General features: G+C 33.0%; 101 protein-coding genes and 2 tRNA genes (1 of these 103 running past the window's edge). 59 read left to right on the top strand and 44 right to left on the bottom strand.

From position 1 onward, the window contains the following. The 10 genes from ASD98_RS11970 to ASD98_RS12015 all read left to right on the top strand — a co-directional run. Positions 1-794: the 3' portion of an FtsW/RodA/SpoVE family cell cycle protein gene (locus ASD98_RS11970; protein ID WP_056204833.1), read on the top strand. The gene continues 526 nt to the left of window position 1, outside the view; only the last 794 of its 1,320 coding nucleotides appear in the window; its start codon lies off the left edge, out of view; its stop codon occupies positions 792-794. A 36-nt stretch (positions 795-830) separates the two neighbouring features. After that, the gene (gene murG / locus ASD98_RS11975; RefSeq protein WP_056204837.1) at positions 831-1,919 is read left to right on the top strand and encodes an undecaprenyldiphospho-muramoylpentapeptide beta-N-acetylglucosaminyltransferase; all 1,089 of its coding nucleotides are present in this window, start codon (positions 831-833) and stop codon (positions 1,917-1,919) included. Positions 1,920-1,973: 54 nt separating this feature from the next. Further along, on the top strand, positions 1,974-3,323 hold the full coding sequence (murC, locus tag ASD98_RS11980; protein WP_056204840.1) for a UDP-N-acetylmuramate--L-alanine ligase: 1,350 nt from the start codon (positions 1,974-1,976) through the stop codon (positions 3,321-3,323). Further along, positions 3,310-4,032, top strand: coding sequence for a cell division protein FtsQ/DivIB (locus ASD98_RS11985; RefSeq protein WP_056204843.1), 723 nt, complete (start codon positions 3,310-3,312; stop codon positions 4,030-4,032). The genes murC and ASD98_RS11985 overlap by 14 nt, the downstream gene beginning before the upstream one ends. Before the next feature lie 6 nt (positions 4,033-4,038). Beyond that, positions 4,039-5,448, top strand: a complete 1,410-nt coding sequence (gene ftsA / locus ASD98_RS11990; protein ID WP_056204846.1) for a cell division protein FtsA — start codon at positions 4,039-4,041, stop codon at positions 5,446-5,448. 93 nt (positions 5,449-5,541) lie between these two features. Next, positions 5,542-7,524, top strand: coding sequence for a cell division protein FtsZ (gene ftsZ, locus ASD98_RS11995; protein WP_056204848.1), 1,983 nt, complete (start codon positions 5,542-5,544; stop codon positions 7,522-7,524). A 294-nt stretch (positions 7,525-7,818) separates the two neighbouring features. Continuing rightward, complete coding sequence (locus ASD98_RS12000) at positions 7,819-8,268, top strand: GatB/YqeY domain-containing protein (RefSeq protein ID WP_056204850.1); 450 nt, start codon at positions 7,819-7,821, stop codon at positions 8,266-8,268. 71 nt (positions 8,269-8,339) lie between these two features. Further along, positions 8,340-8,413: transfer RNA gene (locus ASD98_RS12005), tRNA-Arg, on the top strand. A gap of 250 nt (positions 8,414-8,663) precedes the next feature. Next, positions 8,664-9,320 carry a TlpA disulfide reductase family protein gene (locus tag ASD98_RS12010; protein ID WP_056204853.1) on the top strand — a complete coding sequence of 219 codons (657 nt, stop codon included), beginning with the start codon at positions 8,664-8,666 and terminating at the stop codon, positions 9,318-9,320. 44 nt (positions 9,321-9,364) lie between these two features. Continuing rightward, complete coding sequence (locus ASD98_RS12015; RefSeq protein WP_056204855.1) at positions 9,365-9,562, top strand: YqaE/Pmp3 family membrane protein; 198 nt, start codon at positions 9,365-9,367, stop codon at positions 9,560-9,562. 58 nt (positions 9,563-9,620) lie between these two features. Here ASD98_RS12015 and ASD98_RS12020 read toward each other — a convergent pair whose 3' ends face one another. The 10 genes from ASD98_RS12020 to ASD98_RS12065 all read right to left on the bottom strand — a co-directional run bounded on the left by ASD98_RS12020 (position 9,621) and on the right by ASD98_RS12065 (position 16,996). Continuing rightward, entirely contained in the window at positions 9,621-9,818 is a 198-nt protein-coding gene (locus tag ASD98_RS12020; RefSeq protein WP_056204857.1) for a hypothetical protein, read from the bottom strand. 30 nt (positions 9,819-9,848) lie between these two features. Further along, complete coding sequence (locus tag ASD98_RS12025) at positions 9,849-10,451, bottom strand: dihydrofolate reductase family protein (protein WP_056204860.1); 603 nt, start codon at positions 10,449-10,451, stop codon at positions 9,849-9,851. A gap of 119 nt (positions 10,452-10,570) precedes the next feature. Further along, complete coding sequence (locus ASD98_RS12030; protein WP_056204862.1) at positions 10,571-11,200, bottom strand: hypothetical protein; 630 nt, start codon at positions 11,198-11,200, stop codon at positions 10,571-10,573. Between the two features lie 310 nt (positions 11,201-11,510). Beyond that, positions 11,511-12,359: an alpha/beta fold hydrolase gene (locus tag ASD98_RS12035; protein ID WP_056204864.1), complete on the bottom strand. Its 849-nt coding sequence runs from the start codon at positions 12,357-12,359 to the stop codon at positions 11,511-11,513. A 152-nt stretch (positions 12,360-12,511) separates the two neighbouring features. Next, positions 12,512-13,192, bottom strand: a complete 681-nt coding sequence (locus ASD98_RS12040) for a metal-dependent hydrolase (protein ID WP_056204867.1) — start codon at positions 13,190-13,192, stop codon at positions 12,512-12,514. An 83-nt stretch (positions 13,193-13,275) separates the two neighbouring features. Next, the gene (locus ASD98_RS12045) at positions 13,276-14,022 is read right to left on the bottom strand and encodes a hypothetical protein (protein ID WP_056204870.1); all 747 of its coding nucleotides are present in this window, start codon (positions 14,020-14,022) and stop codon (positions 13,276-13,278) included. 69 nt (positions 14,023-14,091) lie between these two features. After that, positions 14,092-14,556, bottom strand: a complete 465-nt coding sequence (locus ASD98_RS12050; protein ID WP_056204873.1) for a DUF962 domain-containing protein — start codon at positions 14,554-14,556, stop codon at positions 14,092-14,094. 46 nt (positions 14,557-14,602) lie between these two features. Further along, a complete protein-coding gene (locus tag ASD98_RS12055; protein ID WP_056204876.1) occupies positions 14,603-15,118 on the bottom strand; it encodes a DUF2199 domain-containing protein in 516 nt (171 codons plus the stop codon). 32 nt (positions 15,119-15,150) lie between these two features. Next, complete coding sequence (locus ASD98_RS12060) at positions 15,151-16,380, bottom strand: TMEM143 family protein (protein ID WP_056205438.1); 1,230 nt, start codon at positions 16,378-16,380, stop codon at positions 15,151-15,153. 385 nt (positions 16,381-16,765) lie between these two features. Next, on the bottom strand, positions 16,766-16,996 hold the full coding sequence (locus tag ASD98_RS12065) for a hypothetical protein (RefSeq protein WP_056204879.1): 231 nt from the start codon (positions 16,994-16,996) through the stop codon (positions 16,766-16,768). 95 nt (positions 16,997-17,091) lie between these two features. Here ASD98_RS12065 and ASD98_RS12070 point away from each other — a divergent pair, with 95 nt between their 5' ends. Next, positions 17,092-17,484, top strand: a complete 393-nt coding sequence (locus tag ASD98_RS12070; protein ID WP_199866291.1) for a hypothetical protein — start codon at positions 17,092-17,094, stop codon at positions 17,482-17,484. Between the two features lie 255 nt (positions 17,485-17,739). On the opposite strand, the gene ASD98_RS12075 is transcribed toward ASD98_RS12070, so the two are convergent. The 8 genes from ASD98_RS12075 to ASD98_RS12110 all read right to left on the bottom strand — a co-directional run bounded on the left by ASD98_RS12075 (position 17,740) and on the right by ASD98_RS12110 (position 26,078). Further along, positions 17,740-18,207 carry a hypothetical protein gene (locus ASD98_RS12075; protein ID WP_056204883.1) on the bottom strand — a complete coding sequence of 156 codons (468 nt, stop codon included), beginning with the start codon at positions 18,205-18,207 and terminating at the stop codon, positions 17,740-17,742. 60 nt (positions 18,208-18,267) lie between these two features. Then, a complete protein-coding gene (locus tag ASD98_RS12080) occupies positions 18,268-18,753 on the bottom strand; it encodes a hypothetical protein (protein WP_056204885.1) in 486 nt (161 codons plus the stop codon). 7 nt (positions 18,754-18,760) lie between these two features. Next, positions 18,761-19,213: an energy transducer TonB gene (locus ASD98_RS12085; RefSeq protein WP_056204888.1), complete on the bottom strand. Its 453-nt coding sequence runs from the start codon at positions 19,211-19,213 to the stop codon at positions 18,761-18,763. A gap of 135 nt (positions 19,214-19,348) precedes the next feature. Beyond that, the gene (locus ASD98_RS12090; RefSeq protein ID WP_056204893.1) at positions 19,349-21,829 is read right to left on the bottom strand and encodes a hypothetical protein; all 2,481 of its coding nucleotides are present in this window, start codon (positions 21,827-21,829) and stop codon (positions 19,349-19,351) included. After that, on the bottom strand, positions 21,826-23,259 hold the full coding sequence (locus ASD98_RS12095) for a hypothetical protein (protein WP_056204896.1): 1,434 nt from the start codon (positions 23,257-23,259) through the stop codon (positions 21,826-21,828). The genes ASD98_RS12090 and ASD98_RS12095 overlap by 4 nt, the downstream gene beginning before the upstream one ends. A 258-nt stretch (positions 23,260-23,517) precedes the next feature. Then, positions 23,518-24,225: a hypothetical protein gene (locus ASD98_RS12100; RefSeq protein ID WP_056204899.1), complete on the bottom strand. Its 708-nt coding sequence runs from the start codon at positions 24,223-24,225 to the stop codon at positions 23,518-23,520. 237 nt (positions 24,226-24,462) lie between these two features. Further along, the gene (locus tag ASD98_RS12105) at positions 24,463-25,173 is read right to left on the bottom strand and encodes a LytTR family DNA-binding domain-containing protein (RefSeq protein WP_056204902.1); all 711 of its coding nucleotides are present in this window, start codon (positions 25,171-25,173) and stop codon (positions 24,463-24,465) included. Further along, positions 25,146-26,078 carry a sensor histidine kinase gene (locus ASD98_RS12110; protein ID WP_242412102.1) on the bottom strand — a complete coding sequence of 311 codons (933 nt, stop codon included), beginning with the start codon at positions 26,076-26,078 and terminating at the stop codon, positions 25,146-25,148. Before ASD98_RS12110 ends, ASD98_RS12105 begins: the two co-directional genes overlap by 28 nt. Before the next feature lie 488 nt (positions 26,079-26,566). Between ASD98_RS12110 and ASD98_RS12120 the strand changes: the two genes are divergently transcribed. Beyond that, positions 26,567-26,779 carry a hypothetical protein gene (locus ASD98_RS12120; RefSeq protein WP_056204909.1) on the top strand — a complete coding sequence of 71 codons (213 nt, stop codon included), beginning with the start codon at positions 26,567-26,569 and terminating at the stop codon, positions 26,777-26,779. Positions 26,780-27,244: 465 nt separating this feature from the next. After that, the gene (locus ASD98_RS12125) at positions 27,245-27,673 is read left to right on the top strand and encodes a hypothetical protein (RefSeq protein WP_056204913.1); all 429 of its coding nucleotides are present in this window, start codon (positions 27,245-27,247) and stop codon (positions 27,671-27,673) included. Positions 27,674-27,849: 176 nt separating this feature from the next. Here ASD98_RS12125 and ASD98_RS12130 read toward each other — a convergent pair whose 3' ends face one another. The 3 genes from ASD98_RS12130 to ASD98_RS12140 all read right to left on the bottom strand — a co-directional run bounded on the left by ASD98_RS12130 (position 27,850) and on the right by ASD98_RS12140 (position 30,764). Continuing rightward, positions 27,850-28,659, bottom strand: a complete 810-nt coding sequence (locus ASD98_RS12130) for a hypothetical protein (RefSeq protein ID WP_128414822.1) — start codon at positions 28,657-28,659, stop codon at positions 27,850-27,852. A gap of 43 nt (positions 28,660-28,702) precedes the next feature. Beyond that, positions 28,703-29,215, bottom strand: coding sequence for a hypothetical protein (locus tag ASD98_RS12135; RefSeq protein ID WP_056204919.1), 513 nt, complete (start codon positions 29,213-29,215; stop codon positions 28,703-28,705). Between the two features lie 88 nt (positions 29,216-29,303). Beyond that, positions 29,304-30,764 carry a hypothetical protein gene (locus ASD98_RS12140; protein WP_056204923.1) on the bottom strand — a complete coding sequence of 487 codons (1,461 nt, stop codon included), beginning with the start codon at positions 30,762-30,764 and terminating at the stop codon, positions 29,304-29,306. A 344-nt stretch (positions 30,765-31,108) separates the two neighbouring features. Here ASD98_RS12140 and ASD98_RS24195 point away from each other — a divergent pair, with 344 nt between their 5' ends. From ASD98_RS24195 to ASD98_RS12155, 4 genes are all read left to right on the top strand, one after another. After that, positions 31,109-31,264, top strand: a complete 156-nt coding sequence (locus ASD98_RS24195) for a hypothetical protein (protein ID WP_206779295.1) — start codon at positions 31,109-31,111, stop codon at positions 31,262-31,264. Between the two features lie 286 nt (positions 31,265-31,550). Further along, positions 31,551-33,080, top strand: coding sequence for a SulP family inorganic anion transporter (locus tag ASD98_RS12145; protein ID WP_056204925.1), 1,530 nt, complete (start codon positions 31,551-31,553; stop codon positions 33,078-33,080). Positions 33,081-33,188: 108 nt separating this feature from the next. After that, positions 33,189-34,097, top strand: coding sequence for an AraC family transcriptional regulator (locus tag ASD98_RS12150; protein WP_056204928.1), 909 nt, complete (start codon positions 33,189-33,191; stop codon positions 34,095-34,097). A gap of 91 nt (positions 34,098-34,188) precedes the next feature. Continuing rightward, positions 34,189-35,028, top strand: coding sequence for an oxidoreductase (locus ASD98_RS12155; protein WP_056204932.1), 840 nt, complete (start codon positions 34,189-34,191; stop codon positions 35,026-35,028). A gap of 260 nt (positions 35,029-35,288) precedes the next feature. On the opposite strand, the gene ASD98_RS12160 is transcribed toward ASD98_RS12155, so the two are convergent. From ASD98_RS12160 to miaB, 9 genes are all read right to left on the bottom strand, one after another. Continuing rightward, positions 35,289-36,491 (bottom strand): ectonucleotide pyrophosphatase/phosphodiesterase, encoded by a 1,203-nt coding sequence (locus tag ASD98_RS12160; protein WP_056204936.1) that lies wholly within the window; start codon positions 36,489-36,491, stop codon positions 35,289-35,291. Between the two features lie 244 nt (positions 36,492-36,735). Continuing rightward, a complete protein-coding gene (groL, locus tag ASD98_RS12165; protein WP_056204939.1) occupies positions 36,736-38,364 on the bottom strand; it encodes a chaperonin GroEL in 1,629 nt (542 codons plus the stop codon). Positions 38,365-38,505: 141 nt separating this feature from the next. Further along, a complete protein-coding gene (locus tag ASD98_RS12170) occupies positions 38,506-38,862 on the bottom strand; it encodes a four helix bundle protein (protein ID WP_056204942.1) in 357 nt (118 codons plus the stop codon). Between the two features lie 98 nt (positions 38,863-38,960). Further along, positions 38,961-39,236, bottom strand: a complete 276-nt coding sequence (gene groES, locus ASD98_RS12175) for a co-chaperone GroES (RefSeq protein ID WP_012023920.1) — start codon at positions 39,234-39,236, stop codon at positions 38,961-38,963. Positions 39,237-39,376: 140 nt separating this feature from the next. Then, the gene (gene secG / locus ASD98_RS12180) at positions 39,377-39,706 is read right to left on the bottom strand and encodes a preprotein translocase subunit SecG (protein ID WP_056204945.1); all 330 of its coding nucleotides are present in this window, start codon (positions 39,704-39,706) and stop codon (positions 39,377-39,379) included. A gap of 4 nt (positions 39,707-39,710) precedes the next feature. After that, positions 39,711-41,411, bottom strand: coding sequence for a tetratricopeptide repeat protein (locus ASD98_RS12185; RefSeq protein ID WP_056204948.1), 1,701 nt, complete (start codon positions 41,409-41,411; stop codon positions 39,711-39,713). A gap of 104 nt (positions 41,412-41,515) precedes the next feature. Then, positions 41,516-42,022 (bottom strand): LptE family protein, encoded by a 507-nt coding sequence (locus ASD98_RS12190; RefSeq protein ID WP_056204953.1) that lies wholly within the window; start codon positions 42,020-42,022, stop codon positions 41,516-41,518. Between the two features lie 98 nt (positions 42,023-42,120). Then, complete coding sequence (locus tag ASD98_RS12195; protein WP_056204956.1) at positions 42,121-43,380, bottom strand: sigma-54-dependent Fis family transcriptional regulator; 1,260 nt, start codon at positions 43,378-43,380, stop codon at positions 42,121-42,123. A gap of 144 nt (positions 43,381-43,524) precedes the next feature. Continuing rightward, positions 43,525-44,970, bottom strand: coding sequence for a tRNA (N6-isopentenyl adenosine(37)-C2)-methylthiotransferase MiaB (gene miaB / locus ASD98_RS12200; RefSeq protein ID WP_056204959.1), 1,446 nt, complete (start codon positions 44,968-44,970; stop codon positions 43,525-43,527). A 365-nt stretch (positions 44,971-45,335) separates the two neighbouring features. On the opposite strand from miaB, the gene topA reads away from it, so the two are divergent. The 8 genes from topA to ASD98_RS12240 all read left to right on the top strand — a co-directional run bounded on the left by topA (position 45,336) and on the right by ASD98_RS12240 (position 56,481). Continuing rightward, a complete protein-coding gene (topA, locus tag ASD98_RS12205; RefSeq protein ID WP_056204964.1) occupies positions 45,336-47,852 on the top strand; it encodes a type I DNA topoisomerase in 2,517 nt (838 codons plus the stop codon). A gap of 3 nt (positions 47,853-47,855) precedes the next feature. Continuing rightward, positions 47,856-49,007 (top strand): formimidoylglutamase, encoded by a 1,152-nt coding sequence (locus tag ASD98_RS12210; RefSeq protein ID WP_056204967.1) that lies wholly within the window; start codon positions 47,856-47,858, stop codon positions 49,005-49,007. Positions 49,008-49,270: 263 nt separating this feature from the next. Beyond that, positions 49,271-50,674 carry a gliding motility lipoprotein GldK gene (gldK, locus tag ASD98_RS12215; protein WP_056204972.1) on the top strand — a complete coding sequence of 468 codons (1,404 nt, stop codon included), beginning with the start codon at positions 49,271-49,273 and terminating at the stop codon, positions 50,672-50,674. 72 nt (positions 50,675-50,746) lie between these two features. Then, positions 50,747-51,391 carry a gliding motility protein GldL gene (gldL, locus tag ASD98_RS12220; RefSeq protein WP_056204976.1) on the top strand — a complete coding sequence of 215 codons (645 nt, stop codon included), beginning with the start codon at positions 50,747-50,749 and terminating at the stop codon, positions 51,389-51,391. Positions 51,392-51,443: 52 nt separating this feature from the next. Beyond that, positions 51,444-52,985, top strand: a complete 1,542-nt coding sequence (gene gldM, locus ASD98_RS12225; RefSeq protein ID WP_056204978.1) for a gliding motility protein GldM — start codon at positions 51,444-51,446, stop codon at positions 52,983-52,985. A 44-nt stretch (positions 52,986-53,029) separates the two neighbouring features. Beyond that, the gene (gene gldN, locus ASD98_RS12230) at positions 53,030-54,019 is read left to right on the top strand and encodes a gliding motility protein GldN (RefSeq protein ID WP_056204981.1); all 990 of its coding nucleotides are present in this window, start codon (positions 53,030-53,032) and stop codon (positions 54,017-54,019) included. Positions 54,020-54,341: 322 nt separating this feature from the next. After that, positions 54,342-55,331 (top strand): gliding motility protein GldN, encoded by a 990-nt coding sequence (gene gldN / locus ASD98_RS12235; protein ID WP_056204986.1) that lies wholly within the window; start codon positions 54,342-54,344, stop codon positions 55,329-55,331. A gap of 76 nt (positions 55,332-55,407) precedes the next feature. Continuing rightward, a complete protein-coding gene (locus tag ASD98_RS12240; RefSeq protein ID WP_056204989.1) occupies positions 55,408-56,481 on the top strand; it encodes an FAD-binding oxidoreductase in 1,074 nt (357 codons plus the stop codon). On the opposite strand, the gene ASD98_RS12245 is transcribed toward ASD98_RS12240, so the two are convergent. Continuing rightward, positions 56,462-56,845, bottom strand: coding sequence for a DUF983 domain-containing protein (locus ASD98_RS12245; RefSeq protein ID WP_056204991.1), 384 nt, complete (start codon positions 56,843-56,845; stop codon positions 56,462-56,464). The two genes, ASD98_RS12240 and ASD98_RS12245, sit on opposite strands and share 20 nt — an antisense overlap. Positions 56,846-57,133: 288 nt before the next feature. On the opposite strand from ASD98_RS12245, the gene ASD98_RS12250 reads away from it, so the two are divergent. The 19 genes from ASD98_RS12250 (at position 57,134) to ASD98_RS12340 (ending at position 73,467) form a co-directional block, all read left to right on the top strand. After that, a complete protein-coding gene (locus tag ASD98_RS12250) occupies positions 57,134-57,709 on the top strand; it encodes a TerD family protein (protein WP_056205440.1) in 576 nt (191 codons plus the stop codon). Positions 57,710-57,758: 49 nt separating this feature from the next. Beyond that, positions 57,759-58,424 carry an HAD family hydrolase gene (locus ASD98_RS12255; RefSeq protein WP_056204994.1) on the top strand — a complete coding sequence of 222 codons (666 nt, stop codon included), beginning with the start codon at positions 57,759-57,761 and terminating at the stop codon, positions 58,422-58,424. Between the two features lie 2 nt (positions 58,425-58,426). Then, complete coding sequence (locus tag ASD98_RS12260) at positions 58,427-59,233, top strand: phosphoribosyltransferase family protein (RefSeq protein WP_056204998.1); 807 nt, start codon at positions 58,427-58,429, stop codon at positions 59,231-59,233. 3 nt (positions 59,234-59,236) lie between these two features. Further along, complete coding sequence (locus tag ASD98_RS12265; RefSeq protein WP_056205002.1) at positions 59,237-59,791, top strand: TerD family protein; 555 nt, start codon at positions 59,237-59,239, stop codon at positions 59,789-59,791. Between the two features lie 4 nt (positions 59,792-59,795). Further along, entirely contained in the window at positions 59,796-60,404 is a 609-nt protein-coding gene (locus ASD98_RS12270) for a TerD family protein (protein WP_056205005.1), read from the top strand. 4 nt (positions 60,405-60,408) lie between these two features. Further along, positions 60,409-61,497, top strand: a complete 1,089-nt coding sequence (locus ASD98_RS12275) for a toxic anion resistance protein (RefSeq protein WP_056205009.1) — start codon at positions 60,409-60,411, stop codon at positions 61,495-61,497. A gap of 93 nt (positions 61,498-61,590) precedes the next feature. After that, positions 61,591-62,487, top strand: coding sequence for a hypothetical protein (locus ASD98_RS12280; protein ID WP_242412103.1), 897 nt, complete (start codon positions 61,591-61,593; stop codon positions 62,485-62,487). Between the two features lie 12 nt (positions 62,488-62,499). After that, on the top strand, positions 62,500-63,051 hold the full coding sequence (locus ASD98_RS12285; protein ID WP_056205015.1) for a TerD family protein: 552 nt from the start codon (positions 62,500-62,502) through the stop codon (positions 63,049-63,051). A 20-nt stretch (positions 63,052-63,071) separates the two neighbouring features. Next, the gene (locus ASD98_RS12290) at positions 63,072-63,731 is read left to right on the top strand and encodes a TerD family protein (protein WP_056205019.1); all 660 of its coding nucleotides are present in this window, start codon (positions 63,072-63,074) and stop codon (positions 63,729-63,731) included. Further along, positions 63,731-64,144, top strand: a complete 414-nt coding sequence (locus tag ASD98_RS12295) for a hypothetical protein (RefSeq protein ID WP_056205023.1) — start codon at positions 63,731-63,733, stop codon at positions 64,142-64,144. The genes ASD98_RS12290 and ASD98_RS12295 overlap by 1 nt, the downstream gene beginning before the upstream one ends. Before the next feature lie 12 nt (positions 64,145-64,156). Beyond that, positions 64,157-64,795, top strand: a complete 639-nt coding sequence (locus ASD98_RS12300) for a VWA domain-containing protein (protein WP_056205026.1) — start codon at positions 64,157-64,159, stop codon at positions 64,793-64,795. Positions 64,796-64,950: 155 nt separating this feature from the next. Continuing rightward, on the top strand, positions 64,951-65,586 hold the full coding sequence (locus tag ASD98_RS12305; RefSeq protein ID WP_056205028.1) for a VWA domain-containing protein: 636 nt from the start codon (positions 64,951-64,953) through the stop codon (positions 65,584-65,586). Between the two features lie 17 nt (positions 65,587-65,603). Beyond that, positions 65,604-66,053, top strand: coding sequence for a hypothetical protein (locus ASD98_RS12310; protein ID WP_128414823.1), 450 nt, complete (start codon positions 65,604-65,606; stop codon positions 66,051-66,053). Beyond that, positions 66,053-66,304 (top strand): hypothetical protein, encoded by a 252-nt coding sequence (locus ASD98_RS12315; RefSeq protein ID WP_056205034.1) that lies wholly within the window; start codon positions 66,053-66,055, stop codon positions 66,302-66,304. The genes ASD98_RS12310 and ASD98_RS12315 overlap by 1 nt, the downstream gene beginning before the upstream one ends. A 1-nt stretch (position 66,305) precedes the next feature. Then, a complete protein-coding gene (locus ASD98_RS12320) occupies positions 66,306-67,358 on the top strand; it encodes a TerY-C metal binding domain-containing protein (protein WP_056205037.1) in 1,053 nt (350 codons plus the stop codon). Positions 67,359-67,362: 4 nt separating this feature from the next. Then, positions 67,363-68,772: a PP2C family serine/threonine-protein phosphatase gene (locus ASD98_RS12325; RefSeq protein WP_056205042.1), complete on the top strand. Its 1,410-nt coding sequence runs from the start codon at positions 67,363-67,365 to the stop codon at positions 68,770-68,772. 2 nt (positions 68,773-68,774) lie between these two features. After that, positions 68,775-70,286 (top strand): helix-hairpin-helix domain-containing protein, encoded by a 1,512-nt coding sequence (locus tag ASD98_RS12330; protein WP_056205045.1) that lies wholly within the window; start codon positions 68,775-68,777, stop codon positions 70,284-70,286. Between the two features lie 29 nt (positions 70,287-70,315). Further along, positions 70,316-71,323, top strand: a complete 1,008-nt coding sequence (locus tag ASD98_RS12335; RefSeq protein WP_056205047.1) for a TerC/Alx family metal homeostasis membrane protein — start codon at positions 70,316-70,318, stop codon at positions 71,321-71,323. A gap of 230 nt (positions 71,324-71,553) precedes the next feature. Further along, the gene (locus tag ASD98_RS12340; protein ID WP_056205050.1) at positions 71,554-73,467 is read left to right on the top strand and encodes an ABC-F family ATP-binding cassette domain-containing protein; all 1,914 of its coding nucleotides are present in this window, start codon (positions 71,554-71,556) and stop codon (positions 73,465-73,467) included. A gap of 235 nt (positions 73,468-73,702) precedes the next feature. Here the strand turns inward: ASD98_RS12340 and ASD98_RS12345 are convergent, their stop codons facing one another. Beyond that, the gene (locus tag ASD98_RS12345) at positions 73,703-74,665 is read right to left on the bottom strand and encodes an App1 family protein (protein WP_056205052.1); all 963 of its coding nucleotides are present in this window, start codon (positions 74,663-74,665) and stop codon (positions 73,703-73,705) included. Positions 74,666-74,728: 63 nt separating this feature from the next. Between ASD98_RS12345 and ASD98_RS12350 the strand changes: the two genes are divergently transcribed. Next, positions 74,729-75,598, top strand: a complete 870-nt coding sequence (locus tag ASD98_RS12350) for a diacylglycerol kinase family protein (protein ID WP_056205054.1) — start codon at positions 74,729-74,731, stop codon at positions 75,596-75,598. 33 nt (positions 75,599-75,631) lie between these two features. Here the strand turns inward: ASD98_RS12350 and ASD98_RS12355 are convergent, their stop codons facing one another. Together ASD98_RS12355 and ASD98_RS12360 are read right to left on the bottom strand one after the other, a co-directional pair. After that, positions 75,632-76,777: a GNAT family N-acetyltransferase gene (locus tag ASD98_RS12355; RefSeq protein WP_056205056.1), complete on the bottom strand. Its 1,146-nt coding sequence runs from the start codon at positions 76,775-76,777 to the stop codon at positions 75,632-75,634. Positions 76,778-76,895: 118 nt separating this feature from the next. Beyond that, complete coding sequence (locus ASD98_RS12360) at positions 76,896-77,384, bottom strand: DUF1761 domain-containing protein (protein ID WP_056205058.1); 489 nt, start codon at positions 77,382-77,384, stop codon at positions 76,896-76,898. Between the two features lie 183 nt (positions 77,385-77,567). Between ASD98_RS12360 and ASD98_RS12365 the strand changes: the two genes are divergently transcribed. The 6 genes from ASD98_RS12365 (at position 77,568) to ASD98_RS12390 (ending at position 88,721) form a co-directional block, all read left to right on the top strand. After that, entirely contained in the window at positions 77,568-78,425 is an 858-nt protein-coding gene (locus ASD98_RS12365; RefSeq protein WP_056205061.1) for a Two component regulator three Y domain protein, read from the top strand. A gap of 155 nt (positions 78,426-78,580) precedes the next feature. Next, positions 78,581-78,886: a hypothetical protein gene (locus ASD98_RS12370; RefSeq protein WP_056205064.1), complete on the top strand. Its 306-nt coding sequence runs from the start codon at positions 78,581-78,583 to the stop codon at positions 78,884-78,886. Between the two features lie 308 nt (positions 78,887-79,194). Then, positions 79,195-82,653: a hypothetical protein gene (locus ASD98_RS12375; protein WP_128414824.1), complete on the top strand. Its 3,459-nt coding sequence runs from the start codon at positions 79,195-79,197 to the stop codon at positions 82,651-82,653. 12 nt (positions 82,654-82,665) lie between these two features. Then, positions 82,666-87,210 (top strand): DUF6443 domain-containing protein, encoded by a 4,545-nt coding sequence (locus tag ASD98_RS12380; protein WP_056205071.1) that lies wholly within the window; start codon positions 82,666-82,668, stop codon positions 87,208-87,210. A 199-nt stretch (positions 87,211-87,409) separates the two neighbouring features. Next, the gene (locus ASD98_RS12385) at positions 87,410-87,733 is read left to right on the top strand and encodes a hypothetical protein (protein WP_128414825.1); all 324 of its coding nucleotides are present in this window, start codon (positions 87,410-87,412) and stop codon (positions 87,731-87,733) included. A 298-nt stretch (positions 87,734-88,031) separates the two neighbouring features. Then, positions 88,032-88,721 (top strand): IS1 family transposase, encoded by a 690-nt coding sequence (locus tag ASD98_RS12390; RefSeq protein WP_242412104.1) that lies wholly within the window; start codon positions 88,032-88,034, stop codon positions 88,719-88,721. 291 nt (positions 88,722-89,012) lie between these two features. On the opposite strand, the gene ASD98_RS12395 is transcribed toward ASD98_RS12390, so the two are convergent. The 5 genes from ASD98_RS12395 to ASD98_RS12415 all read right to left on the bottom strand — a co-directional run bounded on the left by ASD98_RS12395 (position 89,013) and on the right by ASD98_RS12415 (position 93,238). Beyond that, the gene (locus tag ASD98_RS12395) at positions 89,013-90,107 is read right to left on the bottom strand and encodes an exopolyphosphatase (RefSeq protein ID WP_056205076.1); all 1,095 of its coding nucleotides are present in this window, start codon (positions 90,105-90,107) and stop codon (positions 89,013-89,015) included. A gap of 160 nt (positions 90,108-90,267) precedes the next feature. Further along, positions 90,268-90,340: transfer RNA gene (locus ASD98_RS12400), tRNA-Met, on the bottom strand. Between the two features lie 113 nt (positions 90,341-90,453). After that, positions 90,454-90,990 carry a DUF4269 domain-containing protein gene (locus tag ASD98_RS12405; protein WP_056205078.1) on the bottom strand — a complete coding sequence of 179 codons (537 nt, stop codon included), beginning with the start codon at positions 90,988-90,990 and terminating at the stop codon, positions 90,454-90,456. Beyond that, the gene (locus ASD98_RS12410; protein WP_056205080.1) at positions 90,991-92,502 is read right to left on the bottom strand and encodes a glycosyltransferase family 39 protein; all 1,512 of its coding nucleotides are present in this window, start codon (positions 92,500-92,502) and stop codon (positions 90,991-90,993) included. It abuts the gene before it with no gap. Between the two features lie 190 nt (positions 92,503-92,692). After that, positions 92,693-93,238, bottom strand: a complete 546-nt coding sequence (locus tag ASD98_RS12415) for a DUF4494 domain-containing protein (RefSeq protein WP_056205082.1) — start codon at positions 93,236-93,238, stop codon at positions 92,693-92,695. 525 nt (positions 93,239-93,763) lie between these two features. Between ASD98_RS12415 and ASD98_RS12420 the strand changes: the two genes are divergently transcribed. From ASD98_RS12420 to ASD98_RS12455, 8 genes are all read left to right on the top strand, one after another. Continuing rightward, positions 93,764-97,288, top strand: a complete 3,525-nt coding sequence (locus ASD98_RS12420; protein WP_056205085.1) for a hypothetical protein — start codon at positions 93,764-93,766, stop codon at positions 97,286-97,288. Between the two features lie 10 nt (positions 97,289-97,298). Then, entirely contained in the window at positions 97,299-101,516 is a 4,218-nt protein-coding gene (locus ASD98_RS12425) for a DUF6443 domain-containing protein (RefSeq protein WP_242412105.1), read from the top strand. A 14-nt stretch (positions 101,517-101,530) separates the two neighbouring features. Further along, a complete protein-coding gene (locus ASD98_RS12430) occupies positions 101,531-101,917 on the top strand; it encodes a hypothetical protein (RefSeq protein ID WP_056205091.1) in 387 nt (128 codons plus the stop codon). 259 nt (positions 101,918-102,176) lie between these two features. Continuing rightward, positions 102,177-103,364 (top strand): FAD-dependent oxidoreductase, encoded by a 1,188-nt coding sequence (locus tag ASD98_RS12435; RefSeq protein WP_056205094.1) that lies wholly within the window; start codon positions 102,177-102,179, stop codon positions 103,362-103,364. Between the two features lie 172 nt (positions 103,365-103,536). Continuing rightward, the gene (locus tag ASD98_RS12440; RefSeq protein ID WP_056205095.1) at positions 103,537-104,487 is read left to right on the top strand and encodes a homocysteine S-methyltransferase family protein; all 951 of its coding nucleotides are present in this window, start codon (positions 103,537-103,539) and stop codon (positions 104,485-104,487) included. A 187-nt stretch (positions 104,488-104,674) separates the two neighbouring features. Next, positions 104,675-105,400, top strand: a complete 726-nt coding sequence (locus ASD98_RS12445) for a hypothetical protein (RefSeq protein ID WP_128414826.1) — start codon at positions 104,675-104,677, stop codon at positions 105,398-105,400. A gap of 86 nt (positions 105,401-105,486) precedes the next feature. After that, positions 105,487-106,212, top strand: coding sequence for a hypothetical protein (locus ASD98_RS12450; protein WP_128414827.1), 726 nt, complete (start codon positions 105,487-105,489; stop codon positions 106,210-106,212). A gap of 43 nt (positions 106,213-106,255) precedes the next feature. Next, complete coding sequence (locus tag ASD98_RS12455) at positions 106,256-106,951, top strand: hypothetical protein (protein ID WP_128414828.1); 696 nt, start codon at positions 106,256-106,258, stop codon at positions 106,949-106,951. Between the two features lie 3 nt (positions 106,952-106,954). Here ASD98_RS12455 and ASD98_RS12460 read toward each other — a convergent pair whose 3' ends face one another. The 5 genes from ASD98_RS12460 to ASD98_RS12480 form a co-directional block, all read right to left on the bottom strand. Further along, positions 106,955-108,259 (bottom strand): ATP-binding protein, encoded by a 1,305-nt coding sequence (locus ASD98_RS12460; RefSeq protein WP_056205108.1) that lies wholly within the window; start codon positions 108,257-108,259, stop codon positions 106,955-106,957. A 102-nt stretch (positions 108,260-108,361) separates the two neighbouring features. Continuing rightward, the gene (locus ASD98_RS12465; protein WP_056205111.1) at positions 108,362-109,015 is read right to left on the bottom strand and encodes a hypothetical protein; all 654 of its coding nucleotides are present in this window, start codon (positions 109,013-109,015) and stop codon (positions 108,362-108,364) included. Next, complete coding sequence (locus ASD98_RS12470; protein ID WP_242412106.1) at positions 109,012-113,112, bottom strand: DUF4157 domain-containing protein; 4,101 nt, start codon at positions 113,110-113,112, stop codon at positions 109,012-109,014. The genes ASD98_RS12465 and ASD98_RS12470 overlap by 4 nt, the downstream gene beginning before the upstream one ends. Before the next feature lie 2 nt (positions 113,113-113,114). After that, positions 113,115-114,431: a DUF4157 domain-containing protein gene (locus ASD98_RS24395; RefSeq protein WP_242412107.1), complete on the bottom strand. Its 1,317-nt coding sequence runs from the start codon at positions 114,429-114,431 to the stop codon at positions 113,115-113,117. 41 nt (positions 114,432-114,472) lie between these two features. After that, positions 114,473-115,237 (bottom strand): DUF6734 family protein, encoded by a 765-nt coding sequence (locus ASD98_RS12480; protein WP_242412108.1) that lies wholly within the window; start codon positions 115,235-115,237, stop codon positions 114,473-114,475. Positions 115,238-115,343 lie beyond the last annotated feature (106 nt).

Genomic DNA, 115,343 nt, shown 5'->3' on the forward strand with positions numbered 1-115,343 from the left:
TTGCAATGGTAATGATGCTGACATTTATTGGTAAATATCCATTAAAATATATTGCTTTTATCATTGGGTCAGGAATTGCGATGTTAGCATTTTTCCTTTTGGTAGCAAAAGCATTTCCAGAATCAAGATTCTTCAGCAGGGTATCAACATGGGAAAGTCGTATAATGAATTTTACGACAGATAAACCAGATGAAGATGATTATCAAATTGAAAAAGCAAAAATTGCAATTGCATCTGGAAGACTAGGGGGATTGGGCCCTGGAAAAAGTGTTCAAAAGAACTTTTTACCACAATCATCTTCCGATTTTATTTACGCCATTGTAGTAGAAGAATATGGTTTAGTTGGCGGAGTTTCGATATTAGTGCTGTATTTATTGTTGTTATTCCGATTTGTGATTGCATCACATAAAGCCAATACGTTATTCGGAAAATTAGTCGTTGTCGGCCTCGGATTTCCAATGATATTTCAGGCGATGATTAATATGGCCGTTGCAGTAGAATTACTGCCGGTAACAGGGCAGACGCTTCCGCTGATAAGTTCTGGAGGAAGTTCAATCTGGATGACTTGTTTTTCACTTGGAATCATTATTAGTGTTACCAAGAAAGAGGAAGAAATCGCCGAAGAACAAGAAGAAAAAGAAAGAAGAAAAGAAGCACTTCAAAGATTAATAGATAAAGAATTGGCAGAAGAAGATCTGCCGGTTGATGCAAGAGAAGAAATTTACGATGAAGAAGCGATGTATTCCATTCAGGATAATTCAAAAAACCCGATGAATGCAGTTTTAAACAAATAAGATTAAATAGTTTTTAAAAGATTACTATTACACAATATGGCAAATTATAAATTCATACTAAGCGGAGGCGGAACAGGAGGGCACATCTATCCTGCAATTGCGATTGCAAATGAATTAAAATTACAATTTCCTGATGCTGAATTTCTTTTTGTAGGTGCCAAAGACAAAATGGAAATGCAGAAAGTGCCTCAGGCAGGTTATGAAATACAAGGTCTTTGGATTGCCGGTTTACAACGAAAACTAACATTACAAAATTTGATGTTTCCATTGAAACTAGCAACAAGTTTATTGGAATCAAGAAGAATTATTAGAAAATTCAAACCAAATGTAGTAATTGGAACCGGAGGTTTTGCGAGTGGTCCTTTATTACAAGCAGCAGGATCTGCAGGAATTCCAACAGTGATTCAGGAACAAAATTCTTTTCCGGGAATTACAAACAAATTGCTGAGCAAAAAAGCAAATGCAATTTGTGTGGCGTATGAAAATCTGGAAAGGTTTTTTCCAAAAGAGAAAATCGTTTTGACAGGAAATCCCGTTCGTCAGGATTTAATTGATATTGATGATAAACGCGATGAAGCAATTGCTTTTTATGGTTTAGATCCAAATAAAAAAACATTGTTAGTTCTGGGCGGAAGTTTAGGGGCAAGAAGAATCAATCAGTTAATTGAAAAAGAATTGCAAAATTTCCTTTCGCAGGATGTTCAGATTATCTGGCAATGCGGAAAATTATATTTTGAAGATTATAAAAAACATAATCAGCAAAACGTAAGAGTTGTTGATTTTATTGAAAGAATGGATTTTGTTTACGCTGCCGCTGATATAATTATCTCAAGAGCAGGTGCATCATCGGTTTCAGAATTATGCATTGTGGGGAAACCGGTAATTTTTATCCCGTCTCCAAATGTAGCTGAAGATCATCAAACAAAAAATGCACAGGCCATTGTAGAGGCTAAAGGTGCAATTTTATTGAAAGAAGCTGAATTAGACAGCGAGTTTAGCATTGTTTTTGAAGCGCTGCTGAAAGATGACGGAAAACAAAAACAATTAAGTGCAAACATCAAAAGATTAGCAAAACCAAAAGCAACACAAGATATTGTTGCGGAAATTGTCAAGTTAATTAAATAATAAATAAAGTTGTAGGCCTAAAGCCTAAAGCTTAATGCTTAAAGCAGAATTAAAATGAATTTAAATCAAATACAAAACGTTTATTTTATTGGCATCGGAGGAATCGGAATGAGTGCCTTGGCCCGCTATTTTAAATATATCGGGAAACAAGTTTCAGGTTACGATAAAACGCCGTCAATGCTGACAAGTGAATTAATTGAAAGTGGTATTGATATTCATTTTGAAGATAATATTAGTTTAATTCCGACTGATTATTATGTTGAGAATACACTGGTAATTTTTACGCCTGCGGTTCCTAAAACACATTCAGAATGGAATTATTTTATCGAAAGAAATTACGAAATTAAAAAGCGTGCAGAGGTTTTAGGGATTATCACCAAAGACACTTTTAGTTTTGCTGTTGCCGGAACGCATGGTAAAACAACAACGTCAAGTATTTTAGGGCATATTCTATACGAAAGCGGCGCAGATGTTACAGCATTTGTGGGCGGAATTGTAGAGAATTATAATTCTAATTTAATTGGAACCGGAAAAACCGTAACCGTTGTAGAAGCAGATGAATTTGATCGTTCGTTCCTGCATTTACATCCAAATATTGCCTGCGTAACCTCAATGGATGCAGACCATTTGGATATTTACGGGACAAGTGATGCTATTGAGGCTTCATTTGTTGAATTTGCTTCTAAAGTTGAAGATAAAAGCAAATTGTTTATAACCAAAGAATTACCTCTTGAAGGAGTTCAGTGTGCTATAAATGAAGATGCCGTATACAAAGCATACAATGTTCGAATTGAGGACGGAAGTTATGTTTTTGATGTGCAGACACCATCAGAAATCATAAAAGACCTTCATTTCGGACTGCCAGGAAAACATAACCTTATGAATGGGTTAATGGCTATTGCGATGGCAAAAACTTATGGTACCCCGACCGATGCCATCGCAAAAGCTATTGCCTCATTTAACGGAATCAGAAGACGTTTTTCTTATCAGATTAAATCGGAAAAATTAGTTTATATAGATGATTATGCACATCATCCAACAGAAATAAATGCTGTTCATCAGGCTGTTAGGGAATTGTATCCGGGACGTAAAGTTTTGGCAATTTTCCAGCCGCATTTGTTCAGCAGAACAAGAGATTTTGCCGACGGATTTGCGGAAAGCTTATCTCAGTTTGATGAAGTGTTTTTAATGGATATTTATCCGGCACGCGAATTACCGATGGAAGGGATTACATCGCAATGGCTGTTGGAGAAAATGACAAATTCGAACAAAAAAATTGTTGCAAAAGAAGATTTATTAGTGCAGATCAAAACCAGTGATGCGCCAATAATTGTAACAATAGGAGCTGGTGATATTGGTGAAATGGTACCGTCAATTAAAAAAATGCTAAATGAAAATATTTAATTGGACAAATATTCGATTAGTACTCATTTTAGGGCTTGTTCTTTTTTTATATTCTTTCGCACAACACCGAAATGGAGATAGAAAATTGAAAAAATCTATGGTCGTTTTTGTAGGAGAAAATACGCTTTTTGTTAAGCCGGAAACGGTTAATAAATTGTTGATAGAAAATAAAAGGGATGCTTCCAGTATTAGAAAAGATGAAGTAGATTTGAATAAGATAGAAAAAAACCTTGATACGCAAGACATGATTGAGAAGTCAGATGTTTTTGTAAGTATCGACGGCGTTCTAAAAGCGGTAGTAAAACAGAAGACACCAATAGCGCGAGTTTATGATGGTGATCGCTCTTTTTATATTGACTATGAGGGAAATAAAATGCCCTTGTCAGATAATTTTACGGCGCGAGTTCCTCTTGTTTCAGGGGCAATAAATGAAAAAAATAACGAAGATTTAGCTGCTTTATTTCGCACAATTTACGACGATGCGTTTTTGAAAAAAAACATCATTGCGATACAAATTATGCCTAATGGCAGCCTAAAAATGTTTAACCGAAACTATGATTACTTCATAGATTTTGGTCGTACAATGAATGTTGATAAAAAATTTAGAAACTATAAAGCGTTTTTTCAAAAAGCAGTTTTAGATAGTTCGTTATATAAATATAGCAAGATTGACCTTAGGTTTACGGAACAAGTAGTTTGCACAAAATAATAGAAAATGGAAAAAGATAACATTGCAGTAGGTCTAGATATTGGAACGACAAAGATAGTTGCCATGATAGGCAAGAAGAATGAATATGGCAAACTGGAAATTTTGGGTATTGGGAAATCCAAAAGTCTGGGTGTTGCGAGAGGTGTTGTAAACAACATTACGCAGACTATTCAATCGATTCAGCAAGCAATACTTGAAGCAGAAAATAATTCAGGTTACAAAATAAAAGATGTTGTGGTGGGTATCGCCGGACAGCATATAAGAAGTATTCAGCATACAGATTACATCAGCCGTAACAATCCGGAGGAAGTAATTGGCGAAAAAGATATTCAGCTTTTAATCGATCAGGTTAATAAACTGGCAATGTTACCGGGAGAAGAAATTATTCACGTTTTGCCGCAGGAATTTAAAATAGACGGGCAATCCGAAATAAAAGAACCAATCGGAATGTACGGCGGAAGATTAGAATCTAGTTTTCATGTTGTAGTAGGACAGGCCTCTTCGATCAGAAATGTTGGAAGATGTATTCAGAGTTCAGGAATCGAATTATCAGGATTGACATTAGAACCATTAGCGTCGGCAGATGCAGTTTTAAGTCAGGAAGAAAAAGAAGCTGGAGTTGCGCTTATCGATATTGGAGGCGGAACAACAGATTTAGCTATTTTTAAAGATGGAATCATTCGTCATACTGCAGTAATTCCTTTTGGAGGAAATGTAATTACAGATGACATTAAAGAAGGCTGTTCGATTATTGAAAAACAGGCTGAGCTTTTAAAAATAAAATTCGGATCAGCTTGGCCGGGAGAAAATAAAGACAACGAAATTGTTTCTATTCCAGGTTTAAGAGGAAGAGAGCCGAAAGAGATTTCGCTTAAAAACTTATCTAAAATTATTCACGCCCGTGTGGTGGAAATTGTAGAACAGGTTTTTGCAGAAATCAAAGCTTACGGACACGAAGATCCCCGCAAAAAATTAATTGCAGGAATCGTTCTTACAGGTGGTGGAGCTCAGCTAAAACATATTAAACAATTAGTGGAGTACATTACCGGAATGGATACCAGAATTGGGTATCCAAATGAGCATTTAGCCGGGAATTCAAGCGAAGAAATTTCGAGTCCATTGTTTGCAACAGCAGTTGGTTTAGTAATGAACAGTATAGAAAACAGTACACAGAGTGCTGTTAGAATGGAAATAGTAAATGAGCAGCCAAAAGTAGTTTACAGAAATGCACCGCCGCCAGTTCAGCAGCGATACGAAGTTGAAGAAAACTACGTTGAGAAAGTAGAAACTATTGAAGAACCAAGAGAAGTGAAAACAAACAAGGTTACAGCAGAATCTACAGAAACAAAAATAAGAAGATCATTTTTTGATAGATATGTCGACAAAATCAAAGATTTTTTAGACAACGCTGAGTAAATATAAGCCGAATAATAAGAGAAAAGGATTACTTTTTGCCCCAAGTCAAGAAGTAAAAAATGTACTAAATAAGAATTTCAAAAAACCAAAAAGATGATGAGCAACTCAGAATTTGGAAGTATTTCATTTGATTTACCGAAAAATCAATCAAATGTAATCAAAGTAATAGGTGTAGGTGGAGGTGGTAGTAACGCGATTAACCACATGTTTAAGCAAGGTATTAAAGGTGTAGATTTTATCGTTTGTAATACCGATTCACAAGCATTGCAAAATAGTTCAGTACCTAATAAAATTCAGTTAGGTATGAATTTAACTGAAGGTTTAGGAGCAGGAGCAAATCCTGATGTAGGACAGCAGTCTGCTATTGAAAGTATCGCCGACATTGAAAAAATGTTAGACCGTGGTACTAAAATGGTATTTATTACCGCAGGTATGGGTGGAGGAACCGGTACAGGTGCCGCTCCCGTAATTGCACAATTAGCAAAAGAAAGAGAAATCCTTACGGTAGGCATCGTGACAATTCCGTTTCAATTTGAAGGGAAAGTACGTCAGGAACAAGCTTTATTGGGAATCGAAAAATTACGTAAACAAGTCGACTCTTTAATTGTAATTAACAACAATAAATTAAGAGAAGTTTACGGAAACCTTGGTTTCAAAGCAGGATTCTCAAAAGCAGATGAAGTTTTGGCAACAGCCTCTAGAGGTATTGCTGAAGTAATTACGCACCACTATACTCAAAATATCGATTTACGCGATGCTAAAACAGTTTTGGCAAACAGCGGAACGGCTATTATGGGATCTGCTGTGGCAGAAGGAGAAAACAGAGCAAAAGATGCGATTGTATCTGCATTAGATTCTCCATTATTAAATGACAATAAAATTACAGGTGCCAAAAACGTATTGTTGCTTATCGTTTCTGGATCTAACGAAATAACGCTTGACGAAATCGGAGAAATCAACGATCATATTCAGGCAGAAGCAGGTTACAATGCAAATATTATCATGGGAGTTGGTGAAGACGAAACTCTTGGTGAGGCTATTGCTGTAACTATCATTGCGACTGGTTTTGATGTTGAACAACAAAACGAAATCGTTAATACGGAGCCTAAAAAAATCATACACACGTTAGAAGATGAGCAAAGAAGTGTTCATAATTTAACGAACAGACCGCTTACTTCTTTTGATTTAAATGCAGAGACACCTACTGCAAAAACAGAAGAAAAAGTAGTTTTTGATTTAATGGAAGATACGGTTGCTCCCGTAATTCAAACTCCGGTTGCGCCAGTAACAACGCCAACAATTAATCAGGAAGAATTGGTAGTAATGTCTGAGTTTATTAAAAACCTGGATGTTACGTTTGAAATCGTTTCGCCAATTACTGATATTGATTTTAAAATTTCAACTCCGGCAGCACAAACTGTTCAGGAAGTAAAACCTGTACAGCAAAGAACTTTTGAAAGAGAGGAACAAACTACTTTTTCATTTGATTTACCGCTTTTCAAGTCTGAGCCAGAAGTGAAAAGAGAACCAGCTGCAGAGCAGGAAAATAAAATCATGTTTGAGCTAACAAACGAAACCCGTAACATTAAAGTTAACGATCCTGTTTCATTTGTACCTGTAACAGAACTTTCTGATAACGGAATTATCAAATATTCTTTAGAAGAATATATGGAAGTTGAAAACGAATTGACTGCTTCAAAACCAGTTGAAAAGGTGATAGAAGATACAGTTCCTGAGGAATTGAACATTACTTTAAAACCAAGAGTTGATTTTGCAAGTCAGCCTGATTTTACAACAACTTCAGAAGTTTCTCCAATGGAATTGACAATTGAGGAAACACTTCGTTTAAGAGCTGAAGAAAGAAGAAAGAAACTAAAAGAATTTAATTATAAATTCCACAATAACGTTTCAAGAATCGATGAGTTGGAAAAAGAGCCGGCTTACAAAAGATTAGGAATCGATTTATCGAATTCTCAATCAAACAATACAAATTCAAGAATTTCGGTTGGAACAGATAGTAACAACGATTTGCAATTGCGTTCAAACAATTCATTTTTGCACGACAACGTAGATTAATTTTACAATCATAATATTAGGATAGCCCGAAAATTGGATTTAATTTTCGGGTTATTTTTTTTATCTTCGCACAGAATTTAGAAATTTGACTTTAAAAAGTAATAAATAAAATCAATATTGTCATCCTGAGCGAAGTCGAAGGCTTAATAGCTAAATGGGCTTCGACAAAGTTTATCCTGAGCGTAGCCGAATGGACTCAGCCTGACAGATTCTAAAAAATTACAATTAGTCGAGAACATTTTCAATACAGAAATCAATTTATAAGCACTAGCTTATTCAAATAAAAAATAAAAGATGAGTTTACAAACACAAATCATGGAAGAGATTAAAACTGCCATGAAAGCAAAAGATACAGTAGCATTAGAATCTTTAAGAGCAATTAAATCTGAATTATTATTAGCTTCGACAGCTTCTGGATCTAAAGAAGAATTATCAGAAGATGATGAAATTAAATTACTTCAAAGATTAGTTAAAACCCGTAAAGAAAGCGCAAGAATCTTTACAGAGCAAAACCGTCCTGACTTAGCTGAACCAGAATTAGCTCAGGTTGCGGTAATCGAGAAGTTTTTACCAGCACAGTTAAGTGAAGAAGAAGTAGAAGCTGTAGTTGCAAAAATTATCGCTGAAACTGGGGCTTCTGGAATTGCTTCAATGGGTAAAGTTATGGGATTAGCTTCTGCTCAATTAGGCGGAACTGCTGAAGGAAAAACTATTTCTACAATTGTGAAAAAATTACTTTCGTAAAAAAAATTAGATTTTAGAGTTCAGATTTTAGATTGAATCTGAATTCTAAAATCATAAACCTAAAATAAAATGACCTCGTAGTTCAACTGGATAGAATATCAGATTTCGGCTCTGAGGGTTGGGGGTTCGAACCCCTCCGGGGTCACTTATAAAAAGCCTGAGAATTTATATTCTCAGGCTTTCCTTTTTATAGTTTGAAAATGATTTTCTAAATTTTTAATTTTTGAAAAATCAGCATTTATGGCAAATTTAGGTTCGAAATCCATTATCGTCTTTAATTTTTAAACCTAAATTTATATTCTATTAGTAGAGTAAAACAATTACTTTGTTTATATATTGATTTCTAAAATAATTAATTAAATTACAGTATTTTAATAGCACAATTAAACTTAATTATGATTAAAATTAAAACCATTCTATTTTTATTATTTATTTCAAATTCTATATTAGCTCAAACTAATTTTTTTAAAATGCCTGATGGTACAATCTTGGATGAAAAAACTTTCAACAGGAAAAAAAATGATATGATTGAAACAGGAAATATAAATGTTGGAGTAGAAGCAGGCATTATAAGAAATGATTCAATCATAAAAGAGGTTAAATTAGATTATTTAAATCCATTTACGAAACATAAAAAGAAAATTGGTACTGCATTCGAAATTCAAAAATTCAAAAATAAGGAAGGTAAAAATTATGATGAAAATTATCTAAAAGGTAAAGCATCATTAATTAATTTTTGGTCCATAAATTGCGAACCTTGTATTAAAGAATTCCCTGATTTGAACAGAATTAAGCAACAGTTTAATAATTCAGTAAATTTTGTGGCTATTACAGTTGATAGTTCTGTAGATGTCGAGAATTTTCTCAAAAAACATAAATTTGATTATGACCAGATTACAGATTCATTATTTCCACTTCTTAATGAATTAAAAATAAATGCTTTACCAATGACTATTATATTAGATAAAAATGGTATCATTTTAAATGTCTATGGAGGATTAATTACAGACAACGAAAATGAAGTTATTGAAACATTGAAAAACTCATTATAATACAACTATTTTAATCATTAATAAAAACAATAAAAATATTTATGATGACACTAATTGCAATATTTTTTCCGTCCCTTTCTTTTTTATTTAGAGGTAAAATTTTTACTGCCATTATCTGTTTAATTCTGCAGGTAACTTTGATTGGCTGGATTCCTGCAGCAATTTGGGCCGTGATTTCTTTACAAAATTCAAGAGCAGATAAACGTAATGAGAAATTGATAAAAGCGACGAGAGCTAGATAACAACCTTTGCTTTTCAAAGTTTTTCTTTTAAGCAGTATGTGAAATCTTTAAAACTTAATTATTTATCAGATCGTTTTTTTCTAAAATTTTTAATCAAAACAATAACTGAAAACACAAAAACAATACTATACACAATTGCCAGTGCCGGTTTTTCAAATTTTAGTGTTTCAAAGTCGAATTGCTTATAGAGCGCTGCAACTAAAATGATTGCAACAATAGTAAAAGTAAATACTGGTACATTGTTTTTGTTTTCCATGTTTTTGATATTTTGGTTTTATAAGGTTAATTATTTAATAGTTTCTCCCGCATTTCCTGTTTTGACATCTCCCGCACGTTTATAACTGGCTAAAATGACTCCGGTTGTAGTTACAGTACTTTCTGTTAAAGTAAATCCTGATGGATGCGCTGTATTGTCAAAAAGCTTTTTTCCTTTACCAAGCAATAAAGGATGAATTTTCAATTTAAGTTCATCTACTAAATCATTTTTCAATAATAAATGAACAAGTTCACTGCTTCCCCAAACCTGAATGTCCAAACCTTCTGAAGCTTTAAGTTTCTTTATATCGGCCAGACTTTTGATGAAATTAGAATTTTTCCAATCTGATTTTTTTCTGGTTTTAGAGAGAATGTATTTGTTTCCTTCATTAATTCCCGGCCAAAATTCTTTGTTTTTAGGCCAGTACTCTTCCCAGATTTCAAAAGTCTTTCTGCCTAAAAGATAATCGGCAGGTTTTATTTCATTGGCTACAGCTTTACTATAAACTTCATCGCCAAATGGTGCTGTCCAGCCGCCAAATTTAAATCCGTCTGATTTATCTTCTTTTGGTCCGCCCGGAGCCTGCATAACCCCATCTAGCGAAATCATTGACAAAACAATTATTTTTCTCATAATATATTGATTTTGTGGATGTACAAATTTAATTAACTACACAGAAATATTGATAAACTAAGGAAAATAATCGTAAAAAGCTTTTCGATTTTGTCTTTATTAAAGTTAACAGAAGTAAATCATCTTAAGTTTGAATAATCTGTTTTTTGACTAACTTCATTATAAAATTGAGCTTTTTGATACGTGTTTTCAATAGGCTGATCTATGTTTTTAATTTTATCCCTGATAACAATTATCATATATAAAATTAAAATGAAGGTTATAAATAAACCAAAAATATTTAAAAGAAGCATCCCAATACCGTGTTCATCAACTTTTTCTTTTGCATAATCATATTCTACTTCGGCATCAATTTGATTAACATCTGGATCTTCCGGTAAATAATGTACTGTCAAATATTTAATTAGTCGGTTAGGATCTTTTGGAATAAATTCTTCGGTTGTGAATTCATTATTATAAACTTTATCATTTATTTTAAAACTGTATTTAAATTCATATGAATATTCATAATAATTACCACTTTTAATTTGTGTTGTGACATAATTATCGTCGAGTTCTGCAAGTATTGTTTTTCCGTTTTTTAATAAATTTTCTATTTTGTTTTTATAATGGCTGTCTCCATAAATTCTGTCGTAAGTGTTATTACAACAAATTGCGAATAGTACCACTAATACAAATAAGAATCCTAAATTTTTAAGTAAAAAAATAACTTTTATTAGAGGATCAACTGAAGATTTTTTTTGGTTCATTTAAATTTGTTATAGGTTTATATAAATTTGGGTCATATTTAGGGCAATTATTGTTGAGTTTAAAAGTGCTTTATTAGTGAAATTCATTTAAAGGATTATTAAAAAATACGAGTGTTTTTTGTTATGCCAATATAAGAAATGTTTATCTAGATAATTTACTCCTTTTTGGTAAGATATAGAAAACAATACTTCTTCAGATTTTAAAATCAAAATTGTTACAAAATCAGTTCTGATAAATTGAAAAAGGCTTTTAATCAACAATTAGATTAAAAGCCTTTTTCAATTTATAATCAATTTAATTTCCGGAAATCTATTTCGTGTTCTGTAAAAAATTATCGATGTAATTTACTACCAGTGGAATATTTTGATGCTGAGGAGCATGCCCTGTTTGCGGCAGAACAATTAACTGTGATGTTGGAAGCTGTTTGGTCAGCGGGTACCAATTTTCTACAGCAAAACTAATATCGTGATCTCCGGAAATAATTAATATGGGTGTTTTGGTTGTTTTCAATTTATCTCTAAAATTATCCTTGTCTGCAACAGCACCTTCACCTCCTGAAAAATACAACTGGAAAACATCCATAGTCGACGGAATTTTAGAAACATCAATTCTTGTAGCAATTCGGTCATGAGAAGCTTTTGCGGCTTTTTTGCTTTCTTCGGATTCAGGTTCGAAGAATAATGTAATTTCATCGTTAAAATCATTAACAGGTTTTAAAGCAGAGTCCAGAAATGCCTGTTCCAAGGGAACAACTCTTTCGCCTACAGGACCTGTTCCTAACAATATTGTATGCGTAGCAAGTTCAGGATATTGAAATGTAGCAGCTTGTGTAACTAATCCGCCGTAAGACCATCCCATTAAGACTACTTTTTGAATTTTTAGAAAATCAGCCAGATCTTTCACATCTTTGGCTACAATTTTAATATCTGTTGGAAGTGTTCCTGTTGAATATCCAATTCCCGAATAATCAAAAGTAACAACCTGATGTTTTTCTGCAAGGAGATCTAAAAACAACGGATCCCAGGTGTCCAGTGTCCCTCTAAAACGATTAATTAAGATAATTGGATTTCCCTCACCAATTGATCTGTAAGCGATTGTTCGACCTGAAAGTTCTGCAAATTTTGTTTCTGAATTTGATGCGTTTATTTTTGTGCTCATTGGTTTAAATTTTGGTTAATAATGAATTACTAAAACAATTTTAATGCCTTTGAAAATTTTATTTACAAATCAAACCTTTACAGGATTTGAGCAATTATACTTCTATTTTTATTTCGCTAAAAAGTGGTGTTTTTTGCGAAATATAGAAAATATTAGATTTCGATTGTGTCACCAATTTTAGGTAAATAAAGATTAAGATTTGCATTTTTAAAATCACTTAAAGCTTTTTGATGATCCATTTTAATGAAACCAAAAGTGTCATAATGAACGCCCAATATTTTATCAACTTCAACCAGTTTTGAAGCTTCAATTGCCTCTTCAATTCCCATTGTTAACCCGTCGCCAATTGGGAAAACGGCAAAATCAAGTTTAGTAAATTTCGGAATCAGTTTCATGTCTAAAGTTAAAGCCGTATCGCCGCTGTAATAGAAATTTCCGTCAACAGTTGTGAGAACAAAACCAGTTGCAATTCCTCCATAACTTCCGTCCATAAAACTGCTCGGATGCTGTGCGATTACACATTTGACAGTTCCAAAATCAAAACTGAATTTCCCGCCCGGATTAATTGGGTGTGCGTTTTCGATTCCGTTTTTTAAGAGCCAGTTGTAAATTTCAAAATTTCCCAGAACTTTCGCTCCGGTATTTTTTGCAATTCTTTCTACATCAAGAATATGATCGTAATGTGCGTGCGAAATAAAAATATAATCAGCCTTTATTTCGTCGACGTTAATGTGTTTTGCTAATTCGTTTGGCGTAATAAAAGGGTCGAAGAGAAGATGCTTTCCATTTGCAAAAACAGAAAAACAAGAATGTCCGTAATAAGTTAATTTCATGATATATAGATTTTAGAATTGATAACAGTTAAGTTGATTAATATCCAAAAAATATACCAGCAGAATTTATACTCAATATGTCATTATTCTTCGAATACTTTTTCAGTATCAACAGGATTGTTTTCCTGATATAGTTTTTGCCCAATTTTGCCCTGATCACCTAATGCGCGCCCTTTTATAAGCCAAGCGGTTCCAAACGCAAAAAGACCCAGCGCTTCAAGAACCAGAGTAGAATAAGTAAACAGTTTTAAATTTTCTGAAACCGGAACTAAAATCACAGAAATCAAAATAATATAACCGCAGGTTCTGTAAATATTATTTTCGTTTAAAATGCTTTTAGGTGTTTTGATATATTTTTCCTGAGTAATTGTAAAAACATTAATAGCAAGCAAAGCTAATATCAAAAAAAGCACCGCTGCAAAACCATAGTGCAGCCAGCCGAGCCATTTTTCGGTTAACGGAATTATGGTGTAGATTTTTTGTGAAATATTTTCGGGATTTGTGGGAACGAGTGCAACACCAATTGCCATAATTCCTGCAATATTGGTGAGTAAATTATCGTTTTTTAAAATTGATTTATTTCCGTGGCCTTTATACCGAATCAAAAATAAACCTACGGCGCATAAAGTTCCGGTAAAAATTTCCCTTAAATTGGTATAGTAATAATCGCTGACAGAAGGCTGGATTTTGGTTTGAAAAAAGGGAATCAAAGAAAATCCAACCAAAAATATAGGGAGTAAAAAACCTAAATAACCAATCGCCCGCCTGATTCTCCGGTACGTAAAAATATCATAATTTTCAATCTTTATTTCTTTAGTATTTATTTTCATAACCTGAAGCTAAAGTTTTGAATTATAAAGATAAATTAATTTTGTAATGGATTTAAAGTCAGAGAATCGTTACTTTCTTGAAAACAGATTCTCTACAACCCAGGCCGGACCAATTAATAAAAACTGAAGATCCTTTAAGAATGAAGGTTTTTTGCCTTCGATATTATGTCCATAGAATTGCCCAATCCAAGCGATTGCAAAAACGCCGATAGAGAATATCCATAACGGAAAAATCTGCCCGATATAATAATTAATAACTAAACAAATTCCTGAAAAAATCGCAATTTTTACGGCCATTGAAACGGAAAGTCTAATGTAGAAAACAAGAACAAAAAGTAACACCACAAAAGCCCAATTTTCGATAATTGGCGCATTTAGTTTTAAAGTATTGGCAATAATACCGCTTGGAATACTCATTAATAATCCCACAATAGAAAAGTAAATTGCAGGAACACAAATATAATGTATGGCTTTGTTTTTTGGGTTTTGATGACTTACGGCATATTCTGCAAACCATTGATCTAATGTTCTCATTGTTGTGGTTTTAAGGTTAGTTTACGTAAATCTAGTAAAATTTCCTTTAGGTTTTACCGTGCTGTATTTTCATAATTTCATCTATGATAGAAATGGCTTTTTGAAATGTTATTCCGTTTTCCTGATCAATAGTCAAAGGATGATTTTCTTCGATCATTTTTATTTCAGGAATCAATCCTAACCCTTGCTCGATGGCAATACTTTTTAGTGAAATTGTTTTGCCATAAGTTGGCACATCAGTCTGCATCCATCCAAAATAAGGTTCCTGATGAATTCTATTAGGATCTTCCCATAAATCCATTCGCAGGCAGAAATTGTCTTCGCTTATGGTTGTCCAGACATTAAAAACTAAATTTTCGGGATAGTCAATTATTGGAATTGTTAATCTTCCGCGGTGAAAAAAATGTTCTTCATCGACATAACACCAGCTGCCGCCATATTCAATTCGCTGTTCTCTTTCTTCGGGCGGAATAGCAAAATAGTAAGCTGGAAATTCATTGCCAAAACACAATGGTATTTCATCAAAAGTTTCTCCGCAGCAGGAACATTTATAGCTGTACATTTTTGGTTTTTTAGGTAAAAATAATCTAAGACTTATTTTTGATTGTATTCAAAAACGTTATCCCACAATTCATCGATTGTAACAAGCGCTTCATTTAACGGAATAACTTCCCATTTTCCATTGGTTTCTATTCCTAAACCAATACTTTTTAATTTTAATAAAGCATCGTTTACATCAAAATCCAATTCGGTATTTAATTGAGAGACAAACCAAGATTCAATTTGATAATCCAGCTCCTCGGCAGTTAAAGGATTTTGACTTTTATTTAAAAAGGTATAAGCTAAAATAGTTTCTTTTAAGGCTTCTTCTTCAGATGAATTTAAAAGAGAATAAAAAGCACCGCTGTTGTTTCCGACATTTTTAAAATACAAACTGTCTGAAAGCATTTTAGAATATCTAATTTTCTTGTTTATGAAGTTATTGTATTGGCGGAAGCAGTAAGCAGCTAAAATTCCTAAAGCAATTAAACCTTGATTTAATGAGGTTTTACTGTTTAGTAAATCGATTGTTTCTCCGGTTTGATATGCATTGTACATGTTTATTAAGGCCGGAATTACTTTGGCGCTTAATAATGAAATACCTCCAAAAACTCCCGGAACCCAAAGTAATAATTTGTCTTTCAAAGACATTTTTGGAATTGCATTTGGAAAAATCGTTTCGAGGTCGTTTTTAGGAACACGCTTAAATATTTTTAAGGCTATAGATCCCGGATCAATTGGCATTTTTCCTAACTTGACTTTTTTCTGGGTCAAATAATCGGCGTCGCTGTAATTGAGATAAATAAGAACACGATCATAATATTCGATTTCAACTTCTTTCTTCCAAAAATAATATTTCTTAACCGTTTCTTTTGCTTTATGGTGACCACGAACGTATAATTCGTAATCCTTAAAAGCATGAAAATCAATGGCAAGATTTAAACCTATTAAGTCTGATTCTGTGAAGGCTTCTTTTAAAGTTTCCTGATCGATTCTGTAATAATTGCCCCGTTCTAAAACAGTAAGCAACGTTTCTTTAAAAACAGAAAAATTACTCTTGTCTATAAAACCTTCGCGTTCTTTTTCGCTTAAATCCGGATCATAGAGTGCGTAGTTTTGTTTTAAGTTTCGGTTAAGATTAAAAGATTCATAATGATAGTAATGCTCAATAATATCGAATAACTTTTTAAAATCATCAACTTTGTGTTTGTCATCAGCGAAAGCTGCAATTTGCTGTTCGAGTAAGAATTCTTTATTAAACGGAATATAATGTTCTCGTGCCATATCGATCCTGGGCTTTAATTTGTTTTTTGGCGTGGAAGCGCAAAGGTACAAAGGTTGCAAATAATTCAGCAGTTGATTATTGCTAAAAGATATATAAAATTAGAATGCTTTGGTAGACAGGTTTATAGAAGCTTTACGGGTTTGTCTATTAGTAAAAACAAAAGCCGTAAAGATATTTCTTTACGGCTTAGTTTCTTAGAGAAATACATTAGATTATGCCAGGATCAGCTGCATAACTAATATTGTAAATAATGTTTGATGGTTCATTGCATTAACCTAAATACAGGGAGTAGGATTTTTATTTAAAGCTTTTGTCTGCTCTCAGAGAAAAGTTCTGCTGCTCTTTTTGGTAATTTTGATCCAAATATTTTAATGTGATATAATTTTATTTATTGCTGTCTTTTTCTTTTTTTAATCTATTGACCTGACTCTCTCTCACGATTTTGTATTCGTTGTCAAGCCTCTTATATTCTGCTTTAATTAGATCGCAATTAATGCCTACACGATCCCCTCGAATCGATTTACGAATATAATCGTAAGAATAACCGTGTTTTTCTTTAATAATCTTTAACACATCTTGATTGTAACTTGGCTTAGATTTTATATTTTTGCTCATTGCTTAATTTGTATTAAAAGTAAGACAAATATAGTAAGATATTTCTTAATAATGAGTATGAATTAGATTATTTCTATAAATAAAAATGACGTATTATGACAGAAAATACTATAAATAGGATCAAACAGTATTTAGATTATAAAGGCATTAGAGTGGGTGCCTTTGAAAAAGTGGTGGGTATGTCTAACGGTTCTTTTGCGAGCCAGTTAAAGCATAATAAAACGATAGGTGTAGATAAGTTAGAAAATATCTTAAAAAAATACACGGATATTGATGTAGAATGGCTTTTAACCGGTGAAGGGGATATGATTAAATTAAATACCCTACGTGAAAGTGGAGAGGTTTATAAAAAGACTGAAAAAGTTACAGAACACGAAATTAATTACAAAGAACTGGCTGAAGCCCGAAAAGAAACAATCGAAAGTCTGAGAAAAATTATTCAGCACCAAGATGAACAAATTGCTTTTTTTAAACAAAAAAAACAATAAAATTGAAGTATTAATAAAGGAAAAAGTGAGATTTCTAACCGTTACCAGCGATATGAAATCTCACTTTTTGATTCAAAAAAAATGACAAAATTTACAAGTTTCCTTGCGGAAGACTATATTCTAAAAGAAAAAATTATTCACAGCAATTTTACTACTTATTAAAATTCTGGCAATGCGTATTTATACCTGTTTTTAGTTTTTTTGAGGTTTAAAGGAGCAGAGGCTCAAAGGGACAAAGGTGCTCTGAATTCTGGATTAATTGAGTTCTGATTTTTTTAACTCGATTATCTGCTGAATGTATTGTATTAGGTTTTCTCTTTCTATCGAAAATAGGGCATTTTCACTTTCTGTACGAAGGTATAAATCTGCAATAGTTTCGGCATCCATATTTTTATTTAGGAAATGATCCTGGACATATTTTATAAGATTTTCTAAAAAAAGTTCTTTTTGTCTTCCTTTTTCCAGAGTTTCTTCATCACCATTCTTTATTTTTTCAATCTCAGATTCCGGCAAATCAATAGTGAGGTAAGTTATATCTACGGGAACTTTTGAAAGCATTTCCTGAGTAGTTTTTCCAGAACCATTGCAGTAGGCGCAGGGAGCCGGGACCCATTTTAATTGTTTGTTTAAACGCCTGATATCATCCCAATCGACAAAACCTTTCCCAAGACATCTGGGGCATTCTAAATCTGATTTTTTAAATAGGAAATTGAAGATGGACATTTTCTAACAAATTATATTAACATTTCTTAGATCGCTAAGGTAATTATTTATGTAAGAAAATTATTTTGAATGGCGATTTTTTTTGAAAGAAGAAAATTTATCTGGATCAATTGCCTCTGGAAAATAGTTTTTAAATTTATCAGACAGGCTTTTGTCTTTAAATTTTATAATAGAATATGAACTGTCAAAAGCAATAATTTCAATTATGGAGTTTTCAATTTGAAAGTTTCCATTTTCCCAAATTAGATCATTTCCTTCAACAAAAGGCAGATTGTTTTCATCAAAAGATATTTGTTCGTTTTTTGAAAAACCAGATACAAAGCCCCAAATTAATTGTGTATTAGAATTCAGGATTTCGCGAAATTCCTCACTCGTTAAAACAAAAAAATCTTTTTCGTGATGTATTGGAAGTATTTTATCTGATATAAATTCGAAATCACTTATTAACCAGTTAAACGATTCTATTTCTGATGAAATTGGTTTTAATAATTCTTTTAAGTTGGTGTGGAAATCTAGTTTATCTGTGTGGTGAATTATCCAATTCATTTATTAATTATTTAGCCTGAAAAGGTAATATATAAGAGCTTCTTACGATTCTGTTATTTTGTTTTGCGGGATTCCATTTCATTGCTTTAAGCGCTTTGGTAAATTCTTTTGTTAATTCAGGGCTGTTACTTCTTAAAACTTTAATGTCGCTTAAACGCCCGTTTTTTTCTATTATGAACTGAGCAAATACTTTTTGAGAACCTTGTTGTTCGAGTATTTCTTTACTGATTTTAATTTTCTTTTCGAGAAAAGCAAAAATAGCTTTTTCACCACCCGGATATTCAGGATTTACTTCAACTTTTCCAGCAATGAATACTTCTTTGTCATAATCAATTACGACCTGATTTATTTTTTCATAGTCGTCAACGGTTTTGGTTTCTTCGCGATTTACCTGGTTTTCGGTTTGGGCAAATGAAATTGTGGTGATTAAAAGTGTGAATAGTAGGATTAGGTTTTTCATTTTTTTTAGATTTTGGGGTTGTTTTTTGGTAATGCTAATGTAAAGATTTTGTGTTTTTGGAGAAGTTTTTTGTGAATAAAAAAAGCTGCGAGAATTTTTTGTTCTGCAGCTTTTGTGTGTGTTTTATTTTTGAAGTTATTTCGATTTCGTGTAGAAATTAAGTATTGGTATATCTACAACAAATGCAATGCTTAGTCTGGAATAACTATTACTATAAGTGTTCTCGGCAGCGGTTACTTTTCTTAATAATGGACCTACCTGATAACCAAGATTAACAGACAATGGTGATTTCGGGATACCAAACGAATAAAATATACCTGGAGAAATAATATCTTTTAGTTCTATTTTGGGAGCAGATTCTGTTACATCATCTTGAAAACGGAATGCTGTAATTGCGCCAAGATCTATTATTGATAGAAAGACAGTATGTGACCAATGACCTTTATATTTCTTTAAACTAGATAATGGAAGAACTTTTTGTTTTCCATAGCTTATTGAAATACCTATAGGCGCAGTTACACCATAAGTGCCTTTATAGCAGTTATCTAATCCTTTAATTTTCTCGCCTCCATAAAATAAACCACAATAGGCATTAAGTGCTACATTAAACATAGTTTCACGTTTAATTCGGGCTGAGCCTGTTGGTAAAGCAAATGCTTCTATTGCTTCTTCAACTTGCTGTGAATTTTTAGCTTGCGTTACTGTGGCCATGAAAGTACCATATTTGAAAAATGCGGCATATTTACTTTTATAGTTTGCATCAATATATTCATCTACTTTTAATTGAGAATCAAGTAATTCTTTCTTAGCTTGTATAAATTCACTTTTTTTATCTTTATTATTAATGAGACTGTTTACAGTTTTAGTTTTAGCTTCTAAATCGTCACTTAATCTTTGTAAGTTTTTATCATCTTTACCATAAATTTCAGATGATAAGTTATAAAGCTCTGCAATATTTACTATGGCCGATGTATAGTTTCTTCTATTAACATCAATTGCGGCATCAGCAGCAGTTTGTGCCATATCAAAGTAACGGTTTGAGTCATCTTTAATATTTATGTTGAGTATAGGAAAATGTGGCAATGTTTTAATTTTAACCGTTTTTCTCATTAAATCGAGAGTATTTGAGATAATGCTATAATATTTTTCAAATTTTAGAGAGTCATTTTTAATTGAAGGAAGTTCTTTGATTTTTAGATCTATTGATTGTGTTTTTTGAGCAATTTCTTTTACGAAAATTCTGTAAGAATCAATACTTTTCTGCAAATTAGCTGCATCATTAATAATTTTATATAATTTCTCATCTCCGTTATCTTTTTTCTGAAAAATAATATTGTCCAATCTAGCTTGTTCAACTAGTAATCCTAAGTAGAGTTTTAATAAATCATCGTTTTGAAAAAGTTTTTTAATTTCTGAATAATCAACCCAATATGTATTTTCCCCATTTGAATTTCTAAATGATTTGCTGAATAACTTTATGGTTTTAAATGTAGCGCGGTAGTTTTTATTAATCGAAGCGTCTGCCCATTCTTCATCTGGGAAATCTTCTATAATTATTCCGGGGTTCGTGCCATTTTTAATTTGATCAGCCAGATAAAAACTTGATAACAATGAAGCTTTTAATTCTAAATGTTTATCAAAGAAGTCAGGATTATTGTCAATAATTGTTGGTAGATTTTCAGGTAAATTTGATAGATCGAATTCAAAAGCCTCTCTTAAGGTTTGAATATAAGCTTTGAACATATATATATCTTTATCGATAACATTCAAAGATTTGTAAGTTTGAGGGAAAACGGTTTGAATACTAGGGATACTATCTAATTCTTTTTTAAATTTTTCAAAAAAGGCAATGCTCAATTCTTCTTTGGTACGTTTTACTATGAATTTAGCAAATCCATCAGCTATTTTAGTAACATCAAGTCCTCCAATTGAAGAAGCATTTTTTATTATTGATTCTGATAAATTACTACCAGATTGGGATGTTATAATTCCTTTGGAAACTATTTTTTTTGATTCAAAATAATTAAGTATAAAGTTATTGTCCTTAAATTCTGTTGATAAATTGAGCTCATTTATTGTAACTTTTTTATACGATGATAAAATGTCTAAAATCATTTTCCCATCATTTTTTTCTACTGATTTCTGTAGTAACAAAGCATCTTGAAAAGCATAACCAGATATTTCTGTGGAAGTATTATTATTATTATTATTATTATTATCAGGTTTTGGACTAACCTTAGTGATGTCAATTGTAATTTCATTAGCAATTAATGACTGATCTTTTTGAACACTAAGTCGAAGATTAGGACTTTGTTGTCCTAAGATTTCTTTAGTTATTTTAAAGTTATTACTACCCGAAGTTCGAATGATTTGATCGACTGTTTTCCATTTACTAACAGTGGTATCATAATATTGATAGGTATAATCATTGACATTATCTAATTCAAAAATTACAATTAGATCCTTGTCGTTAGGAATAGCAGTACTTTGTGTTTTCCATTTATTTTCCTCAAGACGAAATTTAATGTCGGTAGATTGAGCATTAATTTTTGGAATAAAGAAAATAATTAAACAAAGAGTAACAATAATTTTTTTAAATTGTAATAATGGTTTCATAATAGTTCGATATTTAGTTGGTCAAAAATGCTTTGAATGGGTATAGCGTAAGTGAATGTATCACTTCCGGCAACAATAATTCCAATAATATTGTTATCATTATCTAATAACGGCGCACCAGAATCACCAGGTTGTGAGATAGATTTACCATCATTATTAATTGCAATAAGTCCATACAAATCCCAATCTTCTTTTCCTCCATTGTTAGGTAATGTGTATTCGATAGTAGCATGATTATTTATAGAATGTATACTTCCCATAGCAGTATTTGATTGGTTTAGAAAACCGTAAATTCTAACAGGAATATTATTAAATTGCTCTGAGTAGCTAATACTGCGGGTTTTGTTTATATTTTTCCCATTAGGTAAATTGTTTGATATCGAAAGACTTTTTTCAACTTCAACTATTGCCGCATCAATTAGATTATTTCGAACTGCATTTCTGATTGTACCTATTTCAGTTTTTTCTTTTTTACTTGTAGAGATAATATCTTCTTCATTTTGAAATCTAAAAGTTTTGAAATCATGATTTTTTCCTATTACAACATGATAACAGCTCAAAATTAAATTAGACGCATCGTTTTTCCCCTTGAATTTTACAGCTAATCCATATGAACCAAAGAAATTAGGTCTGGAATTATTGACCAAATTATCCCCAAATGTTATTTGATTACTTTGAGTAGTAATTTTTGAAGAAGGGAATACTTTTACAGGTATTGTTTTAACTAAGTTATTTGGCAAAAAATAAGGTATTGATGTGGGAATTAAATGAATATCTGTATCTGAAATGACTACTGATATAAACTTTGAATTATTTTGATCATGACTAATTCCGACAGAAATAACATTTTTTAAGTTTTTTAAAGTAGCCTTATGTTCTTCAAATGCTTTTTGTATAATATCGGCTTCACTAACAGCTATCCATTCATCTAATTCTTTAAGGGTATTTATTTTATAGGTTTCTTTCTCAACCAACTTATCTTTCAAATTTTTGGTATAATAAAGCATATCTAATGTGTCATGCCAAAATTTAGAACCTAAACTCATTAATAACCCCCCAACTATGCAACCAATTAATTCAAGAAAGATTAAAGACCAATCAATTTCATCTTTATAATGTAATTCAAAATTTTGCCAGCCTAAACTGTTTGTTGGATCTCCTTTTAATAATGTAAATAAATTAGCATTAATTAGAAATGCAATGAGGATGCTCAATGAAATATTCAAAGCAAGAATTTTTTCTTCACGTTTCTTTTCCAAAACAGGATCATCGCTTTTAGCGGAATAATCTTCATCCCAATTAAAAAATCCTAATAAAGTATTTCCTTTTTTAAAAAAGTATAACTTAAACCAAGTTATAAATCGTTCTGATACCAGACTTAGGATAAAAAAAACTGTTGCGATTTGAATGGATTGGCCTAACTTGTCCATAATTGTTTAATATTTTATTTTAACATTTGTTTAAGCAAGATTACCAAAATCCCACAAAACCACGATACGTATTTATACGGTATTTTATTATAAAAAACCTCAAAAAAAACCTCAAATAGTTTATTTTGAGGTTTTTATAGGTTTTTATAAATAAAATTAATCAGGGAAGCTATTTCTAATAGAATTTGATATTTCCTCCTAACAGGAGCTCCCTAATAAATTTTATAATCCAAGTTTATATATGGTATTGAGAGGTTATTACCCATTTGTATCTTCTGCTTTTTTTATGAAATTATTTAGAATATTTGGAACAAATCTTTCCGAAAACCCTGCAATAAATGACCAGACTAATAATTTAGCAAATGCAGATGGGATATATATAATTCGATAAAATACCGAGGGATTAGGAAATATGGCACCACTTAATAAATTACCCATAAATGCTAAACCTAAGATGCAGGCAAATATTCCTCCAATTGTTTGGATAGACAAAATTTCAAGGATGGTAATATTATTAAGGATTGATCCATCATTTCGAGTTCTACTGATTAAACTAACGGCCGATCCAATTGCTCCAAATGCAATAATTATACTAAAAATGGATAATCTTGTAAGGATTATGAACCCCCTAGAATCGGCATCTTTTTTCCAGTTTTTGACATTTTTAGTAACTATTTCAACTGGCATAGAACCACCTTCATTGTCATCAAACTCATTTAATTGTGCAGTTCCTACTCCAGCGGCATCAACGAATGAATCATCGTCTTCTTTAATTTTTTTTGTAACTTTTTTTGTGTCTTCAGTATTTTTATACTCATAAAGACTTACTGAGGTTGAGGTATGAGGACTAGCTTTTAAAATCAAAAAAAAGATAAAAGGTGTGCTAAGAAAAATGAAATAGGTTAATGCTACCAAAATAAATGGTGCTGTATTATCTTTTGATAATAGCCATAGTTTATTGCTCATAATTTTTAGATCATTTTAAATGTCAGCATGATTCATATTTTTTTCGATCTGTACAATGCTTAATGCTGCCAATATTTGATTAGTAAATTTATTTTAACATTTGTTTAAGCAATATTACCATAATCCTCAAAACCCACACCACGTATTTACACGGTATTTTATTACTAAAAAAAATAAGAAAAAATCCTCAACTAATTTAAGTTGAGTATTTTGTGTAATTCGTTAAACAAAAAAAGACTACTTCAGAAAACTATCCAATAAAATCTGGTATTTTCTTCCAATGGGAATAATTTCGCCGTTAGACATGGTGAGATTTTTAAACGTAACAGTAGAGATCTTATTTACGTTTACAATAAAAGAGCGATGTACTTGCACAAAACTCGAGCTGTCAATTTCTGAGGCAATGCTTGAGAGCGAACCATAAACAATATGTGGCAAATTTAGCTTAGTACAGTAAAGTTTCATGTAGTTGCCAAGACTTTCGATATAAATAATATCACAAAGCGGCATATCGATCGTTTGTCCGTTTAGGCGATACGAAAGGTTTTTTGCGCTGGGATTATTTCCTTTTTTCAGACTGTTACCGGAAAAATAGGTTTTAGCTTTTTCGATGGCTTTGGCAAATTTATCAGGCGAAATAGGTTTAAGCAAATAATCGATCGCATCATTTTGATAAGCCGAAAGTGCAAAATCAGAATAAGCTGTTGTGACAATTGTAAGCGGTCTATTAGGCTGGAGTTCCATTAATTCGACACCTGAAATTACAGGCATATTAATATCCAGAAAAATAATATCATATTGATTAGCATTAAGCAGTTTTAGGGCTTCCATGCCGCTAAAAGCACTTCCGGAATGTTCCAGTTCGTCAAACTTTGAAATATGCGAGGCGAGCGCTTTGTGCGCCGGCGATTCGTCGTCGACTATAAGACAGCGGTAGGTAAGTGCCATATACTTAATTTTACAACAAACATATTTTTCTCTTTTTCACAACTTAAATTATGCCTTAAGCGATAAACTTCTAATCGCCTTTTTAAATTTTCAATTCCGATTCTGGTACCCGAAAGACGCGATCCGGATTCGAGATAATTGTTTTTTATGGTAAAAGTCAAATTTCGTGATTTTACTTTTAAATCTAATGAAATAAAAGGCTCCGAAGTTTCTGCAGAAAATTTTACCGCATTTTCTACCAAAGGTAAAAAGAACAAAGGCGGAATCTCAATTTCGTCAAAAGCACCTTCAAAATTCTGGGTAATATTCAAACGATCGTTTCTAAAAGAATAATATTCAATATATTTCTTAACGAAAGCAATTTCTTCTTCCACTAAAACATAATCTTTTTTGGTGGCCTCGATTTGGTAGCGCAGCAAATCTGAAAGATTTAGGATTCTGTCCGGAACTTTATCCGGTTCTGACAATGCTTCTCCGTAAAGATTATTCATGGCATTCAATAAAAAATGCGGATTAAGCTGCTGTTTTAAAAATGAAAGTTCAGACTTGAAATTCATAATATCCTTATCAGCGTCCATGATTTTTTTAGTAATCACAACATGAATAAAATAAAAAAACATTCCGTTGATAAGCAGCGATAATATCTGTAGTGTTTTAAAATTTCCGAAACCAACTAAAGGGAAAAACCAATTAATAAAAAAGTAAAAAGAAGTCCAATACGTTAAAAACAATAAAAAGAATATTTTGACCTTTTTTTTGAATAATAAACGTTTAATTATAAAAAGATTAAAAACAGTAATCCAGAGAATGCAAGGGAAATATCCTATTGCAATTTTAGTGATCATATAATAAAAGTCATGACCAGCTAAACGAAGTTCATCATACACACAGGCAAAAATTACCATAAGTATGAAGGTATGAACGATGAGGTTTCTGAGAAAAAAGTTTTGGTAAATTTTGAGAATTTTCATGAAGGCAAAAATAGTCTAATATTATAGTTGATAGCTATTTGTGAATACTATTTTATACAAACGCCATTCGTATAAATGATACGCCGTTGGTATAAATATCCTATTATAATAGGTAACTCTAAAGTATTTTTGACTTCGAATTTAATTATCCTCCAAAACCAAAAAAGAATGGATTTTATTTTGTCGCAGCATTTTTTGTTTCAAAGCGAATTTCAAAACAATAGAATTTCCGCAAAAACAGAATTAAATACTAAAAGTTTTTACTTAAATTTAAACACCTCAAATTTAAAAGGCGTTTATGAGCTGAATCAGCCGGAATTTAAATCCGCCGCTGCCTACGATTATTGCTTTACGCCAGAATTAGAACATTTTATATCTTTTTCAACGAAATTATCCAGCAGTTTAAAAATTAATAAATAGTTATGGTTGTTGAAATTTTTAAAACAAATGTCTGCAAAGAATCAGACAAAAACTATATCATCGCCGTTATCCAGGCTCAGTTTCCGGATTATAAAATAAATTTCGATCTCGAAGATTGTGACAAAATACTGCGTGTAGAAGGCGTTGAATTGCACTGCGATAATATTATAGATTATGTCAATTGCCTCGGTTATACCTGCATCCGTTTAGATTAACATTTTATTAAATAAAACAGGTAGAAATACGCAGCTGAAAATATCAGTTTATAAATAGCTTTGTATAATAATTTCTTCTAAAAAAATAAACAATAAAATGATAAGTTTCATTCTTTCGGTTTTCGTTTTTGTTTTAAAACAGTTTTGTTAGAATAGCTGCTTGGTTTATTGTAAATACTTTTTCAACAAGAGAAGGTCATTTCTGTTTTTGGTCATAACTTTCTACATTTTTTGCTTATGAAAAAGCCTTCCAACTCTTCGATTTTACCCAAAAGGTCAATTATAAAAATGAAACTTTAGCCGGATTTACTATCACCATGGCAATGATTCCGGATTAGTTACCGCAATTTTTTTGGCGGAACACCGGAATGATTTGGGACGGAGCAGGATTTGTTTTTTTATTATTGTAAATTTGAGAGTACTTGAGATGCTAAAAGCAATCTCATTAAAACAAATTAACGCGATATGGAAAATACAGCAGCTACTAAAACTCAAAATTTCTTCAGAATACTTTTAGGAATCTTTATGATCATCGCGGCCATGGGGCATTTTACTTTTCAGCGAACTGATTTTCAGGCGCAGGTTCCGAATTGGGTCCCCATGGATAAAGATCTCGTGGTAATACTTTCCGGAATAGTCGAAATGGCAATAGGTTTGGCTCTGATTTTCCTGACCCGTTTTAAAACACAACTAGGGATTGGGCTTGCCGTATTTTATGTACTGGTTTTTCCAGGTAATATTGCCCAATATTTAAACAGGATAGATGCTTTGGGGATGCATACAGATCAAGCCCGTTTGATTCGATTGTTTTTTCAGCCGGTTTTTATGCTGTGGGCTTTGTGGTCGACTGGTGCGCTTAGTTTTCTATTTAAAAAAAGGCAACCTATTATATAGTTTTGAAATGTTATTATATAGATTGCAAACTTGTGCTGTCATTGTTTTAAATGTTACCCTGCTTTATCGCTGCATTTATACTTGTTTATAACGATAAAAAAAACAGCAGCAAAAAAAATCGCCGCTGTTTTTATATGGAAAACGTACTCTTTTTTAGCAAGATTTGATTTCTCTGCTTAGTTAAGTTTTTCGTTTATTAATTTTTCAAGACGCTCGATACGAAGTTTCATTTCGTTCATTTCGTTTTGGTTTGCCTCAATTTGTTTTTGCTGCTCGATAGTATGCAAGTACAATTCTTCGATTTTTTCAAGAGACTGAATAGAAAGATCAGTCATATTGAAGATGTATTCTCCTTTTTCGTTTCTCGCCAGATTTTTGATACTTGTTACCCCTGGAAGGTGTTTGTTCTCTGTAATATATTTATCAACATCAGCTAATGATTTGAATGAGTATTCAGCCTTAATATTAGATTTTCCGTCTAAATAATCTTCAAAAACGTAATCGGCATAGTAGGAAGTAGGAGTAAGGATAGAACCGTTTACGGCAAGCTTAACATTCGAATCTGAGGTACCAAGCATGTTATTTGTTCCAATTCCTACTTTACCCATTTGAAAAATATTGTCTGTATTGGCAGATGCTTTAGTTGTTGTTGCCTGTATCTGCCAAGGCTCAAGCTGCATAGAAGAAGCTGCTACATTTTTTAACACACCGCTTGCATCGGTTACCACCACATTATCTGTTGCTGCGCCGGTCTGTAATCCTGTAATAGCTAAAGTATTAGTTGATGAAGCTGCTACAGTGGTAGCTTTTGTTAATGCGCCTCCCAATTGTATAGTACCAGTTGTTATAGTCAAACCATTATTTGCTGTACCGGGAGCATTAGGAGTAACGGTTATTTTTTTTCCGTTAATAGTTGCTACAGTTTCAGTTTGAGCCATCATAAATCCACTTTGAATAAATAACAGCATGCATATAATTCTTTTCATTTTTTTCTTTATTTAATATTCTTTATTGTCTATTTTTTTTTTATTATTTCCAAAAGGTCCATTCAGAACCGTTGTAAATGCATACCAGTTTTTTTACCGTATCATAACAAATCGTTCCTGCCATAGGGCTTACAATGTTAAGCTGCGGTGAAGCTACTTTTGGCAAAATCAGGGCTTTGTTTTGGGATTCTAAAACCAGTACACCGTCTACAGTACTGCTTTGTGCGCCAATAACAGTTCCTTTTTTTGCAGCTTCCGGCACTGATGTCTGAATAGATAAATCGACTGCTCCGGCATGGTTAGACAAATCAACCCAGGCTGCATTGTTGTAATACATTACTTTTTTCTGGTTGGCATCGTAGATTATAGTGCCACCTGTTAAAGCAGTTCCTGTTGGTAAGGTGGTAACCCAAGGCAGTACAATACCAGCTTTTCCTCCGGCATTAAAATCAAGTATTCCTGAGCCGTCTGGAGCTGTTGTTTTACCGATACTGGACTGTGCATTAGCAGTTAGTCCTGCAGCAATTGTGCATAGTATAAATAGGATTTTTTTCATGATTATTTTCTCAATGTTAATATTAATTCAAATTTCAATTTTAATATCAACGTATTAATTTTAATGTCTTAATTCAATTTTAAAATTATTAGTCTGGACAGGTTTGTGCTAAAGCATGCCAAACAGTTCCATTGTACAGTTTAATTACATTAGCTGTGGTATCGTAAACAATCATTCCTTCTACGGGAGAAACAATAGCCGTTTCTGGCGATGCGATTCGTGTTATTACAAAGCCTCTTGTCTTAGACTCTAATATCAGGCTTCCTGCTCTAGGGTCAGACATATTACGCGGTACGCTTACCCTGTCAAGTGTTGAAATAATTGTTTTGATAGGCTCTTTTGTACCGCTTGTAACAGCCGGCTTATAGCATACCGCACAGGTTGAGTCGTAAGAAATCGTTAGTACCGCACCCGGAGAAGTACACGCAAAACGGCTTGAATAATAGGTTGCAGTATATGTACCCGTAGCAGTTACATTAGTAGGGTCAGCAACGGGTGATCCAAATGCATTTTTCCAGACTATTGTTGCACCCGAAGGTGTTGCAGAGGTGATGTAACTGTTTAAATTGATGTTAAATGTGGTTCCTGTACATTGTTTTACAGTTGCAGTGCTCAAAACTGGTGGAATATCTCCTGCCTCACAATCCATTACAATAGCATTGTTACTGGTATAAGTACCTGGAGTCTTACCAAAATCCATTGAAATACCAATACCATTATCTGTATAAGAACTAGGATTAATAGTATTGTTGAAAGCCATAAAGGTATTATTGGCCAAATTGGTACCAAGATCACTATAAAGTGCTGAAAAATAACCCGACCACGGCACGCCCCCCAAGTATTGGAAAGCCTCATAAGAAGGTGTTTTTGCAACTCCCATAACATAATATGGAGCTGTTCCGGTCACAAACCCTGGACCATTATCACCTCCTGATAAAAAAGTATCCCAGCCATGTGCCAGCGTTACTTTTTCAGTATTGCCTGGCGGTATGGTTACCGTATAATCGATTAGGAATCTTGAATCAGGGAAATTATAGGTGTATTTTACGTCTAGGTAATAGGTCATGCCATTTTTGACTGCTGAAAGTCTGATGACATCTTCAAAATGGCCGGGAGGCGATTCGATCAGGGATTGCTGTGTACTGCTGATAATATTAAAATTACCGCCAGAAAGACCTGCACCACTTGGGGATAAAGTTCCGCTGGTAAAGTAAGTAGTTCCAATAGCAAGCACCAAACCATGCTTTGTACCTGGTACATCATATGGCTTTGTGGTACCATTAGATATTCTGATCCCGGGATTGAATATCTGGTAGGTGTTGTTCCTTAAAATCTGCATATTTCCTGCACCGCTTAGAGAGATTTGAATTCCGTTATCAGCGTTAGTACCTCCGGGAGCATTAATAATGGTCTGCCCATAATAGTCACCATTTGGATATACACCTTGAGCTTCCTGTGCCTTTATTTTTGCCGGAAACCACATTAACAGGACAGCTAGAATAAAAAAACAGAGTCTTGTTTTTTTTGTTTTGTTGAAATTTTGTGTCATTTAATAATGTATTTAAAATAATAGTATCGGCTGTTTGATAACTGCCGAATCTCAGGACTTAAGCTGTTTTGTAAAAGCTTGGTAAATAAGAACTTAGGTTTCTTATCTGCATCTCAATTTTGTTTTTTTTCATCTTTAATTTTTACAATTATGAACTTAGTTGTTTAAATGTTTTTAATGTAATTATCTGTTATTCAGATTTTTGAATTGGAGGTGCAAATTTACAGTGGTATTGCAGGCGATTTTACCTCTATACGTTTTGATTATTGCAGAATGCGGTAAAAACAAAAGTTTTCCATTTAATAACTATAATTATTTTATTGGTAATTAAATGATTATGATAAATGTGTTTGAAAGAAATTGGCATGTTTAATGGTTCATTTGTCAGTCAATTGAAAAATGATAAAACAATTGGTGTTGGTAAATTAGAAAATATTCTAAAAAAGTATATTGATATTACCATTGAGTGGTTTTTAACTAGAAAGGGAAGTATGTTATAAAACTGATGAAGAAAATTTAGAATATGCTTTTGGTTATCAGGGACTTTATGAGGTTTGAAAAGAAGCTATCGAAAGCTTTAAAAAAAACTAATTTTTTATATGGAAGCTCAGATCGCAGAAAAAAATCAAATAAAAAGTTAGATGTTATAATTTGTTCAGTAGCATTAGAAATTAATTTTCTAATTGCTTGAAAGAAAGTTTTTATCAAAGTCTGTGCGAGATTAATCATTTTTCGTTTAAAATGCTCTGTTCTCTTTTCGGCCAATATTTTCTACATTTGCGGTCTATGAAAAAAACATTCCAACTCTTCGATTTTACTCAAAAAGTCAATTACAAAAATGAAATTTTAGCTGGTTTAACAGTTGCTATGACCATGATTCCGGAATCGTTGTCGTTTGCTATTTTGGCTGGATTTCCTCCTTTGGTTGGTTTATATGCCGCTTTTATTGCCGGATTGGTAACGGCTATTTTTGGCGGAAGACCCGGAATGATTTCGGGCGGAGCAGGAGCAACCGTGATTGTTTTGATCGCTTTAATGAAATCGCACGGAATAGAATATGTTTTTGCAGCCGTCGCACTTGGCGGTGTCGTACAAATCTGTATCGGACTTTTTAAACTCGGAAAATTTATTCGGTTAGTGCCTCAGCCTGTAATGTTTGGTTTTGTAAACGGTTTGGCAGTTGTTATTTTTATGTCGCAGCTAGAGCAGTTTAAAACTGTTGTTAATGGTCAGGTTTCCTGGCTTCAGGGAACGCCTTTATATATAATGTTAGGTTTGGTTGCACTTACAATAAGTATTGTTTTGCTTTTTCCGAAGCTTACCAAAACGGTTCCGGCCTCTTTGGTGGCGATTATGGTAGTTTTTGCCATTGTGCTTGTCTTTAATATTGATACTAAAACAGTTCAGGATATTGCTTCCGTGCAAGGCGGATTTCCTCCGTTTCACATTCCGAATATCCCAATTTCTTTTGAAACTTTAAAAGTAATATTTCCCTATTCTGTAATTGTTGCCGCCGTTGGTTTAACCGAGGGTTTGCTGACGCTGAATCTTGTAGATGAAATTACCGGAACACGCGGAAACAGCAATAGAGAATGTATCGCGCAGGGAAGTTCTAATATTCTAAATGGTTTTTTCTACGGAATGGGCGGCTGCCCGATGATTGCACAAACTTTAGTGAATCTTGGTGCAGGTTCAAGAGCGAGACTTTCAGGAATTATTGCATCGCTAACAATTTTATTAATTATACTTTTTGGTGCACCAGTAATTGGAAAATTGCCAATGGCGGCTTTAGTTGGTGTGATGATGATGGTGGCTATTACGACTTTTGAATGGGCAAGTTTCAAAGTCATTAATAAAATGCCAAGACATGATATTTTTGTGGGAATTCTGGTTGCCGTTGTGACTATTTTGCTTCACAATTTAGCTTTAGCTGTTTTGATTGGAGTAATAATTTCTGCTTTGGTTTTTGCTTGGGAAAGTGCCAAAAGAATTCGTGCCAGAAATTTTATTGATGAAAACGGAGTAAAACATTATGAAATTTACGGACCGTTATTCTTTGGTTCCATAACTGCTTTTATGGAAAAATTTGATGTGCAAAACGACCCAAATCAAATTATTATAGATTTCAAAGAAAGCCGAATTGCCGATATGTCGGCAATTGAAGCACTGAACAATCTGACCAAAAAATACAATCAGGAAAATAAATTAGTGGAGTTAAAACATTTAAGCGAAGACTGCAGACAATTGCTTAAAAATGCCGATGCTGTTATTAAGGTAAATGTTATCGAAGATCCTACGTATAAAGTGGTCTCTTAATTTGTCAATTTGAAAATTAGATAATGCGATAGATTGCGCATATCATTATCTAATTCACAAATTTTCTCATTATCTAATTCTTTTATTTGATTTTTGTAACTTTGTAAAATGAAGCTGACAGAAACCCTTGAAGATTTTTACACTATAAAAGTAAATGGAATGCCAGAGAATCTTAAAAAAGAAATCGGACATTTTAATGTTTTTAAATTGGATGATTTTGTTGGAAGTATCTGTAAACCATTTCCGTACACTCGAAAAGACTTTTATAAAATCAGTTTGATTATCGGAAAAAACAAAGTGCATTATGCTGATAAGATTTCCGTTATTGAAGATCAGGCTTTGTTTTTTGCCAATCCGCAGATTCCGTATAACTGGGAGCAGGTGGATGAAAACCAAACCGGATTTTTCTGCATTTTTACTGATGCCTTTTTTAGTCAATATGGTAATTTAAAAGAGTATCCATTATTTCAGCCAGGCGGAAATCCAATCGTTCCGATTTCTATGGAATTGGCAGAATCTTTAAAAACGATTTATTTAAGAATGTTTGATGAAATTAATTCTGATTACGCTTTTAAATATGACGTACTCCGAAATTTGATTTTTGAAATTATTCATCAGGCTTTAAAAACACAAACTGTAACTACTTCATTATACAGTAAATCAAATGCAACGATTCGGGTTTCTTCTTTGTTTTTAGAATTGTTGGAAAGACAATTTCCGATAGAATCCATATCACAGCAAATTAATTTCCGTTCGCCTTCAGAATATGCAAACCAGTTAAATGTGCATGTGAATCATTTGAATAAAGCATTAAAAGAAACCACGGGAAAAACCACATCACAGATAATTTCAGAAAGAATTGTTCAGGAAGCGATGATTCTGCTCAAACAAACCAATTGGAATATTAATGAAATTGCATGGTGTTTAGGTTTTGAAGAATTGTCTCATTTTATCAATTTCTTCAAAAAGAATGTTCAGGTTTCACCTAAAAATTATCGTTTAACCGAAATTATTTGATTTTCGTAACTTCTTGCTTGATTGCTTTAATTTTTTAGAAGCACTTCGCCAATACCTTTGTCCTGTATTTAAAACGTAAAAATTTAAAGTCATGGGAAATAACAAAGTTTGGTTTATCACAGGTGCTTCAAAAGGACTTGGATTAGAATTAGCTAAAAAATTATTGGCAGAAGGTTTCAAAGTTGCCGCAACATCAAGAAGTGAAGAAGCTTTAGTAAAAGTATTAGGAAATCCTTCTGAAAACTTTCTTCCTCTGGAAATGGACTTGGTTGATGAGAAAAGTGTTAAAGATGCAATTGAGTTAGCGGTAAGCCATTTTAAAACAATTGATGTTTTAGTAAACAATGCAGGTTATGGTTTATTAGGAACATTAGAAGAATTAACCGATGCAGAATCAAGAAAAAATTACGAAGTAAATGTTTTCGGATTATTGAATGTAATCAGAAATACAATGCCGTATATGCGTGCCGCGAGATCAGGACACATTTTTAATATTTCATCTGTTGGAGGTTACTATGGAGAATTTCCAGGCTGGGGAATTTACTGTTCTACAAAGTTTGCCGTTGCCGGTTTAACAGAATCTTTATCTGCAGAAATTAAGCCTTTTGGAATTCACGCTACTATTGTTTATCCGGGTTATTTTAGAACCGATTTCTTAAAAGACAGTTCGTTATTACTGCCTCAAAACCCAATTGCAGAATATAAAAATGTAAGAGAATCCGAAAGCGCTCACAAAGATGATATTAACGGAAATCAGCCTGGAGATCCTGTAAAATTAGCAGAAGCTTTAATTAAAGCAAGCCAAGATCAAAACCCACCTTTACATTTGTTTTTAGGAGAGGATGCCTACAATATGGCAAATCAAAAAATTGCAAGTGTTCAGGGTGAATTGGAACAATGGAAATCAGTTTCGGTATCAACTGGATTCTAATCTATTAATTAGATAATTTGTCAATTTGAAAATTAGATAATTCTTTGATTTTGATTTTAATTGCCTCCAGGTAAAGCCGGAGGCTATTTTTTAAATAATTAATTCTTATTTTCCGGAGAGGCGCACAGCAGTGCGTCTTGCGTAACGTAACCACAATGTTTGATATTAGAAACGTAGACGCACTGCTGTGCGTCTCTACAGAAAATTGGGTCGAATTAAAATAATTCAAAAATTATCTAATTTTCAAATTGACACATTATCTAATTAGCTAGCATCGATTTTACATCACTCAACTTCCCATCAACCTGATCAATCTGCAAGCCTAGAATATGAGCAATCAAAGGATAAACGGAAACATTTTGAAATGTTGGGATTATTTTGTCTACTTTAAAAGCTGGTCCTTTCGCATAAAAAATAGCATGCATATCTTTTTCGTTATTGTCATAACCATGTGTACCGCCGTTTATGTGGGTACTTTCTTTACCAACTAAACTCCATCCTTTATCTGCTTCAATAACAAAATCGTGTACACGTGGATTGGTTCCGTAATGCAATCTCTTTGGAACTTCGCTTGATTTCCAAAATTTAATATGTGGTACTTTTTTTAAAGCCTTTGCAATTGAATCATGAAAGCCTGGTTTTGCCTGCAAACTCATAATTGGATTAATTACATCTTTATAACCAAGCCATTCCGGTTTTAGATAATCTAGAACAGCTACTTTTTTATCATTGCTGATATCGGCCATTCCGTGATCTGAAACAATAATTAAATTGATTTGTTTTCCGATGGATAATTGATCTAACTTTTTAGACAATTCCCCCATGATAGAATCCATTTTGATTGCCATTTTTTTATTTTCAGCAGAAAGCGGACCAAAATTGTGTCCGGTATGATCTGGTTCATCAAAATATAAAGTCACCAAATGCGGGCGTTGTTTCTCTGGAAGCTGCAGCCATTTTAAAACGGTATCGATTCTGGCTCCATATGGAATTTTATTATCGTAATTTTTATAATAACTTGGATTTCTTTTATCAATATCAGAACCCGGCCAAAAGAAAGAAGCAGCTTTTACACCTTGTTGCTCAGCCACATTCCAGATAGGATTTCCACCATAAAAACGAGAATCATTTTTTGCTTTTGATGACAATGAAAACGATTCGTTTAAATCAGCATCATAAAAAACATTATTAATAATTCCGTGATGATCTGGATAAAGTCCCGTTACAATAGAATAATGATTTGGAAAGGTTTTACTCGGATAAGAAGGTTTCATTGATTTAGCATGAACACCTTCTTTTGCAATTTGCTTCAAATTCTGAAGATTAAATTGTTTTTGATAATCCCAACGGAATCCATCCATAGAAACCAAAACGACATAAGGCTCATTACTGGATTGGGAATATGAAAAAGTGGAAAGAAGTAAGAATGTAAAAGATAATAGTTGAGTGGTGAATTTTCTCATTGTGCAATTTTAATAGAAATGCAAAGATATTCATAACGAATTTTTTAGGGAAAAAGATAATGTTAAGTTTGCCACGAATTTCACGGATTTTTACGAATGCTTTGCGTAAAAAAAAGGTTACCACAAATTTCACAAATTTTAAACAGAGTGGCTAGAAAATTAATTCTCGAAAATTTGTGAAATCTGTGGCAAAAAAAAACGCCAGACATAAATCTGGCGTTTAAATTTTAAGAAGTTAGAACGATTACATCATTCCTGGCATACCGCCACCCATTGGCATACCGCCAGCGCTTTCTTCTTTAATATCAATTAATGCACATTCTGTAGTAAGGATCATTCCTGCAACAGAGGCAGCATTTTCTAATGCTACACGAGTTACTTTTTTAGGATCGATAATTCCAGCTGTAAGCATGTCTACATATTCGTCAGTTTTAGCATTGTATCCAAAATCACCTGAACCTTCAGAAACTTTAGCTACAACTACAGAGCCTTCAAGACCTGCATTTTCGACAATAGTTCTTAATGGAGATTCTACAGCACGAGATACAATCTGAATTCCTGTTGCTTCGTCAGCGTTGTCAGCTTTAAGATCAGCTAAAGCAGCTTTTGCTCTTAATAGCGCCACACCACCACCAGCAACAATTCCTTCTTCAACAGCAGCACGAGTTGCGTGTAAAGCATCGTCAACTCTGTCTTTTTTCTCTTTCATCTCCACTTCAGAAGCTGCACCAACATAAAGAACAGCAACACCACCAGCTAATTTAGCCAAACGCTCTTGCAATTTTTCTTTATCATAATCAGATGTTGTAGTTTCCATCTGACCTTTAATTTGGTTTACTCTGTTTTTGATGATATCCGCTTCACCAGCACCACTTACAATTGTAGTGTTGTCTTTATCGATAGAAACTCTTTTTGCAGTTCCTAACATTTCGATAGTAGTGTTTTCTAATGTATATCCTCTTTCTTCAGAGATTACAGTTCCGCCAGTTAAGATAGCGATATCCTCTAGCATTGCTTTTCTTCTGTCTCCAAAACCAGGAGCTTTTACAGCAGCAATTTTAAGAGCACCTCTTAATTTGTTTACTACTAATGTAGAAAGAGCTTCTCCGTCAACATCTTCAGCAATAATCAATAATGGTTTTCCTGATTGAGCAACTGGCTCTAAAACCGGTAATAATTCTTTTAAAGAAGAAACTTTTTTGTCATATAATAAGATGTATGGAGAGTCTAATTCAACTTCCATTTTCTCTGGGTTTGTTACGAAGTAAGGAGAAAGATATCCTCTGTCAAACTGCATACCTTCAACAACGTCTACGAAAGTATCAGTTCCTTTAGCTTCTTCAACAGTAATTACACCTTCTTTTCCAACTTTAGCGAAAGCTGTAGCGATTAATTCACCAATCACTTCGTCATTATTGGCAGAGATAGAAGCAATTTGTTTGATTTTGTCAGAATCGCTTCCAACCACTTTAGCTTGTTTAGCCAAGTCAGCAACGATAGCTTCAACCGCTTTGTCGATACCACGTTTCAAGTCCATTGGATTTGCACCTGCAGCAACGTTTTTAAGACCTTCTTTAACAATTGCCTGAGCTAAAACTGTAGCAGTTGTAGTTCCGTCACCCGCTAAATCATTGGTTTTAGAAGCAACTTCTTTAACCATTTGCGCACCCATATTTTCTAATGGGTCTTTTAATTCGATTTCTTTTGCAACAGAAACACCATCTTTAGTAACGGTTGGTCCACCAAATGATTTTCCGATGATTACGTTACGACCTTTTGGTCCAAGAGTTACTTTTACAGCATTTGCTAATGCATCAACACCACGTTTTAATCCGTCACGTGCTTCAATATCAAATTTTATATCTTTTGCCATTTTTTTTTATTGCTTTAGGCAGTAGGCTTTAGGCTTTAGGCTTTTCTCTACTGCTGATTAGTATTTGTTTTTTATTTGCCTTAAGCTTTAGGCGGTAGGCTTTACGCTTTGTTTAGAAGCTTATAGCTTACGGCTTAAAGCCTACTGCTTAACTAATATTTGTTTTAATTTGTAAATTTTGCTTTTTATGCTGTTGATTTTTTCTATTTGATTTTCTGCAATTTCATTATTTAGATATTGCAGATCTTTAGCTAAAATCAATAGATATTCTGTTTCATTGGCAGAACCCAAAGCGATGTTGAGAAATTGATTAAATTCTTTGTCGCTGTTTCTTCCGCAACCTTCACTAATGTTAGTTGGAATTGATGAAGAAGCTCTTCTAATCTGACTTGTCAAACCATATAATTCTTCTTTAGGAAAAGTAGAAGTCATTTTATAGATTTCTAAAGTAAAAGAATGACTCAGCTGCCAAATATCGTATTTCTTAAAATCTCTCATTTTTTTTGAGGCTTTAAGCTTTAAGCTTAAAGCTTTAGGCAGTAGGCTATAGGCTTTTTTACAAGCTTATAGCTTAAAGCTTACGGCTTATAGCAAATTTAAATAATCGCAAGGATATCATCCTCACGCATAATCAAATAATCAGTTCCTTCCAATTTTAATTCTGTTCCTGCATATTTACCATAAAGAACAGTATCGCCAACTTTTACGGTCATAGTGTGATCTTTAGAACCATTTCCCACTGCAACGACAGTTCCTTTTTGTGGTTTTTCTTTGGCAGTATCTGGAATAAAAATACCTGAGGCAGTTTTGGTTTCAGCTGCAACAGGCTCGATAAGTACGCGATCTGAAAGCGGTTTAATGTTTAAGGCCATGATTTTATATTATTATAAGTTATACGTTTTTAATGTTCTATTGGATTTCAGAAATTGTGCCATGCTCTTAAAACTGACATTATTTCTTAAAAAAAATGCCAGCTTTGACAGGCTGGCATTTTTTATTTATTTCAAAAATATTATTTCGCTGCTGGCGTTGCCGGAGCAGGTGTTTGTTGAGCTGGTGTAGATGCAGGTGCTTCTGTTTTTTCAATAAGTTTAGATCCTGTATCACCTAAAGCTCCAGTGAAGCTTAAGCTTGAAAGTAAGATTAAAGCAATCAAAATAGTAGCTAATGTCCAAGTACTTTTATCTAAAAAGTCAGTTGTTTTTTGTACACCGCCTAACATTTGAGTTCCACTGATAGTTGAAGATAATCCTCCACCTTTAGGGTTTTGTACCATAATTACTACGATCAATAGAAAGCAAACTATTGTGATTAAAACTAAGAAAATTGAAAATGTGCTCATTGTATTAAATGTTATTGTTATTTTGTTGTAAAATCTTTATATCCGAAATGCGGTCTGCAAAGAAACTAATTTTTTCTGGATATTTCAAAATTAATATTTCATATGCTTGTATGGCCTTTGTATATTTTTTTTGTTCTAAATAAACCCGGGCCAAAGTCTCTGTCATTAGGTATGAATTCTCCTCTTCATTAATATTAAATTGAATAGAAGGAGTAGCCATTGTTGGTTTTATTGGAGAAATTTTTGGGTTTGTTTCAATAAAACGGTCAATTATTTCTGCTTTTTTCTTTTTTTCTTCTTCAACAGAAACTATTTCAGTCGTTTCAATTGTTTTTTTTTCATGGATTTCAGCATTTTTCGGAGCTTCTGAACTTCTATCAATAGGTTCTGCTCTCGCTAATTGCAGCCATTCCTGAAAAGAATGTTTTTCGCGTACCGAAAAATCTATTGGTTTTCCTATTTCTAAATTTTCCTGCGCTTCTTTTACAGATTCAGAAACTTCGATTTTAGGAATTTCAGTTTCTAAAGGCTCTGTTTCAGCTTTTGGTTCTTCAGCAATTATTGGTTCTTCAAAAGTAACTGTTGATGCTTCTTTTATAGAAACTATAATAGACTCTTCGATTGGATCAACATGTACTTCCGGGATTTCATCATCATCTACTACTTCATCAAAGAAAGTTGTTCTTGTAACAGGCTTTTCAATAATAAGATCAGCTGTTTTTTCTTCAACTTCTGGCACTTCCTTAAATGTATTTAGTATTTCTTCTTCGCTTGGAGTCAGAATAGTTTCTTCTGTTTCAGTTTCAATTGTTATTTCCTCTGTTTCGGCTACTTCTTTAAAAGTATCCAATATTTCTTCTTCGCTTGGAGTAAGAACAGATTCATTAACAATTGCTTCAACAGTTATATTTTCAATTTCAGTTGCTTCATTAAAAAGATTCTCTTCTTTTTCTTCTTCAAAGGATGAGTTCGATTCTTCTGTAAATGCAGGTTCAATTGTTATTTCTTCTGTTTCAGTTACTTCTTGAAAAGAATTGAATATTTCTTCTTCATTAATAATTGCAATTGGCTTCTCAGTAACTAAATCTTCAGTTGTTTCTTCAATATCTGTTACTTCTTTAAAAGTGCTGAGTATTTCTTCTTCTGTAGGAATTACAATTGATGGCTCTGCACTATATTCAATTGTTTGTTCCTGAACTTCTAAAGGTTTAGATTCGATTTCTTCTATTTGGACTAAAGGCAATTCTTCAATAATCACTTCAGCTGCTTTTTCTTCAATTTTAGAAGGCTCTTCAAAAACAACAGTTGTAGCTTCTTTAATCGATTTTAAAATAGATTGTTCGATAGGGTCAATTCTAACTCCTGGGATTTTTACAACAGGTTCAAAAGTAACGACTTCGCTGTCAAAGACTTTTATCTCTAAAAGATCTTTTAATTTTTGATCGTAAAAATCATTTTGAATAGAAGTAAAAGTTTCAGAAGTTATAAAATCAAACAAAACCGAACGATCTGCCGTATGTGCTGCCGTTACCTTTAATGCATAATTATACTTAAAACTGTTTTGATTGTAAAGTCCTTTTAACCGAAGCGCTCTGGCACTTTGAAAATATGGAAATTCATTCAAAACACTTCCTAATGCTTCTGCCTGATTTTCTGTAATAGCATCAGGTTTGTTCATTAAGTATGTATAATCAGTAACGTTCATTTTTTATTGTTTAATCGTTTTTTGTGTTTATTCGTTTAACCGTTTATTGTTTAATTACTTTAAAATCGGTTCAATAAATAACCGATTCAACAAATAAACATTTTTTACCATTTTGCTAGTGATTCATTAAAGATATCCTGTGTGATTCTTTCGTAAATTGTTTTGATGGCTGTATTTAAAGTAGATCCAGTTGGAAGATCCCTTCCTTCAAAATCATAATAAAACTCAAAAGGTTTCTCAAAATCGTCAGTTTCTTTCTTTTTATTGGTAAACCTAACATTTATACGTATTGTTAAACGGTTTTGTGCCGCTTGCTGATCAGCTGTTGCTGTCATTGGTGTAATTCTGTAATCTACAATTTCTCCTTCATATATCAAATCACCACCATTACTAACCAAGTTTAAATTGGTTTGATTCTGGATTAAATCTTGCAATGCCAGCGTAAAATCTCTATCAATTCCAGGTTCTATCAAATCAGCATTATTATGAAAAAAGTTAACCTGAAAAGTTTTAGCATCAATTTGTCCCGTTGAACCAGTAAAATTGTAAAACCCGCAGCTGCTAAAAGTTACCGCAATTAAAAGAATTAGAAGATATTTTAAGTGTTTCATTTTATTTTATAAGATTACTCCGCCAGTTTACTGACGCTTGGGTCAAAGATATTCAATTCGTTTAAAACATTTTTGTGTTTTAACTTCTTTACAAGAAATTACAAATCGAATTGTTTAATTTTTCGGTACAAAGTTCTTTCTGAAATCCCTAATTCATCGGCAGCCGCTTTTCGTTTTCCTTTGTTTTTTTCTAATGATTTTTTGATCATTTCGATTTCTTTTTGTTCTAAACGCAAAATTTCTTCTTCCTCAATAGTTTCGGCAAATAAATAATTATCTTCCGGAATCTGCTGGTAGTTTTCTTCGCGAACATTAGGTGACATAACCGCTGTTCTTGGTTCTTCTTCAAAATCAATTTCGCTGTCATTTTCCTGCGATCCGTATATCTTCTGAATCAAATTCGGATTAATATCCTGCATTTTTGAAGTGCCGTTTTTCATTAATTCCAAAGTCAGTTTCTTCAGATCGTTTAAGTCGCTTCTCATATCAAAAAGAACTTTGTATAGAATGTCTCTTTCGGTACTAAAATCACTGTCTTTTTTCTTATCGTTTATTACAGATGGCAGATTGCTTCCTTCTGACGGAAGATAAGAGGATAAAGTGAAAGCCGAAATATCGCGATTGGTTTCTAAAACGGAAATCTGTTCAGCAACATTTCGAAGTTGACGAATGTTTCCGTTCCATCTAAATTTTTGAAGCACGTTTACCGCATCATCATCTAATTTTAACGGAGGCATTTTATATTTGTGTGCAAAATCGGCCACAAATTTTCTAAACAACAAATGAATATCGTCATTTCGCTCACGCAAAGGCGGTAATGTAATTTCGACTGTTGTTAAACGATAATACAAATCCTCACGAAATTTTCCTTTTTCGATTGCATTAAACAAGTTTACGTTTGTTGCGGCTACAATACGAACATTGGTTTTTTGAACCTGAGATGAACCTACTTTTATAAATTCCCCATTTTCAAGAACACGCAGCAATCTAACCTGAGTTGTTAATGGGAGTTCACCAACTTCGTCAAGAAAAATAGTTCCGCCGTCGGCCACTTCAAAATAACCTTCACGCGTACTTGTTGCGCCTGTAAAAGCACCTTTTTCGTGTCCAAAGAGTTCACTGTCAATAGTTCCCTCCGGAATGGCTCCGCAGTTTACGGCAATATATTTACCATGCTTTCTGTGTGAAAGCGAATGTATAATTCTAGGGATGTTTTCTTTACCAACACCACTTTCCCCAGTTACCATAACCGAAATATCAGTTGGAGCAACCTGAATGGCTTTTTCTATGGCACGATTTAATTTTGGATCATTACCAATAATCTCAAATCGTTGTTTTATTGCTTGAACTGTTTCCATTTGCTTTTTGTTTCAAGTTTTTGTTTGTTTTAGGTTTCAAGTTTTGCACTTTGACCATAAACTTTAAAATTTGGCTTATAATTTTGTTTCAAGTTTGAAGTTACAGAAATAACCTGAAACTTGAAACCTGAAACTTCAAACAATTTAATTCATTTCACTCAATCCAACAGCTTCTCCTTTTAAAGTTCCGCTGGTGCAGCTTGTGATTTTTACGTTTACGAAATCACCAATTTTGTAATTCTCTTTTGGGAAAACAACCGTTATACTTTGAGAGTTTCTTCCTGAAAATTCATCTTTTGATTTTTTAGAAACTTTTTCTACTAAAACTTCAACTGTTTTTCCAACAAATTCCTCACTTCTAAACCAAGCGTGTTTTTGCTGTAAATCGACAATTTCCTGTAGCCTTCTTGCTTTCGTTTCTTCTTCAATATCATCCTTCATCTTTCTTCCAGCCAAAGTTCCTGGGCGTTCAGAATACGAATACATATAACCGAAATTATATTTTACGTATTCCATTAAACTCATAGTATCTTGGTGATCTTGCTCAGTTTCGGTTGGAAAACCAGCAATCATATCTTGTGAAATCGAAGCATCTGGAACAATAGCTCTGATTTTATCGATCAAAGCCATATATTCTTCACGAGTGTGCAGACGATTCATTTCTTTTAAAATTCGGTTACTTCCAGATTGAACCGGCAGGTGAATATGTTTGCAGATATTTGGATATTTTGCAATAACATGCAGAATGCTTTCGTGCATATCCTGCGGGTTAGAAGTCGAAAATCTGATTCGCATTTTAGGAAAACCTACAGCAACCATTTCAAGTAATTGATCAAAATCAACCGCAGTAGCTTTTTGCATTTCAGAAGCGTTTACGAAATCTTTTTTCAAACCACCGCCGTACCAAAGATAACTGTCAACGTTTTGTCCTAAAAGTGTAATTTCCTTAAAGCCTTTGTTCCATAAATCCTGAATTTCAGTCATAATACTTTGAGGTTCACGACTACGTTCACGCCCGCGTGTAAAAGGCACTACGCAGAATGTACACATATTATCGCAGCCACGAGTAATTGAAACCAAGGCTGTAATTCCGTTACTCATTAAACGAACCGGCGAAATATCTCCGTAAGTTTCTTCTTTTGATAAAATTACATTAATGGCGTCGCGGCCTTCTTCAACTTCTGCCAATAAATTCGGGAGATCTTTGTAAGCATCAGGGCCAACAACAAGATCGACTATTTTTTCTTCTTCTAAAAACTGACTTTTCAAACGCTCAGCCATACAGCCCAAAACGCCTACTTTCATTTTCGGATTAGTGCGTTTTACTGCATTGTATTTTTCAAGACGCTTACGAATAGTTTGTTCGGCCTTATCTCTGATAGAGCAAGTATTAACCAAAACCAAATCAGCTTCTTCCAAAACCGAAGTTGTGTTGTATCCTCCTTGAGATAAGATGGAAGCTACGACCTCACTGTCCGAAAAATTCATCGCACAACCGTAACTTTCTATAAATAGTTTTTTAGTATTCTCAGGTTTATTTTCTAAAACAAGACTTTCGCCCTGTTTGCTTTCTTCAATAATCTTTTCCATTGTAAAATTTCAAAGTGCAAAGATAGCGTAAATAGAGTCAATATGACAAGATGGCAGAGGATAAATTTTTAGATTTTAGATTTTAGATTTTAGATTTTAGATTTTAGATTTTAGATTTTTATCTCTTAAAAAAAGCTTACGCTTTTTTAACGTAAGTTTATTTGATCTAAAACCTACAATCTAAAATCTGAAATAAAAGAATTTGACGATCATAATCCTGTAAAAGTTATACCTATATATATATTACAGAATATTACAGATAAATCTGCAATTTTAAGTTTCATAATATCAAAATACCTCAAAAATTCATTCGTAAGGTTAATATTTAAAAAAAATAAATACTTTTGTTGCAGAAAATAAGAGCAATGGCAAAGAATTTAGTAATAGTGGAATCACCTGCAAAGGCGAAAACGATCGAGAAATTTCTTGGGAGTGATTTTCAGGTGGAGTCAAGTTATGGTCACATAGCCGACTTACCATCAAAGGAAATAGGGGTAGATGTAGAGAATGGTTTTAAACCTAAATATGAAGTTTCTCCGGATAAAAAAGCCTTGGTAAGTAAACTTAAAACACTATCTAAAAATGCCGAAACGGTTTGGTTAGCAAGTGATGAGGACCGCGAAGGAGAAGCTATTTCATGGCATCTTGCGGAAGAACTGAAACTGGATACAAAAAAAACAAAGCGAATTGTTTTTCATGAAATTACCAAATCTGCGATTCTTAAAGCAATCGACAATCCAAGGGAAATTAATTATAATTTAGTAAATGCGCAACAAGCACGTCGTGTTCTGGATCGTTTAGTAGGTTACGAATTATCTCCGGTTTTGTGGAGAAAAATTAAAGGCGGACTTTCTGCTGGTCGTGTACAATCTGTATCTGTTCGATTAATTGTAGAAAGAGAACGCGAAATTCAAAGCTTTAACGCAGTTGCAACCTATTCAATTGTTGCAGAATTTGTAAACGAAGCCGGAAAATCTTTCAAAGCAAAACTGCCAAAAAACTTCAATACTAAAAAAGAAGCCGAAGATTTTTTAAACAAAAACATCGGTTCGAAATATAAGGTAGCCGATTTAGAAACTAAACCTACCAAAAAATCGCCAACAGCACCTTTTACTACTTCTACGCTTCAACAGGAAGCAGCAAGAAAATTGTATTTGCCAGTTGGAATCACCATGCAGTTAGCACAGCGTTTATACGAAGCCGGACTTATTACATATATGAGAACGGATAGTGTTAATCTTTCAAAAGAGGCAATGGACGCTGCTGAAGCCGAAATCATAAAATCTTACGGAAAAGAATTCTCAAAACCGAGAGTTTTTGCAACTAAAAGTAAAGGAGCACAAGAAGCGCACGAAGCAATTCGTCCGACAGATATGTCGCGTCATACGGTAAATATTGATCGTGATCAGGCTCGTTTGTATGATTTGATCTGGAAAAGAACATTGGCTTCGCAAATGAGCGATGCGCAATTAGAAAGAACAAACGTAAAAATTGAGGCAGATAATCACAGCGAAATTTTTGCAGCTTCAGGTGAAGTTTTACTTTTTGAAGGTTTCTTAAAAGTATATCTTGAAGGTCACGATGATGACGAAGAAGAACAAGAAGGAATGCTTCCGGCATTAAAAGTAAACGAAAAACTAGCTAACAATTATATTACAGCTACAGAACGATATTCAAGACCACCTGCAAGATATACTGAAGCGTCTTTAGTAAAAAAACTAGAGGAACTTGGAATAGGGCGTCCGTCTACTTACGCACCGACAATTTCTACAATCATCAACAGAAATTATGTTGAAAAAGGTACACTTGAAGGTCAGGAACGTAATTATACGCAGCTTACTTTGCAAAACAGTAAAGTAGGAGAGAAGGTTTTAAAAGAAAATACGGGTTCTGATAAAGGAAAATTAGTTCCGACAGATATTGGAACTATCGTAACAGATTTCTTAGTTAAGAACTTCGGAAATATTTTAGATTATAATTTTACTGCAAAAGTAGAACAGGATTTTGATGAAATTGCCGAAGGAAATATTGACTGGGCAATCATGATGCAGGATTTCTACAATAAATTTCACCCCAATGTAAAAGAGGTTGAGGCAAATGCTGAACGTGAAAGCGGTGAAAGAATCCTTGGTAAAGATGCTGACGGAAGACAGGTTTCTGTTCGTTTAGGAAAATTTGGGCCAATGGCTCAAATTGGAGAAGCAGATGATGAAGATAAAAAGTTTGCCAGCTTAATGGCAGATCAAAATATTGGAAATATCACCCTTGAAGAAGCTTTGAATTTATTCTTACTTCCTAAAAATTTAGGAGATTATAAAGGAGAAGAAGTAGAAGTAAGTAACGGTCGTTATGGTCCTTATGTTCGTCACGGAAGTGTATTTATTTCGTTACCACGAGGAGAAGATCCTTTGAATGTTACCAAAGAAAGAGCACAGGAATTAATTGATGAAAAGGCTCTTGCAGATGCTCCAATTGCTGTATACAAAGGAGAAGCTGTTCAAAAAGGTGTGGGACGTTTTGGTCCTTTCATTAAATGGAATGGTCTTTTTATAAATGTAAGTAAAAAATACAACTTTGATAATTTATCTCAGGCTGATGTTGAGGAATTAATTGAAGATAAATTACAAAAAAATATAGATAAAGTTCTTCACAATTGGGAAGAAGAAGGGATTTTGGTTGAAAAAGCTCGCTGGGGACGTTCGGTTATTACAAAAGGCAAAATCAAAATTGAATTAAGCAAAGATGTTGATGCAACAAAGTTAACATTAGCAGAAGTTCAGGAAATGATTGCTAAAAAGACACCAGCAAAAAAAACACCCGCTAAGAAAGCAGCGACAGCGAAGAAAGCACCAGCAAAAAAAACAGCAGCAAAAAAGAAATAAAGAATGGAATTTGATTTTCTAGAGCCTTTAAATGATGGAATTTTAAAATTCATTAGTTCATTGTCTTCACAAGAACTGGGAAGCAAAATTGTTTTGCATACTCAGGATCAATTTCCGGATATAAGTAAAATTAACATTGCAATTATTGGTGTTTTAGAAGACCGACGCAATATTAACATGGTAAATGAAGTTAATCTTACTACAGTTCGTAAAAAGCTTTATGGAATGTTTCCTGGAAATTGGGACGCTTCAATTGCTGATTTAGGAGATATACTTGCTGGAGATTCTGTAGAGGATACTTATTTTGCGGTAAAAAAGGTTACATCGGCATTAATTAAAAATAAAGTCATTCCTATAGTTCTAGGAGGTTCGCAGGATTTGACTTATGCTTTATATCGCGCATATGATGATTTAGAGCAGATGGTAAACATGGTTGCTGTAGATAACAGATTTGATTTTGGGAAAGAAGATGAAACGGTTTCGGCTAATTCGTACCTAACAAAAATCATAATTGATGAGCCTAATAATCTTTTCAATTACTGTAATATAGGATATCAAACGTACTATAATTCGCAGGAAGAAATTGATTTAATTGAAAAATTGTTTTTTGATGCTTACCGTTTAGGTGAGATTTCAAACAGAATAGCGCTGGCAGAGCCTGTTTTTAGAGATGCTGATTTAGTTAGCATTGATTTAAATTCAGTAAAGTCTTCAGATTCAGGAAATACAATTTCATTTGAACCAAATGGTTTTAACGGAAAAGAGATTTGTTCTTTAGCACGATATGCCGGAATTAGTGATAAAGTATCTTCATTTGGAGTATTTAATCACAATAGTACTATTCAGGAATCGCCTATTGTGGCTCAGATAGTTTGGTATTTTATTGAAGGATATCACTATCGTTCTAAAGAATACCCATTTGGAAGCAGAACGAATTATTTAAAATATATTGTTCCTTTAGAAGAGGAAGAGTTGGTTTTTTATAAAAGTGATAAAACAGAGCGTTGGTGGATCGAAATTCCATTTGAAACAAACGGCAGCAATAAACTAAAAAGAAATACGTTATTACCGTGTTCTTATGAAGAATATTTAAGCGCTTGTAATCAAGAATTACCAGAAAGATGGTGGAAAGCACAACGAAAAAATGCTTTGTAGAAGAAAATTTTAATGAAAATCTTAATTTTTTAAAGTTTTTCAAAATATTGTTAAAAAATTTAGTAAGATAAGGTTTATATATTATAAAATTTAACGTTTTACGTCGATTTTTTTAATCAGTTTGTCGATGAAATATTTTTTTTTTATTTTATTTAACATTATTTTTGAACGGTAAAATAAATTTCGCAAGTAGTATTGTTTTTTAGATAAATAATAAATACGTTTACGGACTTTTAATAATGAATAGATAATCCCAAATTTATATGAAGAAGTTTATTGCATTTGCAGCAATGTTAACACTAGTAATCGGCTGTGGTAAGTCAGGTGACAAAGGTGAATTAGTTGGTGTTACAGGAGGGAAATGGCATCCCGAGAAGCCTTATGGAATGACATTAGTTCCGGGTGGATCTTTTATTATGGGTAAATCAGATGCTGATTTAGCTAATGTAGAAGATGCTCCAACTAAAACAGTAACAGTTAGATCATTTTATATGGACGAAACTGAGATTACTAATAGTGAGTACCGTCAATTCGTAGAGTGGGTAAAAGATTCTACAATGAGAGTACGTCTTGCTATTTTGGCTGATGAAACTGGTCAAAAAAGTACTGGTGGTAAAGGTGCTAAAGGAGGAAGTATTTCTGATTATGCATTTAATGATTCTGAGCCAGATAAAATGACAGCTTACGATAAGTATATGTATGATAACTACTACAGTGTAGGGACAAAAGATGATCCGTATGCGGGTAGAAAACTAAACAAAAAAGTTAAGTTAATTAGAGACACTAAAGCTTATCCAGATGAGTATTATGCTGAGGTAATGGATTCTATGTATTTGCCAATTGAAGAATCATACAATGGTTTAAGAACAATTGATGTAAATAAATTGAAATTCCGTTATTCTTGGATGGACATTCAGGCTGCTGCAAAAGCTAAAGTTGGAAAAAGAAAAGACTTCGTTAAAACGGAACAAGTTAGCGTATATCCTGATACTACAGTTTGGATTAAAGATTTCGCTTATTCATATAATGAGCCAATGCATAATGATTATTTCTGGCACAAAGCTTACGGAGATTATCCTGTAGTTGGTGTGACTTGGAAACAAGCTAAAGCATTTTGTGCATGGAGAACTTTAAACAAAAACAGCTATATTAAATCTAAGAAAAAAGGACGTGACCTGGTTAACGCATTCAGACTTCCAACAGAAGCAGAATGGGAGTATGCTGCAAGAGGTGGTCTGGAGTCTGGTACTTACCCTTGGGGAGGTCCTTACACTAAGAGTGACAGAGGATGTTTTATGGCAAACTTTAAGCCTAACAGAGGAGATTATGCTGCTGATGAAGCTTTATATACTGTTGAAGCAAAATCTTACGAACAAAACGGATACGGATTATATAACATGGCAGGAAATGTTTCAGAGTGGACAGATTCAGCTTACAATCCAAACGCATACGAGTATGTTTCTACAATGAACCCTAACGTAATTGATGGAAACAACCAAAGAAAAGTGGTTCGTGGAGGATCTTGGAAAGACGTTGCTTATTTCCTACAAGTAAGTACTCGTGATCACGAATATGCTGATTCTGCAAGAAGTTATATCGGTTTCAGAACTGTACAAGATTACATGGGAACTCAAGTAACTGGAAACGGAACTGGTAAAAAGAAATAGTAATTTATAATTAAATCAATACAATAACCAAATCGAATCTATTTTAAAATTAAAACCTAAAAAAAAATTATTATGGCATTATTAAGTAAAAAAGCAATGAATTTCGCTTATGGTATGGGAGCGGCAGTAGTAATCGTTGGAGCATTATTCAAAATTACTCACTTTGAAATTGGACCATTAACAGGAACAGTTATGCTTTCAGTTGGTCTATTGACTGAGGCGTTAATCTTCGCGTTATCTGCTTTTGAACCAGTTGAAGACGAGTTGGATTGGACTCTTGTTTACCCAGAATTAGCTAACGGACAAGCTAGAAAAAAAGCTGATAAACCTGAAACAACTGATGCCCAGGGATTATTATCTCAAAAATTAGATGCAATGTTAAAAGAAGCTAAAGTTGACGGTGAGTTAATGGCAAGCTTAGGAAACAGTATCAAAAACTTCGAAGGAGCTGCTAAAGCAATTTCTCCAACAGTTGACTCTATTGCAGGACAAAAGAAATATTCTGAAGAATTATCTGTTGCTGCTGCTCAAATGGAATCATTAAACAGTTTATACAAAGTACAATTAGAAAGTGCAGCAAGAAATGCTGAAGCTAATAAAGAAATCGCTGATAACGCATCTAAATTAAAAGAACAAATGGCGTCTATGACTGCAAACATTGCTTCTTTAAATAGTGTTTATGGTGGTATGCTTTCTGCAATGAGTAACAAAGGATAATTAGTTTTTAACTATTATATTAAAATTATTAATAAGAACTAATTAGAAAAAAATGGCAGGAGGAAAATTAACCCCTAGACAGAAGATGATTAACCTGATGTATCTGGTTTTCATCGCGATGTTAGCAATGAACGTATCAAAAGAAGTAATTTCTGCTTTTGGTTTGATGAATGAAAAATTTGAAGCTGCAAACACTTCTTCAGTTACAACAAACGAAGGTTTATTATCATCTTTGGATCAAAAAGCCGCTGAAGCAAAAGGAGAATTTGCTATTGCTGCAGTTACAGCTCACAAAGTTGAAGCAATCTCAAAAGAATTTTACGATTACATCGGTACTTTAAAAGCTCAGTCTATCAAAGGATTTGAAGTTGAAAAAGAAACTGGAAAATTACCATATGAAGCTATGGATAGAGGTGATAACATCGACGACTGGTTTACAGGAGACGGTTACACTAAAAAAGGTAACGAGATCATCGCTAAAATTGAAAAATACAAAGCAGATTTAAAAGCTGCTTTAGGAACAGATAAAAAGTATGCTAACATTATTGCAGAAGTTGAAAAGAAATTTGATGTTTCTGAAGTAAAAAACAAAGAAGGTATAAAAGAAAAATACTTAGCTTACCACTTTAAAGGTTTCCCTGCAATTGCATCTGCTGCTAAACTTTCAGCTTGGCAGAATGACGTTAAAAAGGCAGAAACTGATGTTTACAACAGTGCTTTAGGGAAAGCTGCAGTTGCTGCTGCTTCTTATAGCAACTACCAGGCAATCGTTGTTTTAGACAAAAATGCTTATTTCCAAGGAGAAAAGGTTACTGGTAAAGTAGTTTTAGGTCGTTATGACGAAAACACAAAACCAACTTCTTTCCAAGGTCCTGGACAAATTGTTAACGGACAAGCTGTTATCTCTTTAACTGCTGGTGGTGTAGGTGAACAAAACATTAATGGACAATTTACTTTCTTAGAAGACGGTAAAAATATTCCTTTGAAATTTAAAGGAACTTACGTTGTAGTTCCAAGACCAAACTCAGCTACGATTTCTGCTGATAAAATGAATGTAGTGTATAGAGGAGTTGTTAACCCAATCTCTGTATCATTTGCAGGAGTTGATGCTAACAAAATTTCTGCTAGTGCTCCAGGATTATCTTCAGCTGGTAAACCAGGTAAATATAACATGAGCCCAGGTTCAGGTACAGAAGCTACAATTTCTGTAACAGGAACATTACCAAACGGAGATAAAGTTACTGATAAGAAATCATTCAGAATTAAAGGTATTCCTGGACCAACAGGAACAATTAGAGGGGAAATGGGAGTTGTTAAAGGTCCTAGATCTAACTTAGAAATTGCTACTATTGGTGCTAAATTACTTGATTTTGATTTTGAAGTTGGTTTAGATGTTGTTGGATTTAATATGAAAATTGCTGGACAGCCTACAGTTGTTGTTACTGGTAATAGATTAAATGCACAATGTAAGCAAGTACTTTCAAGAGCAGGTAAAGGAGATCAAGTTACTATTTCTGAAATTAAAACTAAACTTGTTGGAGCTGGTAGTTATTTATTACCAAGAACTGCTCCGGTAATTTATGAAATACAATAATTAAGTACTGAAATCTTCAGTCAATATCTTATAATAATACCACGATGAAAGTAAGAAATTTTTTAATAGCTATTGTTCTAATCGCTGGAGGTTTTGCTTCTAATGCGCAATCAAATTTGCTAAATGCAAAAACGCCTGCCCAAATTGGGCTTAAAACTCCTGCGCAACTTATCTCTGATAATGATAAGCCTTTAGCTTACGGTTATGTAGATGATAGAGATATCTTGATGGGTAAAACAACTTGGGAGATTATTGACTTAAATGAAAAGATCAATTTCCCTATGTATTTTCCAGTAGATACTGCTAATATTGGTTCTGATAGACGTTCATTATATGATGTTTTGACGAAAGCCGTTAAAAAAGGCAAAATAACTGAGGTTTATTCTGATAGTTATTTCAATACTAAAAAATCTATGAAAGACATCGAAGGTGCATTATCTCGTATTGACACAACAGATGCTGGTAGAGAACTTATCAACCAATATCCAGATGACTATAAAGCACGTGTTGTTAAGAAAAAAGTAGTTACTGGTACTGGTAAAAAGAAAGTTGTTACTTATGTAGACGAAACAGTTGGACCAACAAGAACAGTTCCTGCTGAATATATCTTAAAGCAAGATCTTACTGCTGCGGATGTTACTCAGTATAAAATTAAAGGATACTGGTATTTTGATAAACGTCAAAGTGAATTAAAATATCGTTTACTTGGAATCTGCCCTGTAACTCCAGACGTTTATACTATGAATAGTGACGAAAAGGATTATATCGAATTATTTTGGGTTTTCTTCCCAAATGCGCGAGGGGTTCTTCATGATGCAAAAGCTTTCAATGATAGCAATTCGGCTCTTCCAATTTCATTCGATCAAATTTTAAATTCAAGACGTTTTAATGCGATTGTCTATAAAGAAGAAAACTTGTACCAAGATCGTGAGATCAAAGAATACATGAAAGATAACGCACAAAATCAGTTATTAGAATCTGAAAGAGTAAAAGAGAAGATTCGTAACTTCGAACAAGATATGTGGAACTACTAAGTTCTAAAATTAAATTATAAGAAAAACTCTTACTGCTAACGTAGTAAGAGTTTTTTTTTGTTATGTCACAGTGATATTTACTATTTAATTTTAATAAATTATAGGTTTTCAAAAAAACAGAATAGCAGAAGAAGATATTCTAAAGTTCATGATTTTATTTTGTAATTATCAGATTTTTAATGGTTTGTATTGTATTGGCTAATAGTTTATTGAAATTAATTTCTAAATTTGTAATTATAATTTCTATAATTCGATATTATTGTAAGAAAAATAACAATATTATGCATCAAACTGCGTTTAGTTTATTATAAAAAATATTATGATGAAAGTGAAAAGTTTTTTAATGGTTATTGTTTTTATTGCTGGCGGTATTATTTCTAATGCTCAATCTAATTTACTGAATGCTAAAACAGCAGACCAAATTGGGCTTAAAACAGCTGCGCAGCTTATCTCAGATAATGATAAGCCTTTAGCTTATGGCTATGTAGATGATCGTGATGTTTTAATGGGAAAAACTACTTGGGAGATTATTGATTTAAATGAAAAAATCAACTTTCCTTTATATTTTCCTGTAGATACTGTCAATATTGGTTCCGACAGGCGTTCACTTTATGATGTGTTAACGAAAGGAATCAGACAAGGAAAAATAACCGAAGTTTATACAGATAGTTATTTCAATACCAAAAAATCTATGAAAGACATAGATGGCTCATTAACTCGTATTGATACAACAGATGCTGGTAGAGAACTTATAAATCAATACCCTGACGATTATCGAACACGTGTTGTAAAGAAAAAAGTAGTTACCGGTACTGGTAAAAAGAAAGTTGTTACTTATGTTGATCAAACAGTTGGGCCAACAAGAACAGTTCCTGCTGAATATATTTTAAGACAGGATCTTACAGCTGCAGATGTTTCACAATACAAAGTAAAAGGATATTGGTATTTTGATAAACGCCAAAGCGAATTGAAATATCGCTTACTTGGAATCTGCCCAGTAACACCAGATGTTTATACGATGAATAGTGACGAAAAAGACTATATTGAATTATTTTGGGTTTTCTTTCCAAATGCGCGAACGGTACTTCATGAAGCAAAAGCTTTTAATGACAGTAATTCGGCACTTCCAATTTCATTTGATCAAATACTTAATTCAAGACGTTTTAATGCAATTGTTTATAAAGAGGAGAATATGTATGGAGATCGAGAGATTAAGGATTACATGAAAGATAATGCGCAGAATCAGCTGCTAGAATCTGACAGAGTAAAAGAGAAGATTCGTAATTTTGAGGAAGACATGTGGAACTACTAAATATCTAAACTAATTATAAGAAAAACTCTTACTACATTTGCAGTAAGAGTTTTTTTATTTTATCTATACATTTACAATGCTTGATTATTTAATCGTCGGATCTGGGTTAGCTGGTATTTCTTTTGCGGAAGTTGCCCTTAAAAACAATAAGACCATATTAGTTCTCGATAATAAATCTCAAAACTCATCCAGAGTTGCAGGTGGTTTATACAATCCGGTTATTTTAAAGCGCTTTAGTGAAGTTTGGAACGCTCAGGAGCAACTTGATTTGATGAACGATTTCTATAATCAAATCGAAGATAAATTGAAGGAGAAATTTAATTTTAAAATGCCCGTTTTAAGAAAATTTTTCTCTATTGAAGAGCAAAATAACTGGTTTGCAGCTTCAGATAAAATTAACTTAGCCCCTTTTTTATCTACCAAGTTAATTTCCAGAAAATACAATAGTATTGATTCTCCATACGATTACGGAGAAGTTTTGCATACAGGTTATATTAATACGGCTTTATTGGTAGATACTTACAAAGAATATTTAATTGCAAATAATTTATTTCTTGAAGAATCTTTTAACAGCAGTTATATAGAGTTTTTAGAATCTGGAATTCAATATAAAAATATTCAGGCGAAGCATATCATTTTTGCAGAAGGATTTGGACTTCTTAAGAATCCTTTTTTTAATTATCTGCCGTTAGATGGTACAAAGGGAGAGCTGTTTATCATAAAAGCACCAAGTTTAAACCTGGATGTAATCGTAAATACGAGTGTTTTTATTTTACCATTAGGAGATGATTTGTTTAAAGTAGGCGCAACTTACAATTGGCATGATAAAACAGATACTCCTACAGAAGAAGGTAAGCAGGAACTTTTAGATCGTATAAAGGAAATTATAACCTGTGATTTTGAAATTATCAAACATTTTGGAGGAGTTCGCCCAACAGTTGCAGACAGAAGGCCTTTGGTTGGAACACATGAAATATATAAATCTATACACGTTCTAAACGGATTAGGAACACGTGGCGTTATGCTTGGCCCGGCAATGGCACAGACATTATATAATCATATTGAAAACGGAACTCCCATAGACCGCGAAGCAGATATCAAGCGATTTCATAAAAGATATTTAAAATCTCTTATTCCTGGCCGGCCTTAGGATCATAAGAAATAAACATGTTAATATATAGATTTCGGGAAAGTCGCAATACAAACGGAAACAATACAATCAGCGTAATGACTATTGCGATAAAAGATTCTCCTATACTTGCTCCAAAAAACACAAATGAAATGATAAAGGCAGCAATTCCTACAGCAACATTCAATCCATAACTCACATACATTGCACCATAGAAAAACGATGGTTCAATTTGATATTTTAAACCGCAATGACTACAATTGTCGTTCATTTTTAGAACTTTAGTCAAATGAAGCGGATTTTTGTCTGAATACATGCTCTCTTTTTGGCATTTCGGACAACTTCCTGTTAAAATACTATTTAGTTTGGATCCTTTTTTTAACATGCGTAAAGTAATAATTGTTTTATGCTTCTTAATGCGTCTTGACTACGAATTTAATCAAAAAGATAAGAATTATTTGGAGATTCTGTCTTAAGAACATTCCTGCAAATATATAGCTTTACTTTTATTTTTCGGGGCTGAATTTTTAAAGTTTTAGATACTGGAAGGCTTTTGTTCACTACAAATCTAATTTTGTTAATAAGTATTTTCTCTTTTACGGAAACCCTCATTTTTACTTAGTTTGCTTTTTTGTATCATTGTATGTTTTTAAAATTTATAAATGATATTATAATGGCAATAAATTTGCAAAAAGGACAAAAAATTGATATTGGTTTGTCTAAAATCTCTGTTGGATTAGGATGGGATCCTAATGAAGGAACAGGACATGATTTCGATTTGGATGCTTCTGCAATCATGATCAATTCTGATCGTAAATTATTAGGTGAAAGTTATTTCATTTTCTATAATAATTTAAAATCTCCAGACGGTTCATTGGAACATACAGGTGACGACCCAACTGGCGGTAACAGTGATGGCGATGATGATGAAGCTATTAAGGTAGATTTGACTAAAATCGATGAAAATGTGCAGGAGATTCTTTTTGTAGTAACGATTGAAGATTTTGAAAGAAGAAAACAAAATTTCGGGCAAGTAAGAAATTCTTATATCAGAATTGTTGATGATTCTAACGGACAGGAAATTGCCAAATATGAATTGGATGAAGATTTTTCAATTGAAACCGGCGTTGAATTTGGAAGATTATACAAGCGTAATGATCAATGGAGATTTGAAGCTTCAGGAATTGGTTATAGAGCAGATTTAGGATTTTTTCTTGAGAAATATTATTCAGGAGAAATCATTAAGTAATATCAATAAAGCGATTCCTGGATATTAAATCGCTGTTTAAAACAATATTTTGAAAATAGATTACAAAAATTACAGTCATATTTCTTTTGATTTGTGGCTCACCTTGATTAAGTCTAATCCTGAATTTAAAAAAAAGAGAAACTTATTGTTCAGGGATTTTTTTGAGGCGAACTGCCCGATAGAAAAAGTAAATGAAGTTGTTAGATATTATGACGTTTTGTGTAACAATATTAACGAAAAAACAGGGTTAAATTTAAGTACGTATGAAATTTATTACTTAATTTTAAACGCTCTTGAAGTTGATTTGCATGCAAATGGAGCTGAACGGTTAGGAGAATTTTATCAAGAAACTGAACATTTGTTTTTTGAATATAAACCTGATTTGATATTTCCGGATATTAAGCTTCAGTTTGAAAAAATGGTTGCAGAAGGGAAATCAATTAATATATTGAGTAATACTGGATTTATAAAAGGAAAAAGTCTTAGAAAACTTTTGTCCCATTATGAGTTGACAGATTCTATTTCTTTTCAGGTATACTCTGATGAAGTAGGTTTTTCAAAGCCCAACAATGAAATATTTCAATTGGTTTTTGATCAGGTTAATAATTCAAAAAAAGTACAAAAAAATGAAATTCTGCATATTGGAGATAACAGTATTGCAGATTATAATGGCGCAATAAACTTTGGTTTTGAGGCGCATTTATTAAAAATATAAAAGTGAATAAAAGTTACAGTTTACATAAAATTAATGAAAATGAAAATTGCCCCTTTAAAGAGGCAGAATACAGCCGATTTAAATTTGGAGATAAATCTTATGCAGAAAAATTTGCCAAAGAATTGTTTGCAGGCTTTGTCAATCAATTTGAAGATTTGATTTTATCAAGAGAGGAGATTGTTATTTTACCAAGTCCTTACTTGTCAATACCAACAGCATCTAATTTTTTATGTTACTATTTTAAAAAAGAACTAAACAGTTTCTTATTTAAGAATGGGAAAAAGGCAAGTGTAGAATCAAAAATCTACAGAAATCAGACTTATGTAACAGATTATGGAAATCTTGATTTTGAAGAAAGAGTTAAATTGATATCGAACGATACGTATTATATTGATCGAAATTTTATCAATGACAAACTTTGCATTTTTGTTGATGATATTAAAATTACAGGCAGCCATGAGCATACTGTAAATAAGATATTGAATCAATATAGTGTTAATGGAGATTTCATTTTTGTTTATTTTGCTGAATTGATAAATAAAGACATTCACCCAAAAATCGAAAACTACTATAATTACTACGCAGTTAAAAATGTTGAAGATATTGTAAACATTATTAACAGCTCATCTTTTCAATATAACACCAGAATTGTAAAATATATTTTGAGTTTAAATGAAGAACAATTTTGTTTCTTAATTGATAACATCTCAGAAGAAAAGAGCAATGATTTATTTCATTTGGCAATCAGCAATAATTACCACCAGATTTTAGAATACAAAACAAACATTAATGTTATAAAAATAGATTAAACTATGGCTATCAATTTACAAAAAGGACAACGCGAAAATATTAACGCACCAAAGTTTACGATTGGTTTAGGATGGGATACAAACAGCAGCAGTACAGGTTCAGGTTTTGATCTTGATGCTTCGGTTTTTATTTTAGGTGATAATAGAAAAATCATATCTGATTCACATTTCGTTTTTTATAATAACCTTAAATCTCCAGATGAAGCGGTTATTCATACAGGTGACAACCTTACAGGAGACGGAGAAGGAGACGATGAACAAGTAAAAATTGACTTAACAAAAATAAACCCTGCTGTAAAAGAAATCTGCATTGTAGTAACTATTCACGACGCAGTAGACAGAAAACAAAACTTTGGGCAAGTTAGAAATTCTTTCATTCGAATTGTAGATGACAGCAATAATACCGAAATGGTTAAATATGAATTAGAAGAAGATTTTTCAATTGAAACCGCAGTTGAATTTGGAAGAATTTACAACAAAGACGGACAGTGGAAATTTGAAGCAATGGGTGTTGGAATGAAAGGCGGATTAGAAGATTATTTAAATAAATACAACTAAAAACATGGCAATTAATTTAGAAAAAGGGCAACGTATTAATCTTGAAAAAAGTAACGGAAGTAAATTACAAAACATTTGTGTAGGTGTAAACTGGGGCGCAATTGAGAAAAAAGGATTTTTTGGTACCAAAAAAGAAGCGGTAGATTTAGACGCCAGCTGTGCTGTTTATGATGAAAAAAAATCTCATATCGATTCAGTAAACTTTAGAAAACTAATTTCAAATGATCGTGCTATCAAACATAGTGGTGATGATTTAACAGGAGATTTAAATGGTGATGACGGTTTAGATAATGAAGTTATTACTCTGGATTTTACACAATTGTCTCCTTCTGCAAATTATGTAGCTTTTTTTATTAATAGTTTCAGAGGACAAGACTTTAAAGATATTCCTTTTGCATCTATCCGTATTTACGAAGGAACTCCAACAAGAGTAAGTCAGGAATTTGCTCGTTTTGATGTTGCTAACGATGCCACTTTTGCCGGAAATGTTTCGATGGTTTTAGGTGTGTTTTATAAAAGAAATGACGAATGGAAATTTAGTGCAGTAGGAGTTCCTACAAGCGATAAAAAGTTAGAACAGACTATAATTACAATTCAGCAAAATCATTTATAATAAAATGGAAGAAAATCAATTAGTTACGCAGGAAAATACTTCTTTGATTGACAAAGATGGTAATGTGAACTTAACTTCAATCACAGAAGCTGAAGTAAATAGTTATAAGTCTATTTCGAATCAGTTAAATGAAAATGATGCGAACTCAATCCTAAATTACGGTGCTGACATTCAGAATTCTATCGCGAAACAAAGTGATACTTTTTTAACTAATGTCAGAACCTATAATTCTGGAGAAGTAGGAACTTTGATTAATGATCTATTAACAGAATTAAATTATATAGATGTTGACCAGATTGATCAGGGACCGTTTAAAAGATTTCTTTCTAAAATTCCATTGCTAAACAAATTAGTAATAGATGTAAAAAAACTGTTCCAGCAATACGATAAAATTACGGTTAATATCGAAAAAATCAGTAATAAGGTTAAGGCCGGAATGATCAATTCTGCAAAAGACAACAGTGCACTTCAAACCATGTTTGATGGCAACGTAGGTCTTATTAAAGAAATGGAAAAACATATTATTGCAGGACAGATTCGTTTTAAAGAATTGAACGAAGAACTTGCTGTAATGGAAGGTAATCCAACACAATATCAGGATTATCAAATTTCTGATAAAAGAAACTTTATCAATCGTCTGGACAAACGTCTGGCCGATATGAAAATTGTTCGTTTTATTATGCTGCAGTCTTTGGCACAAATTCGTGTTGTACAAAATAACAACACATCTATTGCCGAAAAAGCACAGTCTATCCTAACCACTACAATGCCGGTTTGGAAAAACCAGCTTACTCTTGCTGTGGCACTTCAAAGACAAAAACAAAATATTGAAGTTCAGAGAAAAGTATCAGAAACAACCAATACTATTTTGCAGAAAAATGCTGAAATGCTGAAACAAAACAGTATTGAAGTGGCAAAAGAAAATGAAAAAACAGTGGTGTCTTTAGAAACGTTAAAGATGACTACAAAATCGTTAATAGATACTTTAACCGAAGTAAAACAAATTCACGAGCAAGGTACAGAAACAAGAAGACAGCTTGACGCAGGATTACAAAGCCTTGAAACAGAATTAAGAAAAGGGGTTATAAGTTAGTAGAACAAGGAAGGAATTAATGGAATGCAAGAGGAAGAGGAAAGGTACGTTCAAATAATAAAAGATAGTAACAGAAAACTAGTGGTTTTAAAATTGTTATCCAATTTTTTTAACCACAAGGATTTTGTTGGCGTTTTAGTAAGAACAAAAGTAATTCATTCTCTTTTTCAAAAGAACCAGACGTTAGATATTAATAAGCTAGAATTATTTCATATTCAATTTACAAATAGTCTGATTGAGCTGTTTCAAAAGATAAAAAAATCAAAAGAGCAGCAGTACACTCTTGTCTCAGATGAGATATACATCAATGCTGATATCATTTCAAAACTGGATTTTGAAATTGGAGAAGAAAAATTCGTTGATCAGGCAAGGGAACATGCGCAGAAAATGTCAAAAAAAATTGAACAGCTGTATCATATTTTGGCATCAGATGCTAATAATTCTTTGGATTGGCATGATATAATGTCTTTTTCTGATGGAGTTAAATCAGAATATTACAGAGAAATAAGCATTGAACAATATGAAAAACTAGCCGGCGTTAACAGAACCTTATATGAAAATAAGTATGCAAAATTCGAAAGAAAACTTCTGGGCAGGCTAAACATACTTAATTTTAAAATTAAGTTTTTATGCGGTTTGGTTTGTAATAATGAGATTGTTGAAGTTTACGAATTTAGGGACTCGAATGATAAGTTCATTTTTATAGGAAACGAGAAAGCATTTTATTTTCTTGAAGACGACGAAGCAAAACAAGTCGATTTGTCTAAAAATAATTCTGCCAAAGGAGAAATTATAGCACAATTGAAACATAAAAATGCTTTGCTGGAATCAGAACTAAGCACGATTAAAACGTCTCTGCCTGAAAGTGTACTCGAAGTATTAAAAGATTACTTAAACAAAATTTCATCTGTAGACTTTTTGGAAGATTTACAAAATGTTGATGAGCAGACGAATATTTTAAAAACAATGTTGAATATTAATATTAATTAAAGAATAAATAAAATGGCAATTAACTTAGAAAAAGGTCAAAGACAAAGTATTGACGCACCAAAATTTACAGTGGGACTTGGCTGGGACAGTAATTCCAGTAATACAGGATCAGAATTTGATTTAGATGCTTCAGTTTTTTTGGTTGGTGCAAATGGCAAAATTCCAAATGACAACCATTTCGTTTATTATAATAATTTAAAATCTCCTGACGGAGCAGTAACTCATACCGGTGACAACCTAACAGGCGCTGGAGATGGAGATGATGAAAAAATACAAATTGATTTATCTACAATATCTCCGGATGTTCATGAGATTTCATTTGTGGTAACAATTCATCATGCCGATACTAAAAGACAAAACTTTGGGCAAATAAGAAATTCATATATCAGGATTTTGGATCAAACCAATACAGAATTAGTTAAGTATGAACTTGATGAAGATTTTTCGATCGAGACTGCAGTTGAGTTTGGAAGAATTTATAAAAGAAACAACGAGTGGAAATTTGAAGCAGTTGGTATTGGAATGAAAGGCGGCTTACAAGATTATTTAAATAAATATAATTAACTTAAACCCTATTAAAAACTATGGCAATTAACTTAACCAAAGGACAAAAAATTGATTTAAGAAAAACAAGCGGTGAAACACTAACAAACTTTTGTGTTGGTGTAAACTGGGGAGCAATTGAAACAAAAGGATTCTTAGGATTATCAAAAAATGTAACAGAAATCGATTTAGATTTGAGCTGTGTACTTATTGACGATCAAAACAAACTTTGCGACCACTTATATTCTCCTTTATACAGAGTCGAAGTATTACAGCAATTTGGCCTTCCAAAAGGTAAATTGGTAAGTATTGACGGTGCTCTTAAACACACTGGTGATGACCTTGCAGGTGATACAGGTGGAGATGACGGTTTAGATAATGAAATTATAACTGTCGACCTTTCTAAAGTTGATGCCAAAGTAAATCAAATTTTCTTCTTTTTAAATAATGCAGGAAAAGAAGATTTCGCTCAAATTCCATATGCAAAAATCAGAATGTATGAAGGAACTCCAACAAGAGTAGTTTCTGAATTTGCCTCTTACAACGTTTCTGCAGATTCTCAATACGTAAACAAACGCTCAATTATTATGGGTAAATTATACAAACGTAATGGCGAATGGAAATTTAGCGCAATTGGAGATCCAACAGATGATACATTTTTAGGACAGACTATTCATAAAATTGTTCAGTCGTACCTGTAATGGAAATCAAAAATATCGAAGGACTAAGAGTTTCGCAAGTTCGGGATTTAGTTCAGCAGGGAGGTAAATTTGTGGTTTTTCCATACACTGTTTCATTTATATTAATGACCTTAAAAAAAAGTTCTGATATTTATTTTATCAGACCTGATGAAAATACATTTAAGTATTCTTACGGTTATGTATTCCTTAATTTAATTGTGGGTTGGTGGGGATTTCCGTGGGGGCCAATTTATACAATAGGTTCGGCTTATCATCATATAGTAGGAGGAAAAGATTTAACTCAGGCTGTTATGAGTCATCTGGCACAACATGATCCTGAAGCGAATACTAATACCTACAATATTAATGGTATTGAGAGTTCTAATCAGGGAGATGCTACTGCTGAAACCCCAACTTATAATATTCCTGTATAAAAAAATGTAACCATGAGAAGACTGCCTGTTTATTTATTACTAGACACATCCGGTTCAATGACTGGTGAACCAATTGAAGCTGTTAAAAATGGTGTTCAAATGATGATTAGTTCATTAAGACAAAATCCGCAGGCGATCGAAACGGCTTTTTTAAGCGTTATTACTTTCGACACTACAGCACAGCAAATTATTCCGTTGACCGATTTAGCTTCTTTTCAAATGGTCGATCTTAAAGCTGCCGGCGTAACTGCCTTAGGTGAAGCATTAAAATTAACAGCCCATAAAATTGAAACTGAAGTTGCCAAAACAACAACAGAACAAAAAGGCGACTGGAAACCATTAGTTTTTATCATGACAGATGGGATCCCGACGGATAATTGGGAAAGTGGACTAAATGAGTTTAAAAAAGTAAAAACGGCTTATACAGTTGCTTGTGCGGCTGGAGGCGGGGCAGATGTCGCTATTTTAAAACGAATTACAGATACTGTAGTAAGTCTTGATACGGCAGATAGTGCTAGTATTGGCAAGTTTTTTCAATGGGTGACAGCTTCGATTGGAGTAACTTCAACAAAAATTGAAGATTTAGGAAAAGAATTTACAAATGTAAAAGAATTACCTCCGCCGCCATCAGAATTAAACATCATAGTTTAAGCTTTGAGGCGGACGGAGTTTATATTACCGTTCTAAATAAACAGATTTTTGAAATAGTATATCTTTTGATGTTCTGGTAAAGCCTGTCATTTCTTTCAACTTATCGAAACAGATTTGAAAGCTAACTAATTCATTGATAACATTTAAAAAAGGATATGAGAAGACTACCCGTATATTTTTTATTAGATACATCAGGTTCTATGTATGGAGAACCCATTCAGGCTTTGAATAATGCTTTAAGCGGTATGATTAATACCTTACGCTCAGACGCTCAGGCTTTAGATTCGCTTTGGATCAGCATTATAACGTATGATCGTGAAGTAAAAGAAATTGTTCCGTTAACAGAATTGGTTCATTTTCAGCTTCCTGAAATTACTTGTCCTCAAAGCGGACCAACCAATACAGGAGCCGGATTGGATTACGTTATTCAAAAAGTAAACAAAGACGTTATAAAAGGTTCAGCAACCCAAAAAGGAGACTGGAAACCATTACTTTTTGTTTTTACAGATGGAAAACCTTCTGATATTCAGTTTTACAGAGAAAAAACCCGTGAAATAAGAAATATGAGTTTTGGAGCCGTTGTGGGCTGCGCAGCGGGACATATGGCTAATGATGATATTTTAAAAGAATTGACGGATAATGTAGTGCATTTAGCATCTGCTGATAGCTCTACATTGAAACAATTTTTTAAATGGGTTTCTGAAACAATTGAACAAGGCAACAAAAGTCAGGGAACTGGAGAAAGTGTAACCCTGCCGCCGCCGCCAAGTGAAATAACAGTAGTTATATAATCTTAAAAATGATTGATATGTTAGTTACATTTTCAAAAGCACTTATTCATGTAGCTACTGCCATTGATGAAGCGTACTACGAAGGAAAAGAAAACGAGCTTGAAGAAATTGAGTTAAGTTCTGAACAAAAATTAGAGTTGATGGATATAGATAAAATAACTGTATGCTATCAAACAACTGGAATTGAAAATTTTGTTATTAAAAATGTAGAACAGATTTTAAAACAGAACTATCTTAAAAATGAATTTACGATCAAAGAAGTTATTGTGCGTAAAAATTGTGCTTACATAAAAATAATGTATGATATTCCGCTTAATAGAAAAAGCAGAGGTTACGGAACTTCCTTCTCAATAAATTTTATGGAAGTAAATAATGGAGTTTCTGTCTACGGTTATCAAACTAAAAATGCTAATGAAAAACAAGCTTTTAAAGAGATCGCAAGCGAGTTAATACAAGCAGTTTCATAATGTATCTCATCAAAATTTTCATTCAGATTTTAATTATAGGTTTATTTTTATATTCAAAATTACTGCCTTATAAAGACAAATTAAATCCGAAGTACAGAAGCATTTTTGATTTTTTCAACAGTATTTTTTCGCCCATATTCAATTCTTTAAAAACAATGATAAAACCTTTTCAGGTAGGAGTTGGTTTAGCAGTTGATATGACGCAGATTGTACTTTTAATTATTTTTTTAATGTTATTAAATTTCCTTTAAAATGAGAAGATTACCTATATATTTTTTAATTGATATTTCGGAGTCAATGGTTGGAGAGCCAATTCAACAAGTTGAAGAAGGATTAGCCACCATAATTCAGGCATTAAAAACAGATCCGCATGCTTTAGAAACTGTTTTCGTTTCTATAATAGTATTTGCAGGTCAGCCTAAAACATTAGTTCCTTTACAGGAAATAGTGAGCTTTTATCCGCCAAAATTCCCAATTGGCAGCGGAACATCCTTAAGCAAAGGTTTAGGACATTTAATGTATGAATTAAGAACGAATATCGTTAAAACTACTTATGAGGTAAAAGGCGATTGGAAACCAATTGTTTTCTTGTTTACAGACGGAGTTCCTACAGATGACAGCCAGGCAGCAATAAACGAATGGAAACAAAACTGGCAGCGAACAGCCAACTTAATTGCGATCTCTTTCGGGAGCGAAACAGATACAAAATTATTAGGCGAGCTTACAGAGAATGTTTTACATTTTAAAAACACAAATGTGCAGTCGTACAAAGAGTTTTTTAAATGGGTAACAGATTCCATTAAAACCAGTAGTATCAGTGTCGAAAATAATTCGAGTGGTTTTGAATTAGCAAAATTAGACGGAGAAACACTTTCAAAAATAGATTTAACGAAAGAAACTCCAAATCGTCAATATGTTGATGATAATTTTGTGGTTTTAAACGGAAAATGCCAAAATACAAAAAGACCGTATTTGATGAAATACCGCAAAACAATTGCCGAATCTATTTATGCCGGAATCGAACTTTCTTCTAAAAATTACAAATTAGTCGGCGCTTATCAAGTCGATAATTCTTATTTTGAATTGGCCGATTCAGGAAACTTCAGCAATAAAGTAAATACAGATGAGTTGATTGGCGGACCAACTTGCCCATGCTGCGGAAATCAAATTGCATTTGCAGTTTGCGTATGCCAAAAAATACACTGCATAGGCGACGAAGATATAAGTACTTGCCCGTGGTGTAACAATCAGGGAAGTTACGGCGTAGGAGGCGGTGGATTTGATGTAAACAGAACACAAGGATAATTTCATGGAAGAGACTAAAAGATATATTCAGTCTTTTTTATCACAAAAGAAAATTGACATTTCTGCAGATAAAGCAGCCCTTTTTGCAGCCTTTGCTTCGAATGAACAAAATGTCAATGCAGTAAAAATAATTCAGGAAAACCAAAAAATGATTATGCAGAATTGGATATTGAAAAACAGAATCGACGATATTTTGACGCAGACTGTCTCAATACCAAATGGCACAGTAAATAAAAAATACGAAGCAAAGATTGATTTCAATACTTTGGGCTGGAATGATTTTATTTCATTTGAAATTAAAGGTTTAGAAACCACAGGCCTTGAATTTAATGAAAAAGACGAATTGCTTTTGGGAATTCCGGAAGTAAGCGGCGATTTAAAAATAAAGATATTATTTAGAGTAGAAGGCGAAGCAGAAGATGCTGTTTTAAATGAAAAAGTAATAACACTTATTATAAATCCAGATCCAAAATCATTATGGAAAAATATAGAAAGTGACCAAAATGATCCTTTCTGGAAACAGGATAACGAAGCTGTTTCAGCTGAATTTTTAGATAAAAAAATTGTTGTATCTTCTAAAAGAGGACGAAGCCATGCCAATAAAGGATCTTTTAGAGAAGATGATTTTGCTTTTAAAAATCTTAAAGAAATTGGCTGGAGTATTTTGGCTGTTTCTGATGGGGCTGGTTCTGCTAGTTTGTCAAGAAAAGGTTCAAATTTAGCCTGTAATTCAATTGTTCAATATTTTGAGGACAATTTGAATGCAGCAATTTTAAAAGATTTTGATCAGGTTTTAATTGAACATCATCAGAAAGTAACAGATGAAACTTCAAAAAAAATAAGTCGTTTTGTGTATGATAATCTTTCAAAAGCAGCTCATTTTGCACATCAAAAAATAGAAGAATTTGCAATAAAAAGTGAAGCTGAACTTAAAAGCTTCCATGCCACTTTAATTTTTACTTTGGTTAAAAAATATGATTTTGGCTATGCCATTTTAACCTTCGGAATTGGCGACTGCCCAATCGGATTATTGAATAAAGATTTAACAGAAATTAAATTAATGAACTGGCTTGACGTTGGTGATTTTGGAGGAGGAACACGTTTTATTACCATGCCCGAAATTTTTCAAAGTGATAAGTTTTCTACCCGATTTGGTTTTAAACTCGTTGATGATTTCTCTTATTTAATGCTGATGACTGACGGAATTTATGATCCTAAATTTGTTGTTGAAGCCAATTTGGAAAAAATCGATAAATGGAACGAATTTCTAGAGGATCTAAAAGGGAAAAATGAAGACGGAATTAAAGTTGATTTTGATAAAGAAAATCCTGAAATTGCGCAGCAGCTTTCGAGCTGGATGGATTTTTGGAGTCCGGGAAATCACGATGACAGAACCCTTGCTATAATTTATTAAGTATGAGCACGATTACAGTAAAATCAATTAATGACACCGCAAAAACCTATCAGTTTGTTGATAATGGCGAACCTATGCGCGGTGGTGTAAAGGATGTTTATTTTAGTCCTGACAGAAAATACGTTGTGGCTATTTTTAGAGATAAATTAGATTACAATCAAAAAGAAAGGCTGCAGAGAATCACTAATAAATATTTAGTACAGATTCAAAACGGAGATGCGGGCGATTATTACTTAAACGAAGTTTATAGATGGCCAACAGACGTTATTGAACATAAAGGACTAACGGGAATCATTGTACCAATTTATGATTCAAAGTTTTTCTTTAAAAAAGGATATGAAACCAGCGATTTAATTCAGGGAAAAGAAAAAAACGGAAAATGGTTTGCGGGTTCAAAATTTAGGAACCCAAACTTTCCGCTTCGAGTTGCAAAATCAGAATTAGGCGATTGGCTGAGTTATTTTCAGGTTTGTGTTAATTTGACTCGTGGTGTAAAAAAGATGCATGCAATGGGGTTAGCGCATTCTGATTTGTCTTACAATAATGTTTTAATCGATCCAATTAATAAATCAGCTTGTATGATTGATTTGGACGGATTAGTAGTTCCCGGTTTATTTCCGGCAGAAGTAATTGGAACAGCAGAATTTATTGCACCTGAAGTGCTTTCGACCAAACATTTAGACAAAGCAGATCCAAACAGAAAACTGCCAAACCGATTAACAGATCTTCATGCTTTGCCGGTTTTAATTTATATGCTTTTACTTCACAGACATCCCCTAAAAGGAGGTAAAGTGCATGATTTAGATACCGAAAAAGACGATTTGCTGTCAATGGGCGAAAAAGCGATGTTTATCGAACATCCAACAGATCCAATGAACAGGCCAAAACTAAATCAGGTTTCAAAATGGGATTTACCTTGGGCAGATATTACCAAATTACCGTACACAATCACGGGGCCTTATTTAAAAACCTTATTTGATAAAGTTTTCATAGACGGATTACACAATCCGATGCAAAGGCCAACTGCAGAAGAATGGGAAATTGCACTGCTCAAAACAACAGATTTAATGCAGAAATGCCACAATCTTTCATGTGAACAAAAATGGTATGTTTTTGATAATACCAATACCCCGAGATGCCCATTTTGTAATACATCGCATAAAGGCATGCTTCCGGTTTTAGACTTGTATTACCAATTTCAGGAAACGGTTTGGAAGCCTGAGAATCACAGGCTAATGGTTTATAACGATCAATATTTGTTTCAATGGCATGTTAATCGTAATATTGCCAGAAATGAAAAACTAACGGCAGAACAAAAAGTGCCTGTTGGTTATTTTACTTTTTATAATGATAAATGGGTATTTGTTAATCAAAAACTGACCTCATTAAAAGATGTTACCGAAGACAAAGAAATCCCTATTGGAACGATGCTGGAACTTACAGATGGTAAAAAAATACTGCTGTCAAAAGAAGAAGGCGGCAGGGTTATAGTAGTTACAATGGCCAATAAATAATTTAAAATCTAACCTAATTAATATTTAAAATGAATCAACACCCTATTTTTTCAGAACATCCAGGATTAATAATAGTATTCGCTGTCGCAGTAGTGATTATGTTGTTGTTAGACTTGGGAATTTTCAACAAAAAAAGCCATATCGTAAGCAATAAAGAAGCTGTAAGCTGGTCATTAGTATGGATAAGTTTAGCAATGATTTTTAGTGGGTTGGTCTATTACTTTGCAGGAGCTGCCAAATTTTATGAATTTCAGTCTGCATACTGGATTGAAAAAGCACTTTCTGTAGATAATCTTTTTGTGTTTATTTTAGTTTTTAAATTCTTTGATGTTGCAAACCAAAACAAACATAAAGTTTTATTTTGGGGAATTATTGGAGCCTTAGTTTTAAGAGCTATTTTCATATTCTCAGGTGCATTCTTAATTGAACTTACCTATTTAAACAAACTTTTAAGCCTTGTTGGAGTAGAAGGTTTCAAATACGACATCAACTTAATCATGACAGCTTTTGGATTATTCCTGGTATATGCAGGAATCAAATCATGGTCTGCAGGTGATGACGATGACGAAGAAGATTACAACAATACAAGAGGAGCAAGATTAATCAGAAGATTTTTCAGTGTTTCTGATAAATACGATGGAGATAAATTCTTTACAATCGAAAACGGAAAAAAATTAGCAACACCACTTTTAGTAGTAGTAGCAGTAATTGAGTTTACAGATTTACTATTCGCAGTTGACTCTATTCCTGCAATTTTTGCCATTTCGAATGATCCATTTATTCTTTATACATCTAACATTTTTGCCATTTTAGGATTAAGAGCATTGTTTTTCTTATTAGATAATTTCATTCATTTATTCAGCAAATTACAATACGGACTTGCAATTATCCTTTCCTTTATTGGTATTAAAATGATTATTGCTCCATTCTATCACATCGATTCAATTTATTCATTGATTGTTATTGGAGGGATTTTGGCTATATCTGTGTTATTATCAGTTTTATTGCCAGAGCCAAAAGAAGAAGTAGCAGAATAAATCAACTTTAAATAAAATAAAAACGGGTGAAAAATGGAATGATTTTTCACCCGTTTTTTTATGGTTACAATTTGATGCTCTCAAATAATCTAAAGATAAAAACGACGTACATATTTGTTTTTAAAGGGACAGCCGAAACTTAAATTAATTGTCATACTTTTGCACTTTCAAAAAGTAAAGGAAATAAAATAGTTAAAACCTTTACAGCCTGTAATAATAGTCAAGAAATTATGCTTAATATACACAATCTTTCGGTTTCTTTTGGAGGAACATATTTATTTGAAGAAGTTACTTTTCGTTTAGGCGCCGGCGACCGTGTAGGTCTAGTTGGTAAAAACGGAGCAGGTAAATCGACAATGCTTAAAATGTTAGCAAGAGATTTTGCGCCAGATTCAGGAGTTATTTCTCAGGAGAAAGATATCAAAATGGGATTTTTACGTCAGGATATTGATTTTGAACGTGGAAGAACTGTATTAGAAGAAGCTTATGAAGCTTTTACTGAAATTAAGATTGTCGAAAAAAAATTAGAAGAAATCAATCATCAATTGGTTACCAGAACCGATTATGAAAGTGAAGAATACGGTCAGATTATTGAAGATTTATCTGATTACACACATCGTTTTGACCTTCTTGGAGGTTATAATTATGTTGGAGACACAGAGAAAATTCTTTTAGGATTAGGTTTCAAAAGAGAAGTTTTCAATAACCAAACCGAAACATTTTCAGGAGGTTGGAGAATGCGTATCGAATTGGCTAAATTATTATTGCAGTCGAATGACGTATTACTTCTGGATGAGCCAACGAACCACTTGGATATCGAAAGTATTATTTGGTTAGAAAGCTTTCTTCGAAATTATCCTGGGGTTGTAGTAATTGTATCGCACGATAAAATGTTTCTTGATAACGTTACAAACCGTACAATCGAAATCTCTTTAGGAAAAGCATACGACTTTAATAAACCCTATTCTCAATATCTGGAGCTTCGTCATGAAATTCGCGAAAAGCAATTGGCAACGCAAAAAAATCAGGCAAAAAAGATTGAAGAAACAGAAAAATTAATCGAAAAGTTCCGTGCAAAAGCTTCAAAAGCTTCGATGGCGCAATCGTTAATTAAAAAGTTAGATAAAGTAGAAAGAATTGAAGTTGATGAAGACGATAATTCTGTAATGAATATCTCTTTTCCAGTTTCCAAAGAACCTGGAAAAGTAGTAGTTGAAGCTGAAAATGTTACAAAAGCATATGGAGACAAAGTTATTTTAAAAGACATTGATTTGTTGGTAGAACGCGGAAGTAAAATTGCTTTTGTTGGTCAAAACGGACAAGGGAAATCTACATTTATAAAAGCCATCGTAAACGAATTTGAATACGACGGAACTATTAAATTAGGGCATAATGTACAATTAGGCTATTTTGCTCAAAATCAGGCAGAATATCTTGATGGTGAAATCACTTTACTTCAAACCATGGAAGATGCTGCAACAGACACAAACCGTTCTAAAGTTCGTGATATGCTGGGATCATTTTTATTCCGCGGCGATGATGTCGAGAAAAAAGTAAAAGTGCTTTCAGGTGGCGAGCGTAACCGTTTAGCTCTTTGCAAATTGTTGTTACAGCCAATCAACGTATTGCTTATGGATGAGCCTACGAATCACTTAGACATCAAATCTAAGAATGTTTTGAAAGCTGCACTTCAAAAATTTGGCGGAACTTTACTATTGGTTTCTCACGACAGGGATTTTCTTCAGGGAATGTCAAATATTGTTTACGAATTTAAAGATCAAAAAATCAAAGAATATTTAGGCGATATCAATTATTTCTTAGAGCAGCGTAATCTTGAAAACATGCGTGAAGTCGAGAAAAAAGATGTTGCAAAAGCTGCTGCTCCAAAAGAGACAAACAAAACATCTTACGAAGATCAGAAAAAAGGGAAAGCGCTTCAAAACCGTTTAAGTAAAGTTGAAAGTCAAATTAAACAATTAGAAAAAGACATTCAGCACGACGATAAATTGTTAGCTTCTAATTATGACAAACATATCGAAGACGCATCGTTTTTTACAGCATACAACAAAAAGAAAAAAGATTTAGATCAATTACTTCTGGACTGGGAAGTTGTTCAGGAAGAGATTGATAATTTTAATGTTTAGTTAAGATTGTTTCAAGTTGCAATTTTGACGAGTAAATTTAACCGCAAAGCACGCTAAGATTTTTTATAGTCTGGATTTATAATGTACAAAGTTCGCAAAGCTTTATCAACTAATAGCTTTGCGAACTTTGCGTTTTATGAAACCTCGCAGATCAAAAAATCTTAGCGTGCTTTGCGGTTAAATATTCATTCAGTTCAAACCTGAAACTTGAAACCTGAAACTTGAAACAAAAAAACTATTTAATAATTCCAATAGACCTAGAATGTGCAATAGCCTCGCTGCTTTCTTTAAAATAACAAACAGAAACATCAAGCGATTCTAAATTTTTCATGATCTTCTTAACTTCCTTTTTTTTGCTTTTACCGGTTTGTCTAATGTAAACAGCAATTACGGTAACAGGGAAAATTTTGCAGATTCGCTCGTATAAAACCGGATCGTGCTGCGAATCATCTCCCAATAAAACATATTTGAGATTGGGATAAAATTCTAAAACATGTTTTATTTTTTCAAATTTATGATCGTGATTTCCTCGTCCGCTCATGAAGAAATCAGTAATTCCTCTTCTAATATCTTTCAATAAAACAACTGCGCGCGGCAGGTTATGAATTTTGGTAAATTCGACAATAAATCGGTACAAATTCCATTCGCTGCTCGAAACATAAAAAAAAGCATTTTCTTCTTCTTTATTGTGCCGTCCGGCCGAACTTAAAGCCTGATAATGCGGAACAACATCTTTAAAAACTTTCCTGTCGTTTACATTCTTAAAAAGTAAAATATATATTTTTTTGAAGATATTCTGCGTATGCGAAACCAAAAAAGTATCGTCGATATCAGAAATGATCCCTAAATTCCCTTTATGCGGACGTATAAAACTTCCTTTTGAAACAATAGTTTTACCGCCATATTTGATGCTCACTTCATACTCGATCCATCCAAAATGAGTTTCTTTTTCAAGCGGAATGCAGAATTTAAAATAGCCATCATCCAGTGTTTTTGTATGTATTTCCTGTTTGCCGAATTTTAAGTAAACATCAAAATTTTCAATAGTTTTTATTCTGAATTGATTGACAACCGAGCGTGCATTTTTTAAGTTTTTCTTCTGGAAATCATAATCATACGTTCTCTTAAAGACATGCCCCATTACAATTAATTCTTCTTCATTGGCATAACCCCGATATAATTGTAAAATTGGTTTCATTAATTCCGTATATTTATATAACACTGTAAATTAATTATTTTAATTGGTTTTAAAAATAAAATTTTGAAAAAGAACATCATATTTGTTGTAAACCCTATTTCGGGAGATCTTGATAAATCAAGTTTAATTGAGTCTGTTCAGGAGTTTGCAGCTACAAATCATTTTGATTTGGAAGTTTATGAAACTACCGGCAACAATGATTTAAAAGAAATACAAGCACTCTATAATCAATATAAGCCAGAACGAATTATTGTAGCAGGAGGCGACGGAACCATAAAAATGGTTGCCGAAGCGATGGAAGATCATGACGTAATTATCGGGATTTTGCCAGCCGGCTCTGCAAACGGACTTTCGGTCGATTTAAATCTGCCTGCGGGAATAGAAGAAAATCTTAAAATTGCTTTTCAGCATCATTATATCGAAATGGATATGATTTGCATTAATGGTAAAAAGAGCATTCATTTAAGTGATCTTGGTTTGAATGCCAATTTGGTCAAAAACTATGAACAGAGTGATGTAAGAGGATTTTGGGGTTATGCCTTGCAGGCTTTTACAACATTAACAGAATCAGACGAGCCTTTTGTGGCAACAATATCAGCAAACAATAAAACCGTTGAACATGTGGCAAGAATGATTGTTATTGCTAATTCACAAAAATACGGAACCGGTGTAATCATTAACCCAAATGGCGCAATGAATGACGGAAAATTTGAATTGGTGATTTTAAAAAGCCTGGATTTGTTATTAATTGGAAAAATTATTACTGGAAACATGCCAATTGATTCTGAAGATATTGTGATTATTTCGACAGATAAAGCAGAAATAAAAACAGATTATCCGGTTCATTTTCAAATTGACGGTGAATATTGCGGAGCGCAAAAGGAGTTAGAGATTCATATTCTGCACAAACAAATGAAACTAGCAGTTCCTTAGGCTTTTATAAAGTTTAAAACTTTGTCAAAGCCATTATTTAAACGGATTACGCTCCTGCCATTCTGTTTTGGGTTCCAGATAATTAAAAAACCTTGCAATATTATGATTGATTAAGGCATTACTATGTGTGATCAAACCATACATTTTTACAGGTTTTGCTCCAACAGAACTTTTAATTTCGAGAGCGGTTCTGGCAAAAACAATTTCCTTAAATCCTTTTTTAATAGAATAAGCAATCATATCGTAAAGCATATTCAAATAGAGCATTTTTTCGCGCTGAACACTTTCATCATAACCTAAAAAATAAGTATCCATAACGGCTCCATTTTTTATCAGCGTGTTGAAACCTATTAGTTTTTCATCTAAAAAATAACCATACAGCAAAAAATCCTCTTTCATAATTTCTTTAAAAAAACTGAAATGGTTTCTCGCCAGGAAAAAAGTGTTGAAAGGAGCATTTTTTGCAACATGAAAATACAAATCGTAAATAACGTCTTCGTATTTTCTGATGTCAGATAAAGACATTTGCTGTTTTTCTATTCCTTCAGATTTTTTGCGGGCACGTTTGTATTGATCCCGATATTTTTTTGACAATGCATCAACGTAATCTTGTTCTGTTTTCCAGTTTTCGTTGATTTTAAAAACCATGTTAGGCTGTGTTGAAAACGTATAATTGTTTTTAAATTCAGCCTGCAAAGGTTCGATTTCTTTTGCAGTAAAATCTTTTATGCTGGTGATGTGAACTTTTTTTCCATTTGCCTTTAAATCTTTCTTAAGCTGATTAATAGCTTTATGAAGTGTTTTAACAGCCTTTGATTCTTTTATATTTTTATTAAAAACAAAAGCATTCTGCCCGGTTAACATATTGTTTCCAACAAATAATACGTGGGAAGCGAAATTCTTTAGAGCAAAATTACGAACAGATGTTTTTAAACATTGATCGCGTTCGCCAAATGATTCCAGTTTTTCCGCAAATAAAAATTGAGTTAAAACAATCCCGATGAGTTTTTCCTCTTCAAAAATTCCAATAAAATGACAAATCATATTTACCGGACAAGAGTTTTCCAGTACCTCGAGATATTCCCGTGTCAAAAAAATATTATCAGTAGCCAGCGAATTCCATTCTAAAGGTAGTAATGACGTGCTGTTATAGATTTGAAAAGAATAAGTTGTATTCAAAAGTGTGAGCTAATTTCTTCAAAATTAGATAATATTTGTAATAACTCATTTTCTTTAAGTTATTATTAAGAAAAACCCGTTTGAGTTTTGGCTTCAAACGGGTGTTTACTATTATAATTTATGCAAACTGACAAACAATGCCGCCTATTATAGTAAGGGTAAGCATCCAATATCCTGCATGAATAAAGATGTATTTCCATGATTTTCTTTCGAATAATCCATTAATTCCTACTATAGGAAAAGCGAAAAATAATCCCGACATAAAACCATGGAGTGAACCATGCTTGAAAGTACGATAAGCAGTTCCGTAATCAGCCATAAAAGCATGAAAAGATGGTTTTGCGCTTTCAATAAATGGCGGACCGCCAATCATTCCGATAGCGCCCGACTGATGAATGGTAAACGACATTAAAGCCATTGAAAGCATTACAGAAAAAATGTAGGTAAACCCAAATATTTTGAGCATGTTTCCTTTTTTCAGATCTTCTTCAGTAAAATTATTTTCTCTCATCCAGATTGTTCCAAAAACTTTTGGATGATACCAGATAAAACCGATTATGAGTGTCACAATCGCAGCAACGAAAAATGTAATTAGGTTAATTTCCATAATATTAGGTTTTTGTAATTAGTTGTTTCAAAAATAGTTAAAAAACTATAACGATTTCGAAAATTTTATAAAGAAGAAAAGTAAGACGAATTTTTTATTTATTAACACTTTATCGACATAAGTCGCTTTACATCTAGTAATTAACTAATTTTGAAGCAGAAAAACATATCCCCCAAATCTGTTATGAAAAGCCTTGCAACACTTTTTTTAGCACTTGTTTTTTCTCTTAATATTTTTGCTGATACTGTTTCAGATAAAGAGAAAGACGCGCTAATTAAATTATATCATGCGACGAATGGTTCGCAGTGGAAAATAAAATGGGATTTATCACAATCAGTCTCAACCTGGTACGGAGTTCGAGCCGAAAACGGAAAAGTAACTTCTTTAAATTTAGCCGATAATAATCTGCAGGGCGAACTGCCTGTTGAATTTTTTGAGCTGGTAAATTTAACGGCAATTGATCTTCATAAAAATAATCTAAAAGGACAATTATCAAATTCCATAAGCAATTTTAAAGAGCTTCAAGTTTTAAATGTTTCGGGCAATCAGTTATCTGGTGCAATTCCGGTAGGTATTTGCGATTTGAAGAATTTGAAAGACCTGGAACTTTTTAAGAACAATATTTCCGGCGAATTACCGCTGGAAATTGGAAAACTAAATCAATTAGAAATTCTTTGTTTGTTTGAGAATCAAATTGCTGGTGTTTTGCCAAGTTCGTTGTATAAAATTTCGACTTTAAAAATACTGCTGTTAAATAATAATAGATTATCTGGCGCCGTAAGTTCAGATATTTCTAATTTAAATATTCTGCAAAATTTAAGTTTGTTCAATAATAGTCTGGGCGGAGAGATTCCTAAGGAACTTGAAAAAATGCAAAATCTTTCAGAAATGAATCTTTCCTATAATAAATTCACAGGTTCGGTTTCAAAAAATCTTACCTTATTAGATGCTTTGAATATGACAATGTTTGATAAGAATGGGAATCTGTTTTTATTAGACGTAAACGAAGAAAGAAAGCCAGAAAATAATATTGTAAATTAATTTGATTGTTTCTCTTTGAAAAAGTTGAGTAACTTTGCTTAAATAAATTTGATGCGAGTTTTTATAAAGCATTCAATATTTTTTATAACTTTAAAATTGAATTCAATTCTAAAGAAAGTTTAAACATACAATACTAACCTTTTTACTATAAAATTATGACACTACAATATCAAGGTGAACAATACGGAAAGTCAACCACATTTACCATTAGAATTATTGGTAATAATTTATCAAAAAGCAGCTCTAACTACCAAATTGATCTTTTAGTTGGAGACAAAAAACTGCCAACGTTTACAAGTGAAATTCATCAAAGTTTATCAAACTGTTTGAAAGAGATCTACTTATTCAGAAAACACAATGGGATCAAATTTGACGAATCGTCAGAGAAAATAGTTTCGCTTTATGTTCCTTATGATAAGGTTTTGTATAACTTTAATAAGTATGCTTTGTTTAGAGCTTAAGTTTATATAATATATATTAATAGACCGCCTTTTTGAGGTGGTCTTTTTTTTTGTTTTAGAAAATCTCTAAATGTTATAATGATAATTAATTAAGCATGAGAAAATATATTTTAATTTCAATTGAATAATTGTTAATGTTTGTGATATAAAATAAAATTATTTTATAATATTTGTCGTACCAAAAACAAATATCTTAATAAACTAAAAACACTTTATATGTAAGTCTTCTTTACTATTTTATTCAATTACAATTCCTTGTAAAAAGTAGCCAAAAGCCAATTCATTATCAAATAACCTAAATTTTTATTTTGAAAAAATCTCTTTACGCCCTAATTTGGGCTATGTTTTTTTGTGTATTAACAGGAGTAAATGCACAAGATGCGGGCAATGACCCTAGTAAATTTCTACCTAATATTACACCTCCTTCACCTGAAGCCTTTAAATTTTCTATGTATGGTAATACACCTGTAGGTATGTTTACCGGTACTCCAAATATTAATTTGCCTTTATTTAACTATAAAACAGCAAATTTGAGTATTCCATATAATTTAAGTTACTCCTCAAGCGGTCTTAAAGTTGATGAAATAAATACTAAAACCGGACTAGGCTGGAACCTTATCGGTGGAGGTGTTATTACTCGTATTGTTCGTAATCTTGAAGATGATTACTTTGAAGATTTTCCAATGAAACATCTTGATATTACAACTGTACCAGAAAGCGTAATGAAAAACGTTTATTTTTATCTTTTTGGAGAAAACCAGGGAAAAGATAGTGAACGTGATATTTTCATTTTTAATTTCCCTAATAATTCTGGAAAATTTTATTTGGATAATAATAATAAGATCGTTTTTCTTGAAAAAAGCGACATAAAAGTTGAGTTAATTCCCGTAGTAGGAGGAGGTATGTACACTTTTATAATTACAACAACAGATGGAGTAAAATATTATTTTCAGGAAACAGAACAGACTATGTTACGAACTTATGGAGCTAGTCATGCTGATCCTTCTATAAAAACAACTGCGTGGTATTTAAATAAAATAGTACATCCAAAAGGTGATGAGATTTATTTTACTTATAGTAATGTCACAGAAAATTATGTGCAATCGCAAAGTCAGCAAGCTTCAAAAGCTTTTCCAATACAGCAAACCTGTGCATCTGGGCAAAGTTATACTAAGGGAATTACATTCGGACCAATTTACGAGCATAATATTAGAATAACAGGAAAGACATTAAATTCTATAAGCAGTAATAATCCATCTTCTGGAAGTGTAGCTTTTAGTTATGAAGACAAAATATCAAATTCTGAGCCAGGAAATGTAATTAAAACAATTACGATAAAGAATAAAGCGGTTGAAACAATTGAAAAAATTGATTTTGACTATTTACTTACAAGTAACAAGAGAATTTTTTTAAATAGTTTTAATTTTAGTGAAGCTGCTAATAAATATTCTTTTACCTACATAAACCCATCGGATTTCCCTGCAAGATTATCTAAAAGCCAGGATCACTGGGGATATTTTAATGGAGCTAATAATAGTACGCTTTTGCCAAGAATTGAAGGTTCAGGTTTTGAAAACTTTGCATTTAATGCTGCCAATCGCGAAATCGATGAGACCAAAGTACAAACGGGACTTTTGAATAAAATAATTTATCCTACAAAAGGATATACAGAATTAGAATATGCTTCTAATGATTACTATGGTACCAAAAAAGTTATGCCGCCAACTGTAAATAAAGAACTGACTTTAGAAAATGATATTGAGCAAAGGCATATGTCAACCTCTGTGACTTTTAAGGCAGATTTTTCATATGAAGCAAAATTTACAGGGGGGACCTATTTTGCTAACTGTGATCCGGCTAACGATACAGGAGGAAATCATCACAAAGGATATGTAACCATTTTATGTGTCGAAGATGGTACTTATGTGCCTATTTTTCAATATAGTGATGCTTACGGTACGCAGGTCACGCCAGGAGTACAATCATTAGATTTAACTGCTAATTCGACTATACCTTATTATTTTAAGGTGGTACAAAATAAAAACTATAAAGTTATTCTGGTTAATGACTATACCTGTACACATAGTAGAGTTAATCTTCAGTATTATGTAGGCGCACCTCAAATTATTAATACCAATTTGTTGACAGGAGGCTGCAGGGTTAAATCGACCAAAGATTATTCTCTTAATAATCCAACTCCGGTTACTAAAAAATATTATTATGCCAAATTTGATAACTTGAATGTTTCTTCAGGAGATAATTTTCAAGTTCCTTATTATCTTAATTATAGTGATCATCCAAGTTATTCAGGAGCAAATGATTTGAGCTGTACAGTTACAGATGCAGTTTTAAATTCAAGCAGTATATCTTCTTTGTTTGAAATGGGATCTAATGTATACTATAAATATGTTACCGTTAGCAGTGGTGATACTTTTGAAAATGGTTATGAGGAAAATGAATTTATTATAAACAAAGATTATCGTGAACAAATTTATATTGGAGACAGAGAGTTTAGAAATGTTCCCTGGAGTAATTTAGGATGGAATAATGGAAAATTACTAAAAACAAAAATTGTTGAAAAACAAGGGAGCTCTTATATTCTTAGAAAAGAGATTATAAATACTTATCTAAAAGATGCTAATAACCCAACATTAATCAATTTTGCAATTTACAATCCAGCGCAGGGACAATTTGTTAATAATACTCAGGAAGAATGTCTTTGTACAGCTAGTAACATATCAAAATCATATCCTGTTAAATATTGTTCGGCTATACATATTCATCAAGGTGATGCCAATGGTGATTGCATTGCAAGTGGTGCTGATAATGTAATTTTCGATATTCACCATCCTTGTTTTGGCAAAACATCCGGATCATTTGCAAATATCCCAACAATAACACATCTCGATGTTATGCCTTATAAATATATCTCGTATTTTGTTTATTTATCAAATACAACTACCAATGAATATGATAAAAATGGTTTAAATCCTATCACAACGCTAGCAAATTATAATTATGCAGGTACAAATCACTTGCAGCTAACTTCACAGTCAGTTACGAACTCAACAACAGGTTTAGTAGGTGAAGTTACAGAAACTAAATATTTATACGCACGAGATACACAATTGGCAGCTCTTCCATACATAAATAATTTGAGAGGAGCTAATATCATAGGGATTCCTCTCAATACGCAAATTTTTAAAGGGAGTACTAAAATTTCAGAGCAAACGACTGTTTATGATAAAAGTACTGCTACAAATAACTTGCTGCTTCCTAAGAGCATTTATTCAGCTAAGTTTCCAAATGCTTTAACTAGTATTACAACTCCATCAGTAGGTCAATTAGAAAAGAAAATCACTTTTGATCAATATGATTCTAAAGGAAATATTACACAATATACGCTTGAAAACGGAACAAGTGTAAGTTTTATTTGGGGATACGATAAAACACTGCCAATTGCTAAAATTGAAAATGCAACACTGGCGCAAATTGCTTCAGCATTAGGAATTACAGTTGCAGTTTTAGATACTTATTCTGAAGCTCAGGCTAATATGAGTTCATTGAATGGTTTAAGAAGCAATCTTTTAATGGTTAATTGCATGATAACAACTTTTACACATAAGCCATTAGTAGGTATTAGTAGTGTGACAGATCCTAAAGGGGATGTTATGACTTACAATTATGATAGTTTTAATAGGTTGCTGACTGTAAGAGATAGAAGCAATAACATTTTGTCTGAAAATCAATACCACTACAAAAATTAACAAACGACTCAAATGAAAAACAGATTATTATATATTTTTTTATTTCAAATAGTTACTTTTTTGGGTTATGCACAGAATGGTACTAAAAATCAACGAATAGAGACTCCACAGTCAGCAGCAGTTGTTGACCCTGGTGAAGAAGATCCAACGGGTTATCAATGGAACAGAGATGCAGATGGAGACGGATATGGAAACCCGGATGTTTATATTTTTAAAACTACTAAGCCTGCGGGTTATGTTGCTAACCAATCTGACTTGGATGATGGTGATAAATATATTACCGATATACCGCCGCATACTGTTTATAGAGATGTTGATGGAGATGGTTTTGGAATTCCGGGTGTGTATGCAGAAGCTAGTGTTTCGCGTCCGGGCTATGTTGATAATTACACAGATTGTAATGATAATGATGCGACGGTAAACCCTAATACTACTTGGTATCGCGATGCCGATGCCGATGGATTTGGTTCAACAACCGTAACCACTAAAAGCTGTTTACAACCAGCGGGATATGTAAAAAATAATACAGATTGTAATGATGCAGATGCAGCATTAAATCCTAATACAACTTGGTATCGCGATGTCGATGGAGATGGTTACGGAGCTACAACTCCTACATTAAAGCAATGTACCCAGCCTGCAGGTTATGTTCGAAACTCGTCTGATTATAATGATACTACGGTTAACATTACTAATATTACGCCCACGACTTTTTACAGAGACGCAGATAACGATACATTTGGAAGTCCAACTGTAACAGTTTATTACAGTGTTAAACCAGCAGGATATGCTACCAATAATGCGGATTGTAATGATGCAGATGCAACTATAAACCCGAATACAAAATGGTATGCAGATACTGACCTGGATGGTCTTGGAGATCCAGCGAATTTTGTAACACAATGTACTGCCCCGGCAGGAAATTATGTGCGAGATAGTTCGGATAACTGCCCGACAATACAGGGTATGAACTCAGATTGTTTGTCAATTCCTAACCCATCCGTAGATAGGAATTATATCCTTACCAAAACATATAAACAACCGTTTACTGAGGTTGTACCTTTGCCTACTTTAGATCAGGCTACTCAAAACATAACTTATTTTGATGGATTAGGAAGACCTGTTCAAACGAATGCTAATAAACAATCCAATACAGGAAAAGATATTATTACTCATATAGACTATGATAATTACGGAAGACAGACAAAAGAATACCTGCCTTATAAGTCAGAAGGTGTTAATATGTCTTTTGACTCGGGTGCTCTGACTAATTTAGGTTCCTACTATGCAAGTCCAACTGTTGCAAGAAACGGAAATCCTAATCAGGAAGCAACTAATTATCCTTTTAGTGAAAAATCATTGGAGAATTCTCCATTAAGCAGAGTTTTAAAACAGACAGCTCCAGGAAATGATTGGAGACTGGGTTTTGGTCATGAAATAAAAATGGAGTATCAAGGTAATGCAGCAAACGATATAAAAAGTTTTAAAGCAATTACTACATGGAGTACAACACTCGGATTGTATGATATCTCTTTAGGCAATGCAGCAGGAACTATTTTTTATGATGCAGGACAGCTCAGCAAAACAGTTACTTATGATGAAAATACGGCAGCTTCTCCAGCAGAACTTGACGGTTCGACTGTGGAGTTTAAAAATAAGTTGGGGCAAGTTATTCTAAAAAGAACGTATGGCAAAGTTGGAACTGGTACGGTCAACGAAAAACACGATACCTATTATGTCTATGATGTATATGGAAACCTTATCTATGTAATTCCACCAAAAGCAGATGGAGCACTTACAGCAACTATTTTAAACGATTTATGTTATCAATATAAATATGATTACCGCAACCGACTTGTAGAGAAAAAACTGCCGGGCAAGCAATGGGAATTTATTATTTATGATAAACTTGACAGAGTAGCTGCTACCGGACCTGCCAGCTCACCTTTTAGCGATTTAACCTCTACAGGATGGCTGGTAACTAAATATGATGCCTTCAACCGCCCTATTATTACAGCATGGTGGCCTGCAGCAGCCGTAACTAACGTTGAGAGAAAAACACTTCAGGATGCTCAAAATACTGTAACAACAAATCCTAGCGAAACTAAAATTGCCGCGACTACAAATACTGTAGTGCCTCCCACAACAGGAGTAAGTTTTAGATATACTAATCTATGCTGGCCAACATCTGGGTATCATGTATTAACGGTTAATTATTATGATGATTATAATTATCCGGGTGCCCCAACTGTACCTTCTACTGTTGCAGGAACAGATCAGGCTGTTTATTATAACAGTTCTATAAAACCTATAGGTTTGCCTACCGGAAACTGGGTTCGTGTTTTAGAAGCAAGTACAGCCAATAGAAATGAACTCACATATACGTTATACGATGCTAAGGCAAGACCTGTTAAAATCTATACCACAAACCATTTAGGTGGTTATACTTATACAGACAGTAAACTGGACAGTTTTTCTGGAAAGCTGCAATATAGTATTACAAAGCATAGAAGACAGAGTACAGATACAGAGTTAACGACAAAAGATGCCTTTACTTACACGGCTCAGGACCGTTTGCTTACACAGACACATCAAATAAATGGGGGGGCAATTGAATTAATTGCCAGTAATGTATATGATGAATTAGGAAATCTGATTGCTAAAAAAGTTGGTAATACCACAGCTGCACCAACCCAAAATATAAATTATACCTATAATATTCGTGGATGGCTTACTGGAATTAATGATGTAACCGCTTTAAGTAAAGCAGGAGACCCGAAAGATCTTTTTGCCTTTAAGCTAAATTATAACACTGCAGCTACAACAGGTGTAAATGCTTTATATAATGGAAACATTTCAGAAACATACTGGACAAGTATTAACTCTGAAACTGCAATAAGAGGTTATGGTTATGTATACGATAATTTGAATCGTTTAAGAACAGGTATTTCCAAGCAAAACGGTACTATAAATAATTATTATGACGAAACTTTAACGTACGATAAAAACGGAAATATCATGTCTTTGGCTCGTAATGGTAATGCTGCTTCTATTCAGCAGATTGATAATATATCATATTATTATGGCTCTACTAATAATTTAAACCAGCTTACAAAAGTTATTGACAATGCAACTACTTATAAAGCAAGTGGTTTTGTAGACAGTGCAGCCAATACGGTCGATGATTACAGTTATGATGCAAATGGCAATTTGACAAAAGATAATAACAAGAATATCACTGCAATTGCTTACAACCATTTAAACCTTCCAACCAAAATAACTTTTGCCACAACAGGAAACATTGCATATCTTTACAATGCAGCGGGGCAGAAAGTGCAAAAGATCGTAAGTGAAACAGCAAAACCTGCTGTAACTACAGATTATCTGGGAGGTTATCAATATGATAATGCTGCATTGAAGTTTTTTCCAACAGCCGAAGGATATGTAGAACCAGTATCAGGATCTTATAAATATGTATACCAATACAAAGATCATTTAGGTAACATTCGTTTGAGTTATGATAAAACGCTTGCTATTAAGGAAGAGAGTAATTTTTACCCTTTTGGTTTAAAACAAGAAGGTTATAATAATGTTAAAACAGGTGTAGAGAATAAGTATAAGTACAATGGCAAAGAATTACAAGACGAGCTGGGGCTTAACATGACAGCGATGGATTACCGTCAGTATGATAATGCTTTGGGGAGATTTAATTCCATAGATGCCTTATCTGAATTTTCATATTCTGCTTCCCCTTTTGCTTTTGCTAAAAATAGCCCTATCTTTTGGTCAGACCCAACTGGATTGATTTCACAAAGTGCAATTGATGCAATGTGGAATAATAGTGCTGAAAATAGTTCTACCACGTGGACAAACAATGGCGGAGGTAATTTTGATAGTTCAGCAGGAAATGGATGGGTAAATGCAGAAAGTGGAACTTTTAACGAGTATATGGTGTCCCTCCCTGAGGTTAAAGTAGGTGGTGATTCAAGTAATTGGGCAAGTACATTCGAGCAACATACATATAAAAATAGTCCTTTTTATGAAAATAGTTGGTATTCAACTGGAGGTCGAATAAATGCTGTGGCTGGAACAGCAGCTGCAGGAATTGAAAGTCTATCTGGAATAACAAGAGTAGGAACTAACGCTACCTTCTATACTTCTACCGCAAGGGGTGGAGTCTTTTATGGTAATCAATATGTAAGGACTTTTGGTGTTGCAAAAATTGGAACAGCTTTAGGAAGAGCTTCCGTTGGGGCTGGATTTATTATGGATGGCGTAGGGGTATATGTTTGGTATCAAAATCCCAATTCAAAAAATGCAGTTCATCCAGCAAAAATGGGTGTAAACACAACTATGGGATTAATTGGTTTGGAAGGAGGACCACCAGGTGCAATTGTGAGCACAATATATTTTTTAGGAGATGCGTTTATTCCTGGAACGGCTCAAGAACCTAGCGGAGGATGGCCTGCAGCTATTGAAGCAGGTACAAGAAATTCAAATGAGAACAGAGCGATTTTAGGTTCAAATTGGAGTCCGCGACCATGTGGTGGCCTATAAACACTCAATTACTAAAAAACAGATATAACTTAAATACTAATAAAATAATTCGAAAACAATGTTATTAAAAAAGGCCTACTATTACTTTTATTATCAATTGTATAAATCAATAAATAACTCTTCTGTTTTTTCTCGTCAGTTTCGGGCAAGCTTGTACTTAGACATTTTATTTATTATAGTTGGGTTAAGTAGTTTATATTTGTATGGAACTTTTGTTGATTCAGGTTTTGAAATCGAAAATGGAAAATGGTTTATAGTATTATATATTGGTGTAATATGCATTCCAAATTATTTTATATTCGAACATAATGGACAATGGAAAGATATTGTAAATGAATTTGATCAATTACCTAGAAAAACAAATAAAATAGGTCGATGTGTAGTTTGGGTCATTATAATTTTAATTATTGCAAGTTTAATTTTTTCCATTTACTTAATGGACCAAAAAGCGAGAATTAATCACACAGGACCATATTCCAGAGAATACATGGAACAACAAAAAATGGATAGTATTTCAAATTAGGTGTTTTTATTAATGTAACAGCTTAATTAGTTGAAAATGAAAGTTATGTTAAGCATTAAATGTTTTTGCAGAATAATAACATAACGAACTGAGAAAGAACATGAAGTTTTAATTATTTAATATAAAAAGAGACGCCCAACAGGGCGTCTCGGTAGTGTTTCAAAGTTAGTGATATGAGATTTTGAAATTCTAACCTTTTGAAATTGAACAAATTTTAGAAATAAATAATTTAAAGATGAGCAGTAATGCTCATCTTTTTTGTTTTAATATTGCCTTAAATGAACTAAAATGAGTAAAAATGCGACATAGTGTTCCAAAGTTAGTGATGGTAATGAATTGTCCAAAATGTAAAGAGCAAAAGGTTATTAAAAATGGGAGAACAAAAAATAATATACAGCAATACTATTGTAAAATGTGCTCTCACCGTTTTATAGAATATTATACAAATCAAGCTTACAAATTAGATATTAATGAAAAGATTGTTCAATTAACCAAAGAGGGATTAGGAATAAGAAGCACAGCAAGAATACTGGAAATATCAGCCACAACATTATTGAAAAGAATTGTCTGTATTGCGAGAAATATAACCAGACCAATTGTCAGCAAAGGCAAGACTTATGAAGTCGATGAGCTGTGTACTTATATTAGGCACAAGAAAAATTATATCTGGCTGGTTTATGCATTGGAAAGGAATTCTAAAACAGTTGTGAGTTTTAATGTTGGGAAACGAACCAATAATACGCTTAATCGTGTTCTGGAAACTTTAAAATTATCTGACGCTAAAAAGATATTTACGGACAGATTAAAAAACTACAGATATTTGATTGACGAGAAACTGCATTCTGTAAAGCGTTTTGGTACAAATCATATTGAAAGGAAAAATTTGACACTCAGAACTCATCTCAAAAGATTAAACCGACGGACAATTTGCTTCAGTAAAAGTCTAATTATTTTTATGGCTGTTTTAAAGATTTACTTTTGGATTTGAGTAATAAAACAGTAAGTTTATCCTTCAAAATTTTGCATTTAATAGATAAATATTATTATGCGCTAGGTAATGTTATTAAAAATATGCTGCAATTATAATATTAATGTTGGACTAATTTTAGAAACGGCTCTTCAACTATTTCCAACTAATGAATTGGAGTTGTTAGATAAAATAAACGAAATTTCTATTACCGAATCTTTAAATTCTTCAAGATAAATTGCATCAAACAATCACAAACAAAAAAAGCTCCAGATTTCTCTAAAGCTTTGTAAGATTTATAAAGGATGATCTTTAAAAATTAGTATTTACTTTTTTAGAACGATCGGCAATATATGAGATAAGCCAGGTTACTTGTCCTTCTTTTACAAAGTATACTTTCTTTGTCTCTAAATTTGGAACACCTTCTAAACAAGCAATTAATATATTATTTGCAGAAATTAAATATTCCTGATTATAAGTACTCAAAACTCTTGCAGCTTCTTTATTGGTTTTAGCAAGGTTAGTAAATTTGACAAAGTTATTCTTTAGGATTGCATCATAATTAAGAATGTCTTCCATGTTTAAAGAAATATAATGCTCTTTTACATTTTCATTATAATATAAAGTTGCAAAAGCCCAAACAGCTCCGCCAGATAAATATATTTTGTCTTTTTTTAATAAAAGAGGATTTTTGTCCAACAACGCCTGCACTTTCTTACGCAACACCGAGTTAAAATCAAAAGATTTTTCCTGATATGCCGACATATCGTTAACCTGCGCTTGATTTACAACCGTTTTTTTCACAGCATCAGTAAGTGTCATTGTACCGAAATCAAGTTCCAAAGGTATAAACTCTAATTTGTTATCTTCAAGTTCATCAATGTATCCGCCTTTTGTAGTTTGTGCACCAATATCAAGCAAAAAAGCATTAGAATAATCAACTGGCGGCATCGCACCTTTAACCAGTGTTTTAGCTTCTTCGTTAACATTAAGTATTTCAAGTTCTTTGTTTGTTAGCGTAGCAATTTTATTTTTTAAAACATCAGCGTTGCGTGCAGATGAAAAAACAGGAGCTGCTACGATAAAAATATTCGTTTCGGGCATTTTATGCTCAGCCCTTATTTTTGTTAATTGTTCAGCTACAATAGTGCTGGCTCTGTTAATATCGTCCTCAGTAAGTTCGCCGGTATTAGCAATATGTTCAGCAAAATTAATTCTCTCTGTCCAAAACGAAAGGATTTTATAATCGGCCTTTTTGATATTACTTACATCCAGAACCGAAACTTTTATAGCTCTTCGGCCAACTTCAATTCCGGCATAAAGATTTTTTTGAGAAAACGAATTGATGGAAAAAAATAAACTTAAAAGGGTAAAAAGAAGAATCTGGGGGCTGTTTTTTTTAAACATTGGAGTTTACGATTAAAATATAATTTTAAATAAATAATTAAGATAATTATTGCTTTTCTTCTTGTTAATGCAAAGAAAATCAATCAAAAAGCAAGCTTTTTTGCAAAACGCTTTTTTTTATAAAGAAAAAAGCCCCAGATTTCTCTGAAGCTTTACTTAGTAGCGGGAACAGGACTCGAACCTGTGACCTTCGGGTTATGAGCCCGACGAGCTGCCTACTGCTCTATCCCGCGATGTTTCGGGTGCAAAGATAACACTAAATACTGTTATGCAAAGAAATTATTGAAAAAATTTTCTCTAAACAATATTAGTTTTAAGTATTTGGTATATAGTATATTGTGGTTTATTATTTCTTGAATTGCACTTTATATTCAAGCAATTCTAAATATGGATTGGTTTTTAAACCTAATAATTCGCCAAAAGCCGGCTCGGTTTTGTAACCATTTTGTTTGAGTTTTATGATTTCTAAACGGAAATTTTCGCCTTTTGATTCTAATATTTCATATTCAATAATCATATGTTTGTATGCGTTTTGCTCTTTGGTTGGAATATTTTGTCCAAAGATTTCAATTTCAAAATTATCTATTATAAAATTGGCAATTACAGATTCGCGTTGATCAATAATTGTTTCCCGAATTTTAAAATCATTTTTATTTTCGAAAGAAGAAGAAATTGCAGAAATAAATTCGGTTTTGTTTTTCCAATAACAAATAATATCCAGGTCGCTGTTTTCAATATCAATATTAATGGGAATTGTACCAGTCAAAATGGGATCAAATTCAGAAAGAGTTTCCAAAACCTTATTTTGCTTTAAGGTTTCGTAAGCCCGAATCTGTTTTGAATTTCCGGTTTTTAAATATTCAATATTGCTGAAATCTATCATTTATTTGGCATAATTTTTTTCTTCCTTGATTTCCTGTTCAAGCCTTTTGTTGATGTTTATTTTCGCGTTTTTAAAAATAAAAATCGTGGTTCGGTATTCTCTGGCGTATTTATTTGTGATTTCGCCGCCAATTAAAGAGATATCAAAATAAGGACTCGTTTCTACAAATTCCTTACTGTCTTTGTCAAATTCCTTAACCCTGATTAAATTTGTATAATAAAGATTCAAGTTAAACCAGTTTACATAATCGGCATTAAAAGATACTGCTTTAATTCCTTTTTTGGTGTAATAATTTATGGCTCCGGCCTGACCGTAATTGTCACAAAGAACTAAAGTGTTTTCTGTTTTTGGAAACAAAGCATAAACCGAATCAGTTTTACGGGCAAGATCTTTCCAGCCCAGCATATCGGCAAAATCCTGCGATAAATTGTGTTCTTTTCCGTCTTCCCAACGATGTGTTTCCAGTTTTTCGGCAACTATTTTTTCAGGGCTTTTATTGGGAAAAGCAAGGTAATACATCGGAATAAAAAATAGTAAAGGAAGCGCAATAAATACAGGTTTTAAAAAACGTTTCCAGCCATTTTGTAAAACATCTGCCAGAAAAACCGATCCAAAAGCAATATAAATAGGGTATAATCCAATGGCATAATAAGCTTTTGCCTTGAAATATAAAAAGACAATTAATGTAAAAACTATCGTCGCAAAAAAGAATTTATATTTTTCAAAAGGTTTGTAAAAAAGTAAGGCATAAAAAGATGAAAGAATAACAAAGAATGCGCCTATGAAAAATAAAATTTGCTCTTTGGCAAAATCTGCACGATCTACGTTTACCAATTGTGTTTCTGCCAATTCTTTCATATGATGTACAATTGGGAAATGATTATTATACTGCCATAATAAATTCGGCAGAATCAATAATACCCCTAAAATCAAGGCAAAGTATAATTTTTTCTCTGCAAATATTCTTCTTTGTTTGGAAAGTATAATTGCCGGTAAAAGGCCAATTAAAAGAAATAGAATATTGTATTTGTTTAAAAACCCGAAAGCAAAAACAACCGCTCCTATATAAAGCCACTTTGATTTTTCTGTAGCAACATATTGAATCAAAATATAATAAAATAATGTCCAGCACAAAACATCAAATGAATTGGGCTGATACAACATGTTAATTCTTAATAAAGCTGAAAATAAAATACAAAGCGCACCTAAAACCAAAGCATATAAATTTCCTTTTAAAAACTCAATAGTTTTCCAGACAACTAAAAGAGTCAGTGCTCCAAAAAGAGCAGGGAAGAATTTCACCCAAAAAACCGAATTTCCGAGCAGTAAAATGATATAAGAAAACCAAGAAGTTACCGGCGGAACAGATAGATAACCCCAAGCCAAATGATGTGCCTGATCGAGATGTAAATATTCATCGCGCTGCAAATCATATTCGGGACTTATTAAAACATATTGCAGGACAAATTTTACAATAATAAACCCAATTAAAATAAGTGTTTTTTTATTCATGGAGTTTTTGGTTTGGTTGTAAGTGGTTTTGTATAACGAATATAGGATTTATTTTGATTTGAAAATACATGTAAGTTTTACTGCCAGAAAATAAAAAAGCTCCAGATTTCTCTGAAGCTAATTTATTAATATTGAGAATTAAAGTTCCTTTTTGGAATTTGGAATTTTAATTTTTTGAAGTTTAAAAAAATTATTTCTCTACGGTTTCAAATTCCATGTGGTCTATTATTTCTTCATCTGCTTTTACAGGTTTTGAAGCTTTAAGAGTGTTGAACCTTTCGAGCATTTCGGTTTCTTCTTCTTCACCGCTAAAATATGGGAAAACGTCCATAATTGGCGATTCTGAAATGGCTGGAATAGAATATTCTCCCATTGTATTTTTCATAACATGAATTGTGTTATCAAAAGCTTCTCTCACATCATTTGCCTGAACCAGCATATACATATTTGATTTTCTTTCTTTTCCACTTTCTTCATCATATGCAATCAAAGAAACTTTCGATTTAAACCAGCGGTCAGCATTTTCAAACGGATGAATTTCGGCATAATTTGCTACTTTAATATTGGTGATTTTAAATTCTTCACTAATGTAAGCTGCCATTTCTTCATTAATTCTTTTTTCAGCTTCTGTATAAGATACTGCATCCACCAAATAAGGTTCTGTCAAAACTTTTTGGCCTCCAGTTTCATCGGTTTTTCTATACTTTACTTTGCATTCGTACCAAATTGCGCTCATTTTTTCTAATTTTTAAGGATGCCAAAGATAGATTTTACAGGAAAATAAATCAGGATTTTAGGAAATAGATATTCACAATTTGTACTTGTTTTTTGTAAAGTGTTGATTGATTTGGAATTAGATTTTTAAATAAAAATTGTATCAAAATTTAATTTGAAGATCTTGAAGTTTTATACTGAAAATAAAATTAATGCTTTTGAAATATTAAGATCTATAACAAGAATTTTTTCGATCTAAAACTAAAAACAATACGGAAATAACGTAAAAATTACATGGCTAATTATAGATTAGCAATCAAAATAAAAAAATGTGATTTTCATTTATATTAATCTTGTTAAAATGTTTTTTTGCCCTTACAAAAACTGATCAAAAATATAATAATTAATTGATTTTCAAACGTTTTTAAAAAGTAACAATAAAGAAGTTTTGTCTTGTTAAAAAAATAAAAAAATTAACATTTAAAAATGCATTAATATTGTGTTGAAAACCCACCTAGCTCAAGTTTATAATAATTCAACTAATTATATGACTCTTACTAACCAAAACAAATTGAAATCTGTTATTAATTATTTTATTAAACAAAAAAGCAATGTTTTTACGTTGTTTTTTTTGTTTTTCGGTTTAAGTGCGACTTTGTATTCGCAAAATGTTTCTACTTTTTCTCCTAAAATTAATATTCCATCATCTCCTGAGGCAGCACTTTTAGGAAGATTCGGAGATATCCCCATTGGATATAATACAGGGACGGCAAATATTTCGATTCCAATTTACACCATTAAGGAAGCAGGAATAGAAATTCCAATTCAACTAAGATATCATAGTTCAGGTATTAAGGTTTCTGATGAGGCTACTTGGGTAGGCTTAGGATGGGATTTATCACCTGCCGGCAGCATTATTCAGGAAGTGAGAGGAAAAAGAGATGATATGGATATGTTTTATTCAGTAGTACCTCAAAACTATTCCCATGTTAAAAATATTATTTTAAATTATGGTTATCAAGGAAGTTATAAACATTTAAGACACAGATGTTATGCTTCACCTGAATCTGATAATCTTTACCCTCTACCTAATGGAACATTTCCTTTCGACGTTAAAAATCTTATCGAACAAGGTGGTGCGCAGCCAGATATTTATCAATTTAATTTCGGAGGTCATTCTGGAAGTTTCTACATAGATTTTGAAACAAAACAGGTTATTCAGTTAAATAAGACAGAAGATATTGTTTTTGATATGACAAATATGACTGCGAAAACATCCGATGGGATAACGTATACATTTGGGGTGAGTGAACAAGCTTTTAATACAGATACAGAACCTGATCAGGTGGATAGAGTAGGAAGAACATATTGGTTGTCATCAATTACCCTTGTAAACGGGAATAAAATTGATTTTACATACATTAATGCATCCTCTGCAAATTTATCTTTTCAGGAAAGATATTTAATTACCGAAACTTGCTCAGGTGAAAATCAAAATGCTAAGGGATTAAGAAATAGAATTGTTCAAAATGATATAAAAATATTATCAAAAATAACGACAAATACTACTGTCATCGATTTTATATTAGAAGATCGAGAAGATATTGTTCCTATTACCGCGCCAACAGCTCTGCCAAGCCCAAAAAGATTAAAGGCAATTGATATTTCTTACCGAGGACTAACCAATAAAAAGATAAAAACTTTCGAATTGGGTTACAGTTATTTTCCATATGATGAGTTTTTAGGAAATCCTAGTGTTAGTAGTTCGTTGAGTTTTTATAACACTAATAAAGCTCGATTAGGAAAAAGATTAAAATTAGATACGGTAAAAGAAATTGGTTATGATAATCTTGGGAATCAGGACAGAACTATGCCGACTTATAAACTTGAATATGATCTTAGTTCAACTATGCCTATGAAAATTTCATTTGCCAAAGATTTCTGGGGTTATTTTAATGGTATAGATAATAAAACCTTACTGCCTGATTTAATTTATTTTGATTATGAATATCAAATGCAATATTATCAGCCTGACTACGTATCTGGCTACCGAGTTAATTATCAAGTGCCTTTTAAATATGGGTATTATCAAGGAATAAACAGATATACAGATAATGAAAAAGCAGGGACATATATGTTGAAAAAAATAAGCTATCCAACTGGAGGTTTTTCACAATTTGAATATGAACCTAATTCATTTTCAAATCAATTTATTCCTGATATGGCAGAATTAGGTAAAGCTTATAAGCCTAAAAGTTTAACCAGTTTTGGTAAGAGCACAGATGTTTATCACCATGATTTTAAATTGGCAAATGCAACTACAATATCTTTCACTAATGTAATTAATGATGGATATACACCTTTTCCTAATCCCAATGCACCTGTTTATAGCTATGATAATTTTAATCCTGGTAATAATGCTTCCAGAATTGTTTTTTCTAAAACAAAGCAAGGGGTTACAACAATTATCAAACAATGGAAAGTTACAGATGAACTAAGGGTTGCATTTGAATCAAATCATGGAAAAACATGGAATGAATCTCTTAGAATTGATTATGATCCCGATCCAACGGTTATTTATGCAGTAGATATTATAAATACGCTTCAGTATAGTGCTTCAGATACTTATAGAATCGCAGGTTTAAAATCAGATTTTCGTTATTACGACGATACTGGCGTTACTAAAGTAAGTAAAACGGGAGGTTTGAGAGTTAAAACTATTAAAAATTATTCTTCAACAGGAAATATTGCAAACAAGAAAAACTTAAAGTATTCAGGAGGAAGAATTTTAACGCGCTTTCAACCTTTATCAACCCAAGAAACATTTTGTGAAGTTAGAGAGCCAGATGCTGTAAATGGCCAGCTTGTTACAACAGCAACTGTAAGTAATGAGATTTCAATTTCGTCTGATAATTTATTTACAAGTGACGGAGGTCTTGTTGCTTATGAAAATATTGAAGAAACTGAAGTGGATAATAATGATTTAACTAATGGAAAAAAGGTATATACATATTACAATTATGAAAATATAAGTGGTAAAAACTTTCCAACTGTTTTGAATTATTTTAATGGACTTCTTTCATTTGAAGCTTCTTATGATAAAAATGACACGCTTTTATTTCAGAAAAGTTATTCTTATCAAAGTGTAAGTCCAGATCAGTATTCTTTTGGTATAATAAATATTAATCAATTAAGAGGCTTGAGTTCTTCTTGTAATGATATGCTTTATCCTGGAATGACAGATTTTACATTTGTATCATATCCTTTGATATCAAGTAATGTTAAATTAGTAGGATCTAATACCAGATCATACTTTAATGGTAGTGCGGTGTCAGTTGATGAAACTTTAACGTATGATTCTGACTTAAATATTAAAACGAGTACAAATAAAACTAGTAACGATGATCAGTTCACTACCAATAGTGATAAACTTGTTACCACATATTACTATTCAAAAGAGCGTCCTCAACTTGATCCTATTGAAGATATAATGACTAATGCAAAGATGACAGGAATTCCGATAGTTACTGAGAATCGTAAAAATATGGAACTTCTGTCGAGACAAAACACACAATATGCAAAAGATGTTACAACTAATAACTGGATTTTGCCGAAATACATTTTTGCAGGTAAGGGCGCAAATAGCTCAACTTATTCATTCCCTGAGAAGAAAGTAACTTATGATAAATATGACTCTAAAGCTAATATACAACAATATACATTAGAGAACGGAACTCCTGTAACCATTTTGTGGGGATACAAACAAACTCAGCCCATTGCTAAAATTGAAAATGCGAGTTACGCAAATGTAGCCACGGCTTTAGGCATAACTACAGCTGTATTGGATACCTATAATGAAGATCAGTTAGCTTCAATTAATACACTGCGAGGGCTTTTACCAAATGCTATGGTTTCAACTTTTAGTTATATTCCGCTTATTGGTGTGAGCACTATCACGGACCCCAAAAATGATAAAATAACATATATGTATGATCCATTTGGAAGATTGATAAACGTTAAGGATAAAAATGATAATATATTGTCAGAAAACAAATACCAGTATAAAAACTAATATGAGAAAGATGAAAAATTATAATTATTACTTTGTTTTCTTTTTAATGATGTTTTTTGGTCAGGTTCAGGCTGGAATTTATCCTAATTACACACAAAACATTACAGTACAAAGTTTAAATAACAATGGCCAGTCAGGAACTGGTGGAGGTACAATTTCTGTAAATAATGATGTCTTAACAATTTCTATTAATGCAACTTGGGCTAGTTCAGGTTATTTAAAAATTGGTACTGTTGCAACATTAACCATTTCTCCTGCATTGCCTAATATGGAGTTAGGACAACTTTCATCGGCTCAAGGAAGTCCTTTAGCAAATTTTGCTGCAAAAATTGAAAACAATGCATTGGTTTTTTATTTAACAAATGCACCAACAAGCTGGAACGGATGTTATTTAAGTTTTACTAAAAATCTGGCTTGTGATACGGCAAAAACTTGGTATCTGGACAATGATTTAGACGGATTGGGCGATCCTTTAAATTTTATTGCCCAGCAATGTACCAAACCGCCAGGGAATTATGTTCTTGATAATACAGACAATTGTCCAACGATTCCGGGTACAAGTACCAATTGTACAACTTTAGAAGCAAGTCTGCAGAATCAAAATGCTATTAGGAATATTGTTTATAAAACGGCCACTACAACCAGTATAGCAAATCCTACAATAGTTCAGGCTGCACAAAAAGTTACATATTTTGATGGTTTAGGAAGACCAATACAAAGTTTAGATTATCAGGCTTCCAACTCTGGAAAAGATATAGTAACACCTATTGAGTATGATGGTTTTGGCAGGCAGGTAAGAGAATATCTTCCTTATGCATCTACACAAAATAATGCCAATTATATTAATCCTTTTACTCTGTTTCCTAATTTAGTTGCACAATACCAGACTAATTATGGCGTGGCAAATACAAACCCTTTTAGCGAAAAACAACTAGAAGATTCTCCATTAAACCGTGTTTTACAACAGGCAGCACCAGGAGCAGATTGGGCGCTTGCGAATAACCATACGGTAAAAATGGCTTATCAGACCAATGTAACCAATGATGCTGTAAAGAACTATACAGTAAATGCAATCTGGAATTCAACTTCAGGCTTATATGATATTGCATTAAGTAAAGGAAATCAAAGTGGTCTTTATAGTGTTAATCAGCTTTTTAAGACTATAATTTATGATGAGAATACTACAGCTTCACCTTCAGAAAGTAATGGATCAACAGTTGAGTTTAAAAATAAAGAAGGACAGGTAATTTTAAAACGTACTTATGATGCAGGAGTAAAACATGATACCTATTATGTTTACGATCAGTATGGCAATCTAACTTATGTAATACCTCCTAAAGCAGTTGATCTTATTAATGCCTTAAATATTCCAAGTGATATTACATCTACTGCCACAGTAGCTTCAGGATCGACTCTATCGTTGACAGCTTCAAATTCTATAAGATTATTGCCTGGTTTTAATGCTGCTGCCGGAAGTACTTTTAGTGCCCAAATTGATAATAGCCTGCAAAATGCTTTAAATGGCTTATGCTATCAGTATAAGTATGATTCTCGTAATCGACTTGTGGAGAAAAAATTACCTGGCAAACAATGGGAGTTTATTGTTTACGACAAATTAGACAGACCAATAGCTACTGGTCCAAGTTTATCTCCATTTACAGATATTACTTCTTCTGGATGGACTGTAACAAAATACGATGCCTTAAATCGTTCGGTAATTACGGCGTGGCTATCTGCTGCTACAGTTACTAGTGCTGATAGAAAAACATTGCAGGATCTTCAAAATGGATATAGTGTCAACAGCGAAACTAAAATTGCGACAGCAACAAATACAACCATAAATGGAGTATCATTCAGATATACCACGGCTGCCTGGCCAACTGCAGGTTATCATGTGCTGACTGTAAGTTATTTTGATGATTATAATTACCCAAATGCACCAACAATTCCAGCTGCCGTTGAAACACAAAATGTCTTTTACAGCACAAAAACATCAACAACAGAAAAACCTGTTGGACTAAGTACAGGAAGCTGGACAAGAATTTTAGAAAATAGTACAACTTACAGAAATGAGCTGGCTTATGTATTATATGATGCTAAAGCAAGACCTATTCGCTCTTACATGCAAAATTTCTTAGGAGGTTATACTTACACTGATAGCAAACTTAATCCGTTCTCAGGACAGCTACAATACAGTATTACAAGGCATAAAAGGTTGAGTACGGATACAGAACTTGTAACAAAAGATGCTTTTACGTATTCTAATCAAGATCGTTTATTAACGCAGACACATCAGATAAACAATGGAACGATAGAGCTTATTGCAAGTAATACTTATGACGAGTTAGGACAATTAACTTCTAAAAAAATAGGAAATACTACAACGGCTCCAACTCAAAATATTAATTATACATATAATATTCGTGGATGGATGACAAATATTAATGATATAAATTCATTAACAAATGGGACTGATCCTAGAGATCAATTTGCTTTTAGAATAAATTATAATACCATCGCCAGCGGTATTACTGGTGTAAAGACTTTATACAATGGAAACATTGCTGAAACTTATTGGACCAGCGCTTCAGAAGCCACACCAGTTATTCGCTCTTACGGTTATAAATATGATAATTTAAACCGATTAAAAGATGCTGTTTTCCAAAGAGCTGCGACCACAAATAGTGCTTATAATGAAAGTTTGACATACGATAAAAACGGAAACATTTTGTCTTTAATACGTAATGGTAATAATGAAACTACTGCTACGCAAATTGACAATTTAGTGTACAGTTATGGTCCAACAAACCAAACTAATCAGCTTACGAAAGTTGTTGATAGTGCACCTGTAGCTTCTAAAGTAAATGGTTTCACAGACAGCGTTGCCAATACTGTCGATGATTATAGTTATGATGCTAATGGTAATATGACAAAAGACAACAACAAAAACATAACAGCAATAACCTATAACAACCTTAATCTGCCTACTCAAATAAATTTTGCAACAACAGGAAATATTAAATATCTTTATAATGCTGTAGGACAGAAAGTTCAAAAGATAGTAACTACTACTACGCCGGCAAATATTGCTTTAACAGATTATTTGGGAGGTTATCAGTATAAAACAGATTGTGAGACTTGTACAACTGGATTGAAATTCTTCCCAACTGCTGAAGGGTATGTGGAGGCTGTAACGGCAAGTTCTTTTAAATACATATATCAATATAAAGATCATCTTGGGAATATCCGTTTGAGTTATGACAAAAATCTTGTTATTCAAGAAGAGAATAATTATTATCCATTTGGATTAAAACAAGAAGGTTATAATATTGCTAAAAATTCTACGAATGATGGTTTAAGGTATAAATATAATGGTAAAGAGCTCCAAGATGAAAATATTGGAGGAAATTTATTGAATTTATATGACTATGGAGCAAGAAATTATGATCCTGCACTTGGCCGTTGGATGAATATTGATCCATTAGCAGAGACTTCAAGACGTTTTTCGCCTTATACATATGCTCTTAATAATCCTGTATTTTTTATTGACCCTGATGGAATGGAAGCAGTTGGTGCTGATGGATTAACAAATGAACAATGGCTTGAAACCTCAAGGCCCGGAGCTGACCCAAATCTAGCAAAGCAATATAAAACCGAAAATACAAATGCAGCTAATCGAAAACCCAAGGCAAGTGCAAATAATTTGCAACAAACGGGTACAGATACTGTAGATGAAGATGAAGAAGAACCAGTGACATTCTTTCCATCTGGGAATAACCGTTTTTACGGCGTAGTAAAATCACGAAATTACAAAAAAGGAGATCGAAGGTTTACTGTTTTTGCGCATGGTGGTATTAAATTTATTTATGATCCAAATGCGACATTAAATGTTAGAAATGAAGAAGACTTTGACATTATGATGAAGGCTTTAAATGATCAGTGGGACGGAGCAAAATACAAAAAGGGAACCACATTAACTTTATGGTCATGTGAATCAGCAAGAATGGATAAAGACGGTTTAAGTCTGGCACAAATGATCTCCAAGAAATTCCCTAACATGACTGTGATTGGTGCAGATGGCTATGTAAATTATACCTTAATAGATAATAATAATAGCGCATGTGAATATAAGATTTCAGGGATTGATAAAATGATGGATTCGGGTAAGAACGACGGAGATTTAGTGGCATATAAGGGTGGGCGTGAAATTTATAGAAGAAAATTTTAATTTAATAAAAAATTATGAAATCAAATATTATAATCATTGTTGTGATCTTAGTGTTATCTTTTGCATGCAATAAAAAGAAAGAGGCAAAAGTTAATATTACATCAGAAAACTCTGGAACTCTTTTTAAGGAAAAATTATCTAATCAAAAATTAATGGATAGTTTAGAGAATCGTACTCTGTTTAATGGTGATACACTAGCATATAATGAATTAAAAGGGATTTATTATATTGGTGGGCAAAAAGTTACAGGATTGCTTTATTATTCTTTGATTATGTCTAATAAATATAATTATAAAAGAGCTTCCTTTGATGTGTATGATATTCTTACACATGATAAAAAAGCTTTGGATGATAAAACAAAAAAAATGGCAAATGATTATTTAGAAAAAAGCAAAAAATAAATAGATATTTCATTTGTTACGTTTAATTTATCCCGGCTCTCCGAAGAGTTCAACTGAAAAAATACGCAAATGTCTCTGACTTTGCGCAATTTTTTTATTCTTAGAAATTATAAACGGTTAAAAATCCCAAACCACAACATCCCTCATCTCATAACCAATAATTTCCGTTTTGTGCCATTTTTTTATAGTCGATTTTATAACTCAATTAATTTAGATTTAAAATCCAAAGCGACTATAAACGACTTAACCACAGAACATAATGGAAAAAGAAAACTACGACGTAATTGTTATTGGTGGCGGACCAATAGGTTTGGCAACTGCGTACCATCTTGGTAAACGAAAAGCAAAAACTTTAGTATTGGAGCAATTTACTTTTGTAAACCAATTAGGAAGTTCGGCAGGAGTTTCGCGTCAATTTAGGATTCCGTATCCGGAGGAATATATGGTGCAGATGGCTTTAGATGCGCAGCCGTATTGGGTCGAACTAGAAAAACAAACCGACACAAAATTACTCGATAAAGTGGGTACGCTTTGGTTTGGAGATCCCGAAGTACATTCGACAGAAGGAAATATCGCCGAAGCCGAAGAATCACTAAATGCCTTAAATGTTCCTTACATTAAGCTGACATCAAAAGAAATCGAAGAAAAATATCATTTTAAAAACTTACCCGAAACCTATACGGGATTGTTTCAGCCCGACGGTGCGAGTATTAATTTTAAAGAGACAAATGAAACGCTTTTAAACTTGTGCCGAAAAGCAGAAACGGTTCAGTTACAAGAGAATTCGCCGGTAATTAAAATCAACCAAATAGGGAAACTCTTTGAAGTAATCACGCCAAACGGAATTTATATTGCAGAAAAACTGGCAATTATTCCCGGCCCATATATTAATAGCGTAATCAATTTGCTTGATTTTAAAATAGAAGCGACTTACTGGAATATGTCTTCGGCTTATTTTAAAAAAACCGATCCCGAAATTCAATACCCAACATGGTTTGTATTTCAAAACCCAGTTGGCGAAAATGGCAATCAGTTTTATGGTTTTCCTTCGGTCGATTGGGATCATCCGGAATACATTCGCGTAGCGCCAGACTTTGTCATAAATCCTATAGAAGAACCAAGCGACAGAACTTTAATTCCGAATCAGCAAGAACTCGATTATACAGCACAATGGGTTAAAGATCACATGACTGGATTAGGCACAGAGCCAGAATATACCTCAACATGTCTTATTGCTTTGAGTAAAATTGCAAACAAAGAACTCTTGATTGATTTTGCTCCAAGCTATGTACCCAACCATAAAAATATTGTTTTATACGCCACGGGATGGGCTGCAAAATTCACTCCTTTTTTAGGCAAAATTATGTCAGATCTTGCTTTAGACGGACATACAGATTTTGACATTACACCGTTCCAACTTGGACATAAATACTTTAAAGCAATCTAATAAAAACAAGAAAACCATTCAATTCGAATGGTTTTCTTGTTTTTATAAACTTATTAATATCCTAATCATCAAATTGAATCTCATTAATTATTTTTAGATAGAAATATATTGGGATTTAAAATTTAGTACATTTACTTAATTGATAATTAGGTGTTTAAATTTATTTTGGGATATGAAAAACAATAAAAAAACCTTGCCAAATGAAACGGATGAAATATTTTTAACAGATGGTGGACTCGAAACAACATTAGTTTTTCTGGAAGGATTTGATCTTCCGTATTTCGCCGCTTTTGATTTATTAAAAAATCAGGAAGGATATAATGCCCTTAAAAATTATTACACCCGATATTTAAAAATCGCAAAAAAGTATCAAACCAATTTTATTTTAGAAACTCCCACATGGCGTACCAATCCAGATTGGATTGAAAAGATAGGTCATCACAAAAATGAATTAGCTACGCTGAATGAAAAAGCCGTTACGCTTTTATCAGATTTAAGAACAGAATTTAAAAATGATATAAAATCTGTTTTAATAAGCGGCTGCATTGGCCCTCGCGGCGACGGTTATGTGCCGGAGAATTGTATGAATATTGAAGAAGCGCAGCAATATCATACAGCACAAATTGAAGCTTTTAGCCACACTTCAATAGATTTTGTTTCGGCACTTACAATGAATTATATCGAAGAAACAATTGGAATTGTTAAAGCTGCAGCATCTTTTAATTTGCCTGTAGTTATTTCTTTTACTGTAGAAACAAATGGCAAACTTCCAACGGGAATGAGTTTAAAAGATGCTATTGAAAAAGTAGACCAAAGTGTCAATATTCCGCCAATATATTATATGATTAATTGTGCGCATCCAACACATTTTTTAAACGAACTAAGCGAAAGCAAAAACGAAAACTGGGTAAAACGCATCAAAGCTATTCGTGCCAATGCATCCTGCAAAAGCCACGCCGAATTAGACGAAGCCACAGAACTGGACAGGGGAGTACCAAAACAATTAGGAAAAGAATATAAAACATTAAAAGATTCTTTCCCGCATTTAAATGTTTTTGGCGGCTGCTGCGGAACCGATGATGAACATATTGTTGAGATTGCTGGTCAGTTGAAAGCCGTATAAAGTTTCAGAATTTATAATTTATTCCGCTATCGCGAGCATCTTGCTCGTGACCGCAAAGTTTTACACGAGCGAAACGCTTGCATCAACATGTTTTTTAGAAAAAATGAATATATTTGAAAATAGGATTTAATAATTTTTGAATACAAAACATCCTAATATTTTTTAATAATATTCAAAAATGAATGAAATGAAAAAAAGCATTTTGGTAATTCTATTGTTTACTTTATTGATATCTTGTCAAGAAAGTAAACTAGAGCTAAAATTGATAAACAAAGAAATTGTATCTAAAGGATTTTCTACAGACACAATTGAAGCTTTCTACAATCATGGTGTGTTTAATAGCGAAAATGAAAAGTATCTTTTTACAAATACTGTAAAACTTGAATTATCGAACCACACTAATAAAAAATATTTACTCTTTATTAAAGACTTGCATTTATCTAATTTATATCATGTAGATATAATTATTGAAGATGAAAAAGGAAATTTATTGGAGAAAAATGCCCCTTTGATTGATCCTTCATATAGCTGCAAAATGGGTAGTTTATTAGAACAAGATTTCTATATTCAGAATGAAAAAGAACTATTATTAAAAAAGATGGGTTATAATATAAAAAGCGAGTTTTTAAATTTTTATAATCAGGAAATAATTATCTCTCCTAAAGAAAATTATATTTTAAAAACATCTTTACCCCTTCCATTTGTGGTTGAAGATAAAGTTGAGAATTTAAGAAGTCCAATTTATTTTAAATTAAATCCTCAAAAAAAATATACATTTCGTTTAAAATACAAATTAAAATATGATATGGAAAAAATTATCCCAAAAGATATTTTGTCTAATTATAAAGAAAATAATATAGAAATTTTTAAAGGAGAAATAGAAACTCAAAGAATACCAATTGTTTTTAAATAATGTTTTAAGCCTATAATTTTAGGACAAGACAAACCTCAGCATTACTATTAAAATAGAATCATCCCAATAAATAATTTATTCCCCTTATGAAAATTACGCTCCAAATTTTAATAATCAGTATGCTGTTATTCTCTTGTAAAGAAAATAAAAAGGAGCTAAGTGAAAAATCAGATAAAAAAGAGATTGTAAGCAAAAAGAAAGAAGATTTAGTATCGGCTGGAGAAAAAGTAAATGACTTAATAGCGGATCTTACTATTAAATTTTCTGATTTAACGATTTCAATGAGAGACGATGATACAAGCTGGAGAGATGAATACAGCAAAACGGATAATATTTATGAAACCAGAAAAGATACAGCCGTTTTTTATCTTGATCCGGGTTACTCTCTTGAAAGATCATTTAAAATTGAACAAGCTGAGTTTGATGAAATAGAATTATATGGACAATTTGAAATAAACGTGGGAATTGATACTGAACGAGAACTTGATGTACCGTTTTGCCTTATAGAAGGTTGGAAGACCTACACTTCTGAATGGACTAAATTTAAAGTCAATAGAAACGATTTACAGCTCCCAATGATTGATGATAGAACAGACCGCCCAATAGATTTTACTATTGATGAACTTAAAATTGCAGTAGGGAAACATTGCGGACCTGAATGGTTAGATGAAATCCGGAATATTGAATCTCTTGATAAAATAAAAACCAGCTTTTTTACAGCAAGATACATTTATAAAATTAGAGCAAAGAATAGTAAAACAAACGAGATAGTTGAAAAATTCATTGTCTTTTATGCTCCTACAAGCTGTTAGAATTTAACACCACTATTAGATTCAGTTCTAAAAACATCTAAAAATGAAAAATCTTATTTTGATATTTATTGTTTTGCTTTTAATGAGCTGTAGAAATACGGTAGAAAATGTTTCTTTAAAAAAAGGTGGTAAAGATGAGGTTTCGGTAAAAGAACTTTCTCAAGCCCAAAGAGATACTTCTCTCAAAATAAGTGCGCCTTTTAGTCTTAATAATATAAAATGCAATTGGAAACAAATCGATTCTGTTTCTGGAGCCACAACAATAGAATTGAGAGACTATAAAACACAGCGTATTTTATTAAGCTACTCTGATTATTTTAAGTCCGGAAATGATTTTAATTCTGAAGATTATTTTAATGTACATTTTCAAGATTTAAATTTTGATGGTCTAAAGGATTTTTTGATCACAAGCAACGGAAGTACTGCCATGACAGATATGGTGAATATTTATTTGTTTAACGAAAAAACAAAATCATTTGAGTTTTCAGAAGATTTATCAGACAATGCAATCGAAGAAATAGATAAGGGTAATAGAATACTTTCGACAACTTCATCTACTTTAGATGGTGAAACTATAAAAAAGCATTATTTTAATAAAAACGGCACAATAAAATATTCTGAAATTATAACTAAATCAGACGTTAGTGAAAACGATTCGGTTGCACATTACAAAAATAGTTATGAAAAAATTGTCAATGGCAAAGTAGTTATGACAAAAGAATATACTACTATTGAATGATCACTACATCATTTTCCCTTCTTTAGCATATTCCTTTTTAATTCCCTGAAGCAAATGATTAAGGTTGATGCTTTTGTTTTGATCTTCTAAGGTTCTCAAACAGGCATATTGAATGATATTCACAATATTGGCGCCCGTAATATCGTATTTTTTTGAAAGCTCGTTAAGATTTACATCTTCTGCAATTTTAATTCCTTTTGGCAGGTTATTTTGCCACAATCTTAAACGCTCGCCGTAAGATGGCACTTCAAACTCAATTATAGATTGAAATCTTCGGGTAAAAGCGGTATCAATATTGGTTTTAAAATTAGAAGCGAGAATAACCAATCCCGGATGATTTTCGATTCGCTGCAGCAAATACGAAACTTCCTGATTAGCATATTTATCGTGTGCATCTCTCACATTGGTTCTTTTTCCGAAAACAGCATCGGCTTCATCAAAAAACAGAATCCAGTCTTTATCTGTTGCTTTGTCAAATAGAGAAGAAAGATTTTTTTCGGTTTCACCAATGTACTTTGAAATCACCATCGATAAATCAATTCTATAAACATCTCTTTGGGTATATTTTCCTAAAAGTGAAGCCGTAAGCGTTTTTCCCGTTCCCGGAGCGCCGTAAAACATGACTCTAAAACCGGGTTTTATCTTGGCTTTCATATTCCATTCATGAAGTAAAATATCGTTGAATTTAAGCCATGTTTCTATTTCTTTAATTTGATTTAAAGTAGAAGAATTCAAAACCAAATCGTCCCAGTCTAATTGGGTTTCGATTAACTGCGCAGGGAAAATACTGCTAAGCTGCGGTTTTAGAATTTTTCCGGTTATGAATTTCTCGATGTATTCATCTTCTAAAATCAATAAACCGCTCAGTTTGGGTTCGCCATTTGGAACAGCTTCTATTTTGATGATTCTTTTTTGATAAAGAAAAGACTGATTGTGCAGGTAATCATAAAATGAAATTCGGTTATCGAGATCATTTCCGGCAATTAAAAACTGAGCTGTTTCACCCGTTGGTAAAATTCCGCGATGGTTTTTGGTTTTTATTCCGCCAAATTCCGGTAATTCGCCGCCATTTGGTAAATATTCGGCAATAATCGAACTTAAAAAATCGGGTTTCACGTGCGGCGCAAGAGCGAGTCCTAACAAAAGAGTGTCGATTTCTGTCAGGTTATTTTCGATGATGAATTCGTTTATAAACCCATTTGAATCAACTTGATTCAATACAGGTTTTTCCATTGGGTTTTCGGCCTGAAAAAGAGTATCAAGCTGAAATACGAATTGGTTTTTTAGGTATGTGAATACATTTTCCATTTTATATTACTAATAATTCGATTGAAAATAAATCAAGTTTTGATATAGTTATAAATTAACATTAGCGAAAAGAAAGATCGGTACTTTTATTTTGTTAGCTTTTTAATCTAATTTAGCTAATTTGGTAAAACGCATTAAACTCTCCTTATCAATACTGCCATAATCATATTGATCTTTTTTAATTATTTCTTTTACTACTTCATATTCAATAGGATCAAGTTTAAATAGTTCATTTAAAAGTCTTGAAATAAAAATGGGCTCATTGTGATATTTAATAAATAATTCATTAAAAATAATTACAACATAATCTCTATATTTTGAACTCTGTAATGCAAATTCAACCAGCACCTTAAATATAACAACTTTAAAATCCCATTCAATTTTTGGGTTTTTTATAAATTTTTCTAAATCTGGAATTATATCAAACCCCATCAATACAAGGACTTTTGGCAATTCAGAACGAAAATCAAAAGCCTCTTCATTTTTTTCGTCAATTAATGCATCCAATAAAACAGGAACTGATCTTGTAATTTTTAATTGACCTAAAGCTCTCCATGCATGTCTTGAAGCAAAATCTTTTATAGTAAATCCTGAAATTGCATGGCTTAAATTTGAAGTTTTTACAATGTCGATTAGTTCGTTTGCATTTTTTTCTCGAATGTTCAATTCTTGAGCATAATTTGGCCAGTCTTTAGACAAATCTGTTTTTCCGAATTTGAATAATTTTTCTACTTCTTCTGAATATTTATTTTTCATCTTACATAATAGTTATTACCTTCTTTGATTATTACATCATCTATCAAATTATTGATTGCATCTCTTATTATTGCATCTGTTCTGGAAAGATCTCTGGCTATTTCTCTATATCCTGTATAACTTGTTTTTTTATAAACTTTTCCGCTTCTTCTAACTTGTCCTGGAATTTTATTATTTTTTAATAAATCTGTTACTAATTGCTCTGGCGGAGTAGCCGCAATACCTGTAATATTTGGAAAACTACCAGTTAAAGTTTGCGAATAGACTGAGTTAAGAGTAGTTCCATTTATTTCATCAATTTGGGCAGTTATAGATTGCGCAATATAAAAACCAAGTGCCAAAGTTAACTGTGCATTACTAGGAGATGGTAACGCAAAAATTGAATCATTTTTAGAATTTTGATAATAATTAACAGTCATAGAATATTTTAAAATTTTTGCTTTATTATCTTTTCCAAATTGCTCTGGACCATTATCCATATTTGTGTTTAAAGATTGTGTACCAAAAGCTAAATTTTCGTTAGTCGCTTTTCCATATAAAGCAGCAGATAAAACATGAATACCTTTAGTTTCAGATTGATTACCTGCATTTTTAGCTACAAAAGCATCTATAAAGCTATTTCCTGTCATTACACTTCTATTTACTCTGGATTCTCCGGCTCCACTATCAGGTTGTTTTTTTGTTAATGGATTTGCAACAACTGTTTTTGGTCTTCCTTTATCCATAATAGTAGGCATAATTACTGTTTTTGGTGTAACTTTTTTAGGAGTACTTTTTTTAGTCAATTGAACATAATTATAATCCCAGGTTTCTCCGCCATCAGTTACAGAAGAAATATTTATGACTGATGCCTGATCTGTATTAACTTTGTTTTTAATGGCTTGAGCTTCATCAGCGGTAACTTCTCCTTCATCATTTTCTTTTTCAGTTTCAGAATCAATTTCAGCTAAAGCTCCCGCAATTGGACCAGCTGGAGTTGCAGCTTCCGGTTCACCTCTTCCCATAAGTCTGTCTAGCATATTCATTCCCGTATCCACCGCTTTATTCACCAGCCATGTAAGCGCCTCATCAACCATTTGTTGTACAGAAATAATCATTTCGCCAATTCTTGCCCCAATTCCGGTTAAACCAACCTGATTGGCTAAGAAACCTATCACAACCGGCATAGCTTGTCCCATAGTTCTTTCGAGATAATCTGCGGCTGTGGCGACATTGCCTCGGGCTAAATCAGCTACTCCATTGACAAACGAATTGACAACTTCGAGCATTTCACGCAAGTATTTGATAAAACTTTGTATCGCATTGAAGAAAGCCATAGCACCGTTTATTACCGCCATGATTCCGGTTGGATCTAACATGCTTAAAAGTCTGGCGGTTATTCTATTCACAATGCGTTCCATAACAAAGTTTTTCACGGCATCGAGAACGGTATTCCATAAATTACTAAGCTGTTCTTGTATTTTATCCCAAATGGCAGCCATACCGCGTTCCTGAACATCTTTAATAAATGTCCAAATGCCTTCGAGCGTATTAATCATGCTGCGGATTCTGGCAACTCTTGCAGGCCCAATGCGAGGATGTGCAGCGAGTTTTTCCCAGATTTTTTCCATCGAGATATTCAATACTTCTAATACCCAGGTAATAACACCTTGCAAAGAGAAATCAGTAAGTACCGGAATATTGGCATCTTTTAACTCGCTCATCAGCCAGCCTGTTACACCATTTATTAAATGGGTTACAATATTGTCAAAGAATTGTATAAATCCTTGTTTAAGCGCTCTCAGTATATTTTTCAAGAAACCAATTGGATCTTTCTTGATATCATCAATAGCTTCTAATGCTCTTGTAATGATATTTCCGATGAGGTCAAATGGGAAATTCATGATTTCGAGAATGGCTACAATAACGATTCGGACAATTTCTGCTACAAACGCAATTAATCGTCCTATAGGTTCTCCAAATTTATCAATGATTCTCAAGAAAGCATCTATAGGATGGATGAGGTCATTGATGCTCATAGAATCCCAAATGTCGGTAAACAATTGTATTATAGATTGTGGCGTCATGTTGAGCGTCGCAACCGCGGCTTCAATTTCGCCTACAATTCTGGCTATTGCACCAGATTCAACCATTTGTGCATATTGTTCTTCTCCGCCATCCATGAGGCTCATAAAACCTCGTATTAGATTTGGAACTGTGCGAGGTACAGCTTCTTGTGTAAAAGGATCTTTTCCAATAATCACTTTAACAAGCGAATAACCTCTTACAGTTGCGGCTTGAGAAGACAGCCATCCTAATAATGACTCCTTAACAAGTTCTAATACTTTTAATGCTACACCTGATGCAAAATCCCAAACCCTTTGCAGGAATCCTCCAGCTTGGGCTGCAAGTGCTGAAAGATTATCAGCAATATTGACCAAATTTGCAGGTTGAATAGCATCCCAGGCTGCGGTTATGAGTCCGCGAAGCTCGCCTAATAGTGAATTGAAAGTTCCAACCTGAGTGTCAAGCCAGTCGGCAGTTTTTTGCAGCGTGCCTTTTTCACGCATTTGTTCAAGTTCTGTTTGCTTGTCTATAAGTATTAAGAAATCTTCTAATATTTCGACCGTTGTGGCATTGACAGCTTCATCGCGTAACGGATCGTATTTGATTATTTTTTTGATTAATGACCAGGCTTTATTTTCTGCCAGTATAGGTTCTGCTACACCAATCAAGGCTTCTTTTATCCAGGTAATAACCTGATCTACCGTTGCACTTACAAAAGAAGTTATTCTGTTAACTACTTCATTAAATTTTTCAGTAACTAAATCAATTATACCGGTATAAGGAAATGATATTTCGTCCCAAACCTCTTCAACTAAATCTAAAATACTGTCAATCGTTAATCCGATTTCGCTTAATTTTCCTTCTACCCAGTCAAAAACCTGCTGCAAAATTCCATATTCCTGAAGCTTGTCGAATATGGCAGTTCCAAAAGGAACAAGACCCATTAAGCCTTCAACCAGATTAATTGGAGTTCGTTCGACATCAATTTGTCGCAGCGGATCATAACCAATAATAACGGTAAAAAGAGTGTAACCCGGAACGTGTCGTGCCCCATCGATGATCCAGTCTGGAACTAAATCGAGGAACGAACCCTGAACCATTTCGGGAGCAGGGGATATAGGTTCCGGTTTTTTTCTAATAGCAGCTCCCTGCTGTACGGTATGTGTTAATTCGTGGGCGAGTAAATGCTTGCCATCTTTCGAATTTGGATTGTATTTTCCTTCGTTAAAATAAATATTATTTCCGGTTGCAAAAGCCTGGGCTCCCAATTGCTTATTCATTTGAACAGCATTAGAGTCATTGTGTATACGGACATTGCTGAAATCTGCTCCAATACCGGATTCCATTTCGGTTTTTACTTTTCCGGATAGTGGAGAACCTCCGCCTTTACTGCTGTTTAAGTTAGATTCTAAATTAGAATTATCGCTAGGATTGGCATCGCCAGCAGGACTCTTTTGTATTTGTTTATCCTCGTCTTTGGCTTGTTTCTCTTCTTCTTTTTTCTGTTGTACATTTTCTTCTTCTCCTTTATTTTGGATTAAAGGTTTGAGTGAAAGCGTGTTTCTTGAGGCAGTTTCTGTTTTTTTGACTTCTGCCTTATTCTGAATCGTCTCCTCTTTTTTCTGAACTTTATCTTCGAGTTTATGTTGAATTAACGTTTTTGAAGAAAAAGCCGGATTGATTTCTCTTTTTTCTGGTATTCTGGTATCGAGTTTATTTTGGATTGATTCACCTTTTAACTGTGTAATAGGCGTTATGGTTTCGGCTGCAGTTTTTTGCTGAATTTCTTTGTTTTGCTCTTCTTGCTTTTGAACATCACCCGCCAATTTCTTTTGCATTACTGGCGATGGCGAAAAGAAAGTATCTGTCTTGGCCGTTTGTTTATTGGCAACCACTTGGTCTGCAACTCTATCGGCTTCAGTCTCAAATTTATCGTTAGATTTTCCTATATTCAATTTTGCCTGTACCCCAAAAAAAGATTCCTTCCCCTTGTCATGATGTGACGCGGAGTGCGAAGGATTCGTATTTGTTTTTTTGGTTAAGACTGGCATCTCTAATTGGTTACATTAAAACTTCCCTTTAAATTTGGACTATTCTTAGGATTAATTATTTCGACCTCTACTTTAAAGAAGATACAGTCTTTAGATTTTACTGTAAATGATTGTGTTTCTGTTTTGCCAACATTATATCTTCTTGTAGTTTTATTTATTGTCCCTCCCTGTATAGCTGTTAATCGTATATGATAATGTTCTGCAGTATGTGGTTTAACCCAATTTGCATTTGAGGAAATTTTAAAATTGCCTTTTGAACAGAAAGTTGCCGAAGTCATAACAGAATTATCTATGTTAAAAGCGTAATCTTTTTGAGGTAATTGATATTCACCTGAGCAACAATTGCCACCGCCTTTTTGTTTTTGTTCTTGTAGCTTGTTGCTTAGAGCTACCGTAGTTTGCGGTCTGACAAGACTGTCAATTTTATTCAAATTATTTCCTGCCTGTAAATCCTTAGGATGGTTTTCTGTGGGTAATTTTTGTTTGGCTCCTGTTTGCTGTATCGTATGCGTGAGTTCATGCGCAAGTAAATGTTTACCTTCTTTGGAGTCTGGATTGTATTTTCCTTTATTGAAATAGACATCGTTACCATGTGTAAAAGCTTGTGCGCCCAACTGTTCACTCATTTCAACGGCTTTGCTGTCTGTGTGGATGTTTACATTGCTAAAATTGGCCCCAAAACCTGATTCCATTTCTTGCTTTGTGTTTTTGTCCATGGCACTGCCGCCACCTTTTGAGCTGTTGAGGTCACTTTCGACTCCTTCATTTACTGAGTTTGACTCATTTAATTTTGCCTGAACTGGTTTTTCTTCTTCTTTTTTATCTTTTTTCTGAACCTTTTTGTCTTCACCCTCGCAATCCGCACATTTTTTTTGTACCTTTTTGTCTTCCTCTTTTTCTCCCTTTTTCTGTACTTTTTTATCTTCTTCCTTATCGGATTTCTTTTGTACCTTTTTGTCTTCTTCTTTTTCTCCTTTTTTCTGTACCTTATTATCTTCTTCCTTATCGGATTTCTTTTGCACTTTTTTGTCTTCTTCTTTATCCTTTCCCTTTTTTTGCAGAGGCTTTTCTTGTGCCAGATCTTGTTTTTGAACCGTTGAAATGGTTTCTGAAATAGGTTTTTGCTGCACAGCTTCTTCACTTCTTGACTGCAAAAGCCCTCCCGTTTTACGTTTGTTCACTACTTTATCAGCAACATTATCTGCTTCAGTTTCATACTTGTCTCCTACAGTGCCAGTAGTTAGTTTTTTTTGAATTTTTGGTCCAAAAAAAGGAGAAGGAGAGGGGTTAGTTATTTTTTTTTGTTCAAATTCTCTCATGATATATTATTTTACCATTTTTAGGTTAATAATTTGTTTAACTAAACAAACTGCGGATTATTCGCGATAACATCTTCTTTCTCTAATGCGCTTTTTATTTGCGTATACCAATATGGAAATATTTTAGAGAGCCGAAGTTCAATTTCATCAACAACATATTTTTCATATTTTTTCATTCCAAAAAAATGAGAATACCCAATAGTATCGGCATATTTTCCTTGCTCTGTTATGTTTTCTCCTTTCAATAGTATTGTAGGATTATTGTTTTTATAGTTCAATAACGATGCAAGCGTATATTGTTCGATTAAAATACAAGTCTCATAACCTTCTTGTTTCAATACAGAAAAGTTGTTTTGGTTCTCAACGTATATTTTCTCCAAATCATAATAGCTTTTTATAAATTCATCGCGGAGCCTGAGATTATTAAAACCAAATATTCCACAATTATAGGAATAGCCTAAATTGGGATGCCAATAAGGTAAGTTATTGGTGTATTTATTAAAAAATTCTACCTGCTTCTTATAATGGATTTCATAAGTATCTTCTTTGCGTTCTACTATTACATCATCAAAACTAAAATCTATTTTTTTCTTAATAAATATGTCAGTGTCTATGTGAACAAATGGTTTTGTTTGTAGTTCCATAGCATTAATTTTAGATTTCATCCAAAGTTCTATTCTGTTGTCATTATTCACTTTGGTAACAGCACAAGGAAGCATATATAGGAACTTAAAGCCTATTTCATCTACATAAAGCTCAATTTCATCATACCACATATGACTATATAATACGCTTAGAGCAGTCATGTAGATCGTTTCCTTTAGTTTGTCTCCCATATTCCATCTATTATTCATAATAGGAAGTACATCAAGGCTATAAATGATCTTGTGTCTTTGTTTCATATATAGATAT

Source organism: Flavobacterium sp. Root186 (genome assembly GCF_001428525.1).
In the GTDB taxonomy this organism is placed as follows: Bacteria; Bacteroidota; Bacteroidia; order Flavobacteriales; family Flavobacteriaceae; genus Flavobacterium.

Bases quoted from the DNA above. Each gene is read 5' to 3' on its own strand.
- murG (WP_056204837.1), top strand. From the start codon at position 831: ATGGCAAATTATAAATTCATACTAAGCGGAGGCGGAACAGGAGGGCAC.
- murC (WP_056204840.1), top strand. From the start codon at position 1,974: ATGAATTTAAATCAAATACAAAACGTTTATTTTATTGGCATCGGAGGA.
- ASD98_RS11985 (WP_056204843.1), top strand. From the start codon at position 3,310: ATGAAAATATTTAATTGGACAAATATTCGATTAGTACTCATTTTAGGG.
- ftsA (WP_056204846.1), top strand. From the start codon at position 4,039: ATGGAAAAAGATAACATTGCAGTAGGTCTAGATATTGGAACGACAAAG.
- ftsZ (WP_056204848.1), top strand. From the start codon at position 5,542: ATGATGAGCAACTCAGAATTTGGAAGTATTTCATTTGATTTACCGAAA.
- ASD98_RS12000 (WP_056204850.1), top strand. From the start codon at position 7,819: ATGAGTTTACAAACACAAATCATGGAAGAGATTAAAACTGCCATGAAA.
- ASD98_RS12010 (WP_056204853.1), top strand. From the start codon at position 8,664: ATGATTAAAATTAAAACCATTCTATTTTTATTATTTATTTCAAATTCT.
- ASD98_RS12015 (WP_056204855.1), top strand. From the start codon at position 9,365: ATGACACTAATTGCAATATTTTTTCCGTCCCTTTCTTTTTTATTTAGA.
- ASD98_RS12020 (WP_056204857.1), bottom strand. From the start codon at position 9,818: ATGGAAAACAAAAACAATGTACCAGTATTTACTTTTACTATTGTTGCA.
- ASD98_RS12025 (WP_056204860.1), bottom strand. From the start codon at position 10,451: ATGAGAAAAATAATTGTTTTGTCAATGATTTCGCTAGATGGGGTTATG.
- ASD98_RS12030 (WP_056204862.1), bottom strand. From the start codon at position 11,200: ATGAACCAAAAAAAATCTTCAGTTGATCCTCTAATAAAAGTTATTTTT.
- ASD98_RS12035 (WP_056204864.1), bottom strand. From the start codon at position 12,359: ATGAGCACAAAAATAAACGCATCAAATTCAGAAACAAAATTTGCAGAA.
- ASD98_RS12040 (WP_056204867.1), bottom strand. From the start codon at position 13,192: ATGAAATTAACTTATTACGGACATTCTTGTTTTTCTGTTTTTGCAAAT.
- ASD98_RS12045 (WP_056204870.1), bottom strand. From the start codon at position 14,022: ATGAAAATAAATACTAAAGAAATAAAGATTGAAAATTATGATATTTTT.
- ASD98_RS12050 (WP_056204873.1), bottom strand. From the start codon at position 14,556: ATGAGAACATTAGATCAATGGTTTGCAGAATATGCCGTAAGTCATCAA.
- ASD98_RS12055 (WP_056204876.1), bottom strand. From the start codon at position 15,118: ATGTACAGCTATAAATGTTCCTGCTGCGGAGAAACTTTTGATGAAATA.
- ASD98_RS12060 (WP_056205438.1), bottom strand. From the start codon at position 16,380: ATGGCACGAGAACATTATATTCCGTTTAATAAAGAATTCTTACTCGAA.
- ASD98_RS12065 (WP_056204879.1), bottom strand. From the start codon at position 16,996: ATGAGCAAAAATATAAAATCTAAGCCAAGTTACAATCAAGATGTGTTA.
- ASD98_RS12070 (WP_199866291.1), top strand. From the start codon at position 17,092: ATGACAGAAAATACTATAAATAGGATCAAACAGTATTTAGATTATAAA.
- ASD98_RS12075 (WP_056204883.1), bottom strand. From the start codon at position 18,207: ATGTCCATCTTCAATTTCCTATTTAAAAAATCAGATTTAGAATGCCCC.
- ASD98_RS12080 (WP_056204885.1), bottom strand. From the start codon at position 18,753: ATGAATTGGATAATTCACCACACAGATAAACTAGATTTCCACACCAAC.
- ASD98_RS12085 (WP_056204888.1), bottom strand. From the start codon at position 19,213: ATGAAAAACCTAATCCTACTATTCACACTTTTAATCACCACAATTTCA.
- ASD98_RS12090 (WP_056204893.1), bottom strand. From the start codon at position 21,829: ATGAAACCATTATTACAATTTAAAAAAATTATTGTTACTCTTTGTTTA.
- ASD98_RS12095 (WP_056204896.1), bottom strand. From the start codon at position 23,259: ATGGACAAGTTAGGCCAATCCATTCAAATCGCAACAGTTTTTTTTATC.
- ASD98_RS12100 (WP_056204899.1), bottom strand. From the start codon at position 24,225: ATGAGCAATAAACTATGGCTATTATCAAAAGATAATACAGCACCATTT.
- ASD98_RS12105 (WP_056204902.1), bottom strand. From the start codon at position 25,173: ATGGCACTTACCTACCGCTGTCTTATAGTCGACGACGAATCGCCGGCG.
- ASD98_RS12110 (WP_242412102.1), bottom strand. From the start codon at position 26,078: ATGGTAATTTTTGCCTGTGTGTATGATGAACTTCGTTTAGCTGGTCAT.
- ASD98_RS12120 (WP_056204909.1), top strand. From the start codon at position 26,567: ATGGTTGTTGAAATTTTTAAAACAAATGTCTGCAAAGAATCAGACAAA.
- ASD98_RS12125 (WP_056204913.1), top strand. From the start codon at position 27,245: ATGGAAAATACAGCAGCTACTAAAACTCAAAATTTCTTCAGAATACTT.
- ASD98_RS12130 (WP_128414822.1), bottom strand. From the start codon at position 28,659: ATGAAAAGAATTATATGCATGCTGTTATTTATTCAAAGTGGATTTATG.
- ASD98_RS12135 (WP_056204919.1), bottom strand. From the start codon at position 29,215: ATGAAAAAAATCCTATTTATACTATGCACAATTGCTGCAGGACTAACT.
- ASD98_RS12140 (WP_056204923.1), bottom strand. From the start codon at position 30,764: ATGACACAAAATTTCAACAAAACAAAAAAAACAAGACTCTGTTTTTTT.
- ASD98_RS24195 (WP_206779295.1), top strand. From the start codon at position 31,109: ATGTGTTTGAAAGAAATTGGCATGTTTAATGGTTCATTTGTCAGTCAA.
- ASD98_RS12145 (WP_056204925.1), top strand. From the start codon at position 31,551: ATGAAAAAAACATTCCAACTCTTCGATTTTACTCAAAAAGTCAATTAC.
- ASD98_RS12150 (WP_056204928.1), top strand. From the start codon at position 33,189: ATGAAGCTGACAGAAACCCTTGAAGATTTTTACACTATAAAAGTAAAT.
- ASD98_RS12155 (WP_056204932.1), top strand. From the start codon at position 34,189: ATGGGAAATAACAAAGTTTGGTTTATCACAGGTGCTTCAAAAGGACTT.
- ASD98_RS12160 (WP_056204936.1), bottom strand. From the start codon at position 36,491: ATGAGAAAATTCACCACTCAACTATTATCTTTTACATTCTTACTTCTT.
- groL (WP_056204939.1), bottom strand. From the start codon at position 38,364: ATGGCAAAAGATATAAAATTTGATATTGAAGCACGTGACGGATTAAAA.
- ASD98_RS12170 (WP_056204942.1), bottom strand. From the start codon at position 38,862: ATGAGAGATTTTAAGAAATACGATATTTGGCAGCTGAGTCATTCTTTT.
- groES (WP_012023920.1), bottom strand. From the start codon at position 39,236: ATGGCCTTAAACATTAAACCGCTTTCAGATCGCGTACTTATCGAGCCT.
- secG (WP_056204945.1), bottom strand. From the start codon at position 39,706: ATGAGCACATTTTCAATTTTCTTAGTTTTAATCACAATAGTTTGCTTT.
- ASD98_RS12185 (WP_056204948.1), bottom strand. From the start codon at position 41,411: ATGAACGTTACTGATTATACATACTTAATGAACAAACCTGATGCTATT.
- ASD98_RS12190 (WP_056204953.1), bottom strand. From the start codon at position 42,022: ATGAAACACTTAAAATATCTTCTAATTCTTTTAATTGCGGTAACTTTT.
- ASD98_RS12195 (WP_056204956.1), bottom strand. From the start codon at position 43,380: ATGGAAACAGTTCAAGCAATAAAACAACGATTTGAGATTATTGGTAAT.
- miaB (WP_056204959.1), bottom strand. From the start codon at position 44,970: ATGGAAAAGATTATTGAAGAAAGCAAACAGGGCGAAAGTCTTGTTTTA.
- topA (WP_056204964.1), top strand. From the start codon at position 45,336: ATGGCAAAGAATTTAGTAATAGTGGAATCACCTGCAAAGGCGAAAACG.
- ASD98_RS12210 (WP_056204967.1), top strand. From the start codon at position 47,856: ATGGAATTTGATTTTCTAGAGCCTTTAAATGATGGAATTTTAAAATTC.
- gldK (WP_056204972.1), top strand. From the start codon at position 49,271: ATGAAGAAGTTTATTGCATTTGCAGCAATGTTAACACTAGTAATCGGC.
- gldL (WP_056204976.1), top strand. From the start codon at position 50,747: ATGGCATTATTAAGTAAAAAAGCAATGAATTTCGCTTATGGTATGGGA.
- gldM (WP_056204978.1), top strand. From the start codon at position 51,444: ATGGCAGGAGGAAAATTAACCCCTAGACAGAAGATGATTAACCTGATG.
- gldN (WP_056204981.1), top strand. From the start codon at position 53,030: ATGAAAGTAAGAAATTTTTTAATAGCTATTGTTCTAATCGCTGGAGGT.
- gldN (WP_056204986.1), top strand. From the start codon at position 54,342: ATGAAAGTGAAAAGTTTTTTAATGGTTATTGTTTTTATTGCTGGCGGT.
- ASD98_RS12240 (WP_056204989.1), top strand. From the start codon at position 55,408: ATGCTTGATTATTTAATCGTCGGATCTGGGTTAGCTGGTATTTCTTTT.
- ASD98_RS12245 (WP_056204991.1), bottom strand. From the start codon at position 56,845: ATGTTAAAAAAAGGATCCAAACTAAATAGTATTTTAACAGGAAGTTGT.
- ASD98_RS12250 (WP_056205440.1), top strand. From the start codon at position 57,134: ATGGCAATAAATTTGCAAAAAGGACAAAAAATTGATATTGGTTTGTCT.
- ASD98_RS12265 (WP_056205002.1), top strand. From the start codon at position 59,237: ATGGCTATCAATTTACAAAAAGGACAACGCGAAAATATTAACGCACCA.
- ASD98_RS12270 (WP_056205005.1), top strand. From the start codon at position 59,796: ATGGCAATTAATTTAGAAAAAGGGCAACGTATTAATCTTGAAAAAAGT.
- ASD98_RS12275 (WP_056205009.1), top strand. From the start codon at position 60,409: ATGGAAGAAAATCAATTAGTTACGCAGGAAAATACTTCTTTGATTGAC.
- ASD98_RS12285 (WP_056205015.1), top strand. From the start codon at position 62,500: ATGGCAATTAACTTAGAAAAAGGTCAAAGACAAAGTATTGACGCACCA.
- ASD98_RS12290 (WP_056205019.1), top strand. From the start codon at position 63,072: ATGGCAATTAACTTAACCAAAGGACAAAAAATTGATTTAAGAAAAACA.
- ASD98_RS12295 (WP_056205023.1), top strand. From the start codon at position 63,731: ATGGAAATCAAAAATATCGAAGGACTAAGAGTTTCGCAAGTTCGGGAT.
- ASD98_RS12300 (WP_056205026.1), top strand. From the start codon at position 64,157: ATGAGAAGACTGCCTGTTTATTTATTACTAGACACATCCGGTTCAATG.
- ASD98_RS12305 (WP_056205028.1), top strand. From the start codon at position 64,951: ATGAGAAGACTACCCGTATATTTTTTATTAGATACATCAGGTTCTATG.
- ASD98_RS12310 (WP_128414823.1), top strand. From the start codon at position 65,604: ATGTTAGTTACATTTTCAAAAGCACTTATTCATGTAGCTACTGCCATT.
- ASD98_RS12315 (WP_056205034.1), top strand. From the start codon at position 66,053: ATGTATCTCATCAAAATTTTCATTCAGATTTTAATTATAGGTTTATTT.
- ASD98_RS12320 (WP_056205037.1), top strand. From the start codon at position 66,306: ATGAGAAGATTACCTATATATTTTTTAATTGATATTTCGGAGTCAATG.
- ASD98_RS12325 (WP_056205042.1), top strand. From the start codon at position 67,363: ATGGAAGAGACTAAAAGATATATTCAGTCTTTTTTATCACAAAAGAAA.
- ASD98_RS12330 (WP_056205045.1), top strand. From the start codon at position 68,775: ATGAGCACGATTACAGTAAAATCAATTAATGACACCGCAAAAACCTAT.
- ASD98_RS12335 (WP_056205047.1), top strand. From the start codon at position 70,316: ATGAATCAACACCCTATTTTTTCAGAACATCCAGGATTAATAATAGTA.
- ASD98_RS12340 (WP_056205050.1), top strand. From the start codon at position 71,554: ATGCTTAATATACACAATCTTTCGGTTTCTTTTGGAGGAACATATTTA.
- ASD98_RS12345 (WP_056205052.1), bottom strand. From the start codon at position 74,665: ATGAAACCAATTTTACAATTATATCGGGGTTATGCCAATGAAGAAGAA.
- ASD98_RS12360 (WP_056205058.1), bottom strand. From the start codon at position 77,384: ATGGAAATTAACCTAATTACATTTTTCGTTGCTGCGATTGTGACACTC.
- ASD98_RS12365 (WP_056205061.1), top strand. From the start codon at position 77,568: ATGAAAAGCCTTGCAACACTTTTTTTAGCACTTGTTTTTTCTCTTAAT.
- ASD98_RS12370 (WP_056205064.1), top strand. From the start codon at position 78,581: ATGACACTACAATATCAAGGTGAACAATACGGAAAGTCAACCACATTT.
- ASD98_RS12380 (WP_056205071.1), top strand. From the start codon at position 82,666: ATGAAAAACAGATTATTATATATTTTTTTATTTCAAATAGTTACTTTT.
- ASD98_RS12390 (WP_242412104.1), top strand. From the start codon at position 88,032: ATGCGACATAGTGTTCCAAAGTTAGTGATGGTAATGAATTGTCCAAAA.
- ASD98_RS12395 (WP_056205076.1), bottom strand. From the start codon at position 90,107: ATGTTTAAAAAAAACAGCCCCCAGATTCTTCTTTTTACCCTTTTAAGT.
- ASD98_RS12405 (WP_056205078.1), bottom strand. From the start codon at position 90,990: ATGATAGATTTCAGCAATATTGAATATTTAAAAACCGGAAATTCAAAA.
- ASD98_RS12410 (WP_056205080.1), bottom strand. From the start codon at position 92,502: ATGAATAAAAAAACACTTATTTTAATTGGGTTTATTATTGTAAAATTT.
- ASD98_RS12415 (WP_056205082.1), bottom strand. From the start codon at position 93,238: ATGAGCGCAATTTGGTACGAATGCAAAGTAAAGTATAGAAAAACCGAT.
- ASD98_RS12420 (WP_056205085.1), top strand. From the start codon at position 93,764: ATGACTCTTACTAACCAAAACAAATTGAAATCTGTTATTAATTATTTT.
- ASD98_RS12425 (WP_242412105.1), top strand. From the start codon at position 97,299: ATGAAAAATTATAATTATTACTTTGTTTTCTTTTTAATGATGTTTTTT.
- ASD98_RS12430 (WP_056205091.1), top strand. From the start codon at position 101,531: ATGAAATCAAATATTATAATCATTGTTGTGATCTTAGTGTTATCTTTT.
- ASD98_RS12435 (WP_056205094.1), top strand. From the start codon at position 102,177: ATGGAAAAAGAAAACTACGACGTAATTGTTATTGGTGGCGGACCAATA.
- ASD98_RS12440 (WP_056205095.1), top strand. From the start codon at position 103,537: ATGAAAAACAATAAAAAAACCTTGCCAAATGAAACGGATGAAATATTT.
- ASD98_RS12445 (WP_128414826.1), top strand. From the start codon at position 104,675: ATGAAAAAAAGCATTTTGGTAATTCTATTGTTTACTTTATTGATATCT.
- ASD98_RS12450 (WP_128414827.1), top strand. From the start codon at position 105,487: ATGAAAATTACGCTCCAAATTTTAATAATCAGTATGCTGTTATTCTCT.
- ASD98_RS12455 (WP_128414828.1), top strand. From the start codon at position 106,256: ATGAAAAATCTTATTTTGATATTTATTGTTTTGCTTTTAATGAGCTGT.
- ASD98_RS12460 (WP_056205108.1), bottom strand. From the start codon at position 108,259: ATGGAAAATGTATTCACATACCTAAAAAACCAATTCGTATTTCAGCTT.
- ASD98_RS12465 (WP_056205111.1), bottom strand. From the start codon at position 109,015: ATGAAAAATAAATATTCAGAAGAAGTAGAAAAATTATTCAAATTCGGA.
- ASD98_RS12470 (WP_242412106.1), bottom strand. From the start codon at position 113,112: ATGCCAGTCTTAACCAAAAAAACAAATACGAATCCTTCGCACTCCGCG.
- ASD98_RS24395 (WP_242412107.1), bottom strand. From the start codon at position 114,431: ATGAGAGAATTTGAACAAAAAAAAATAACTAACCCCTCTCCTTCTCCT.
- ASD98_RS12480 (WP_242412108.1), bottom strand. From the start codon at position 115,237: ATGACTGCTCTAAGCGTATTATATAGTCATATGTGGTATGATGAAATT.